This is a genomic window from Bizionia argentinensis JUB59 (assembly GCF_000224335.1).
In the GTDB taxonomy this organism is placed as follows: Bacteria; Bacteroidota; Bacteroidia; order Flavobacteriales; family Flavobacteriaceae; genus Algorimicrobium; species Algorimicrobium argentinense.
On sequence record NZ_AFXZ01000050.1, the window covers coordinates 1 to 86565 of the forward strand.

The following is an 86565-nucleotide window of genomic DNA, read 5'->3' on the forward strand; positions in this document are numbered from 1 at the left end:
CAAGTTTGAATTTAAGCAGGCAGGAATAGTTTTAGAATTTGATTCTAATAATAAACAAATGACTTTAAAACAAGGTGGAGGAACATTTAAACTTACGAAAGAATAACTTCTGGTAACACCGGTAACCGTTGCACAACGCCCTAAAACCAAAATAAACGAACGCATTTAAGCACTTTTTTAAGACTTCCTATTTTCTTGTGGGTGCTATTTACATAAATCTTGGTTGTCTTAAATTGAAGTTTACTCAGCTTTGAGGTATATAGAGAATCGAGATTATAGCTTAATTTTATCTTGAAAAATAAATAGGGCAATTGATTTGGCTGGTTTATTAAGACCAAATATCAAGGGGAATGGAGATATCAATAACGAAGTGAAAAATAAAAAATGCGTAGTTTAGCGCTAATCAAAATGAAGCAAGTCTGCACTTCTGATTTACAAAATTACTGTAAACAATATCTATATGAAGAAAATGCTTAAATACATTAGTCTTATTCCCTTTCTATTTTTTACGATTTTTATTTTTAGCCAAAAAAATAAAGATCAAAATAACTTGGTTTCAAATGAATCTTATAATCTATATAAACCAAATAACACACAGGCTGTTTTACTATTATTTGGTTCATTTCCAGAAGATGCTGCGAGTATTGAAAATGAATTCCCTATAACAGATTTAGCAAATGAGAAAAACGTAGCAGTTGCATATTTAAACTTCAATCGAAAACTATGGCTCGAAGAAAGTGAAAAACCTCAATTAGCAGTTACTATTAAAGACTTGTTTATAACAAATAATTTACCGACAGATAAAATCTATATTGGCGGATTATCCAGTGGAGGAAGCCTAGCTCTATTAATCGGTAATTTTCTTTCTCAAAATCTTGAATACAATTTAAATCCCTCTGGAGTGTTCGTGGTAGACTCTCCAATTGATCTGGCTGCATTATTTCGTATTGCAGAAGGAAATATTAAAAGAAATTTTTCGGAAGCTTCAGTAGGAGAAAGCTCATTTCTATTTAAATATTTTAATGAGCAACTTGGAAATCCAAATGAAGAAATAGCACCTTATGAAAAATATTCTGCATTCACTTATGAAACTCAAAATTTTCAAAATTTAAAAGAATTAAAGAACACCAAACTTCGTTTTTATACAGAACCTGATAAAACCTGGTGGAAATAAAATATGGGTGTCGATTATAAACAAATGAATGCTTTTCATATAAAAAGACTAGCAGATTTTTTGACTTCCAACAACTATAAAAATGTGGAATATATTCCAACTCAGAATAAAGGATATAGAGCAAATGGTGTACGTCATCCGCACAGCTGGTCTATAGTTGACAAAGAAGAATTACTTCAATGGATGTTACAGGAATAAATACAGTTTACAACTTCGGTAAAACCCATATAGTGGGTGTTTCCGTAAAACCCTAAAAAGATGATAAGTAAATTAAAGAAAAAAGAATATTTGAAAGTTGCTTTAATTCTAATAACATTTATTGTCGCTTCAGCTATATTTTCAGATTGGGAACATTTTAAAGATGGATTATTTGGATAAAATTAATTTATCACTCAAATCCTGAATAAAATTAACAGCGGACTTTTTAGCTTCTTTGATTAATTAAAAGCTGAATTGAAAAGTAAAACCCAAACTGAATGCGGAATTTTGCAAGTTGCAGAATATGAGAAGCAATATGGTATCCTTGAACACTTGAAATTAATGGAAAGTCCGAATCTTTTTCATTGAATGATATTTCTTATAAATATTTAGAGGTTTTATATAATATTGGTTTGATAAAACTGATAAAGGAATATTCTAAAAAAGAAATGGACGATGAGTTTGACAGGAAGACATACCGAATAGTAAAAGCAGATAACACGCTTTACAAATTATGAAACAGATAGTTTATCAAATATTGAGATAAACCAAACAGGCTATTTATCTACAAAGACTTGAATCGTTGCGCGTTTTACAAGTAAGTATTTACGGGAATAGTTGGCTATGATTTAAGTTTACAGTCTGAAACCCAAAGAATGCATTTGAGCACTTAACAAGATCCTTTGTCAAGTTAAAAACATAAAATAACACATACATCATTCGGATAAAGGCATGCAACATTGCTGCAATCTAAACCGAAATGCTAAAAATTAAAAAGATTAGGAGTTAGTATAACAGATTATTATTATTATTATTATTATGAGAATGCCTTGGCTGAACCTGTAAACGGAATATAAAAGAACGAGCTCTTTATGGATCAGATATTTGCGAACGTGCCCCAAACCAAGAAGGCTTAAAAAAAACACAAGTAATTTACACAATCAAATAAGATTAAATTTATCTTTAGACTTTAAAACACCGAATATGGTTTTCATTATTTGCTAACGGACGGTTTAATTACCAACGTAAAATCAATTAACCTGCAGCCATATTTCAAAACTATACATGCAGAAAAAAAACCTGGATTAAATGAAAAATACTACGATTGACATTAATGAATCAACTATAAAAAAGTACGTAGAATCATTACGTCCGGAAAATCTGGAAATTAGAGAACAAGTAGATGTAGGCTATTCATATGACGGAAAAATCGTGATTCTATTTGAAATTCGACCCGACTGGAATGACCGGAAAAAGAAACAACAATTTGATTTTGCTAAAATTCGTTATTACAAAACAAGAAAAGAATGGAATTTATATTGGATGAGAGCAAGTGGCAAGTGGGAGATTTACGAGCCATTTCCTGTATCTACTCATTTAGAAAAAATAATTAAAATAATAAAAGAAGATAAACACAGTTGTTTTTTTGGATAATACAATACAAAATATCATTAAGAAAATTGCGCAAGAATTGGATAGCGGATTTGACTGCTATTATAATTCCAAAACTAATGAAATTGTTTCTATTCCGAGCTTCTCACAATTCTTGGAGGAAGAAGAATTTAAAGAGGATTTTCGAGATGATTTAAAAAAAGTGGAAAATCAAAAAGCAGATTTTATCAAATTTGATGTTTTAGAAAGTTTTGAGTCATTTAAAATTATGGAGCGATTTGTTGAGCAACTACCCGACAAAAACCTTAAGTCGAAATTAGAAAATGTTTTAGCAAATAAAAAGGTCTTTCAGAATTTTAAATATAACATAGATCATTCAGATTTCAGAGAAAAATGGTTTGATTTTAAACAAAGTGAGTTAGAAAAAATAGTCGAAAATCAATTAAACAGCAGGAAGTAACTACACAACACCGTTTTTAATTAATCATCTGACTCTACTACATGTAACTAACCAAAAACCCCTAAACAAACAATATGAAAGACAAAATATTTAAATACACAATCCCAACCATGCTTATTATAAGCTTAATAGGATATGTACTTATAAAAACTAATAATTTAGATGAAAAACAGACTAATCTTTTTGAGATTATTTATAAAATCACCTTAATTATTGGATTGATTTTTATTCTTTATAAAAGTACCTTCATTAAAGAGAAATTTAATCTAATTCTTAAAACATTTGGAATACTCTTTCTTATAGTACTAGGAATGAACTTATTAACCGAATTCGAATTAATTGAAATAAACGTATTGAAATATGCTCCCTATTTCTTGATTGTTTCCTTACTTACAGTTTATCTATATTATTTTATGAAGAAAACAAATAAAACACAACTCGATTATTTAAAGGTCGCTTTTATAAGCACTTTAATGATCGGCACATTAGTAAACTCTATGAATTTAGTCTCTGACATATTAAAATATGCAACTAGTACTATATTATGGCTTACAATTTTAGTTATGCTATTTAAAAATCCCGAAAGTGAATCTAAAAAATTAAGTACTTAAGCTGAACACCGCTTAAAACTAATAGCTTCCTCTTAAATTTACATTCTTATCGGAAATACTCGCTCCCGATAGCAAACGGGATGATATTCGGTTTTCATGAAATAAATTAGTTACTCAAAATATCATGCACAAAACCATTCTACTAAATTTCAATCAATTTTATAAATAAGCCAGAATCACTTCTCAATGGAGTGGTTTTTTCTGGTTAAAAATGATTTGATTTAAGAATACCCAAATTTTAATTTGAATTTATTAGATTTGGTATCTATACTAGGGACATCTGCTTATTTCTATAAAAATCCCGTTTAAAAAACTATATCATTACACCTACTGAATCTCATATTGTTCCGCAACTGCAAACACCTATTCGACTCCAAGAATATGGCGTAGGTATTTTCCATGCTGCTTTAACAAAATCAGCATTAAAAAAAGCACTAAAGAAGCAGTATGTAACGGTAAATGGTGTTATTGCTACCTCAGCTACTTTTATAAATGGTGGAGAATGCATTAGTATAAGCGTTTTAAAAGACGTCAGCCAAATGAAAAAACTGATCTTTCATCTTGACGTATTATTCGAAGATGAGTATTTGGCTGCTATTCATAAACCTGCTGGCATTTTGGTTAGCGGCAATAATTTTAAAACCATTGCCAATGCATTATTTCAAAACCTAAAAAGAAGTAATCTTCCCGATGCAACGATACCAAAACCGGTTCACCGATTAGACTTTGCTACAACAGGTATTTTATTAGTTGGGAAAACGGAAAGTAGCATTCGTGCACTCAATAAATTATTTGAAAATAGAGAGATAAAAAAAACCTACTACGCCATTTCTATTGGCGACATGGAGGTTAACGGTAAAATCACTTCCGAAATCGATGGTAAAGAGTCACAATCGAATTACACAGTTTGCGAGTCAGTTGCGTCACCAAGATTTGGCAAACTCAATTTGTTAAAGTTAGAACCCGAAACAGGAAGACGCCATCAATTGCGTAAACATCTCTCCCATATTGGAAATCCTATTTTAGGAGATAAAGATTATGGCATTGATAATCTAATTTTAAACGGTAAAGGTTTGTACTTGCACGCCTACTCTTTAAAATTTATTCATCCTTTTACAAATGAAGAAACCTATTTAATAGATCCATTTCCTACCCGATTTAAAAAAATATTCACGCAAATAAAATAGATAAAACGGCTGTCATATTTATATGTATACGGCATATGTTAATCTTTTATACCCCACTCTATGTATACCATAGATCATCTTTAATACCCCTCACTTCCAAAAATAAAATTACACTCTTTTCTTATCGGTGGACCGTTCTTATTAGCGCAAAATAAAAATAGAGTTTGGTTTCAAAAAAATGTTTAGTTTTGGAATTAAGACTAAAATTAAATATGGATCATTTAAACAAAAACATAAGCACCGCAAAACAAAGACATGGCTGTGTAACGGCTTGGCTAATTTTAATGATAATTGTTAACGCCTTAACATCATTATCATACCTTTTGGCTGGAAATACAGTATCTCAAAACCTTGGAGGTGACATTTCAAATTTGATGATGATTGTTTTGGCACTTATAGGAATTGCAAATGTTATTTTCGCCGTATTATTATTTCAATGGAATAAAATAGGTTTTTGGGGGTTTCTCGGCACCAGTTTAATTGCTTTATTTGTTAATATAAATATAGGAATAGGTATTGGCCAATCCTTATTGGGTTTGCTCGGTATTGTCATTTTATATGCTGTTTTACAGATTAAGAAAGACCATGTTCCGGCGTGGAATCATTTAGGATAAAGAATTCTGCTAGTTTAAAATTAACTTTTTTAGCAGACAATATAAGTCCATTAGCTTTTAAACATGGATAAGTAACTAATTTCAAGAAAATAAAACCATGTTAAAAATTAGATTAATAATTGCATTAATTTTAGTTTCAAGTTCAATTATAGCTCAAAATGAAAAGAAAGTTATTCAATTTGATAAAAAGCTAAATCAATTTCATAATGTTCGTGATTTCTCAATTTCTACCGATGGCTCTGAAGCCTTTTTCACGATACAAAGTCCTAATGCCGAAATCTCACAGCTAGCCTTTATTAAAAAGAAAAATAACGAATGGTTAGAACCAGAACTATTACCTTTTTGTGATTCCTATATGTATTTAGAGCCTTTTTTATCAGGCAATGGAAATCGACTCTTTTTTGTTTCCGATAGACCGCTAGATAGTTCCTCTATTGCTAAAAAGGACTTTGACATTTGGTATGTTGATAGAGATAATAAAGACGGCAAATGGTCGGAACCTAAAAATTTAGGAAAACATATAAATTCAGATCTAGACGAATTTTATCCTACTGTTAGTAACAACAATAATTTATATTTTACAATGGACGCTCCTAGTGGATTAGGGAAAGACGACATATACTTTAGTAGATGGGAAAACGGGAAATATCAAAATCCTGTTTTATTAAATGAAAATATTAATAGTGCTGGCTACGAATTTAACGCGTTTATTTCCAAGAATGAAGATTTTATCTTATTTTCAAAGTATAACGAAAAAGACGGTCAAGGAAGTGGTGATTTATATATTTCTAAAAAAGATGAAAATGAAAATTGGGCGAAGGCAAAAAATCTAGGTATTCCAATTAATACAAAATACATGGAATACTGCCCGTTTTATGATGAAGAAACGCAAACATTATATTTTACAAGTAAACGAAATAATATTGTTCCTAAAAGTTTCAATACTATTTCTGAATTTAAAGAGTATATTGATACAAGTAAAAACGGATTAAGCAGAATTTACAGAACTCAATTAAAAATTGAATAAAAATGAATTCAACCTTAATACGTATTTAATAAACACTTAAATTTATACACACAAATTTTAAAAAAAGATATTATGGCTAAAAGTAAAGATGCAAAGAAGAACGTTAAAAAAGAAGCTACAAAAACACCTAAAGAAAAGAAAGAAGAAAAGAGATTAAAGAAATCTAAATAACATTAATCGCATTCTTAAAAAATCACCAATATGCTGTTTGTAATTAAGTTTTACGCAACAGCTCAAAACAAAAATGTTATAAACCTGTCTCTTATGGTACTTAAGGATTCTCCAGCCTCTTGCCTGTAGACAGGTTCGTTTTATATTTTCTAAATTAGTTAACAACTCTTTAACGAATTATGCTCGTGAGAAACATATCTAAACTTCCCAATACAGTGGACCAAATTTGTACATAAGCACTTTTTTCTTATAATTATTTTGAAGATAAAATATAGTTAGTTACAAAAAATAATAAAACAACGTCCATTAGCTTACTTCATTCCATAGTCTCTAAAATTCTCCGGATCTAAGTCACTCCATTTAAAATGGTCATATTAAAATTTTTATTGCGTTTTTCTATTAGTTTGTTAATATATAGGTAACAAAACCTGTCTTATTTGGATATAAGTACATATAACCTAAAAGAACAGATTATGAAAACTAATATTTTATTATTAACTATATGCATTATAACTATATCCAGTTGTGACTCTTCTTCAGACCCAATTACGCCAGTAGTTGTTCCAAATACTTTTAATCATTTATATATTGAAACTCAAAATACAGGTGCCTTTGCCTGCAATGAATGGGAGTTTAATGAAGATTTCGGAACTTCTCCAGCAGGTTTTAAAAGAGACGACACTTTCTTGCCAGCAACTTTTGGAACTAGTTTAAGAATGACCCAATCTTCTGCTTATTCTAAAATTAATATTCAAGGTGCAAAACGATATGTAGTTTCCACAGGAGACAGAGTACTCGTATATGATGCTTCGTCTGCAACAACTCCTGCTCCTTTGGAGTTCCCAATTCCTCATATAAATGCCATGGAATTTATAAATGGCCGTTTTTTTATGGTTGTAAATTATGAGTTAAGAGAATATGATGTTTTAACTATGACGGCAATGACTACATTCAATCCTATTCAGCTTTTGCCTACTGCGCGTTGTTCTAACATGACTTCTAAAGGTGATTTCTTGTATATAATTGCGAGTCATAATTTTTATAAAATTAATACCTCTGGAGCAGGTTCTCTTGCTCCTTCTTATCCAAAGCAACTTACTTTAGAAACTAGAGATGGTTTAGAATATATAAATAATCCAAATCCTGCATCGCCTTCTCACGATACATTTTATTTAGTTAGAGAGGATACCTCAACAAAACAATTAGTTAAATTCGATGAAGCCACAGGCGTTGAAACTGTTGTTGCAGACTTGACCTATACCTTCACTTCAAACGGCAGTAAAATTTCAGCAGTACTGGATTATGAAACAGAATACTATTATATCTACAGTTTAAATTCTCATGTATTGAATACATCTACGGTTACGGCAATAGATTTAACCCCAAATTCAGGAATAGTAACACCAGTATCTGTTGACGTCGTTCCAGGTTATTATTTTGGTGTCCAGTTAAAGGATTAAATCTTTTTAAACGTTATTTTTAAATCTAATATTTTACCAATTTACAACGCTGTTTGTATTTAATTTAAAAAGAAAAGCTCTAAAACGAAAACCGTCATACCTGCGTGTTGGTAAAAGAGGGTCTGTATTTCTAGACACGCAGATATGCTCGGTTTTAATTTGCTCAATTAATTATTTATATACGTTCTTAATCTTACGAATTAAATAATATTTCACTTACAGAACAACATCAAAATATAATGCTGAATTTTAAGTATTATTCCTTTCTAAAATCAATTTATAAGCTCTGATTTAGTTCTATCTTTGCGCTTATTTATTTTGGTATATTCCGCACTACATTTTTTAAGACATTACATGTCCAAATTACCCAAAGAACATAAGTTTTTAGATCTTTCTGATTATGGAAGACCAATAGCTAAAATCATTGCAAATGCATTAAAGCATACTAACTTCACACCTATTCATGTAACTATTAGTTTTATAATATCGGGGCTAATAGGTATTTGGTGTATTCTAGAAGGGTATTATTGGCTAGCAGCTTTCTTTTTAATTTTGAAGTCTATTTTAGATGCTGCGGATGGTGAGTTAGCTCGAGTGAAACAGAAACCATCTTATACGGGTCGCTTTTTAGATTCGGTAGCAGACATTGTATTAAATGCTTTAATCTTTATTTCTATTTGGTATATTTCTGATACCGCTTTTTGGATATGCCTTTTAGCTTTTTTAGGTTTACAATTACAAGGTACTCTTTACAATTATTACTACGTTATTTTAAGAAATAAATTTGATGGTGATACAACCAGTCGCGTATTTGAAAATGACACGCCAATAGCTTTGCCAGGCGAAAAACAACAGCATGTAAATACACTTTTTGCTTTGTATAAACTACTTTATGGCTCTTTTGATAAAACCATTTATATGCTAGATAGTAACGCAGATCAAGGTAAAATCTTACCAACTTGGTTGATGACCTGTATTTCTACATTTGGTTTAGGCTTCCAATTACTTATTATAGCTATTATGCTAATATTAGAGCTAAAAGCATTTATTCTTCCGTTCTTCTTAATCTACACCCTTATGGTTTTTGTTTTTATCGGTATTCGGAAAGTTTTCTATTAAAAAATAGATTTATTATAGATGAATAAACTTTTAAAACGGTAAAGCAATCGTTTCTGGATTAATAAAGTTTTCATTAAACGGGTTTTCAAGAAAGCTTAACGGCGGTTTCTGAAACTTAAGAATATCCTCTCTTTCAATACCGTAAACCTGCCAATAATTGGAAAGTAATTGCGCAAATATATTTTCATCCCAAAACCCAAAAATAGGTTCTTTTCCATCCGTATCAACTTCTATGGTAATACCAGTATCACGGCTTTCAACTTTGTAGTTCGGTTTATATTGTAATATATAATCAGAATAATGAAACCTAGCGTACAACTCTTCAAACTGAACGGGGTGTAACACGTGCCCTTCCATTTTATCGAGGATTTCTTTTTGCTTCTCCCCGATTACACCATTATCTTGTAAACAGGCAATAAAACCAAAGCCGTTAACACCAAATTGTAGCATTAAGTTAATAGCATCGTCCCGATAACTAAAAATATCAGCAGAATATTTAAGAGGAAATACCGCAATGGTCCAAGGTTTTTTCCCAACGAAAGTAATCGGTTCAATCAGCGACTGTAGCATTAAGTGAAAATGCCCAAAACGTTCCTTCAGCGCAGAAGAAAGCTCAAATTCCTCTCCTCGTTTTAAAAGTCTATCTCTTTCGTAAGTCATTTCATAATATAACAGACCATAAACCATTCTACCAGACCACTGAAACAGTAATTCCTCATCCAGCGATGCCATGCCTTCAAAACCATTTTTATAAGCAGCCTGAACTTTTACATCCAATGCTTCAAAAGCTATTTTCACTTCTGAAGTACACGGTAATTTAAGATCTGAATAGTTATAAGTTTTAGCTTTGTCCATCATCTCAATTCGCTCATCACCCAATTTAAAATGATCCATAAGCCACTGCGGGAAAACGGTAATATTCTCATTGGTCAAAGCTCCTGAAAGGAAGCAAAAATGTTCATCGAAAATTAAATCCTTGAAAGGATTAAAAAGTGGTTGAGACATAACTATTCGGAAAGATTTAGTTTTTATTTTTTTACAAATATAGCCATAAACTATTGTTTGCTTTGTTCGATTTGCATAGAATTTATTGATTAGATATATGTCAATAGAACATGAGGTATTATTAATATCTCAACAAGTCGATACCAAATGAAAAATATAATATTTCCGATTACGCAACTGACCTTCAAATCTTAACTGAAACTAAAAAAAAAGGCGCTTAAAGTGCAACGTAGTTTTTATCAACATGTAAAAAAATGCTTATTTTAGTGTTTGATTAACTGAAAATTCAATATTACGGCCAATGGCGAGAACAAAAAAAATTCACTGAACCTTCCTTGGAATTAGAAGGTGCTGCATTTCATTATGACCATCGTGAAGACGAAGATTATTACACACAACCTGGAAATCTTTTTAGAATTATGACAGCCGAGCAACAACAGGTATTATTTGAAAATACCGCTGCAGAAGTTGGTGGTGCTGAAAAATTTATTAAAGAAAGACATATTAAAAACTGTTATAAAGCCGATCCAAAATATGGAGAAGGCGTTGCAAAAGCATTAAATATTAACATTACTGATATAGACCTTTCTTAAATAAAATAGTTATTCGATACGTTGTAATGTTATTTTAATACAACATAAAAGTGCGTGTTTGTTTCTTTAGATTTTGCTGAAAAATCTCATCAAACAAACACGCATCTTTTATAAACAAAAACTGTTATAACCTATTTATAATGCAAGACCATTGATCGCAATTATTTTCTTATAAGTTATTGGTATCTATTTTTTAACTAAAAGGAAATTCATAAATTCACATTCTGTAAAAAAAGTGTTGACTTCCAGGAAAATCTTAATTTTTCTATAAAACCAACAATGAGCAAATCACATATCCATTAAAAAAAACCCTTATGAAAAATAAATTTTTAATTTTCAGTTTAATCTTGAGTAGTAGTTTCATGATAGCACAACAAAAAATGACGCCCGAATTATTATGGCAAGTAGAACGATTAAGCGTAATGGGTTTGAACCAAGAGGGATCGACAATCTTTCTTGAAATAAAAACGCCCAATATTCAAGCGAATATCTTCGACTCTAAATTCTTTAAAATGCCGGTTTCCGGTGGAGAATTAGTCGAAATTAAAAAAGAAGATGTCCAAGCGAAAGATAAAAATGTATCATCTAACGGGAAACACAAGTTATTTCATAAAGAAGTTCATATTGAAGATATTAAAGGAAACGACCTTTATAAAAACCTAGAAGATGCTAATGTGTATGTTTTTGACGATTTAGATATTCGTCATTGGGATACTTGGCAAGATGGAAGTTACAATCACTTATTCTATAAAAAAGAAGGATCGGACGATGAAACTGGCATCGATATTATGCAAAACGAACCATATCATACACCGCAACGTCCTTTTGGTGGAGATGAAGATTACATTTGGTCGCCAGACGGAAAATCCATTTACTACGTTAGCAAAAAACTAAAAGGTAAAGCTTACGCGACTAGTACGAACACCGATATTTACAAATACGATCTGGATTCTAAAACCACAAAAAACATTACAGAGGATAACAGCGGTTACGATACCAATCCTGCTTTTTCTGCCGATGGTACTTTGGCTTGGTTGCAAATGAAAACCGATGGAAATGAAAGTGATAAAAATGATATTGTTGTTTTAAATAATGGCGTAAAACAGAATTTAACAGCGAACTGGGATGGCACCGTTAACAGCTTTTTATGGCATAACAATGGAAAAGACGTTTATTTTACTGCACCTGTTGATGGAACAATTCAACTTTTTAAAGTAAATTATCCTGGTAAAAAACGAATTGCTCCAGTTGTTGAACAGCTTTCAGAAGGTCAGTTTGATGTTACCAGTATTATTACACAAGATAATAATTCTCTTTTAGTGACAAGAACAGATATGAACCATGCAGCTGAAATTTTCAGTTTTAATTTAAAAAATAAAAGCTTTAAAGCCTTAACTAGTATTAATGACGACTTATATAATAGCATCGATTTACCACAAGTTGAAAAGCGCTATGTAACGACCACAGATGGCAAGCAAATGTTAGTATGGGTTATTTTACCACCTAACTTTGATGCTTCTAAAAAATATCCAACATTATTATATGCACAAGGTGGTCCGCAATCGCCATTAAGCCAGTTTTATTCTTTCCGCTGGAATTTCCAGTTAATGGCTTCGCAAGGTTATATTATTGTAGCGCCAAATCGTCGTGGAATGCCAGGACACGGTGTAGAATGGAATGCAGCTATTAGTAAAGATTGGGGTGGCCAAGTTATGGACGATTATCTTTCTGCCATTGACGATCTTGCAAAAGAGCCCTATGTGGACAATGACCGTTTGGGAGCAATTGGCGCTAGTTTCGGTGGCTATTCCGTATTTTATTTAGCGGGAATTCATGAGAATCGTTTTAAGTCTTTTATTTCCCACGATGGTGTTTTCGATACCCGAAGCATGTACGGAACTACGGAAGAGTTATTCTTTGTAAACAATGATTTTGGCGGTTCATATTGGGATAAAAGTAACAAAGTCGCACAAAAAGCTTACAATGAGTTTAACCCAATTACGCATGTATCAAAATGGAATACGCCTATTTTAATAATTCAAGGCGGAAAAGATTACCGTGTTCCAATTGAGCAAGGTTTAAGCGCTTATCAAGCAGCACAACTTTTAGGCGTAAAAAGTAAATTAGTATATTTCCCTGAAGAAAATCACTGGGTTTTAAAACCACAAAATGCGCAGGTTTGGCAACACGAGTTTTTTAAGTGGTTGCAAGAAACACTTTAAACTATTATTGTGCGCATCCATAAGAGTTTTAGATGCGCACTTTTTTTTACTTGCAAAAAATGTTAGATGCTTTTAAAACTCTAAATTTAGTATCCTAAAAGAAGAAAAAAATATGAAAAAGAGACTTACCATAATATTACTTTTTATTATAGTTGCGCCTATCGTTATGGTACTAATCTCTCATTTCTCTATTGAATTAAATGCTGAAAACAAGACGTTTTCTAATGTTTCGGAAATATCTAAAAATAAAGTAGGCGTTGTTCTGGGCACTTCTAAACGTTTAAAAACAGGTGAAATTAATCCGTATTTTCAATATCGTATTGACGCAACCGTCAAGCTTTTCCAAAACAATAAAATTGATTTCATATTGGTTAGTGGCGACAACGGTACTAAATATTACGATGAACCTAGAGATTTTAAAAATGAACTTTTAGCAAGAGGTATTCCTGAAGAAAATATTTTTCTGGATCATGCCGGTTTCAGAACCTTGGATTCTGTAGTACGAGCTCAAAAAATTTTCGGACAGAATAGCTTTACGGTTATTTCGCAAAAATTTCATAACGAAAGAGCTATTTATATTGCGGAACATCACGGAATAAAAGTCATCGGTTTTAATGCAAAAGATGTTCCTGGCCGCTCTGGCATGAAAGTAAAAATTAGAGAATACTTTGCTAGAACCAAAGTGTTTTTAGATATTATTATGGATGTAAGCCCCAAGCATTCGGGAAAGAAAATAGACATAAAATAAGATCCGGCATAAATAAATGTCATCCAGACTTATATAAAAAATCTCATATCACACCAAACTTTTCGCGTATATTTGTCCCAAATACGCACGACATGTCATTTAAAGACTTACAATTAATTGATCCGCTTTTAAAAGCTATAGAAGAACAAGGTTATAAACAACCAACTGGAGTTCAATTGCAAACTATTCCACAGGTTTTAGCCAAAAAAGATGTAATTGCATCGGCACAAACAGGTACAGGAAAAACAGCTGCTTTTGCGCTACCAATTCTTCAATTGCTCTCAAAAAATCAGGAAGCGCCACGTGGTGGCAAAACCATAAAAGCATTAATAGTAAGTCCTACAAGAGAACTAGCTCTACAAATAGGTAACAATTTTAAAGCTTACGGCCGACATACAAATTTGCGAACTACGGTTATCTTTGGTGGCATTTCAGAAAAACCGCAAGTAGATGTCCTTGCCAAAGGTGTGGATATTTTAATTGCTACACCAGGTCGTTTAATGGACTTGGAAAAGCAAGACATAATCAATTTAGATGCGGTTGAAATATTAGTTTTAGATGAAGCCGATTTAATGTTAGACATGGGTTTTATTGACGATGTTAAGCATATTGTTAATTTATGTCCTGCAGAAAAACAAATTTTACTGTTTTCAGCAACCATGCCATTTAAAGTGGAACAATTAGCGAACACTATTTTAAAGTCGCCTGAACGTATTGAGGTCACAACCACATCTTCGGCAGCCAAAAATATTGGACAAATTTTATATTATGTACCAAAACAGAACAAAATAGAATTGTGCTTACATTTACTTCGCAATGAAATAAAAGGTAGTATTTTAATTTTTAGACGTACTAAATTTGGTGTTGATAAATTGGAAGCTTCTTTAATTAAAAACGGTTATAATGTAGAAACCATTCATGGCGATAAAACACAAACCGATAGACAAGAAGCCTTAAAAAAATTTAAAAGCGGATCCGTTAACATCCTTATTGCTACCGATGTGGCGGCAAGAGGTATTGACATTAACGAGTTGGATGCTGTTATTAATTTCGATCTACCAAATATTCCAGAAACTTACATTCACCGAATTGGCCGCACTGGTCGTGCAGGAAGTACAGGTATGGCTTATTCTTTTTGTGGTGCCGACGAAAAAAATTATATTACTACCATACAGCAGCTTCTTCAAATAGATATTCCTGTGGAAGAAAGTCACCCATATCCTTTGGATCCTAATGCCAAAGCCATAAACCACAAATCTAAAGATACAACCAACAATAATAAAAAGGGTCGTAAGAGTGCGGCATCTAGAAAGAAAAAGAAACGATGGTATTAAAAGTTAATATTTAATAAGTGTCTTTTTTAAAACGTTCAATTATTATTCGATTTTGACGAGAAGAAAAATTAGAACGAAAATTTAATATTATTCAATCAGTTATTCTAAAGCAAAAAAAAGTCCTGAACTTTCGCACAGGACTTGAAGCTTATTCTAAATTAGTTTATAATGATGGATCAATTTGAGCATCAAACTTCATCTTCAATTTTATGCTTAAATTGTAGACATCTTGGGTACTTTTAAATTTAACGACTAGTTTTAACGTTTCAGATTTAGCATACTCATCTATGTAAAAATCATTAACTGTATTTAAGTCTATACTCGTAACTCCCGTAGGCACCTCGTCTAGTGAAGCTACTTCCATATAAGCTAAATCGTCAGTTCTAACTCCTAATATAACTGAATCTAGAAAATCAAAATTATCTCGGTTGTCTGCACTTATTAACTCGATTACCATGGCATCCAATTCAACATCCTTAACTTGATTTAAGGTGCCATCAACTCCTAATTGATCTTTTATAAGTTGACGCAAATCAAGATTCTGTTCTATTGGAATTTCAAACAAATTAACGGGTAAATAATCAATGCTTAATTCTGCATCGGCCGGAATGTCATTAAGAGTACTTATACGATCTATGATATCATCGTCTCCACTACAAGAGCTAAATATAACAACCATTAAGATTACAGGTAAAAATAAAAGTTTCATTTTCATATTAAATTTTTTTTGTTTCAATAAAGTAAGTGTAAACCAACCAAAAACACTCTAAAATTTTCGTTAAGAATTGAACTTAATTAGCTAAAATTCACTTAAAAAAGTTAAAATATCAATTAATAGTGTTAAAGTTGGCTATTCATTGTTTTTGTCATGTAAAATTCGAACGTATGAATTAGTAAGATTATCTGCAGCGTTAGCTTTGTATACGCTTAAGCAAATCGTCTTTTTTTAGATAGACTTCTATATTATTAATTGTACCTTTATTTTTCAAAACATCTTAATTGCACATGCAAAAACGGCTTCTTTTCTATATTTTTTTTTCATTTACGTTATTAGGAATGGCTCAAATAACTATTCAAGATAGCCAATCTAAAACCCCTATTTCTTACGCTACAGTATCTTTTGGAGACGGACAAGGATTATTTGCGGACGATGAAGGTCAATTTATTTTCAACTTTAAAATTTATCCTGATATAGATACACTATATATTTCCGCATTGGGTTACCAAGATAAAACGGTTGCAACAGCTGGTCTAAAAAAAATTATTTTTTTAGATGAAGAAGTCAGTGAGTTAGATGAAGTTATTCTCATTGCTGAAAATAGAAAATTTAAAGAGGAAACGCTAAAACCGTATTTGGATGACGATTATTATTCGTGTTGGTTACCAACAATTGAATCTGAAATTGCCGTGTTCTTTAAGAACTCGGATAATAAACTAAAGAAAATAAGTACTATCCATTTCCCGATTACTTTAGAGTCTAAAGACTGGGAAAAACGAAAACGCAAAAATGCTGAAAAACAGCCTTTTTCAACACTATTTAAAGTGAAATTTTATAAGAATAATAACGGTGTTCCAGGTAACGTTTTAACGTATGAGAACATTGTATTTCGTGCTACAGAAAAAGATGGTGACGTACAGAACCTAAATGTTAGCCCATATAATATGACGATTCCAAAATCGGGCTTCTTCGTCTCTATACAAGTATTAGGCTATACAGACAAGGCAGGAAAACTACTTCCCAATAAAAAATATAAAGAATTAAAAGGTCCGGATGGCATTGTAAAAATCCCAACCAATTTCAGGCCTTTACTACCATTTACAGACGAAGTATCTTTACATAACACCTATATAAAGCGTGTGTTTATAAACGGGAATAATTGGGTACAATTTAAGCGTGGCAATATTGAGTCTGGATTATTGAAGAAAGATTTAATAAATTACGGAATAGGTTTTACTTATAAAGTTTATAAAGATGAATAATCCTTGGCATTTATATTCAATGGCTGGCATGTATGTGTTAGCAGGAGTAATACATTTTATAAAACCAAAAATGTATATGCGTATTATGCCGCGGTATTTACCTAGCCATAAAGCATTAGTCCTTATAAGTGGCTTGCTCGAAATAGGTTTAGGTATCGCATTGTGTTTCCCGAAGACTAAAAGCCTAGCAATTTATGCAATAATCGCTATGCTAACGGTATTTTTACTCGTACATTTTTATATGCTTTCAAGTGAAAAAGCCTCGGCAGGAATTCCAAAATGGCTACTAATACTTCGTATTCCCTTACAATTTGGGCTGATGTATTGGGCGTATTGGTATTTGTGAAATATTTTGGAAAATAAAATGTGAGACTTGAAAATGAAACGTTCTTTTTGTACTTAAGCGCCTAACTGTTTTTTTTAAGGTGAAGGACAAAACTATTTAACTTCAAAGTCAAAAAATGTTTTTGGAAACGGTTCACCACGCAGCGTAAAGTGCCACCACTCTTTTGGATAATTACGAAAACCATGCTTTTTCATAACGGTTTGCAATAACTGACGATTCTTCTTTTGAACAGTGGTTAAATTGTTATGCGCTGTCCAAGACGATTCACCAAAAAAATCGAACGGACTCCCCATATCCAAAGGTTCCATGGTATTAGCATCAATAATAGTTAAGTCTACTGTACTTCCACGACTATGTCCCGATCGTGAAGCAATATAACCGTCACCAAACAAGCGCTTCTTTTCTACTTCTGGATAGAATTCTGATTTCATGCACGTATCATCAAGATCTTTGGCCCATCTAATAAAATGATTAACCGCACGTTGTGGTCGATAAGCATCGTAAACCCGCAGACATAAGTTTTGGTCAGACAATTCATCCTGCACCTTTTTTAATGCTTTAGCAGTCGCTTTCGAGACGATTAATGTATTTGCATGATATCCTGTAATAGTATCTCCAACAAAATTATGAGTTGAATAGTAACGTAATTCTACATCAATATTAGGAATTATAGTTTTGGCATACACAAATCCTTCTGGTAAGGTTTGGTTTTGAGCAAACGATAAGCTGGACAAGACCAGCATCAATAAAAGTATTTTGTTTTTCATAATCAATCTACTAATTTAGAGAAAAATAACTGATGGACTTATTTTCTTCTGATAAAACTGAATTTCATTTGCCGCAAGCTGAATTAATATATATTCCACATTTCTATAATCCACTTGAAGCCAATAAATTATTTAAAAAATTAAAAGAAACCTGCGTTTGGCAACAAGATACTATTACTATTTTTGGAAAAACGCATTTACAACCGCGACTTACAGCATTGTATGCTAACAATGAAAAAAGCTACTCCTGCTCCAATATTACAATGTTACCGAAAAAGTTTACTCCAGATCTACAGGAAATGAAGGTCGCTATAGAAAAAGTGGCACATACAGATTTTACATCGGTATTATTAAATCGTTATAGATCGGGAAGCGATAGCAATGGATGGCATGCCGATAATGAAAAGGAATTGGGAAAAAAACCTATAATTGCGTCCTTAAGTTTCGGTGCGCCAAGATATTTTCATTTCAAACATCGAACCCTTAAAAATGAAAAACATAAATTGCTTTTAGAATCTGGCAGTTTATTAATAATGGCGGGACAAATGCAAGAGTATTGGCTACATCAAATACCCAAAACTAAAAAAGAGATTGGCGAACGTATTAATCTAACCTTTAGAAAAATTATATAACAAAAAAACCAAGGTCCCTCAACCTTGGTTTATTGTATCTGCTTTTTATGTTGTTTGTTTTAGTATTACTAGTTTCTACGACATCTTGCAAATATTAATTAATCCATCGCCTAAAAACCATATTTTTTAGAACAATTCAAATGTAAAAATTAGAATGAAAATATCGGTTAAAACGCTTATATTTTCGCTGTAATGCATTAAACTTTAACATTTATAAGTAAAAGACACCGATTTGCAGTTTAAAAACTATAAAACATTATGATTTAATCTTGACTTAAAAATTAAACTCATATATCATAACAAGTAAATTTACGTTATCTACTTAATTTAGCTATTTTGCATGAATTCAACACTATTTATTATGAGATTATACTATTCACTTTTATGGCTTTTTTTCACACTACCAACTATAGCTCAAGACGCTACAAGCGTGGAAAAAGATTTAGTTATTTCTCAATTTGTAGATGGTACTTTATTAGTCCCAACGGTAGATAATAAAAACATTTTGGCCATTATAATTGGCGATTACGGTCCAACGGATAGAAATGGGAACCAGAACTTTCAGAAAAACAATAGTTTAAAAAAAATAGCTAATGGCTTATCTAAACATGGCATCAGCTCCTTTCGCTATGATAAACGTATTGTTAAGCAAATTTTAAAAGGACACGTAAATACCCGCATAAGTTTTGACGATTTTGTTGCCGATGCTAAAGCAGTTTTAAATCATTTTGTAAAACAACAAACATATAGCGCCATATATATTATAGGTCACGGACAAGGAAGTCTGGTTGGTATGCTAATAAGCCATGAAGATGTTACTGGTTTTGTTTCATTGGCGGGTTCGGCAAAATCGATAGACCAAGTGATTATGGAACAAATAAAACAAACCGCTCCTGGTTTAGTTCCCGATGCACAAAGTGCTTTTGATGTTTTAAAATCTGGAAAAACAACCACTAATTTTCCGTCAGCATTGTCCAATATTTTCAGTTTAAACACACAGAGCTTTATGAGCAGCTGGATGCAACATAATCCCTTGGAGATTTTAAAAACCTTAAACATACCTGTTTTAATAGTTAACGGCACGAAAGATTTGCAGGTATCTACAGATGAAGCGAATCAACTTCAAACAGTATCAGAAAAAAATACGTTCAAATTGATTACAAAAATGAACCATGTTCTTTTTATTATTGAAGGTGGTGATCTTGAAAATTCTAAATCGTATAATGAATCGTACAGACCGTTATCACCAGAACTCATGGAAGCCTTGATTGCTTTTATTAAATAATATTTAAGAACTACATATTACTACAAAAAAGAAAAGCACTCTAAAAAAGAGCGCTTTTCTTACTAACCAACCAAAAATATGAAATGTTATTGCTTTTCAATTAAAGTAACCACACTTTAATCAAAGTTATGTTGCAATAACATTAAATATGATTTCAATAGTCGTGCCAAAAATGATTTGCGTGATAAAATCTTTATACATATCTTTATGATGTCATTTTAATATCATAACAAATCATATACTATGAAAGAAGAGAAACTTATTGTCCCAGCAAACGGCTATATCATGCTATTTGTATTCCTTGTATTGTTTTTTGGCAGCATTGCTATTGCTATATTAACTCAAAACGGTAGTTACGCCACCATAATTATATTAGCGCTATTACTTGCGCCAGGCTTTATTATGGTACAACCTAATGGATCGCGTGTATTATTATTGTTTGGAAAATATGTTGGAACTATTAAACAGAATGGATTCTATTGGACCAACCCATTTTACACTAAAAACAAAATCTCATTGCGAGCAAGTAATTTCGACAGTGAGCGCTTGAAGGTTAATGACAAACTAGGAAATCCTATCATGATTAGTACTATTTTGGTTTGGCGCGTTCAAAACACCTACAAAGCAGCTTTTGATGTTGATAATTATGAAAGCTTTGTGCGTGTACAAACTGATGCAGCCGTGAGAAAATTAGCTAGCATGTATCCTTATGATAATTTTGCTGATGAAGGCCTGGATGAAGATATTACACTTCGCTCTAGTTTGAATGAAGTAAGTATTGCTTTAGAAAAGGAAATAGACGAACGTTTATCAATAGCCGGTATTGAAGTATTGGAAGCCCGAATCGGTTATTTGGCTTATGCCCAAGAAATTGCCAATGCCATGCTAAAACGTCAACAAGCGACTGCCATTGTTGCTGCCAGACATAAAATTGTAGAAGGCGCTGTGAGTATGGTTGAAATGGCTCTTAATGAATTAAGCAAGAAAAATATTGTGGAATTAGATGATGAACGCAAAGCTGCCATGGTTAGTAACTTAATGGTAGTTTTATGTGGTGATAAAGATGCATCGCCCGTTCTAAATACTGGAACATTGAATCTTTAAAGTTTTTTCACTCTTAAATTTGCCTCAAATTATATTAAATTAAAATTTGAATTACCAAAAAGCTTAAGAATACACATCACACATGAAAGAATATAAAATTATTGTGCCAAAATTAGGGTTTACAAACCGCATGCAAAATTTAGAAGATTTACTCAATCAATATGGTCGTGAAGGCTGGAAAGTTATTCACATTGCTCCAAACTGGGCAAATATTGCATTGGAACGTAACAAAAACAGATAATTATGAAAAAACAATATCTATTATTGATTTTGATTTGCTTCGGACAATCCGTTTTAGCGCAAACATTCATTACCGCAGAAGACATTATGCTTAAAAATGACAGCATCATTCTTCCCGGCACACTCACGTACAACAAGACGTTAAAACAACAACCTTTAGTTATTTTCATTCATGGATCTGGCAATGTAGACCGAAATGGAAACCAATTAGGTTTAACAAGTGCTAACTATATAAAACAATTAGCAGATAGTTTAAACCAAAGTGACATTGCTTTTTATAGATATGATAAACGTTCGGCAAATTGGTTAAACTTACGTTTTATGATGAAGGATTTAAATTTTGTTCGTTTTGTTGATGATGCTAAAATTGCCATCAATCATTTTAAAAATGACGAAAGGTTTTCAAGTATTACGCTTATCGGTCACAGTCAAGGTTCATTAGTTGCTATGCTTGCAATATCTGAAGCGGTTGATAAATATGTTTCTTTAGCGGGACCAGCAGAATCTGTGGATGTTGCTATGGTTAAACAATTAAAAATGCAGAATGACACACTAGGGATTAAAGCTGAAGCACATTTTAAAGAACTTCGTGAATCAGGAACTATAGAAAAAGTGGATCCAGAATTAGCTGCCTACTTTCCGAAACAAAATCAATTGTTTTTTAATTCTTGGATGACTTTTACTCCTTCTAAAGAAATCAAAAAACTTAACATTCCTATTCTAATACTAAATGGTGATAAAGATTTACAAGTTTTTGAAAGTGATGCGGAGACATTACATGAAGCAAATCCGAATTCAAAATTGGTAATAATCCCGAAAATGAATCACGTTTTAAAACGAATTGATGTTGATGAAGATAATGAAAAATCATATAAAACAGCTGACTTTCCGTTATCAGAAGTACTAATTAAAACCCTTGAAACATTTATAAATCAGTAGTATGTCCAAGAAAAAAGCCTTTGCATTACGAATAAATGAAGAGATGCTCAAAGCCGTTGAAAAATGGGCTTCAGATGAATTCCGAAGTACCAATGGTCAGATTGAGTGGATGCTTACGCAATATATAAAAGAACATAATCGAGAACCAAAATCTAAAAAAAACACAACTAATAAAAGCGACTCCTAGAGTTGCTTTTTTTAAACCTTAATTTTTGTATTTTGCAGCTTCAAATTAACCAATCATGCAAGAACCTATTTTCACCAACGACACGATTGTCTTTGGATTATTAATGCTTACACTCGGATTCATTTTTTATACAGAATCCATAAAAACAGGTTTTTGGCCTAAATTTTACAAAATTGTCCCCGGTTTGTTTATGGCCTACATGTTACCCGCTGTACTAACAACATCAGGACTAATTGCTCCAGAATGGGAAACCGTTAACGAAGCTGGCGAAATAACCAAAGAAAGTACAAGCTTATATTATATGGCCAGTAGGTACCTATTACCTGCCGCTTTGGTCTTAATGACATTAAGCATCGATTTAAAAGCTGTATTTAATTTAGGATGGAAAGCCTTGGTTATGTTTATAACAGGAACCGTTGGTATAGTTATTGGCGGTCCTATTGCGATTATTTTAATATCTATGGTTTCGCCGGAAACAGTTGGAGGTGCTGGTCCTGATGCCGTTTGGCGTGGACTTTCTACTTTAGCTGGTAGTTGGATTGGCGGTGGTGCAAACCAAACAGCCATGTTAGAAATTTATGGATATAACCAATCTGAATACGGAAAAATGGTATTTGTCGATATAGTCGTTGCCAATATTTGGATGGCGATTATTTTAATTGGCATAGGTCGATCTAAAGCTATTGACAAGTGGTTAGGCGCAGACAATACGGCTATAGAAGCCTTAAAAGAAAAAGTGTCTTCTTTTGAACAAAGCGTGAAACGAAATCCATCCTTATCCGATATTATGATTATCGTAGCCATTGCTTTTGGAACCGTAAGTGCGGCCCACATAGGTGCCGGTATTTTAGCCCCATTTTTTACAGATGTTGTGGGTAATATAGAATCGCAGACCTTAAGAAACACATTCACTTTTTTAGATTCTCAATTCTTTTGGATGATTAGTATTGCAACTATAATTGCCGTTTTACTATCTTTTACCAAAGCCAAAAATTACGAAGGTGCGGGGGCAAGTAAATATGGTTCTGTATTTATTTATATTTTAGTTGCTTCCATTGGTATGAAAATAGATTTAGCCGCTATTTTTGATAATCCAGGCTTGATTGCTGTTGGATTAGTTTGGATGACTATCCATGCGGTTCTACTTATTATTATCGCTAAAATTATTAAAGCGCCTTATTTCTTTTTAGCAATAGGAAGTCAAGCCAATGTTGGTGGTGCCGCCTCTGCTCCAATTGTTGCAGCAGCTTTTCACCCATCGCTAGCAACGGTTGGCGTTATTTTGGCTGTATTTGGCTATGCCATTGGAACCATTGCTGCCATTGGTTGTACAATTTTAATGCGATTAGCAGCCGTCGGTTAGTATTTAAACAATAATTATAAGATATTAGTGCCCTAAAATTATAAAAAACAATGAAGAATTTACTCCTAATATTTGGTCTTTTACTTATCGTTTCTTGCGGCAAAGAACAACATGACTTAACGGTTAAAGGAACAATTAAAGATTTAAAAAAAGGTACTTTATACTTGCAGAAGTTTCAAGATTCATCTTTTATTATCATTGATTCCTTGATTATTAATGGTGATTCCAATTTTGAACTTCATGCCAACTTGGATTCTCCTGAAGTATTTTTCCTTCGTTTGAATAAAACGAATTCAGACGCTTACGGTAAAATTCCTTTTTTCGCAGATAAAGGTGTAACGGTAATAAATACATCAGTAAAAGACTTCTCTCTTAACCCTGAAATTAAAGGATCTAAACAACACGTTGTTTTTGAAGAGTATTTTAAAATGATGGATCGCTATAATAATAAGAATCTAGATCTTATTAAAGCCGAATTCGATGCTAAAAATGATACTATTTTAATAGCAGCAAACAACAAAGCCTATCAAAATCTTATAAAAAGCAGATATTTATATACAGTTAACTTTGCTATTAAACATAAAGATAGTGAAGTAGCACCATATCTTGCCCTAACGGAAATTTACGATGCACAAACAAAATGGTTAGATACCATTAATAATTCCTTAACGCCAGAAATAAAAGCGTCTAAATACGGTAAAGAATTAGATGTGTTTATTAAGGATAGAAAAGCAAATTAAATTCGGTTTAAACTTCAGTCTGAAGATTTTATTTAAGGTAAGTTTTTTATCGTGAAATCCATTTTGTAAAATTATGATAATCAAATCATTTACTTTATACACTGCGCTATCATCTTGTAGTGTGCGCTTCTCATAACATCATAGCGCAACCAAATAAAGGTGATATCTAAAAGTTTCTATAGGCATAGGATTTAGTTTCTCATTTGCAGAAGAATCTAATGTTTACGTCACGAGATTTTATGGACAAGCTGAATATGTGTATGGCATACTAAATGGTTTGGTGTGAAATCCTATGCTGGATTTATTTTGACTTCCAAAGACAAAAATGATGATTAAGAAACAGCTTTAGAATATGAAGTTACAACTAATACGTTCTTAATTGGAAGTAAAATACGTATTGCAACACCTATTCCTTATGTTGCGCCTTAATTTGAAATTGGTATTGGCGCTTCAATTGGCTCATTTAAAAATATAACACTTTAACCAACATTGATAAAACGGAGTCGTTCTACATATTCCCCTCGCCATTGGATTGGCAATTAGCCCTAACCATGACTTTGAAATTGAATTCACTTATTATACTTCCACCAAACAATCGAACAAACTGCAGGAGCGGCGGATATCGGTTTTTAGCTTCCTTTATAAAACATTATCTTATACTCTATAGAAGTAATCAGGCTTCCTAAATATAAATCTGTAGAATTTAGGATTCACAAAGTAAACTGTATTGTATAAAACAAAAAAACTCCAAACTATTTCTAGTATTGGAGTTTAAACTTAAGAGCCGATAGAGGGACTCGAACCCACGACCTGCTGATTACAAATCAGCTGCTCTAGCCAGCTGAGCTACATCGGCAAAACAAGATGCAAATATAATCCTGAAAATTGTATTTGCAACTATATTTATGTTTTTTTATCCTAGTTTGTTGATTTTTTCAATTAATGCACGTCCTTTTTCTTCAAGTTCCGTATTAATTGCTTTAAAGTGCGCTTTTTTATCTTCTACACCTCTATCGTTTACTTTTACAATTAATGTATCAAACGTTACAATAGCTTCGTCAATAATTGCTTCACTCTTTTTAGTATCTTTGTCTGTGTTCGTGTATTCCCAAACATAAACTGCTTCAATAATATCACCTAAAACATAATTGATGTCCTTTTTTAGGTCTCTCTTATTTGCCATAATGTTAATTTTAAATTTTTACAAAAGTAGTTAATTTAATTGTATTACCTACAATTTAGAATATACCATTAAAATAAAGACGTGTTTTTTTCTACATCACACATAAACCTCTAATAATGTGGCGTTTTCCGTTATCAAATTCACCGTTTTTAGAGCCGCAGGAATTAAAACAGTTTCACCAGCTTTTAAAGTTGTACTAAAACCATTCGCATTTATGGTAATTTCACCGGCGACGCACATATATATGAGAAAAGAATCATGGGTGTTAGATTTTATAATGGGTGTCGTGATATTTAAATAGTTAGTTGTAAAATACGAACAATTTAGCATCAAATTCGCCTTATTTTCATCTTTTGAATAGCTTACTCTAAAATTATCGGGCATATTAAAATTAAAAGCTTCTATAGCTAAATCGTTGTGTAATTCTCGCCTATTTCCAGCTTCATCAACCCGATCCCAATCGTATACGCGATAAGTAATATCGCTAGTTTGCTGAATTTCTGCTAATAAAACCCCTGCCCCAATGGCATGCACCCGCCCGCCATCAATAAAATAGGAGTCGCCCGTTTTAACGTTATCGAAATTAAGAATTTCCGGCAACGTTTTTTCTTCTAGATGTTTGTTGTAGGTATCCGAATCCATAGGCTGATTAAAACCAACAATTAGTTTGGCATCAGGGTCAGCTTGCATGACATACCACATTTCAGTTTTCCCAAAGGAATTATGCCGCTTGGCTGCAAGCGCATCATTAGGATGCAATTGGATTGAGAGATCTTCTTTAGCGTCAATAAATTTTATGAGTAACGGAAAGGTGTTCCCAAATTCTACATAATTTTTTTCACCTATCAAATCGGCTTTAAATGTACTTAATAACTGCTTTAAGGAATTCCCCTTTAATTCACCATTCGCAATAATAGATGTATCACCTTCCACATCACTAATTTCCCAACTCTCGCCAATATTTTTTACCTGCGATGATTTATTGAGAATATTTTTTAATTTCTCTCCACCCCAAATTTTAGATTTTAAAATGGGTTCAAACTTTATAGGATAGAGGGTGTTTTTCATATTTTACTTACCGGAATATGTTACAAAATTTCTTGGAGTTTCATACAAGGTGATTTCCAAGTCCAAATTGGATAACAATTTTGGTTTTAATTTATTGAAAATGACGACTGCTATATTTTCTGCTGTCGGATTTAAATCTTTAAATTCTGGCACATCCAAATTAAAGTTTTTATGATCGAAGGCATCTTCAATTTCAGTTTTAATTAGATCCTTTAAAACTTTTACATCTAGAACGTAACCTGTTTCTTGATCAATTTCGCCAGTAACACTCACAGTTAAATCATAATTGTGCCCATGAAAACTAGGGTTGTTACATTTCCCGAATACCGTATCGTTCTTTTCATCAGACCAATCTTTTCTATATAAGCGATGTGCAGCATTAAAATGAGCCTTTCGACTAACAGTTACTATCATTTTTTAATAATATTAATATGTTCGTAAAACTTTTCAAAAATAATTTTAAACCAAGCGGTATATAAATCTGGCAGCGCTTTAATATCTGCTTTAACAGCATCCAGAGACATCCATTTCCATTCCGCTACTTCATCAGGATTAATATTTGGAACATCATTATAATAGCCAATCATAACATGGTCAAATTCATGTTCTGTTAAACCATTATCAAAAGGCGCTTTATATATAAAAGAAATGGTTTCTTCCAAATCGGTTACAAAACCCATTTCTTCTTGCAGGCGTCGCTTACCAGCTTGAATATTGGTTTCTCCATCTCGTTGATGACTACAACATGTATTGGTCCATAATCCAGGCGTATGATATTTATGCAAAGCACGTTGCTGTAACATTAACTCATTCTTTTGGTTAAAAACAAATACGGAAAAGGCACGATGTAATTGCGCCTTTTCATGCGCTTCCATTTTGCCCATCAGACCAATTTGTTCATCGTTTTCGTTTACTAAAATTACTTGTTCTTCAATCATAGTGTAAAAATACCAATCAAAACATTAATAATCCAACAAACTCATAACAAAATTAAAAAGCATCAAATGCATGTCATATTTTGCATAGATAAAATGTATCTTTGTGACCCATTTTAAAGCAAAATATGAGTTTTATATCAGAAATAAAAAGACGACGTACTTTTGGAATTATTGCGCATCCCGATGCTGGTAAAACCACCTTAACCGAAAAATTATTATTGTTCGGTGGCGCTATTCAAGAAGCAGGTGCCGTAAAAAGCAATAAAATTAAAAAAGGAGCTACAAGTGACTTTATGGAAATAGAGCGCCAACGTGGTATTTCTGTTGCCACATCTGTTTTAGCGTTTGAGTATGAAGGTACTAAAATCAATATTCTAGATACTCCTGGACATAAGGATTTTGCTGAAGATACTTTTAGAACTCTAACCGCAGTAGATAGTGTCATTGTGGTTGTAGACGTTGCTAAAGGGGTTGAGGAACAGACCGAAAAATTAGTTGAAGTTTGTAGAATGCGAAACATTCCTATGATTGTGTTTATTAATAAACTGGATCGAGAAGGTAAAGATGCATTTGATTTGTTGGATGAAGTGGAGCAAAAATTAGGCCTACATGTAATTCCAATGAGTTTTCCAATTGGTATGGGTTACGATTTTAAAGGTATCTATAATCTTTGGGAAAAGAATATTAACTTATTTAGCGGTAATAGTAGGAAGGATATTGAAGAAACAATTGAGATTTCAGATTTAAACTCTAAAGAAATCGATGAACTCATTGGTGAAAAAGCTGCCAATACATTACGTGAAGAAATAGAATTAGTAGAAGGTATTTATCCGGATTTTGATAGAGAGGCCTACTTAAATGGTGACCAACAACCTGTATTTTTCGGTTCAGCTTTAAATAATTTTGGTGTGCGCGAATTATTGGATTGTTTCGTCGAAATTGCTCCAAAACCTAGACCTAAACAAAGTGAAGAGCGTATAGTAAAACCAGAAGAAAAAGATTTTACTGGTTTTGTTTTTAAAATACATGCCAATATGGATCCAAACCATAGAGACCGTTTAGCGTTTATTAAAATTGTTTCGGGTATGTTTGAGCGAAACAAACCGTATTTGCACGTTAGGAATAATAAAAAGATGAAATTTTCTAGCCCAAATGCCTTTTTTGCAGAGAAGAAGGAAATAGTAGACATTTCATATCCTGGTGATATTGTAGGTATACATGATACTGGTAATTTCAAAATTGGCGATACTTTAACTCAAGGAGAAATTATAAACTACAAGGGTGTTCCAAGTTTTAGTCCGGAACACTTTAGATATATAAACAATGCTGATCCATTAAAATCGAAACAACTATATAAAGGAATTGATCAGCTAATGGATGAAGGTGTTGCTCAGTTATTTACTTTAGAGCTCAACGGTCGTAAAGTAATTGGAACTGTAGGTGCTTTACAATATGAAGTTATTCAATACCGATTAGAACACGAATATGGTGCCAAATGTACATATGAAAACTTAAATGTACACAAAGCGTGTTGGGTTGAAGCCGATGATATTAAAAACGATGAATACAAGGAATTTATACGTGTTAAAGCACGCTATTTGGCAAAAGATAAACATGATCAATTGGTGTTTTTAGCCGATTCGCCATTTTCTTTACAAATGACGCAGCAAAAGTATCCAAGTATTAAGTTTCACTACACATCGGAGTTTTAAATACGAGTAGATCCATATGTATGTTAATGGACGAGTACAGTGAACCAGTGCTATCTAACGTATTTAAACAACCTGTGATTCCTTTAATAAATTTAAAGACGAAGTAATATTGGAGAGATAATTACGCAAACGAAGAGGTGTCTTTTAAGCATATTTATATGTTGCTTAAATTAAGAAGCAATTTTTTCGGATAAAATATAAAAATCCCATTGAAATAATTTCAATGGGATTTTTTATTTTTAATCTTGACCGGTAAGCTAAAATTTAGAGTAATTGGAGGTTGCTATTAATTAAGTATTTTGAGCACCTCTGTAAAAATATTCCAAATATTCAAAAGTCTAGTTCCAAATTAAGCTTGACCAGTTGGGCCGAAATTAAGTGGAATTGGAGGTTGCTCATAATTAAGTATTTTGAGCACCTCTGTAAAAATATTCCAAATATTCAAAAGTCTAGCTCCAAATTAAGCTTGACCAGTTGGGCCGAAATTAAGTGGAATTGGAGGTTGCTCATAATCCTTGATTTCACCATGAGCATTTTCAAAACGAGTTATGTTTTCACCTAGAGCTTTTAATAAGCGCTTGGCATGTTGTGGTGTTAAAATAATACGAGATTTCACCTTGCTCTTTGGTGTGCCCGGCATAACACTTACAAAATCGACAACAAATTCCGAAACTGAATGATTAATAATAGCTAAATTGGAATAGGTTCCTTCAGCTACTTTTTCATCAATTTCAATATTTATTTGTCCTTGGTTTTTTTGATTTGGTTTGTCACTCATAATATTATAGTATAAAAAAAAAGCGTGAATTTCTTCACGCTTTTTTAAATTTATTAATTAGTTATAATTAACTTCTTTTTTCGCTTGCATCATTTCATCAAACTCCTCTTTGGACCCTACAATAATGTTTTCGTAAGATCTCATCCCAGTACCAGCCGGAATCCTATGACCTACAATTACATTTTCTTTAAGTCCTTCAAGTGTATCAATCTTACCATTTACGGCTGCTTCGTTAAGAACCTTTGTGGTTTCTTGGAACGATGCCGCAGATATAAATGATTTGGTTTGTAGCGATGCTCTTGTAATACCTTGCAGTATTGGCGTAGCCGTAGCTGGTTGTGCATCACGTGCTTCAACTAACTTATGATCTTCACGACGTAGTATAGAGTTTTCATCTCTTAAATCACGCGGCGATATTATTTGACCTGCCTTTAAATTCGTAGAATCACCAGCATCTTCAACAACTTTCATTCCAAAAATTTCATCATTTTCTTCAATAAAATCTGCCTTATGTACCAATTGATTTTCTAGGAATGTAGTGTCACCAGAATCCATGATTCTAACTTTACGCATCATTTGTCTAACAACCACCTCAAAGTGCTTATCATTAATTTTCACACCTTGTAAACGGTAAACTTCTTGTACCTCGTTCACTAAGTATTGTTGAACAGCTGAAGGGCCTTTGATATTTAAAATATCATTAGGCGTAACAGAACCATCCGATAAAGGCATACCTGCTTTAACAAAGTCATTTTCTTGAACAAGAATCTGACTTGATAATTTAACCAAGTATTTCTTAACCTCTCCTAGTTTCGATTCTACAATAATTTCACGATTACCTCGCTTAATTTTACCAAAAGATACAACACCATCAATAGCACTAACTACTGCTGGGTTAGATGGGTTACGTGCTTCGAATAATTCGGTAACACGTGGTAAACCACCCGTAATATCACCAGATTTCGCAGATTTACGAGGTATCTTAACTAAAACCTTACCGATTTTAATTTTTTCACCATCGTCAATCATTAAATGCGCTCCAACTGGTAAGTTGTATGAACGTATAGCATTTCCTTTAGCATCTTCAATATGAAGCGTTGGAATTAACTTTTTATTTCTAGATTCAGAAATTACTTTTTCTTGGAATCCGGTTTGCTCATCAATTTCTACTTGAAACGTTACACCTTGTTCGATGTTTTCATAACGTACTTTACCAGCAAATTCTGAAATAATTACACCGTTATATGGATCCCAGCTACAAATAACATCTCCTTTTTTAATAGCGTCACCACTCTTAACAAAAATGGTTGAACCATAAGGGATATTATTAGTACTTAAAGTAATACCTGTTTTCTTATCTATTAACTTTAATTCTGACGTACGTGAAATAACCATATTAGCTTCGTTTCCACTGGAATCTTCACCTTTAATAGTTTTCAGCTCATCAATTTCAGCGATACCATCAAACTTAACAACAAGTTTGTTATCTTCTGAAATGTTACCTGCAATACCTCCAACGTGGAACGTACGTAAAGTTAACTGTGTCCCTGGTTCTCCAATAGACTGTGCGGCTACTACACCAACAGCTTCTCCTCGTTGAACCATGTTTCCAGTTGCCAAGTTTCGACCATAACATGTTGCACAAATACCTTGTTTAGCTTCACACGATAATGGTGAACGTACTTCAACTGAATCGACTGGTGAATTTTGAATAGTTTTAGCTATATCTTCATCAATCATTTCGTTTGAAGCCACTAACAATTCATCTGTTAACGGATTGAATACATCGTTTAATGCAATACGCCCAACGATACGTGCGCCTAAAGACTCTACGATTTCATCATTTTTCTTTAATGCAGATACTTCTACTCCTCTTAAAGTACCACAGTCAACACTGTTTACAATAACATCTTGAGATACATCTACTAGACGACGCGTTAGGTAACCAGCATCCGCAGTTTTAAGAGCGGTATCGGCAAGACCTTTACGAGCACCGTGTGTAGAGATAAAGTATTCTAAAATTGAAAGACCTTCCTTAAAGTTAGAAAGAATTGGGTTTTCAATAATTTCACCACCTCCAGCTGTTGATTTTTTAGGTTTCGCCATTAATCCACGCATACCTGTAAGCTGACGAATCTGTTCTTTAGATCCACGAGCTCCAGAATCAAGCATCATATACACCGAGTTGAAACCTTGTTGATCTTCACGAATACGATTCATTGACAATTCAGTCAATTCAGCATTCGTAGATGTCCAAATATCAATAACCTGGTTATAACGTTCGTTGTTTGTAATAAGACCCATATTATAATTGGCCATAATACCATCAACTTTTAGGTTTGCACCATCAATCATTGATTGTTTTTCTGGTGGAATAATAATATCACCTAAACTAAATGATAAACCACCTTGGAATGCAAATTTAAAACCTAATGTTTTAATTTCATCCAAGAAATCAGCCGTTTCCGGTACACTTGTAGCCTTTAAAACATCGCCGATAATATCACGCAATGATTTTTTTGTTAATACATCATTAACATAACCAGCAGAATGTGGAACGTGCAAGTTAAACAGTACACGCCCTACAGTTGTAGGAATAATTTGTAACGTTAATTCTCCTGCTTCATTATAATCATAAGTTCTTACACGAATTGCTGCGTTTAAATCTACGCGTTCTTCATTATAAGCTATGATTACCTCTTCAGGTGAATAGAATGTTAAGCCTTCTCCTTTAACTTTAACCGTATCGGTAGATTTACGTTCCTTGGTCATATAATATAAACCAAGTACCATATCTTGGGACGGTACAGTTACTGGCGAACCATTTGCAGGGTTCAAAATGTTATGCGATGCTAACATTAATAACTGTGTTTCTAAAATAGCTTCAGGACCTAATGGTAAATGAACAGCCATTTGGTCACCATCGAAATCCGCGTTAAATGCGGTACAAGCCAATGGGTGTAACTGAATAGCTTTACCTTCAATTAATTTAGGTTGGAAAGCTTGAATACCCAGTCTGTGAAGCGTTGGCGCACGGTTCAATAATACTGGATGTCCTTTAAGGACGTTCTCCAAGATATCCCAAACCACAGGCTCTCTTTTATCTATAATTTTCTTTGCAGATTTTACAGTCTTAACAATACCTCTTTCAATTAGTTTTCTAATTACGAAAGGTTTGTATAATTCGGCTGCCATATCCTTTGGAATACCGCATTCGAATAATTTTAATTCTGGTCCAACAACAATTACAGAACGTGCTGAATAATCCACACGCTTACCAAGTAAGTTTTGACGGAAACGTCCTTGCTTACCTTTTAATGAATCTGATAATGATTTTAATGGTCTGTTAGAATCCGTTTTAACAGCAGATGATTTACGTGTATTATCCAATAACGAATCTACAGATTCCTGTAGCATACGCTTTTCGTTACGTAAAATAACTTCTGGTGCTTTAATTTCAACTAAACGCTTTAAACGGTTATTACGAATAATAACACGACGGTATAAATCATTTAAATCCGATGTAGCAAAACGCCCACCATCTAATGGCACTAACGGACGTAATTCTGGTGGAATAATTGGAATAACTTTTAATATCATCCATTCCGCACGGTTCTCACGATTTTCGTTAGACTCACGTAAAGCTTCAACAACTTGTAAACGTTTTAAAGCTTCTGTTTTACGTTGTTTTGATGTTTCTGTATTTGCTTTATGTCGTAGCTCAAAAGATAATTCATCAAGATCAATACGTGATAAAAGCTCTATTAAACATTCAGCACCCATTTTAGCCAAGAATTTATTTGGATCCGAATCGTCCAAATATTGATTATCTTGAGGTAGCGTTTCTAATATGTTTAAGTATTCTTCTTCCGTAAGAAAGTCCATTTTTTGAATAGGCTCTCCTTCTACATTTTTAGCATTACCAGGCTGAATTACTACGTAACGTTCGTAGTAAATAATCATATCTAATTTTTTAGATGGTAATCCTAATAGGTAACCAATTTTGTTTGGTAATGAACGGAAATACCAGATATGTGCAACAGGAACCACTAAATTAATGTGTCCAACACGATCACGACGTACTTTCTTTTCAGTTACTTCAACACCACAACGGTCACATACAATTCCTTTATAACGGATACGTTTATATTTACCACAAGCACATTCATAATCCTTTACAGGACCAAAAATACGCTCACAGAATAAACCATCACGTTCTGGTTTATGAGTACGATAATTGATAGTTTCTGGCTTTAGAACTTCACCGCGAGATTCTGCTAAAATAGACTCTGGTGACGCCAAACCAATTGAGATTTTATTAAATCTCTGTACTGTATTCTTATCTTGTTTTCTTGCCATGTTTTATGTTTTTAGTATAGACAGCCCGGAGGCTGTCCTTACATACAACGGTTTTTTTTATTTGGGACAATTACAACTTGTCCCGTCAATATTACTCTTCTAATCTAATATCCAGTGCTAAACCTTTCAATTCATGCATAAGCACGTTGAACGATTCAGGTAATCCCGGTTCTGGCATTGGCTCACCTTTAACAATACTTTCGTATGTTTTAGCTCTACCAATAACATCATCAGATTTAACGGTCAATATTTCTCTTAATGTTGCAGATGCACCATAAGCCTCTAATGCCCATACTTCCATTTCTCCAAAACGCTGACCACCAAACTGTGCTTTACCACCTAAAGGCTGTTGCGTAATTAATGAGTATGGTCCAATAGAACGTGAGTGCATTTTATCGTCAACCATATGACCAAGTTTCAGCATGTAGATGACACCTACAGTTGCTGGTTGATCAAATCGTTTTCCAGTTCCACCATCATATAAATAGGTATGGCCAAATCTTGGAATTCCAGCTTCATCTGTAAATTCATTAATCTGATCAAGAGATGCTCCATCAAAAATAGGCGTCGCATACGTACGATTTAATTTTTGACCAGCCCACCCAAGAACTGTTTCATAAATCTGCCCAATGTTCATACGAGATGGTACACCAAGCGGATTTAAAACAATATCAACAGGCGTTCCATCTTCTAGGAAAGGCATATCTTCTTGTCGAACAATACGCGCTACAATACCTTTGTTACCGTGACGACCTGCCATTTTATCACCTACTTTAAGCTTACGCTTTTTAGCAACATAAACTTTAGCAAGCTTAATAATTCCAGCTGGTAATTCATCACCTACAGAAATAGTAAACTTCTCACGACGTAAAGAACCTTGTAAATCGTTTTCTTTAATTTTGTAGTTATGAATTAAATCAGCTACTAATTTATTTGAGTAATCATCTGTTGCCCAAGAACCTGCAGTAAGATGCGTATAATCATCTACAGCATTTAACATTTTAAGTGTATATTTCTTACCTTTTGGTAATACCTCTTCACCTAAATCGTTAAAGACACCTTGAGCCGTTTTACCAGCTACAATAGCAAATAGTTTTTCAACTAAAACGTCTTGTAACTCGCCAAACTTATTAAAGTATAATGCTTCTAAAGCGGCAATGTCTTCTTTATCCTGAGCTCTCTTACGTTTATCTTTAACCGCACGAGCAAATAATTTTTTATCAATTACAACACCATGCAATGATGGAGAAGCTTTTAGTGATGCATCTTTAACATCACCCGCTTTATCACCAAAAATAGCACGTAATAATTTTTCTTCAGGAGTAGGGTCTGATTCTCCTTTTGGTGTAATTTTACCAATAAGAATATCACCAGGCTTCACTTCTGCTCCAACACGAATCATACCGTGTTCGTCTAAATCTTTAGTTGCTTCTTCTGAAACGTTAGGGATATCATTTGTTAATTCTTCGTTACCTAATTTAGTATCTCGAACTTCCAATGAGTATTCATCAATATGAATAGATGTAAAAACATCATTTCTAACTACTTCTTCAGAAATTACAATAGCATCCTCAAAGTTATACCCTTTCCAAGGCATAAAGGCTACTTTCATATTTCGACCTAAAGCTAATTCTCCTTTTTCCGTTGCATAACCTTCACAAAGAACTTGACCTTTTTTAATTCTATCACCTTTTTGAACAATTGGCTTTAAATTAATAGAGGTTCCTTGGTTAGTTTTTCTGAACTTAACAAGTGGATATGTTTTTGTGTCGCTTTCAAAACTTACTTTCGCTTCGTCTTCCGTTCTATCATATTTGATAGTAATTTCTCTAGCATCAACATATTCAACAACACCAGCTCCTTCTGCGTTAATTAATACACGAGAATCTGATGCTACTTGTCTTTCTAATCCAGTTCCAACAATTGGCGCTTGCGGACGTAATAACGGCACCGCTTGACGCATCATGTTAGATCCCATTAATGCACGGTTGGCATCATCATGCTCCAAGAATGGAATTAATGAAGCTGAAATAGAGGCAATTTGGTTAGGAGCAACATCGGTATAATGAATTTCATGTGGTTCAATTACAGGGAAGTCACCTTCCATACGTGCAATTAAATTTTCATGTAAAATTTTACCGTTCTCATCAACTTTTACAGTTGCTTGTGCAATTAACTTATCTTCTTCTTCTTCCGCACTTAAATAAATAGGATCACTCTTAATATCTACAACACCATCTGTTACCTTACGGTATGGTGTTTCAATGAATCCCATAGAATTCACTTTAGCAAATACTGAAAGTGAAGAAATTAAACCAATATTTGGTCCCTCTGGTGTTTCAATTGGACATAAACGTCCGTAGTGCGTATAGTGAACATCTCGAACCTCGAAACCTGCTCTTTCACGCGATAAACCTCCTGGTCCAAGTGCTGATAAACGACGCTTGTGCGTAATTTCGGCAAGTGGATTGGTTTGATCCATGAATTGTGATAACTGGTTGGTACCAAAGAATGAATTAATAACAGACGATAACGTCTTGGCATTAATTAAATCGATTGGTGTAAATACTTCGTTGTCACGTACATTCATACGCTCACGAATGGTTCTAGCCATACGTGCTAAACCAACACCAAACTGTTGAGATAATTGCTCACCAACTGTACGTACACGACGGTTAGATAAGTGATCAATATCATCAATCTCCGCTTTAGAGTTGATAAGTTCGATTAAGTATTTTATAATAGTAATGATATCTTCTTTGGTAAGCACTTGCTTGTCCATTCCAATATCAAGACCTAGTTTTTTATTCATTCTATAACGACCTACTTCACCTAAAGAGTAACGTTGGTCTGAAAAGAACAATTTGTCAATAATTCCACGTGCAGTCTCCTCATCAGGCGGCTCGGCATTACGTAGTTGACGGTATATGTGTTCAACAGCCTCTTTTTCAGAGTTTGTTGGATCTTTTTGTAAGGTGTTATGAATAATTGCGTAATCTCCTTGTTGTGCACTTTCTTTATGTAAAAGAATAGTTTTCACATTAGTTTCAAGAATTTCCTCAATATTATCTTTGTCCAGAGCCGTATCACGATCTAAAACAATTTCGTTACGCTCAATAGAAACTACTTCACCAGTATCTTCATCAACAAAATCCTCATGCCATGTATTTAAAACACGTGCTGCAAGTTTACGACCTAATACTTTTTTAAGTCCAGCTTTAGAAACCTTAATTTCTTCAGCAAGATCAAAAATCTCTAAAATATCTTTATCGCGTTCAAAACCGATGGCTCTAAATAAAGTTGTAACAGGTAATTTTTTCTTACGGTCGATATACGCATACATCACTTGATTGATGTCAGTTGCGAATTCAATCCATGATCCTTTAAAAGGAATAACTCTGGCAGAGTATAATTTGGTTCCATTAGCATGGAAAGATTGGCCAAAGAATACACCTGGAGATCTGTGTAATTGTGACACTACTACACGTTCTGCACCATTGATACAGAAAGTACCTGAAGGTGTCATATAAGGAATTGTTCCTAAATACACATCTTGAACAATGGTCTCGAAATCCTCATGTTCAGGGTCTGTACAGTACAATTTAAGTCTGGCCTTAAGCGGAACGCTATATGTAAGTCCACGTTCTATACATTCTTCGATAGAATAACGTGGTGGATCAATAAAGTAATCTAAAAATTCTAAAACAAATTGATTACGTGTGTCTGTAATTGGGAAGTTTTCCAAAAAGGTATTATATAAACCTTCGTCTCCTCTTTCTTCAGATTTAGTTTCTAGCTGGAAAAAATCCTGGAAGGATTTTATCTGAATATCCATAAAGTCAGGATATTCTGTTCTATTTATAATAGACGAGAAATTTAATCTTTCAGCTTGTTTTGCTAACATCAATGGGCGGAATTTTGATTAAAAAAATAAAATGACGTATGTAACGATTATATACGCAAAATGGTCTAGGCCTAAAAGTATACACTTTAGACCTAAACCGTTATGTTTTTGAGGGCTTAAATTACTTAAGCTCAACCTCTGCTCCAGCTTCTTCTAATTGAGCTTTTAAAGCTTCTGCTTCATCTTTAGAAACTCCTTCTTTAACTGGGCTAGGTGCATCATCAACTAAACCTTTAGCTTCTTTTAAACCTAAACCTGTTAATTCTTTAACTAGTTTTACAACTGCTAATTTAGAACCACCAGCGGCTTTAAGGATTACATCAAATTCAGTTTGCTCTTCAGCAGCTTCACCTCCAGCAGCAGGTCCAGCCATAACTGCAGCAGCTGCTGCAGGCTCAATACCATACTCATCTTTTAATATAGTTGCTAATTCGTTTACTTCTTTTACAGTTAAGTTAACTAATTGTTCTGCGAAATCTTTTAAATCTGCCATTTTTTCTATCGTTTTAATAAATTTTTAATAATAATATAATTGTAATTAAGTGCGTACTATTTAATACTATCCTTCTTTTTCAGATAGTGTTTTTAAAATCCCTGCTAATTTACCACCACTTGATTTAAGTGCTGAAATAACATTTTTAGCTGGCGATTGTAATAAGCCAATAATATCACCGATAACTTCGTCTTTAGATTTGATATTTACTAAAGCGTCAAGGTTTTCATCTCCAATATAAACAGCTTCTGCAATAAATGCACCTTTTAAAAGTGGCATTGCTGATTTTTTACGGAAGTTTTGAATAACTTTGGCTGGTCCATTACCAACTTCAGAATACATAATTGAAGTATTTCCTTTTAATGTAGAAGGAAGGTCTCCAAAATCTTTATCTGATGCCTCCATTGCTTTTTTAAGCAAGGTGTTTTTAACTACGGCTAATTGTATATTTGCCTTATAACAAGCACGACGTAAATCTGATGTCGCACCTGCATTTAATCCAGAAATATCAGCTAAATAGATATTTGCATTATCGGCTAATTCCGCAGTTAATTCTTTAATTACTTGTGATTTTTCTTCTCTAGTCATAATAAAAGTTTTAAACTACTTAACCAATTTTTGGATCTACAGCTAAACTTGGACTCATGGTACTGGACATATAAATGCTCCTTACGTAAATTCCTTTAGCTGCAGTTGGCTTAAGTTTCATTAATGTTTGTAATAATTCGTTTGCATTATCTGCAATTTTATCAGCACTAAAAGATGCTTTTCCTATAGATGCGTGTACAATACCAGTTTTATCAACTTTAAAGTCAATTTTACCAGCTTTTACATCGCTAACAGCTTTACCAATATCCATAGTTACTGTACCTGTTTTTGGGTTTGGCATTAAGCCACGAGGACCTAATATACGTCCTAAAGGACCCAATTTACCCATAACGCTAGGCATAGTTACAATAACATCTACGTTTGTCCAACCACCTTTAATTTTATCAAGGTACTCATCTAAACCTACATAGTCTGCACCAGCCTCTTTAGCTTCCGCTTCCTTATCTGGTGTAACTAGTGCTAAAACTTTTACGTCTTTACCAGTACCGTGTGGAAGCGTTACAACGCCTCTTACCATTTGATTTGCTTTTCTTGGATCTACGCCTAAACGTACAGCCAAATCAACAGATGCATCAAACTTCGTATTGGTTACTTCTTTTATCAGCGCTGATGCTTCATCGACAGAGTATATTCTTCCTTTCTCGATTTTTGCTACAGCTTCTTTTTGTTTCTTTGTTAATCTTGCCATTTTTCTAAATTTTTTAGATTAATTAGGTTCGGTACCACCTTTTATAGCTATACCCATTGATCTTGCAGTACCTGCAACCATTGTCATGGCAGCATCGATAGTAAATGCATTTAAATCTTGCATTTTATCTTCAGCTATTGCTCGTACCTGATCCCAAGAAACTTTTGCTATTTTTTTTATGTGTGGTTCACCTGAACCTTTTTTCGCTTTGGCCGCTTCTAATAATTGTACAGCTGCAGGAGGTGTTTTGATAACAAAGTCAAATGATTTGTCTTTGTATACCATAATAACCACTGGTAAAACTTTACCAGGTTTATCTTGTGTTCTAGCATTAAACTGCTTACAGAACTCCATGATATTAACTCCAGCGGCACCTAAAGCGGGTCCAACCGGTGGCGACGGATTCGCTGCACCTCCCCTTACTTGTAGTTTAACTACTTTACTTAATTCTTTTGCCATTTTTAATAATTTAGTTTTGATACATATCTTAAATTTGGAAGCATAAGACTGTATTCTTATATTGTAACAATTATTATACTTTTTCTACTTGCATATAGCTTAATTCCAAAGGTGTTTTTCTTCCAAAAATTTTCACCATTACTTCTAGCTTACGCTTTTCTTCGTTAATTTTCTCGATCGTCCCATCAAATCCATTAAATGGTCCGTCAATAACCTTAACTGTTTCGCCTATATTGAATGGGATAGCCACATTGGTATCGGCATTTACTGAAAGCTCATCTACTTTACCTAACATTCTATTAACTTCAGATTGTCTTAACGGTACTGGATCACCTCCTTTAGTTTCACCTAAAAACCCAATTACATTTGTAACCGACTTTATAATGTGAGGGATTTCACCTGTTAAATTTGCTTTTATCATTATGTAACCAGGAAAATAAACTTTTTCTTTATTTACTTTTTTTCCGTTACGTATTTGGATAACTTTCTCGGTTGGAACTAGAACTTGCTCTACAAAATCTTCAAATCCTAATCGTGCTATTTCTGTTTCAATGTAGGCTTTAATTTTATTTTCTTGACCACTTACTGCTCTAACGACATACCACTTTTTCTCATTTCCTTCAGACATAAAATTTTATTTTAACCGTTAATCCAATGAAAGTAAGATCCTATTGCTTTGCTGAAAACCGTATCAATTCCCCAAATAGCTAGTGAAAAAATAATAGAGAACACAGCTACTAAAATGGTTAACTTTTGTCCCTCTGCCCAAGTTGGCCAAGTTACATTGTTTTTCAGTTCCCCAAATGATTCTTTTATATAAATTGCAATTCCAGCCATTGTAAATATGTTTTTTATTTTTAAGAAGCAACAATAAGACGTTTGCTACCTAAATTGCACGGGTTGAGAGACTCGAACTCCCGACACCTGGTTTTGGAGACCAGTGCTCTACCAACTGAGCTAAACCCGTAAATACAAGTCAAGGTATTCCGTAAAACGAAATACCTTAACTCTATATTGATTAGATAAAATTAATTATTCTAAAATTTCAGTTACTTGACCTGCACCTACAGTTCTACCACCTTCACGGATAGCGAAACGTAAACCTACATTCATTGCAATAGCCTGAATTAATTCAACTGTAATAGTTAAATTATCACCTGGCATAACCATTTCAACACCATCTGGAAGCATAATGTTTCCTGTTACATCCGTTGTACGAACGTAAAATTGTGGACGGTAGTTATTATGGAATGGTGTATGACGACCACCTTCTTCTTTTTTCAAGATATAAACCTCAGCTTTAAATTTAGCATGTGGTGTTACAGAACCTGGCTTAACAATAACCATACCTCTAGAGATTTGAGACTTCTCAATACCTCTTAATAAGATACCTGCATTATCACCAGCTTCACCTCTATCTAAAATTTGACGGAACATTTCAATTCCAGTAATAGTAGACGTTAACTTTTCAGCACCCATACCAATAATTTCTACTGGATCTCCTGTTTTACCAATACCAGTTTCGATACGACCTGTAGCAACAGTTCCACGACCTGTAATTGAGAAAACATCTTCAACAGGCATCAAGAAAGGCTTATCCATTTCACGAACAGGCTCCTCAATCCACTCATCAACAGCTGCCATTAATTCAAGAATAGAATCAACCCACTTTTGCTCACCGTTAAGTGCACCTAAAGCTGAACCAGCTATAACAGGACCGTTGTCCCCATCATATTCGTAAAAAGATAATAAGTCACGAATTTCCATTTCTACTAATTCAAGTAATTCTGGATCGTCAACTAAATCTACTTTATTCATAAACACAACCATTCTAGGAATACCAACCTGGCGACCTAAAAGAATATGCTCACGAGTTTGTGGCATCGGGCCATCAGTTGCAGCAACTACTAGAATTGCTCCATCCATTTGCGCAGCACCAGTAACCATGTTCTTCACGTAATCCGCGTGACCTGGACAGTCAACGTGTGCATAGTGACGGTTTGCAGTTGCGTACTCAACGTGAGATGTATTAATAGTAATACCACGTTCTTTTTCTTCTGGAGCATTGTCAATCTGGTCGAATGATCTTGCTTCTGAATAACCTGCATCAGCTAATACTTTTGTAATAGCAGCAGTCGTGGTTGTTTTTCCGTGATCTACGTGTCCAATGGTACCTATGTTAAGGTGTGGTTTTGAACGATCGAAAGTTGCCTTTGCCATGTTTATTTTATTTTAATCTATTTATATTAGTACTTATATTATTCAATATTAAATGAGCCAATGACGGGAATTGAACCCGTGGCCTCTTCCTTACCAAGGAAACGCTCTACCCCTGAGCTACACCGGCGTAAAGTTTTTATTTCCTAATCTTTTCCATGCCTGCATAAAGACAAACCTTAAAAGAAGAGATTCCTGACTTCACAGGAATTTTTTGAGCGAGAGACCGGGTTCGAACCGGCGACATTCAGCTTGGAAGGCTGACGCTCTACCAACTGAGCTACTCTCGCATTTCTTTGAACATATTTCTATATTCAAAAGGTATTTTCATTATTTCAATTTCGGATTAAATTCTAATCCCGTAAAAGTAAACTTTTACTTAAACTTTAAAAACGTATTCTAAAATTTTTTTCAATCACTTTCCTTTCGGCCCGCAATTTCCAACTTTTAATTTACAATTTCACAAATGTAACGTTTAAAAGTTTTATCATCACCTTCCTTTGCACGGTAATCCATAAGGACAAAACCTTGCTTAAAAGCTTAGTGGGGAGAGCAGGATTCGAACCTGCGAAGACGTAGTCAGCAGATTTACAGTCTGCCCTCGTTGGCCGCTTGAGTATCTCCCCAATCACTTTAATTCAATATTTCAAAAAAACTTTTCTTTGAGCCGATGGAGGGACTCGAACCCACGACCTGCTGATTACAAATCAGCTGCTCTAGCCAGCTGAGCTACATCGGCTTTTTAGCATCTCATTCGCGCTAAAAAAAGCCCGCTATTTCTAACGGACTGCAAATGTATATAAATATTTAATTATTCAAAACATTTTATTGATTTATTTTACAAATGTGGCCTTAATTTTTCTTTTCGCTTTTTTAATTGGCGTTCAAGTGATGCTACAGCGGTATCTACAGCCTCCTCAAAAGTTTTACATTGTTTTTTTACTACAAAACTATCTCCAGGCACATTTACTTGCGCTTCAAAAATCTTGTTTGCCTTATCACTTGTGTTTTCTACTTTTAAATAAACATCGGTTTGAATGACCTTATCGTAGTACAAATCTAACTTATCCATTCGCTTCTGAATAAAATCTATCAATTTTTGATCTGCGTTAAAATTAACGGACTGTGTGTTTACTTTCATACGATTCTAATTTTTTTAATTAAACAAACGAATTTTACTGCTATTTTTTCTGTCCTCTTGGGTGCGCTTTTAAATATACCTTCTTTAATTCCGATATACTATTGTGTGTGTATATTTGTGTTGCAGCTAAACTGGAATGACCTAATAACTCTTTAACGGTATTTATATCTGCACCTTGATTTAGTAAATGTGTCGCAAATGAATGTCTTAAAATATGCGGGCTCTTTTTTACTTTAGAAGATGCTAAACTAAAATAATCATTTATTACACGGTAGACAAGTGTTTCATAAATTTTAACGCCTTTTTGGGTTAAAAAAAGGTAGTCAATATCAGAAATGTTTTCCAATTGATTTCTTATTTCCAAATAATATTTAATGGTTTTAATTACCGAGTCTAACAATGGAATAATACGTTCTTTGTTTCGTTTACCTAAAACTTTTAGCGTTTTATTGGAAAGATCGATTTGGTTTAATTTGATTTCTACCAATTCAATGCGGCGAATTCCAGTTGAATAGAATAATTCAATAATAAACTTATTTCGTACACCTTCAAAAGTATCATCAAATTCCAGATCGTCCAAAACGGTTGCCACTTCAGCTTCAGAAAAAGGTATTTGAATTTTCTTACTCGTTTTTAATGCCTTGTGTTTTGATAGTGGATTAACCTGAATATCACCAACCTTAATTTGAAATTTATAATAGGAATTTAGTGCCGAAATTTTCCGATTTATAGAACGATTGTTCATTTCCTTATCTACTAAACTAACAATCCAGGTTCTAATTTCTGGATAATTAACGGATAACATATCTTCTGTTTGGTAAGTTTCTGATAGAAAAGTTAGAAAGTCCTGCAAGTCTTTCTTGTATGCTTTTACAGTGAGTTTGGAATAGTGCTTTTCCAAAAGCAAGTAGTCCATAAAAGCTTGAAAGGGCATATTGGTTAATGTGTTAATGATTAATATAAATTTAATTACTAAAATAGATTATTTAATAATACGCATATTTATAAAACTACGAAGATTAATTGAGCTTTTAGTTTAGAACATAAAAATCCCGCATTTCTGCAGGATTCTTATAATATAATATAATATAATATAATATACATGAGATTACATACTTGCTTGATCTCTTAATCGCTGAACATATTGAGCTTTTTGAATTAGTGCTCTATTTTCAACCGAAGGCTTTGTAAACTGTTTGCCAGTTTGTAAAGCGCGTTTTGTCTTCGTTTTATCAAACTTTCGTTTGTAACGCTTTAACGCCCTATCTATATTTTCTCCTTCTTTAATTGGTATAATTAACATAGTCCTTAACCTCCTCTCTTTTAAAATTTTCAAGGTGCAAAAATAGTTACAATTTTAGATTTTGCAATGGAAAATTTAAAAATTATTAATAACCGTTAATACTATTGAAAAGGAACTACAATCATATCGAATTGCGCTAATAATTTATCCACAAAAAAAAACGCAAACCACTTAAATAAAGTCGTTTGCGTTTTATTAAATCGTTGAATATATTCTAAAACTAATCTTTAAATAAACTATAGCGTTTGGTTAAATCTTGAATTAGTTTCTCTTCTTCTTTACTCTCTAGCAATGTGTTGTAGTTCTCCCAAAATTCTTTATTATAAGGTTTTGGCGAAAACAAATCGGCATCCCAAGTTTGTCTTAAAGTCCGCTGAATTTCAGCATCATCCGTAATTATTTCAGTAAATAAAATTTCCTGTACGGTATAATAAAATCGCTCTCCCTTATTTACAATCGACTCATCAATATCTGTTTTCGGATTATTTACTACGGCTCTTACATTAACAAGTTTTGGCGTTTCGTAATAAACATAATTTAAGTACATATTATCTTGGTACTCTTTATAAGTCAATATCAATTTATGATTGATGGTTGTATCATAAAGTGTTTTACTTCGGCTGCGTTGTGCTTTAGATGCGGCTACGAGCTCGTATTCTATCTTCTTAATTGCATAATTATCCCAATAAACATAAATCCATCCTTTTGGATGATAGCCATCGTTAAAAACGCCTGGTGTTTCTAGATTTACATATTCGAAACTTTCTGAAATACTAATTTTATAAATTTTTCGATCGTTTTCAACTAAAACTGTATCCAGTTTAAACTGATGCTTACTCATAATGTCCTCTCCAAATAAAGCTTTGGGATTTCCAGCATTTCTAACCATATTCAGTTTACCCTGAAATAGCGTTTCGAGTCCATTAATGCGATTATCATTCCATTTTATAGCATTAACTAGTGATTTTGTTTGAATGGTATCACGCCTTAAATTGTTTTTAGAAAACTTGCGGTTTTTAATTCTATTTTTTAAAAAAGCAGTATATGCTAGCAAACTATCCACATCGCGTAAATCGTAACTTTTACGGACCTGATCTACGTTTATCTTAAGATTTTCTGCTGGATTAGATGCAAAACTAGAATCGTATAAAGTAATAGCACTTTCAATAAGCCACTTAAACTCTTTTTTATTACGCTCTTTATGACGCATAAACCCTTTTTGCAAATATGACGAATCTGGCAAATTTTCAGGTAACTCTTCCAGTGCCCGCATAACGATATCGTTTCCTGTTTTAGGCCTAGTTTCCGCTACCAACAGTATTTCATCTAATGAGGCAACATCATCATCCAAATAAATTTCGAAAGATGCATCGAACTCATTAACCGGGATTTTATAACTTTTAAATCCAATAGATGACACCACTAAAGTGTCTTTTTGATACTTATCAGGCACCCGTAATAAAAACTTACCATCGGCGTTTGTAACGGTTCCGATGGTAGTGTTTTTAACATAAATGCTTGCGCTTTCAATAGGCTGAAAAGAGCTTCCCTCTAAAACCGTGTTTGTTAATTCAGTTTGTGCCGAAACACATGTTCCTACAAGAATTAAAAAAGAACTTAAAAAGCACGTTTTAAAACGATTTTTCATTTTATGAATTATTTACTTAATAGCTGGCTTATAATATTTACCATCTAAATTCATTTTAGCGAATTGCTAAACAATTTTCACCAAAATAACTATTGTTTTTATTTAGTCGCTGGCTTATAATCCTTTCCGTCCAAAGTCATTTTGGCGATGATTTCCCGTAAAATCTCAGATGTTCCACCACCAATTGGTCCTAAACGGCTATCGCGTAATAATCGAGCCATTGGATATTCTTCCATATAACCGTAACCGCCTAAAAACTGTAGACATTGATAAATAACCTCATCGGCCATTTTAGTAGATTGTAATTTAGAAATTGTTGCTTCTTTAACTACATATTCTCCTTTATTCATACGGTTTGTTACCGAATAATTAAATTCTTTACAAACAATCATATTAGCATAAGCATCTGAATACGCATGACGCAAGGCTTGGAAATTATTGATGCTTTTCCCAAAAGCGTAACGCTCACTCATATATTGTTTGGCATAATCCAAAGCAAATTCAGCTCTAGCATGTGCGTTTACACCCATAATTAAACGTTCGAAAGCAAAATGTTGCATAATGTATGGAAAGCCTTTGTTGACTTCTCCCATTAAGTTTTCGGCAGGGATAGTTACATTATCGAATGCAATTTCAGCTGTATCACTGGCTCTCCAGCCTAATTTATCGAGTTTGGTAGCCGAGATACCTGGTGTATCTCTATCCATGATAAACATACTAATACCTTTGTTTCCTAACTCCGGATTTGTTTTAGCCGCAACCACTAAATAGTCGCTATAAATACCATTAGTAATAAACGTTTTAGATCCGTTAAGAACATAGGTATCCCCTTTCTTTTCGGCTGTTGTACGCATGGCTGCAACATCACTTCCACCAAAAGGTTCGGTAACACATAAGCAACCAATCATATCGCCACTGATACTTGCCGTTAAATATTTTTCTTTAATAGCTTCACTACCTTCTGCATTTACGTGTGTCATTGCCAAATAAGCATGGGCCCACATATTAGCGGCAAATCCACCAGAATTAACTTTCTGTAATTCTTCAAGAAATATAATAGTATAAAATAAGTCTAAATCTAATCCGCCATATGCTTCCGGGTAGTTAACACCAAAAAAGCCCATATCGCCAAATTTCTTCCATATAAAACGCTCAACGGTTCCGTCTTTCTCCCATTTTTCAATATGTGGAACAACTTCTTTTTGTAAAAAATCTTTTAAGCTCTGTCTAAACAAGTTATGCTCTTCGGTGAAGTACATAGTATTCATAAATTTCTTTTTTTTGTATAATTATTCAATCAACAAATATAATGTAATAATCTCAAATTTGCTGACTGGAAAGTCCTTAACTTTCGTTAAATCATTCAATGATTGGAAGCCATCGCGCAAGGTTCGTTGCTCTATTATATTATGCGCCACCTCATAATCAATATAATTTATGTTTACCAATTGATCACGCGTAGCTGTATTTAAATTAATTAGTTGAATAGATTTGGGCGTTTTTACCGTGAATTGCTCTTTAATTCTCAAAATTACTTCCGGTGACAAGCCATAGACCTCGGTAAGTTGAATATCGGCAATAAAAATAGATCCTATTTCTTCGCGATAATTGATAATTCGTTCCGATAACTTTTCACCCACACCATATACCCGCTTTAATTGTGAAGCTGTTACCGTATTTAAATCAATTTTTTCAGCAAAGGTTTTGGGTTTATTATTATTATTATTATTATTATTATCATAATTCTGATTAACATTTTTAGGCTTTGGATTTGTCACCCAATCTGGAAACTTGAAGTAAGGTGATAATCTTTCCAAAAGCGAATCGGATACTTTGGTAACCTGCTGAAAATCTTTAGCAGAATTCACCCATTTTTCAGTTGCTCTAAAATGATGTAGCCGATCTATTTCTTCATTACTCATTCCCAAAGTGTAACCTTTATAATCGGTTATATAATTTGGATTAAATGGATATACTTTAGGCTTTAATTTTTGTAATTGCACTAGTTTAAGCGAATCTACTTCTTTTTGCAAATCATCAATTACAAAGTTGGTTTCCGCGTGTACACCTAAAGATTTATCATACAAATAAAAAGCAACCTGCAAAAAAACTATAACGGTTACCAATAGAAAAATCCCATTTCGCTGTTTTCTTGTAAACGTGAAATGGGATTTTTGTATGTTCATATTAAGAATCTATTTTACTGCTATCTTTTTGTATAGTTGATTAGATTTTAACTTCTTGATGTATTGGGCTAGATCACCCTTCACTTCACCAGACATAATATATAATCCAATTATGTTTGGAAAAGACATGGCTAAAATCATCATATCCGAAAAGTCAAGAACAGCTCCTAAACTTACAGACGCTCCAATAACCACAAAAACTAAAAACAACATTTTATAAATAAACTCAATTTTTTTGCTCTTACCAAATAAGTAAGTCCAAGCTCTCATTCCATAATAAGACCAAGAGATCATAGTTGAAAACGCAAATAAGAAAACGGCTAGTGCTAAAACATATGGAAACCAAGATATTTGACTACCAAAGGCATCCGATGTTAATTGCGCACCTACTAAACCTTCTACTTCATGCATTCCTGTAAAAATTAAAACTAAAGCAGTTAATGTACAAACCACAACCGTATCAATAAACGGCTCCAATAAAGCTACAAAGCCCTCAGATGGTGGATTATTTGTTTTTGCTGTACTATGTGCAATGGCTGCAGAACCAACACCGGCTTCATTTGAAAATGCAGCCCGCTGGAAACCTACTACTAGAACCCCAATAACACCTCCTTTTAAAGCAGATGGACTAAATGCGCCATCATATATTGCAGAAAATGCTGGACCTATGTTTTGTATGTTCATGATAATTACCGCTAAAGCAGCAACTATATATATGGACGCCATTATTGGAACCACTTTACCAGTTACTTTAGCAATACTGCTAATACCTCCAATAATAACAACACCTACTAAAATTGCGGTTACAATACCGAAATAGAAACCATGACCTTCTAACATTGGAAACTGTCCTGCTAATTGCTCAAACGATTGGTTTGCTTGGAACATATTACCACCTCCAAAAGAAGCACCAACGGCTAAAACTGCAAACATACCAGCAAGCACTTTACCCATACCTTTCATGTTCCGTTTTTCAAGTCCGTATCGTAAATAATTCATGGGTCCACCAAAAACACGTCCATCAGGTAAAATATCACGATATTTTACACCTAAAGTACATTCCACAAATTTGGTAGACATCCCTAATAAACCACAAACAATCATCCAAAAAGTGGCTCCCGCTCCACCCAATGAAACAGCTACAGCTACACCAGCAATATTACCTAAACCAACAGTACCGGAAACGGCAGTTGCTAAAGCTTGAAAGTGTGTTACTTGCCCAGGTGCATCTGGATCATCATATTTTCCTCGCGCTAAATCAATAGCATGTTTAAATCCACGGATATTAATAAAACCCATTCTTATGGTAAAGAACAGAGCACCGAATACTAACCAAATAACTATAAATGAAATAGGTTTTGTAAGTGGATCGCCATTAGGATGCGTTAAAACAATCGGCTCATAATATTTTACTTCAGCAAAAAAATGCGCTCCTTGTTCAATAACATGTTGCGCATTATCTGAATTATAAATTACTTTTCCTTCAGCCGTTAATTGCTTTAAAGTACCTTTTCCCGTTGATTTTACTGTAATTTCCTCTCCTAAATCATCTTTAATAACAGCTATAGGCTCATTAGTTGAGATTTTTTCACCATCTTTTTTAAGCCATTTTACCAGTGTATATTTATTATCTACCCTATTGTTCCAATCTGGAATTCCAATTTGCTTAGAATCTGCATAAACAACTGGATCATAAACTCCAATTGCAGCAAAGGGATCCCAAAAAAGTACTGCCCCTAAAGCACTTACTGCAGGCGTCATAGTTCCATTAAAAACTTCTGTAATCGCATCGGACTTCACGGTAAACACAGCTGTTTTACTATTACCAACTGCATCGGTTACTAGAACAGTGTATGGTACACCTTCCGTAAGACCCATTGCTCTATTAGAGTTTAATGGTGTACTTTGGTTACTCCAGCGGTATGTAAAAGGCTCCACTCCACCTTTAACTGTAATTTTAATTGAACCATCATTAATTGAAGTTGAAGGATTTGAGACTAGCCCTTCGATTTCCAAATCTTGCGCAAATGCTATAATTGGTAGAATTACAGTGAAAATTGAAAGAAGAATTTTCTTCATAAGTTAATTTATTAGTTAGTTTTTTGTTAATTAGTAGGACAAGATGCTAAAAAAAAATGAGTTTCTAAAACATCTGTTGTTAAAAACAAACATCCCTTATTTTATATTATAAAAAGAGTTTAGTTTCATAATCTGTTCTGGTCGGCCAAGTACTATTATTTTTCCGTTTGGCATCAGCTCCTGTTCTGCTTCCGGATTAATAATATAATCGCCATTCCCATCTTTGTAAGCTATAACATTGCAACCTGTTTTTTTTCTTAAATCCAAATCACGAATTGTCTTAATCTTTGAAGCATCATAGAGCTTACTAACCTCAATTTCTTCTATATTAACATTCGATTTCCCAACGGCAGTCAGGTTATCTATAAACTCTATTAAATCGGGTACTACAACCAAAGATGCCATATGACCGCCACCAATTTTGTCTGGCAAGATAACATTGTTCGCACCTGCCAATTTAAGTTTAGTATATGATGTTTCTTGAGAAGCACGGCTTATTATAATCAGTTCTTTGTTAATTTGCCTTGCGGATAATACCACAAACAAATTATCAGCATCATTTGGCAGTGCAGAGATTAGTGTTGTTGCACGGTTAATTCCAGCTTTTATAAGTATTTCGTCTTCATTAGCATTCCCGTGAACAAATGGCATCATTTCACTCTGATATTTATCGATAATCTCTTTATTGTGCTCAATTATTACAAAAGGTTTATTGTAAGCCATTAATTTATTGGCCGCCTGTTTACCGTTTCTGCCATAGCCACAAATAATAATGTGGTCTGAAAGATTATCAATCTTTTTTTGCATTTTCTTTTGTTTTAAATCTTCAAAATTATTTTTGCTTAAAATATATTCAGTAATCACGCTAATGGCATAACCAACAATTACAACACTAGTAAGTATAAGGAAAACCGTAAAAATCTTGGAAGCATCATCTAGAGGGCTCACTTCACTAAAACCAACAGTAGTAATGGTTATTACTGTCATATATAGTGCATCTATCCATCTATAGTCTGACAAAACCATAAATCCAACAACCCCAACAATTAGTAACAGAATTAATAGCGCAATAGCTATAATTATTTTGGATCGAAATAAATTTAGAACTAGATTATTCATAACTACAAGTCGAAAACTGAAGACCGTTTTGTAAATAACAAATCTTTAATACGCATCCAAAAAGCAATAAATAAATACACAGCGAATCCAAAACCCAATGTCACAAAGGTTAAATACATAAAGGATGTACGCACAACTTTAGCGCGAATTCCCATACGGTCTGCAATACGCTGACATACGTGAAAGCCGTGCTTTTGGAAGTACAGTAAAGGTTTTAAGAAAATATTCATACTGCAATGTAGTAATTTATTTGCTTATTAATCGATTTCCAATTACACATTGCAAGCATTTATTAGAATTACAATACTCGGTTTTAAGTTGCAATAAAGCTTGTGAAACGCTTGCCGAATCCGGCATAGACTTTAATTCGTTAAATTTTTTTACAATCGTGTTTTTTTCTGAAGGAATTTGCGTCATTAAATCAATTAATTCCGAAACCTGATCTTGTCCTTGCTGTTTAGCATATGCAAATTTTAAAGGCACAATTGTGTTTATAACTAGAAGATTAATAAAATTCTTTGTCAATATTTTTTTTGATGTTTTTGAAACCGTTTGAAACGTGTAATGCGTTTCCCAAAAAGCAGAACATCCTACTCCAAAAATTTCATAAAACTGCTCAAGTGAGGAACTAGACATCACTTTAGAAAACAAATTGTCGTTTTTATGATATAAAATTGCTAATTGTGACAAACGTATAGTTGGGAAGTTAGGCGGACGTAATTTAAAAAATTGAGGTTGTGTAACATGATTATTATTCAATTGAAATTTATTTATCAAATACAGATACTGTTTTAACAAGTGCTGTTCATATGGAACATCACTGTATTTGTTTAAAAGACCAACTTGCCCTAACAGAAGCGCTTCCAGCTCTTCAGGTTTATTTTGAAGTTTTCTTATGATACTAAAATCCAGCGATTGCGCCATGCTTAAAAACGCATCACCATTAATATTGAGTCCGAAATTTTTGGATAGCATATTAAACAATACCGCTTCCCAGTTGTTTTTTAACTTTACTAATAAATTAGTAATCGCCAATGATTTTTGTTCCAAACGTTCTATATAAAGACGCTCCAACCAATTCTGTAACAAGAAATCTGGTGTACTGTGAAATTCATTCTCACAGTTAATCCAAGTCTGCTTTTTTGAAAACAATTGGTAATAATTATCCAATAACTGTTTATCAATATAATTTATGAGCTCTAAAGTGGGAATAACCGTGTTATCTTTTCTAAACACATCTGTATCATGTTCCCAAACAACATGCAAAATCACATTTTGATAAGCGGGATCTTTCTCATGATTGTGTACATACCAGTCACTCGATTTTATATGAATTTCTACATTTCCTGCCCAAAGTTGTTCATCAATTTTAAGTTGTGTTGTAAAAAAATCCGGGCCTGACAAATGGTTATGCTGTCCGGAATTAATTATAACTACATCTTGCCCTTGAGTTGTTTTCAAATTTAGAAGTTGAAACTTTTTAAACTGCCATAAATAATGTAAAAATGCTTCTTGCATGAATCTAATTTACACATTTTAAGCGAATTATGATAGTTCCTATTTTGTTTTGTACTTTTACAACGGTACACAATTAAAATAAAGTATATTTTATGAAATATCTTATACTAACTTATTTAACTCTTATAATACAAACGCAAATGACCTTATATATCTTTAACTCTGAAAGTAAGACAGCCGATTGGTATACGCTAGACGACGTTGTTATGGGCGGAAACTCCAACGGGTCATTTTCTATTAACGCTGAAGGATTTGGTGTTTTTAAGGGTGAAATATCTTTAGAAAATAATGGTGGGTTTTCATCAGTTCGACATGACTGTAAACGTAAAAATACTGAAGGCTTTACGCATTTTATAATTCGCGTAAAAGGTGACGGCAATCCGTATCAGTTCCGCGTAAAATCGGATAAAACCAATAGATACTCTTACGTGGCTACATTTCAAACAACGGAAAGCTGGGAAACTATTAAAATTGCTTTTTCCTATATGCCAGCCGTTTTCCGCGGTCGTAAACTAGATATGCCAAATTTCTCAGGCAGTACTATTGAAGAAATTGGATTCTTAATTGGCAATAAAAAGCCACAAAAATTTAAACTGGAAATTGATAGTATTATTTTGTCAAAATAGTTTCTATAAAAAAACAATTCCTCTTGTACTATACAACGCCACTATTTAATTATAACTTTTTAGTATCTTCGTTTTCATGAATAAAATTGATATTCGGCATGTAGAAGTTGTGCAATATATTAGCCCTTTACGCGAAGGAGGTTCACTTCCTGCTATTGTAAAAGCTGATGATGACTTTCTTTATGTACTGAAATTTAGAGGAGCTGGGCAAGGAAAAAAAGCATTAATCGCCGAATTTATTGGTGGTGAAATTGCACGTACCATAGGTCTGCATGTTCCAGAATTAGTTTTTATGAATCTTGATGACTCCTTTAGTAAAACGGAGCCTGATGAAGAAATTCAAGATTTGCTAAAATTTAGTGTGGGATTAAATCTAGGACTTCACTATCTATCTAGCGCAATAACCTTCGACCCTCTGGCTTCAGATATAGATTCTATGACAGCTTCCAAAATACTGCTCATGGATAGTATCATTAGCAATATAGATCGCACAGCCAAAAACACCAATTTATTAGTTTGGAATAAGGAAGTTTGGGTGATAGATAATGGTGCGAGTTTTTATTTTCACCATAATTGGCAAACATGGGAAAATCATTTAACCCGAACCTTTCCGCTTATTAAAGACCATGTACTTTTAGAATTTGCAAAAAACCTAAAAGAAGCTGCAATTATAATCACCGATAAACTTACCGATCAGAAAATCCAAGAAATCATTTCGTTAATTCCCGAAGATTGGTTGGAAAATGAATCAGATCCTTTCTCGCCTGATGAAATACGAGCGGCTTATATTACGTATTTGCAAGCTAAACTCTCCATGATTGATAAATTAGTTAAAGAAGCTGAAGATGCCAGATAAAGTAACTTTTGAATATGCCATAATTCGGTTTGTACCTAAAGTGGAACGTGATGAATTCTTTAATATAGGCGTTATTCTTTTTTCAAAACGAAAAAAATTTCTGGGCATAAAATATTTAATTGATCCTAAAAAATTTGATGCTTTTTCCAATGATATAGAATTATACGACGTTGAAAATTATTTAAAAGCTTGGGATTTAGTTTGTCAAGGTGCGCCAGCTGGCGGCAAAATTGGAGCGCTTGAATTATCCGATAGGTTTAGATGGTTAGCGGCTTCAAAAAGCACTATTCTTCAGTGTTCAAAAACGCACCCTGGATTATGTTACAATCCAAAAGAGACCTTGGAAGGTCTCTTTGAATCGTTTGTATTATAAAAATCGGTTTATTAATTATTCAATATACCCCATTTTTTCCATCCATTCGTTATTAAACATTTTTCCAACATAGCGACTTCCATGATCGTGGAATAAAACGACTACTACATCGTCTTTTGTAAAATGCTCTTTTAATTGTAAAACACCTTTAATAGCTGCTCCAGCAGAATTACCTAAAAACATCCCTTCTTCTTTGGCTAATTTTTGCGTATAAATAGCAGCGTCTTTATCTGTTACTTTCGTAAAACCATCAATAATACTGAAGTCAACATTCTTTGGTAAAATATCTTCGCCAATACCTTCCGTTACATATGGATAAATCTCGTTTTCATCAAAGATTCCCGTTTCATGATATTTTTTAAATACACTTCCGTAGGTATCAATTCCCCAAACTTTCACATTTGGATTTTGTTCTTTTAAGTATTTCCCAACGCCAGAAATAGTACCACCAGTTCCTACACCAACCACAAAGTGAGTGATTTTCCCATCAGTTTGTTTCCAAATTTCAGGCCCAGTACTTTCATAATGCGCTTTGGTATTACTTGGATTATCATACTGATTTACATACCAAGAATTCGGCGTTTCTTCACCTAAACGCTTCGATACAGAATAGTAACTTCTAGGGTCGTCTGGCTCTACGTCGTTAGGGCAAACAATTACTTCTGCTCCAACGGCACGAAGAATATCCATTTTCTCTTTAGATTGTTTATCGCTTATTACAAAAATACATTTGTAACCTTTAACTATTGCAGCAAGTGCTAATCCCATTCCGGTGTTTCCTGAAGTTCCTTCAATAATAGTTCCTCCTGGTTTTAAACGACCATCAGCTTCGGCGTCCTCAATCATCGTTAATGCCATACGATCTTTAACAGAGTTTCCTGGGTTAAATGTTTCGTACTTTGATAATACCAAACATGGCAAATCGGCTGTCAATTTATTTAATTTAACCAATGGCGTATTTCCAATGGTTTCTAGTATGTTTTCTGCGTATTCCATATATAATTACTTCTGCGGATATATTTAAATGTAAGCTAAAATTGAAATGCAAAGGTAAGATTTTGATTGGAAAGCACGAAACGTTTTTTATTAGGTGTTTTTACACAGAGATTCAGGGGTTTCACAGAGAGACTTGAGGTAATTGTTTTGAGCATGAGTTTCATGGATTACCACGGATGCTTAATATTGTATGTGAATTATTACACAGACTCTCACACAGAAATAATTAATCAGTTTTCGAATGTTTAAAGAATATAATTGTTAACTGAAATTGCGACTGAAAACTGCGATAAAAAAACTATTCAAAACGCATAGCTTTCACTGGCGATATTTTCGTGATTATATAAGAAGGTATCATTAACATCAGTAAACACAGAATAAATGTACCGATATTTAATGCCGCGATATACGTAAAACTTAAATAAACAGGCGCTTCAGTAACGTAATAAACATTTGGATCTAAAGGGAAGATTTTAAAATATTTTTGAGTTAGCAAAATACCTAAACCAATAACATTTCCCCAGATTAAGCCTAAAACGATCAAGTATGAGGCGTTATATAAAAATATTTTTCGAATCGTCCAATTATTACTTCCCAAGGCTTTTAAAACACCTATCATTTGAGTGCGTTCCAAAATTAAAACCAATAATGCCGTAATCATATTAAATCCAGCTACTAATACCATGATTCCAATAATACCGTAGATATTTTTTACAAAAATACTAATCCACTCAAAAATAGTATCGAACTTTTTTTCTACCGTAACAGTATTGTATTCCGGCGGTGTATTTTCATAAACTTGATCTCGTATAACATCCAGATTTGAATAATCGTCTACAAAAAGCTCAAAATGTCCGACGTGATTTTTCTCCCATTTATTAATTCTTTGTAAATGTTTGATATGTGAAATGACATAAGTCTTATCAAATTCCTGAAAACCTGAATTATAAATCCCTACTATTTTATAAGGAAGAATTCGTGGTTGCTGGTTGAAATCGTTATTTATAAAATAAGTTTGAATGGTATCACCTAGTTTTAAATGCAAGCGATTAGCAATGTATTGAGAAATTAAAACATCTTCACTATATGAATCTGTATATTTTGGCAAGCTACCCTCCACTAAATATTCTTGGAAATAATCCCATCTATAATCCGTACCAACACCTTTTACTATGATGGCTTCAAAATCATCTTCAGTTCTAATAATACCGAATTTTGTAGCAACTCCTTGAATGTGGCTTACACCATCTACAGAGTTAAAATCTGGGTAAAAATCTTGATTCAATGATAAAGGGCTTTCACTCTCTTGCGAATTATTATCCCCAAACTTGGAAATCATTATGTCTCCATTAAAAGCAACAACTTTATCACGAATTTTATGCTGAAGCCCAATTCCGGTAGCAATGGAAATCATCATTACAATTATACCTATAGCAATTGCGGCGATACCAATTTTTATTATTGGTGCCGAAACGCTACTTTTATACGCTTTACTATCAATAATGCGTTTTGCTATAAAATATTCGAAATTCAAATGATGCAATTACTTTTAAACAAGTCCAAAAATACAGTTTTATTATTTGTTATGGTACTGATTTCTTGTGGAAACTTTTCACAAAATGAATCAGCTTCAAAAACAAATAATAGGGATAAAACAGAAAACCCGAAACCCAAGGACAACGAAACTATTATTGTTGGAGCAAACCAAACGGCATCATACTTATCGCTCTTACAAGGAAAAAACATTGGAATTGTTGCAAATCAGACGAGTGTTATTTTTAAAAATGCTGACCACAGTGAAAACACACATTTAGTGGATTCATTAGTTGCTTTAAAAGTAAATGTAAAAAAAGTGTTTTCGCCTGAACATGGTTTTCGTGGCACAGCTGATGCTGGCGAAGTTGTTAAAGACGGTATCGATACCAAAACAGGCTTACCTATCATATCACTTTATGGCAGTAATAAAAAACCGAATGAAGCACAATTATTGGGTATCGATTTTATGATTTTTGATATTCAAGATGTAGGAGCCCGTTTTTACACCTATATATCGTCTTTACATTATGTAATGGAAGCTTGCGCCGAACAAAACATCCCTCTATTAATTTTGGACAGACCAAACCCGAATGGTCATTATATTGATGGCCCTGTTTTAGAAATAGCACATAAAAGTTTTGTTGGCATGCACCCTGTACCCGTAGTTCACGGCATGACCATTGGTGAGTATGCGCAAATGATTAATGGAGAAGAGTGGTTAGACAATCAAGTTAATTGTAAATTAACCATTATTCCAGTGAAGAATTACAACCATAAAACTGCTTATAGCTTACCAATAAAACCGTCACCTAATTTACCGAATGATGTGGCCATAAACCTTTATCCTAGTTTATGCTTTTTTGAAGGTACCAACGTTAATGCTGGCCGTGGAACTGATAAGCAGTTTCAAATTTTTGGAAGTCCATTTCTGGATAAAGACATGTTTAATTTCAACTATCAGTATACACCTAAACCAAACGAAGGTGCCAAACACCCAAAGCATGAAGGCAAAATTTGTAATGGTTTGGATTTAAGTTACTCAAAACCTTTAAACCGACTGGACCTAAATTACTTGATTGAAGCCTACCAGTCAACAAGTGAGAAGTCTGCTTTTTTTAACAACTTTTTTATAAAATTAGCTGGAACAGATAAATTACAGAAGCAAATTGAAACACGCCATACAGCTTATGAAATTAAGAAAACGTGGGTACGTGATTTACAAGCTTATGATACTATGCGCCAAGCGTATTTACTATACAAATAATTATTAATGGTTAGATTTACCGTTCTATCTTTATTTTTGGGTTTTGAAAAACCACTTATTAAACAGAAAATAACACCTTGAAAAGAACTGCTTTTATTTAGAATAAAGTTTACAAGCGACTATAGAATAAGTTTTATAATGCAAACCAATCGTACCTCTAGAATTTAGCAGTTGGTTTTTGATATTTTTTGAAAGGCTGTTTTAATAATTCACTTATTTTACCGTTAGCTATCGCATCCGGAAACACATCTACGCCATATACTATATTATCCCGATCTAGTTCCATATAGGTTCCGAAGAGTCGATCCCAAATAGAAAAAATATTTCCATAATTAGAATCTGTATACGGCAAAACATAATGATGATGAACCTTATGCATATCTGGAGAAACAAATATATAGCTCAATAATTTATCTAATTTTCTTGGCATCTTAATATTAGCATGAGTTAATTGGGTGAAAATAACAGAAAGAAACTGATATAGAAACACGATAGCAATAGGCGTTCCTACTACCAAAACACCCAGAATAGTAAATGAAAAGCGAATAACGCTTTCAATAGGATGATGCCTATTTCCGGTTGTAATATCTACATGATGATCGGAATGATGCACGATATGCACTTTCCAAAGTGATGGTACTTTGTGCTCCACAAAATGGGCTAAATAAGCACCAAAAAAATCCAGTAATAAAACCCCTAATGTAACATATAACCACAGGGGTATTTCGGGTAACCAATTAATAATTCCGAAATTATGAGCTGCTACCCAATCAGTAGACTTCAGCAATAAAAACGCCAATCCAAAATTGATTATAATAGTGGTTAGGGTAAAAAATAAATTAGGCCAGGCATGCTTCCATTTTTTATAACTGAATTTAAATAGCGGTAAAGTGCCTTCTAAAAGCCAGAAAAACATAATGCCACCAACCAACAAAATAGCTCGGTGTGCTGCAGGAATGGTTTCAAAGTATGTAAAAATAGATTCCAATATTTTTTATTTAAAGATACTAAAAGATACCAATTTAAAATTAATCATTTTTTGGTTATTTAGAATCACATAATTTTAAGCTTATATAATCAATTCGCTGTACAGTATTTTATTTAGTTTTACAGAGAAATCTTTATTCTCCTTATGCTTATCTTTGGCGTGCTCTGAAAGCTTATTAATAAAGTCTAGCTCTAAGTCAAAAAAAAGCTGGCTAAAACGATTTCTATTTTAGAATTTTTCAGATTCAAAATATTAAAAATACTATGACAAAAGATTTATTTGGAAAGGCATTATTGGATTATCACTCGGGAAACTACACGGCGGATATTATGACATCTACAAATATTTCGGAAGAAGATGAATTGCCTCTTCCCTATTTGTTTAGAGATTTTAATGACATGCCCAAACTGGAACAAAAAGCTCTAAAGTTAGCAAAAGGAACGATTTTAGATGTTGGCTGCGGTTCTGGAAGCCATAGTTTGTATTTACAAAGCAAAGGATTCTTGGTAAAAGCCATTGATATTTCGGTAGGAGCTATTGAAGTTGCCCGAAAACGGGGCGTAAAGCACGCAGAACTGAAAGCTTTTTTAGATGAAACCGAAACTTTTGACACCATTTTACTACTGATGAATGGTACAGGAATTTTTCAGGAATTATCTGAAGTAGGCAAATATTTAAAACATTTAAAATCCTTGTTGAATCCGGGCGGTCAAATCTTAATTGATTCGTCAGACATTAAATACATGTACGAAGATGAAGATGGCGGCATATGGATTGATGCTCATGCAAATTATCACGGTGAATTGGATTACTACTTAAGTTATAAAGGTGAAGACGAAACTCCTATGAAATGGTTGTATTTAGATTTTGAAACCATGAATCTTGCTTGTGAAACAGCAGGTTTAGCTTGTGAGAAAGTTATGGATGGTGAAAATTTTGATTATTTAGCGAAGCTTTCTTAAAAATTTCACGCAAAGTCGCGAAGACGCAAAGCTGTTTGATGTTAAATCCCGAATATTAATTTAAAATATCACAAGATGTTATATATTTTATTCTTCAAATATCCTTTCGCAAAGTCGCGAAGACGCAAAGCTGTTCGGTGTTAAGTCCAACTGAATAACATAAATATTATTATTGAATCTCTGCATACCTGCGTAAATATCTGCGTCCCCCGATTAATATTGGGATTCGTATAAATTAGTGTCTAAAAAATGTAATCTCGCGAAGCCGCAAAGTCGCGAAGTTATATTCATGCAAGGATATATGTAGTTAAGTCAACCAGAATAATATAGATATTGTTAGTAAACTTCCACACATCTCCACGAATGCCTTAGTACTGAATACTATCGGGGTTCGTGTTTATACGTGTCCAAAAAAATATTTAAAATCTGATTCATTTCTTACTCCAACCTAATTAATACTTTATACTTTTTTCTATATCTGCGGCTTACCTCCTAAATACGTCTGCTCCACTTTTGTTTCTGGAACTTTATGGATATCAACATCCATAATATCTTGATTTAGTATAATAAAATCGGCATACTTTCCAGCTTCTATACTTCCTTTTTCATTTTCTTCAAAATTAGAATACGCAGCCCAAATAGTCATTCCTCGCAAGGTTTCTTCACGAGTCAAAGCATTTTCCATTTGGAAACCATCTTTAGGAAACTGCTCTAAATCTTGTCGAGCAACAGCCGAATGGAATGTTAAAAACGGACTTACTTTTTCGACTGGAAAATCGGTTCCTAAAGCTACTTTTCCATACATGTCTAATAGTTCTTTATTAGCGTAAGCTCCTTTTATTCGCTCTACTCCTAGTCTTTCTTCTGCCCAATACATATCGCTGGTAGCATGTGTTGGCTGAATGGACGGCATGATATTATCAAAACTCTTAAAATCGTCAGGAGATATTATTTGAGCATGCTCAATCCTCCAACGTCTATCCTTTTTACCTTCAAGGGCTTTTTTATAAATATTTATAACAGCATGATTAGCTGAATCTCCAATAGCATGTGTATTTAATTGGAATTCTGAATTAGCAATACGTTCAGCCGCTTTTTCTAAATACTCTAAACTTGTAACCGGTAAACCATGAACGTCAGGCGCGTCAGAATAAGGTTCACGCAGCAAAGCACCGCGGGATCCTAAAGCACCATCCGATGATATTTTAAACGAACGAATATGTAAACCCTCTGTTTTTACAACCCCATTTTTTAAGTAATAATCTATATTCTCTTCTGTGCCACTTGCCATAACGTATAAGCGAATTTTTAGATCGCCCGTTTTGTACAAACTATCCATAATGGCGATACCATCAGCTGAAACACCAGCATCATCTATAGTTGTTAATCCGTATTTAAAACAGTCTTCTTGAGCTGCCAAAAGCGCTTTTACACGTTCATTTCTTGTTGTTTCTGGCCAATTATTATATACCAAACTTTGTGCGCGATCTACTAAAACACCTGTTAACTTTCCATTTTTCTTTATAAAATCGCCACCATCAATTTTACTTGATTCGGTAACATTACCTAAATCCAAAGCAGCTTGATTAAACAAAGCAGCATGTCCATCTACACGAACTAAAGCAACCGGCGTATCTGGAAACATTTTATTCAGTAGCGTATTATCAGGAAACTCTTTGCCCTCAAAGTTATTTTGATCCCAACCTCTGGCGCGAATAACACTTAATTGCTTCTCGTCTTGAAAGTCTGAAACGCGCTTTAAAACCTCATCTAAACTTTTAGAACCCATTAAGTCCACACTCAATAAGTTATTTCCTAATCCTTCAAAGTGGGCATGAGCGTCAATAAAACCAGGCATAATAGTTTTGCCTTTTGCATCAATAATCGTATCAGCCGTATATTTTTCTTGAAGTGCTTCAGAAGAGGCTATTTCCAAAAACTTACCATCTTTTATGGGGAATGCTTCGGCTTTATCAAAATTTCCGTTTACAGTATATATATTGCCATTGATAACGATTGCGTCAACGGCTATTTTTTCTTTTTGGCAAGATAGCATAGTTGCTAAAATGGCTAGGGTTAAAAGTTTTTTCATATTTATTTGCCGTAAAACGGAACGCCTTTTAATTAATAAATCCTTTGTAATATAAATATCGTCAGATTCTATTAAAAAGAACATGGACGAATTGTAAAAATAAGAAAAGCGTTCAAGATAGAACGCTTTTATAAATAATTTATGAGATTAACTACGCTGAACCTAAAGGTCTCCAGCGTATACAGGAATTAGAAGTCAAATTTATATGTCGCACCAGCTAAAGCTTGAAAGCTTTGAACTGGATAATTTAACCAACGCTGATAGTTTTGACTCGCAATGTTATTTACTTTGGCAAACACTGATAACCTCTCGTTTACACGATAGCCTACATGGGCATTAGCATCGAAAAAGCCATCTAGAGTAACTTGTCGCGTTGGGTTGGACAATGTTGGAAAAAGTGGATTATTAACAGTTTCATAACCAGACAAAGATTCGCGTTCACCTTCATAAAACAAACTAGCACCAGCAAACCATTGGTCATTAATTTGATAATCTGCAAATAGCGATGCTTTTACAATTGGTAAATTCCAGGCGTTGGCTTCATCTTTAGTATCATAAATAAAATAATCAGCAGTCAAACCTAAAGTGAAATCACGATTTACATCCACGTTCAACTCCCCTCCGAAATTTAAAGTGGATACATTATCATAAACCACGCCGTAGGAATTCCCATAATGGTAGGCTTCATCCTTATTGAAATCATACGGCACAAGATTATTTCGATATAATGCTTTGTTATTTTCCGCTTTGTAAGCAGCTTTAACATTATAACTTATACTATTCGACACTTTACCTTTTAAGCCAGCAAATCCATGATACTGCTGATCGGTTGGTGTGATGCCCAATGTTGGTGATACAAATGGATTGTCCTGCGTATAATTATAATATGTGTTTTGAATTAAACCGCCTTTTATTCCACCATACGCAATTACTAATTCGTCCACAATTCGGTAAGAGGCCGAAATATTCGGATACACGTAAAAATTGCTTTTACCAGCTTCGGTATTATTTAAATACACTAGAGAAACACCTAAATCTAAAGTTAAGTCTTCTTGAATTAATTGATAAGTCGGCGCTAAACCAATACTAAAATTGCCATATTCAATAGCGTCAGTTGTAATATAATTTCTATCGAAACTACCACCAACATAATCGATTGTTAATTCCGCATTAATTTTAAAATCGTTAATAGGAATATCCGATCCAATTTTAGCTACAAAATGATTTTCACTAGAACTGTAATCATCACCAAAATGTCTAAAAAACACACTTGCTTTATCTATATAAGAGTCTTCAAGAACCATGTCAGCAGAAATGTGCGCACCATAAAAAGTATGTGCCGAGTTAACTCCTACAGCATCTACCTGGGTAAAAAGCGGCTGCTCCATACCGTACCAATTATATATTTGGTGCAAACCACCAAAATTTACATTCCAAGCCATATCCCGATTAGTTTGTCCGTAAGTAGCTTGAAAATTAGTGTTGTAAAATTTATCGTCTAACAACAAATCATCTATACCACCTTGTGAAGATTCATGACGAAAATAACCGCCAACAGTTTCATTTCTACTAATAGCATGATTTAAATATAATTCACCTAAAATGGTCGTATAACTTCCAAAACCTAAAGACGCATAATTATTATAAAATTTTGGCGCTTTCTGCTTATCCAGAACAGCAGCTATACCTTTAGCTGGCGTAAATGTAGAAGCTACTGGAATAGAAAAAATATTATATTTAATATCTTTCTTGGTGTTGGTAACTTCATCATCCAATGATGGCGACTCTTTTACCTTAAACGCATCCGAAATAGAGGGAACATAAGGTTTCATAACATTAATAACGTTGGTATCCAACGTGTCTTTATCACGCTCCTGGGCCCACGAAATTAAACTTGTCAGTGTAAATAAACTTGTTAAAAGAATATGAATGTGCTTACGCATAAATATGTTTTTTGATTGCTGAAATTGCTGCTGTTTCGTCATAATAATTTCACCCATTTTAGTCTTCGGATGGTTCTTGCTCCTGCACGGAAGCATTTGTTTTAGCTTGTTCTGCCTTTATACTAGTTAGTGTACTTTGAGCTTCGACAACCACATCCTTATAATCCTTGAAGTTTTCAATAACACTTTCCAAAATATAAGTGGCTTGAAAAGCATCATTTAATGCGTGATAATTTTTTGCCATCAGGATCAAGCCTTTAGCACTATAATATTTATAGCCTGAAAAATCCTTAGCTAATTTTTGAATCGTTACATTAGAAACTTCATGCTTACCGTCTTTATTTTCAAAATAAGCTTTAAAGTAAAATGCTTCGGCAGCTGTTTCGCCAGTTGCGGTTTTTTCAACTTCAGCATAAGCGGTTTTTGCTCGGGACTCGTCATTAGTTTTCATAGCTGAACGCGCGATAATGACATAAGCATCACTGGTAATTTTATTATCGATTTTAGATTGTTGCAAAACCTTTTCCGCATAACTAACAGCTTCATCATATTTATTAAGTTGATAATTAGCTTTCATTAAATTGGATTGTGCATACACCACATTTTGTGGGAATCGCGCTTCTTTCTCTAATCGTTTTAGAACAGGAATAGCTTCCGACCAATCTTTAATATCTAAATAAATTTGTGATAAACGCGATAAAGATTCTTCTGTAAACTCGTTTGAATTTTTATTAATAACCGCCTGATAATGCGGCATTGCATTTTCTTTTAAATCCTTTTTAAAATATAACTGTGCCACATAAAAATGCGCTGGTAAACTGTTCAATCCCTTTGGAAACTGATTCAAATAGCCATTAAATTGTTTAATTGCATCGTCGGTTTTATTATCTAAATATTTCTTTTCAGCAGATTCATAAGTTGCAATATCTAAATCGGCATCGGTAACCGCAACATAGTCGAGGGTTTGTACCCAAGACGCATATTCATTAACGCGACCTAAATCGATATAAATTAAACGAACCGTTGATACTGCTTGATTAGCTTCCGCCGTGTTTGGGTAATTGCTTGCTACGGTTTTAAACTTATCGAGTGCTTGGTCATTTCTACTGGCATTATAATGTACTAAACCCTGACGCAATAAAGCTTTTGGTACAAAAGCACTTTTAGGACTTTCGCGGCTTAAGCGGTCATACATTTTCATGGCATCGACTGGTTTATTCACTTTAATATAGGAATTCCCAAGCTCAAACATCGCATCATCACGGAGCGTGGATTTTGGATATTTAGCGATAAACTCCTCTAGACCACTAATTTTTTCGGAAGCTTTACCTTCATAACCTTCACTTAGAGTTTTCTGAAAAAAAGCATAATCTGCATCCACTTTAATCATATTAACTGCTTTTTCATAAGCTTTAATTGCGGCACTATAATTACTAGACACGAAATGCGCATCACCCAAACGTAAATAAGCATCGTTTAAACGTACTGGATCTAAATTGTTACCCTTTATAAATTTATTAAAAAGCTCACTTGATTTGGTATAATTTCGCTGTTTAAAATAGGTGTATGCTATATTATAATCGCTGTTTTTATATTCGGGCGTTGTTTGCGCTGCACTAAATTGTTGAAACTGCCTAAAGCCTACTAATGCTTCATTATAATTGGATAAGCTATAATCTGTTTCTGCTTTCCAAAACGTAGCACGAGCTGTATAAGCCTCATTAATAGCCTCTTTGATTGATTTATCAAAAAGTAATTTCGCATCTTTATAACTCCCTTCATTATATAATTCTAAACCACGGTAAAAAGTTACTTTCTGATAGGCTTCTTTACTTGCAAAACTACGTTTACCCTCTAATAACGTTAAAGCCTCTTGATAATTTTTTGATGTTATATAGGAGTCGATTAATAATATTTCAATCTCCTCTTTATGAGCTGTATTTGGATATTTTTCCAAATAGGTGGTTATAACCTGCGGAATTGATTGATATGGGTTACCTATTTCATAACTAATTTTAGCGTAATTCAACCAAGCATCTTCTTGGATTTTTAAATCGAAATCCATTTGCGAAGCATTTCTAAATGCATTTAGTGCTTCCTGCTTTTTGTTGAGCTTAATATAACTTTCGCCTAAATGATAATAAGCATTTTGAGCCACGCTATTGTTTCCATCAATAATTTTATTGAACTCGGAGATAGCTTTGTCAAAATCACCTTGCTTATAGTAAGCGTAACCTAATTGATAATAATCCGTATTATTCCACTTACCTTTTGTGCCTTGGTAATCGGTTAAAAACGGAATAGCTTCAGCGTATTTTTTTTGGTTGAAATAACTTTCGCCTATAATTTTATCCAGTTCTGAAATTTCATCACGATTACTTTTTGGAAGTTGCGCTTTAGCTAGTTTTATAGCTTCATCAAAATTTCCTAATTTAAAATTCAAATCCGCTTGATAATAGGATAGGTTTTCCTGGTATTTCTGTTGATCACTTACCTGATCAAAATACGTATTAGCTTGCTGATAGTCGTCAGTTTCATAAGCCATAAAACCTATATAATATTTAGCCTGCGATCCGTATTCTTTTGAGTTCTCTACACGTGACAAATACTTTCTTGCCGTTTTAAAATCTTTTATCGAAAAGGCAACGTAGCCATTATTAAAACTAAATTTATCCCGTTCATTTCTGGACAAGCTATTTTCATCAACGCGATCATACCATTTTTTTGCATAGGCATATTTTCCATTTGAAAAATAATAATCCGCTACATCTAGAAACGCCGAATTACGTTTGGTACTCGTTGGATGATTTTCCACAAAGTCTTCTATTAACTTATCGGCATTTCGCTGATTTAATCGCACTGCACAATTAGCAACATAATAATCGCAGTCAGAAACCAACTCATCCGATTCTACTGTTTTTTTAAGCTCCTTAAAAAGCATTTGAGCAGCTTGAAACTGACCATTATTATAAAGCGCCAACGCCTTTTGGTAATCCACCAAGTGATTGGTATAAGCTTCCGATTGCTGCGCGTAACCATTTAGGAAAACCCCTAACATAAAAATGAGTGATAGAACCGTTTTTTTCAACATGAAACCAATTTTAGATTTAAAATCAAAGATAATTTATATATGTATTTTATAACGTTAGAATTATGTTATAATTATAAACCGAGGCGTAAAAGAAAAATTTTTGATAACGAATTGTAAATCACAATTAAATAACCGTGCCTTTTATTAAAGAATTAAAAACAATTTTCATTTCAATTTATCTCTTTCGTCATTATTTACGTACTTTGTGATGCATTATAGAACCGAACAAATACTATTATAAAAACTCATGCAGCAAGTACTTTACCTTAAGGATGCCTCTATATTTCAGGGCGATAGTTTAATTTTATCTGATGTTAATGTGGAAATTAATAAAGGTGATTTCGTTTATTTGATTGGTAAAACGGGATCAGGAAAAAGTAGTTTTATGAAAACTCTTTATGCCGACTTACCTCTTACTAAAGGTGAAGGTAGTATTGTAGACTTTGATTTGCCGAGTTTAAAAGAAAAAGATATTCCATTTTTAAGACGGAAATTAGGTGTTGTTTTTCAAGATTTCAAATTATTAACGGATAGAACCGTGAATGAAAACCTTTTATTTGTTCTAAAAGCGACAGGTTGGAAAGAAAAAAAGGACATGAATGCACGTGTGGAAGAGGTTTTAAATAAGGTAGACATGAAAACCAAAGGCTTTAAGTTTCCGCATGAACTTTCTGGAGGTGAGCAGCAGCGCGTAGCTATTGCTCGCGCCTTATTAAACAATCCAGAACTTATTTTGGCCGATGAGCCAACAGGAAATTTAGACCCACAAACAAGCGTGGAAGTTATGGAAGTGTTGCGCGAAATAAATAAAAATGGTAATACTATTTTAATGGCTACACATGATTATGCATTACTATTAAAATACCCAAGTAAGACTTTAAAATGTGATGATAGTCAGATTTATGAAGTAATACAGCGGAAAGCTTAAAATATTTCAAATTTCAAAGTTTCTATTAACTAAAAGATCCAAAATACTTTGTCAATTAAATTTAGATACCTTACTTATAAAGAGTGACACTCTACATAACGGCTTTGTTTAAGACTATATTTAATGACTTCTTGTAAACAAAAATTAAAAAGCACGCATGCTATCCATATTAATACCGACATATAATTATAGTATTACTGATCTTGTCGAAGAGATACATGCTCAAATAACTAAAATAAATATTCCTTTTGAAATTCGTTGTTATGATGATGGTTCCACCGACACAGCCATAATTACTTCCAATAAAAACATTAATAATTTGGAGCGTACTTCCTATTATATTCTAAACAAGAATATTGGCAGAAGTGCTGTTAGAAACCTTCTAGCAAAAGATGCAAAGTTTGATTGGTTACTTTTTTTAGATGCTGATGTTTTGCCTAAAAGCAGCGATTTTATTTCTAAATATTTAAAAACTATTTCAGAAACATCGCAGGTTATTTATGGCGGTATTTTGTATTCAGAAGAGAAACCTAGTCAAAGTCATTTATTACGATGGGTTTATGGAAGTGAACGGGAAGCACTTTCTTTGCTGAAAAGAAAAGAGCATAATTACATATCGTTTTTAACTTTAAATTTTTTAATTAACAAAAACGTCTTTTCATTGGTCTCTTTTAATGAAGACATCCCAAACCTTCGACATGAGGACACGTTATTTTCTTATAATTTGAGATTAAAAAACGTTCAAATAGAACATATAGAAAACCCTACCTATCATATAGGACTGGAGGAAAGTAGTCTGTTTTATAAAAAATCGATTGAATCTGTTGATGCGCTCTACTACTTTTTAAATTGCGGGATTATTCCAAGAAATTACACAAAGATTACACGTGTGTTTTTCAATCTTAAAAAATATGGTTTTCATTATATATTAGCTTTTATTTACATCCTATTTAAGCATTATTTTAAGCGAAACTTACTTTCAGGCAACCCATCGCTATTCATATTCGATTTATGTAGATTAAGTTACCTTTGTCATCTATACACTAAATAAATGCCGTTTTTCTCTATAATTATTCCGTTATATAATAAAGAACATTTTATTGTAAACACCCTCCAAAGCGCACTGGATCAAACCTATTCCGATTTTGAAATAATTATAATTAACGATGGATCTACCGATGGGAGTTTAGAAAAAATCAATCAATTTACTGATTCTAGAGTCTCAATTTTCACTATTAAAAACCAAGGTGTTTCCCATGCAAGAAATTTTGGGATTTCTAAAGCATCCGCTAACTATATTGCATTTTTAGATGCGGATGACTTGTGGTTACCTAACCATTTAGAGTCTTTGAAAAACTTAATTTTAAACTATCCAAATTGTGGTATTTATTGTAAAAGTTATCAGAAGAAGTTTTTCGAAAACACTACATTAAACTGTAAGTTTTATAATCTAAAAAAGGATTTTTCAGGAATAATACCTGATTATTTTCTTAATAGTTTTATTGATGAAATTGCATGGACATCTGCAGTTGCAATGCCTAAAATAATTTTAAATAAATATAGAGGATTTGATATAGCCTTAAAATCTGGACAAGATACCGATTTATGGACAAAAGTAGCTATACATGAAAAAGTAGCCTTTTCAACAAAAACTAGTGCAGTTAAGGTTATTAATGCAGATGGCAATCATCTATCAATGTCTAACAAAAGAGTTGATAGATTAAAGTTTTTAAAGAAGTATAAGCCTTTTGAAGATAAAAATAAAAATCTAGAAAAATACATGGATTTAAACAGGTTTTCAGTAGCTATTGAAAGAAAAATTAAAGATGATGCTATTTGGAAATCTATTGTTAAGGATATTGATTATAATAACCTAAATCTGAAACAGAAAATATTACTTAAATCCCCTAAAAGCGTTCTTGTTTCTTTAAAACAATTTCAAATATTTATGCTTAAATACAATATCTACCTAACTTCTTTTAAATAGCTTAAAATTACTGTAGTCTCTAATATAATCATTTTCATCATACTCTTCAGAAGCTAAAACTAAACAGACGGAACCTGAAGAAAAGCCGTCTAATTCGCGCCAGATGCCTACTGGAATTAGTAATCCTTTATCAGGTTTATTTAAAGTGATTTGTATACGTTCATTTCCGTCATCTAAAATAACATCAAAACTACCACTTAAAGCGACTAAAAACTCCTGCTGTTGTATGTGTGCATGTCCGCCACGGTAGGCATCACTAGGAACGTCATATAAATAATAAACCCGTTTAAAGCTAAAAGGAATTGTTTCTTTCTCTATTACAGCTAGATTCCCACGTGGGTCACTTACCTTCGGGATTTCCAAAATTAAAACCTCACTTATAGTAGTCTTCATTTATTCTTTTTAATTAGTTTCTCCCAGTCTTTACTAATATTTTCTGTAGAGTATTTCTTAACGCTATTCATTGCGTTTGCTTGACATTGCTTGTAAAGTGATTTGTCAAATATAAAACTATTCATTGCATCCGATAAAGCTTGAGCATTAAAATTATCCACTAAAAGCCCATTATAACCATTAGTTATTACTTCTTTTGGACCAGATTGACAATCTACTGAAACTACAGGAGTACCCAATGCAAGGGACTCTATAATAACTCTGGGAAAACCTTCATAACGACTAGTTAGCAAAGTGAATAGCGCTGATGCGATGACATTTTTAGGATTTTCCATAAACGGTATAAACTCAACACTTGTATAGATACCATAAGTTTTTACTTTTTGTTTTAAAAACTCCAAATCAGCACCACTACCCACAATTTTTAAAACAATGTTAGATTCTGGTAATTTTGATAAACTATAGGCTTCAAGTAGTAACACAATATTTTTTGCCTTATCATCCAAACGACCAAGAAACAGAACAAAATCATCTTTATTCTCTTCAATACTCACAAAATCCTTAAATTCATTAACAGGGTTATAAATTGTTTTTACATTATTTATTTTATATTCTTGTTTTATTCTTTCTGTTATCTCTTTAGAAACACCAACTATTTGATAGGCATCTTTATAAAGATATCGAGCAATTTTTTTATTTGAGATAAAGTATAAGTCCAAATTGAAACTTCGGACACAATAAATAGTTTTCTGGGGTTTGTAAATAAACCTAGATATTATAATTTCTCTTAAAAAAGAAGGCCGTGTGCGGTTATCTATTACATAATCAAAATCATGACTTTTTAGAAATTTTTTAAATTTAAACAAACGGTTAATTCGCCCTAAAAAAGTATTATTATTTTCTTTTAACTTTCCTAAATTAAAAAGTGTGCCTTTATAATCATATGTTACATCATTAATAACTGAAACAATATGAATTTCATGCCCCAATTCATACAACATCTGTGATAGCAATGCGGATGATTTTTCAGCACCGCCAGATCCCAAAGAACTCACGACAATACAAATTTTCTTGTTTTTTGATTTAGTCATTAAAAGCTATCTTTGATCGCAAATGTAGAGAAATAAATGAATATTCTATTACTAGGCGAATATAGCAGACTGCACAATTCCTTAAAAGAGGGTTTAGAAGCTATGGGTATGACCGTTACTATAGCTGGTTTTGGGGATGACTTTAAAAACTACCCTGTAGACGTTCTTTTTAAAAACTCCTTTAACACAGGTGTCCCGTTATTTATTAAAAAAATATTATATAAGTTATCAGGAATTGATTTGACTTCGCTAAGTACTGAAGCACAATTTAATAAGCATAAAAATAAACTTATTAATTATGACGTAGTTCAGTTAATAAATGAAAACACGTTTAATACCGTCCCTAGAACTGAGATGCGTTTATTAAACTATATTTTTAATAATAATGATAATGTGTTTTTATTGACATGTGGCACCGATTACATAAGTGTTAATTATGCTTTTGAAGATAAATTCCAATACTCTATTTTCACACCACATGCTCAACAGAAAGTTTCCAAACAAAATTACTGGCATGTTTTAAAATGGCGAACCGCATCTTATGCAAAATTACACGACTATATATTTAAATATGTTAAAGGTGTTATCGCTTCCGATTTAGATTACCATTTACCTATGCTTGGACATAAGCTCTATCTTGGGTTAATACCAAACCCGATAAATAGTAATAAACTAAAATATATTTCGCCAAACCCCGTCAATAAGATTGTTATTTTTCACGGGATTAACGAACAAAGTTATTATAAAAAAGGCAATGACTTATTTAATGAGGCTTTAAAAATTGTAAAACTTAAATATGCATCTAAAATAAAGATAATTGAAGCTCGAAGTCTGCCATATTCAGAATATATTGAATCATATAATTCAGCACATATATTATTAGACCAAGTATATGCTTACGACCAAGGTTATAATGCACTTGAAGCTATGGCAAAGGGGAAAGTAGTATTTACAGGCGCTGAACAAGAATGGCTGGATTACTACAATATACAAGAGGACACTATTGCTATAAATGCGCTACCGGATGCAAAAAAAATAGCAGAAAAACTAGAATGGCTCATTCTAAACCCGGAAAAAATTCTAGAAATAGCACAAAATGCTCGCGAATTTATTGAACGCGAACATCATCATATTACCATAGCCAAACAATACCTTAAAACCTGGAAATCTTATTCTTTAGAATCTTGATCCATTACACTCTTGTCAATTTCATCTTCAGAAATAACCCCAAATAAAGAGGAGCTAAATATAAGTAATATCACTCCGTAATAAAGCACATAAGTAACAAAATGAGCCATATTAGCTCCTTTAACTCCATAATTATCAATAAAATACATACTAGTAAAATAAAGAATGGAGACGGAAAACGCTTCTGTTATTATATAATGCCAAAACATTTTTTTAGCTAAAAACTGGTAGGCAATAACGATAGAAAGTACTTTAACAAAATCACCTAATAACTGCCATAAAAACAAATCGGCTACAGGCTTAAATTCTTCTGATAACACCACTAAAACGATAATATTTCGTGAAAAATAAATCACGACTAATCCTACTGCGAAAATTGGGATTATGGATTTATAAAAATTAAAAACTTCAGCTCGAAACTCTTTTTTATTATCAATTTCGGCAAAGCGCGGTAAAATATATAGCGTTAATAAAGAAGATATGAACATTAAATAATAATTAGAAATTCTATTCATGGCTTCCCAAAACCCTGCTTCTTTAAGACCAACGGTTTCTGTAATGTAATTCCGAATAGTTATAGCTACTAACGGCAATAAAAAGGCGGAAAAAACAGCCATAGCCGAATAAGCACTGAACTTTTTAACATGCTCGAAACTGATATTTTCAAAGTTAATAAGCGTCGTCAAGCTGCGCCTGTTTGTAATACTAATCATCGAAATCAAAAAGAGTAAAGATTCAGAGACTACAATTGCTATTAACGCTCCATCAATACGCTCCTTATAAATTAATACAAGAGTAATTAACAGACCAAAAATTTGACCTATGATGTTTATAACAATTAGTATTCTGTATTTTGAAAACCCATTTAAAATACTAAAAATAAACATGTTTAGTGCATAGAATGGTAATGCAATAGCTATAATTTTAAAGATATAGGCGTAATCATTATATGGGGAAAACACATAGGCATTAAGTGCTTCGGCATTAAAGTAACACAGGAAAGAAACTATCACCGTAGATAAAAATCCAAAATAGAATACTGTAGAAATGGTTCTACTTAATTCTAAAGCATTTTCTTTAAATTCAGCAACATACTTTACAACACCTTTATACAAACCTAATATGGAAAGTGCTTGAACAGTACTTAAAAAATTCCGTAAATTCCCAATTAGTGCCATGCCTTCTGCGCCAACAAATAAGGCAATTGCTTTGGATGTTAAAAAACCGGAAATAATTTTAACCAGCATGGAAGCCGAATTTAAAGACGCTACTTTAAACAAAACATTACTATTTATATAATCCTGTAAACGCTTCAATTAGTAAGAGTTTAAAAGTGAAATAACTTGATTCACTTCGATTTTCGTCATTATTGGACTGATAGGAATACTTATAACCGATTTATGAATTGCTTCGGTGATAGGCAAATGCATATTATTAAAATCTTTTAATGCTTTTTGTTTATGTGCTGGAATTGGATAGTGAATCAGTGTTTCCAGACCATTATCCGATAAAAATTGTTCAAATATATTTCGGTTTTCCACCTGAACAACAAAAACATGAAAAACGTGATTATTGGAGCCATCATAGTATGGCAGTTTTATTTTTGAATTTTTTATTTCTTTTATATAACGTTTAGCAATTTTTCGTCGAACATCATTATCCGCATCCAAATCTGGTAGCTTAATATTTAGAAAGATAGCTTGCAAAGTATCTAATCGGTTATTGAAACCTAAACGCTTATTAACATACTTTTCATCAGATCCATAATTGCGTAGTTCCGAAATAACAGTTGCTAGTTCGTTATTATTAGTAGTTACTGCTCCAGCATCGCCTAATGCACCTAAATTTTTACTTGGATAAAAACTAAAGGCCGCCGCATCCCCTAAATTACCCGCACGGACACCTTGTTTATTTCTAGCGCCATGCGCTTGCGCGGCATCTTCTATAACTAATAAGTTATATTCGTGTGCTAAATTATTTACCGCATCCATATCTACTAATTGTCCATATAAATGCACCACTAAAATAGCTTTTGTATTGGCAGTAATATGTTTTTTAATTTCACTAACATCTAGATTATAAGAGTCTGGGTTTGGCTCGATAAATACTGGTTTTAAACCGGCATGGAATAACGAAAGAATACTCGCTATATACGTATTTGCAGGCACTATAACTTCATCTCCTCTCCGAAGATTGCCTAATTGAATATAGGCCTTAAATATTAAAATCAACGCATCTAAACCGCTACTTACCCCTACAGCATGCTTTGCACCACAGAAGTTAGCGAAATTATTTTCAAATTCACGTGTTTCTTCACCTAAAACATAATGTCCTTTATCAAGAAACTGTTTAAATTTTTCTTGAAAGCTATCGTTATAACGTGCATTCATGGCTTGTAAATCCAAAAATTTTATCATATCATCACATTAGTTAGCTTTTTATAATTGCTAATTGGCAATGAATAAAAATCCTGGGTGATAGCTCGTGCACCAAAACCTTCTTTCCAATATTGCAATCCTGAATTCACCTGTTTACCTTGGCTTTCATTTGAAATACCAAAATCGAAATAGGGTTTATTTATAAATACAGTTTTTAATAAATAATCATGTAAAAAATCTAAACTTCCTAATTTATTTTTATCAGAATCTCCTGAAATGTATTGTGAGTGAGCAACTTGGTTAGTAACAAAAATCGTGGTTCCTGCCACTAATTTTTCGTTTTTATAAACATTGAATTGTTTAATATTATCTGGAAAGAGCTTATGTAATTGCTTAATTTCATTTAAGGAATGAACAGGATCGGTTTGGTGCCGATTTTTAAGGTTCGGAATAAGAATGCTGTTCCAAAAATCATCAAAGAGGTTATCATTTTTTACAACTAATTTATTCTTTATACCACGTTTTACGCCCTCCTTGCGGTTCTTTGAAAACAAAATTTCATCGGAAATCTTGACGACTGCCAACATATCTCGACGAATTAATTGCGCGTCCAATAAAAACATTAGGTAATCCATTTCTCCATTAGGAACGGCGCTATATATTGAAGGTTGAAGTTTTAATTCTAATGTATCAAACGCTTGTGATTCATAAAATTGAAGGACACTTTTAAAAATATCTAGAACTGTAAGAAACTTTATTTTACTAGTATAAACTAACCCACCATAGGTTAGTCCTTGATGGTTGAAAATTTTTTTTTTGACTTGGTTTGCAGGGAAAACAGCAATTAAAATTTCATTTTTAAAAACTAATACGGACGCATCTTGAAATCGATCTTGATGATATTCCATGAAATCTCGGTTAAACAAAAAAGTTCCATTTTTAGCTTTGGCCATAAAAATGTCCCAAACTTCATGGTATATATCGGAATATTTTACAACTTTAAAGTCACTCATGAGTAAAGTATAAAAGTCTAGTTCCCTTTCTTTAAATAAAATATAATATGCTTATTGTAAGCAAACTAGACAACTTGAAAAATGTAATAATTTTCTAATTTAAGCTATAATTATCAATAGATTACTAAACATATACTTTATTTAGAAATTATATAGTCTAGTCTTTCTTAATCAATAAATAATAAAGGTTAATAAGTGCAATAGCGCCATTGGAGATAATTACGGGCCAAGCAGTTTGGAGCATAAATCCATAAATAACAAAAAGTATACAGCCAATCGTATTAATAATACGTAGTTTTCGTACATCCTTCATGGTGAAAGATATCAGCAAACCAGCCATAGCCGCATAACCTACCCATTCTGTAATTGTAATTCCGAATATTTCTTCCATAACTATTAGAGATAAAAAAGAGGAATCGTTTTAACGGATTCCTCTCAAATTTATAATAATTTACTAGACAAATGTCATTTAGTGATTTTTATGACGTTTTCGTTCTGTTTCTGTCAAGTATATTTTACGAATACGAATATGTTTTGGTGTTACCTCAACATACTCATCTTTCTGAATATACTCCAAAGCCTCTTCTAAAGAGAATTTAATTGCCGGAACAATTTTAGCTTTATCATCAGCACCAGAACTACGAACGTTACTTTGCTTTTTAGTTTTTGTTACGTTAACAGCCATATCGTCACCACGTGAATTTTCACCAATAACTTGACCTTCATAAATATCTTCACCTGGCTCCACAAAGAACTTACCACGATCTTGAAGTTTATCAATAGAATAAGGAATGGCTTGCCCTTTTTCCATAGATACTAAAGAACCGTTTTGACGTTCTGGAATACCACCTTTTAAGGGTTGGTACTCTTTAAAACGGTGAGCCATGATAGCCTCACCTGCTGTTGCAGTTAACAATTGGTTACGTAAACCTATAATACCACGAGATGGTACTAAAAAGTTAATAACCATACGGTCACCTTTAGCTTCCATACTTGTCATTTCACCTTTACGCATACTTACCATTTCTACTGCTTTCCCAGAAACATTTTCAGGTAAATCAATAGTCATTTCTTCAACTGGCTCACATTTAACACCATCAATTTCTCTGATAATAACTTGTGGTTGACCAATTTGAAGTTCATAACCTTCACGACGCATAGTTTCAATTAAAACCGATAAGTGTAATACACCACGACCAAAAACCATAAACTTATCAGCACTGTCAGTTCCTTCAACGCGAAGCGCTAAATTCTTTTCAAGTTCTTTTGTTAAACGATCTTTAATATGACGAGATGTTACAAATTTTCCATCTTTACCAAAGAAAGGCGAATCGTTAATAGTAAATAACATACTCATTGTAGGCTCATCAATTGCGATTGTTTTTAGGCCCTCAGGATTTTCTGCATCGGCAACTGTATCACCAATTTCAAAACCTTCAAGACCAACAATAGCGCAAATATCACCTGGTTGAACTTCTTCTACTTTTTTACGGCCAATGCCTTCAAAAATATGTAGTTCTTTAATTTTATTCTTAACAATACTTCCGTCTCTTTTTACCAACGAAATATTTTGACCAATTTTAAGTTCGCCACGTGTTAAACGACCAATAGCAATTCGTCCTGTAAAAGACGAGAAGTCCAAAGATGTAATTAACATTTGTGTATTTCCTTCTGGAATTTTTGGCGCTGGAATATGTTCAATAACCATGTCCAATAATGGCTCAATGTTATCTGTTTCATTTCTCCAATCGTCACTCATCCAGTTATTTTTAGCTGAACCATAAACGGTTGGAAAATCCAATTGCCACTCTTCCGCACCCAATTCGAACATTAAGTCGAAAACCTTCTCATGAACTTCATCTGGTGTGCAATTTTCTTTATCTACTTTATTAATAACCACGCAAGGCTTTAAACCTAAATCGATAGCCTTTTGTAATACAAAACGCGTTTGAGGCATTGGACCTTCGAAAGCATCTACTAATAAACAAACACCATCAGCCATATTCAATACACGCTCCACTTCTCCACCAAAATCGGCGTGACCAGGGGTATCAATAATATTGATCTTTGTCTCTTTGTAAATTACCGATACGTTTTTAGAAGTAATAGTGATTCCACGTTCGCGTTCCAAATCATTATTATCTAAAATTAGATCACCTGAATTTTCGTTTTCACGAAATAATGAACAGTGGTGCATAATTTTGTCTACCAAGGTCGTTTTACCGTGATCGACGTGAGCAATGATTGCAATATTTTTTATTTTAGCCATATATAGTGCCTTATTTTAAGCGTGCAAATGTACGTTATTTTTAGCAGTTTTTATACATATGGAAAAAAAAATGTTAATCACCTCGTAATATTGGTGTTAGATACATAATTTTGCAAGTATTTTCTGTAAAAAAAGCACTTAATTCAACTTTTATTACTTCATAAAACAATCTTTTTCCCAGCTTTTATTTCCGTTAATTTTATGTTATTATTCAACCATTCCAAACATACAATTTGTATATTTCCAAGTGTAAATATGGATAATAATGATAAAACCACCCTTCAAAATAGCAAACAAGGGCTCTTTATCCTCAACAAAATAGCAAACTAAAAATCTAACCTCTTATTAGCATGAAACTAATTAACAAATATTATAAATTTATCCCTTATTTATATTTTATTGTTACCATAACGTACTGGTTTACCAGCGTCAATAAAATCCAAGGCGGCATTACTGCTTATCCTATTTTACTTTTTGCCATCCCCTTTGCTTGGCAACTTATAAAGCCAAGTAGAAAACTCAACTTCACATTAGGTATTGTTTTTGTTTGCTTATCATCGTATTTAATTTTGGCCTATTTATCGGATATATTGAAAATAATTTCGTTTTCCGAAACCGTTAAAAACTTTTTGTTTATTGGAGGTGTATTTGTTGTTTCCAATTTTATTATGTCGCTGTGGATGATTAGAAATAGCATAAAAAAAACGTTTTAAATACGTACCTTTGATCTCTAAAATTTAGTCCAAATGACACTTAAAGACGTACCAAAATTAAAATATACAGATTCAGATAATTTTTTCCTTTTAGCAGGACCATGTGCAATAGAAAGCGAAGACATGGCGCTACGCATTGCTGAAAAAATTTTAAAAATCACAGATAAACTTCATATTCCATTTATATTTAAAGGAAGTTTTAAGAAAGCAAATCGTAGTCGCATTGACAGTTTTACGGGAATTGGTGATGAGAAGGCTCTTAAAATACTTCAAAAAGTATCGCAAACATTTGACATTCCAACAGTAACCGACATTCATGAAGTATCAGATGCCGCCATGGCAGCCGAATATGTGGATGTTCTCCAAATCCCTGCATTTTTAGTACGTCAAACCGATTTAGTGGTTGCTGCTGCTAAAACTGGAAAAGTAGTAAACCTGAAAAAAGGGCAATTTATGAGTCCTGAATCCATGAAACATGCGGTTCAAAAAGTAAAAGACTCTGGTAGCGACAAGGCATGGATTACAGATCGAGGAACCATGTTTGGTTATCAAGATATGATTGTCGATTTCCGCGGCATTCCTACCATGCGCGAATATGCGCCTACTATTTTAGATGTCACACACTCTCTACAACAACCCAACCAATCTGTTGGCGTTACCGGTGGCCGCCCAGATATGATTGAAACAATTGCAAGGGCAGGTATTGTAAATCATGTAGATGGTTTATTTATTGAAACACATTTTGATCCAGCAAATGCAAAAAGCGATGGCGCGAACATGCTGCATTTAAACAATCTTGAAAAACTACTGACTAATTTAGTAGCCATAAGAAAAACAGTTCAAAGTTTATAAACTCTCCTTTAATAACACCATTCTTTTTACATTTTAAATGCCGCATTATCATCGGCGTTTAAAATGTGAAATGGTAAGAATTATTCTTATTTTTGCAAATTGAATAAAAACTGTTGCCGCTTTAACAAGCTTTTCTTTACACTGAAAATCAACAACTTGCAAAACGACGAGTGTTTTCTATTCACCAAAGGCGTAAGCATCAAAGAAATTTGCGTCTAACATCTAAATTTAACTAATGATAGTGAACCTTAATAAAGCGCTAGCAATCTTATTTGTTTGCATTTTAAACTGGAGTGCTTTTGCACAAAAAGAACCATCTTCTCTTTATACATCTCATAATAAAGGAAAAACATTTTTAAGCTGGGGAGGTAATAGAGGGGCTTTTACAAAATCGGATATCAACTTTAAAGGTGATAACTATAACTTCACAACAGAAGATGTGAAGGCTAGCGACAAACCAAAAGGTTGGCATATAGATTATTTAAACCCAACGCGCATGACAATCCCACAAACCAATTTTAAAGTCGGCCATTTTATATCCGATAATTATTATTTGGCACTTGGATTAGATCATATGAAATATGTAATGAACCAAAATCAATATGCAAATATCAACGGCTATATAGACTTACCAGCAAGTGAGGCAGGATCTATTCATAACGGCATTTATCAAAATGAAAGTATTCAGCTAACCGAAGAATTTTTGATGTTTGAACATACTGATGGACTTAACTATCTGTATGCTGAATTTGGAAGGTTTGATGATATTTCTAGTATATTCGGCATTATTAATACTGATATATTTCAGGTAAATATTACCGAAGGAGTTGGCGCCGGTGTTCTTTACCCAAAAACTAACACCACACTATTGCAAAAAAATCGTTATGACGACTTTCATATATCTGGTTATGGCGTGGCCTTAAACGCTGGTATAAACTTAACATTTTTAAAATATTTCTTTATTCAAGGTGATTTGCGAGGCGGTTATATTAATATGCCCAATGTTAGAACAACAAGAAGCTCTAACGACAGCGCATCACATCATTTTATGTTTATAGAAAGTGTGTTTTCAATAGGTGGAATTTTTAGAATATAATTATGGTAGAAATTAGAGAGGCAATTATAGACGATTTACCTGAAATAACAGAACTTTTCAGGAATACTATTTTACATATTAATTCAAAGCATTATTCCGAAGAACAATTAAATGTATGGGCTTCAGGTGCTGATAATACAAAAAAATGGACCGCACGAATTACCAAAAATTACTTCATTGTAGCTGAATTAGATGGCATTATTGTTGGTTTTGCATATATAACGCAAGGGTATTATTTAGACGGTATATACGTTCATAAAGATTACAAACGTCAAGGTATTGGAGCTAAACTATTACGTGTTATAGAATCGCAGGTAATTATGGCTGGTTTTAAAGAAATTAAATCAGACGTTTACAAAACGGCACTTCCTTTTTTTGATGATTATTATTACGACGTTGAAAAAAAACAACTCAAACATTTAAAAACAGAAACTTTTGATAACTACATTATTTTCAAAACGCTGTAATTAAGTCGTTAACGATTTATCTTTATGCTGGCAAATCTCGTTTAGAATAGCAATTAAAACCTCATCAATAACTTCTTTTAGTGTTTTATAGCGTAGGGATTTAACTAATTTTCGCTTTTCACTTACTAAATACATGTGGAATTTTTCGTCTATATACGCGGCGTGCCAAAAACCAACATCAACATAATCTTTGCTTTGATTCAAATAACAAATAGGTCGTTTACCAATATAATAACACGGCAAGCCCCATTTATATTTTAATTCTGTTGTTGGTAACGCAAGCTCTATAACTGCATGAAGATGCATCATTATAGATTTATAGGGTTCTGGTTTATTAAATATATATTCTTCTGCTGGTTTCATAAACTTTAAGATTAATCCTCACGATTCTTCTCCTGAATTTTTCTCACTATTCGTGTGGCCATATTTCTAGGAATAAAGCGTGGTAAAAAACCGAGGATTTTATTAATACCGCCTGGAATAGCAACGGACTTACCGCTCATCATAGCTTTATAACCAAAAGCAGCAACTGCTTGTGGACTTGCCATATTAAAAGTTATTTTATTTTCTGAACAATTAACAGCTACCACCTCCTGAAATGAGGTTTTTGTCGGCCCAGGACATAAAGCTGTAACCGTAACCCCTGTTCCTTTTAACTCGTTAGCAATGGCTTCTGAAAAAGACAAAATATAGCCTTTCGTAGCGTAATATAAAGACATTAATGGTCCCGGTTGAAAAGCTGCCAAAGAGGACAAATTTAATATTTTACCATGACCACGTTCCACCATACCATCTAACACTAATTTGGTTAAATGCGTGGTCGTAATTACGTGTAAATTTAGCATTTGCGACTGACGTGCCCAATCCACTTCATGAAAAGCGCCATAAAAACCAAACCCCGCATTATTAACTAACGCATCAATATGAACACCTCCTAATTCCGACATAATTTCTTCAGAAATATTCAATCGACATAAATCTTTTCTCATAGTCTGTAGTTCAACAGAAAATGATTTTTTAATACTTTTTTCTGCCGCTTTAAGTTTATCGGCATCAATATCAATAAGAATCAAGTTGTAATTATCCTTCGCAAATAAAAGCGCAAGTTCATACCCCAAACCTGAAGCACCTCCCGTTATTAATACTGTTTTACTCATACACTTAAAATATTAGTTGCCGTCTACGTAATCTTGAAGGTAAGCGAAACGCTTTGTTAATTTTCCGTTTTCTGTAATTTTAGCGCGTTTTAAAATGCCACGTTCATCATTATTAAAAAAGGCTGGAATTACGTGTTCCAAGAACATATTGCCAAAACCTTCACTTGCATCTTTGGGTAATTCGCAAGGTAAATTATCGACAGCCATAACAGTAATTGCGTTTTCAGCATTAAAAGCTACCTCACTTTCCGTTTTAGCATCGTACCCATAAAACGGATTGGCAATTGTTGATGCGCGCAAAGTAGACGCCACAGGTCCATCAACATCACAGCTAACATCGGCTATTAAATTAATATTAAATTCTGGTTGCTTTGCATCATCACGAGTAAATAAATACGGTGCATCATTCCCGTAAAAATGACCTGCAATAAAGTAATCCGTCACTTTAGCATAAGCCATAAAGTTACTTTCATAGCCTGTTGGGTTTTTATAGAACTCGTGCTTATTACCCACCTTGCCATCCTTGCGTTTATTGTATTCCATAACGTTAGCCATACAATAAACAGGTTCCGAAAAAGTACTCGTTAAATACAGCGCATCACTAACTTGTTTAATATTTAAATAATCGAGAATTTCTTTAGATCCATGTGCTACTTTTCCAGTTCCCGTTAGCAGAATTTTTATATTCGGGATGGTAATTTTATCTAATTCTTTTTTAACAGCATCTAAATCAGCAAGCGTTTCTACTTTAGGTAAAGTAAAAAAACCATCACGCAAACCCAGCGCGCGAAAACCATTATATGCACCAACTAAACCAGCATAGCGTCCAAAACCAATTAGTCTCGAACCTGTTTGGCGCACAATAGTTTCATGATCGTACATGACAATGTTTTCTTCTAACATGGTTTGTAATAGCCTCCTATTATAAGGTTGTTCCTTTATAGTATGGGAGAAGAAAAAGTACTTTTTATTGGGAATTAAACTTTCTACCGGCACTTCTTTTACGCCAAGCATGACATCACAATCAGTAATATTATCAGTAACTTTAAAACTAAGCGCTTTATAGGCGCTATCAGGGAAAATTCGAATATCGCTAGATTCTACAATAAACTCCGCTTCAGGAAATTGATCACGGGCTTCAGCCAGTTTTTCTGGTGAAAACACTACGCGTCTATCTGGAGGACTTTTACGTTCTTTTATAAGGGCAAATTTCATTGAGATTACTGTATTATTTTTTCGTTTACCGTAACTTATGACGTTTGAGAAAACGAAAAATGTGTTAATACTAGGACTGACACAATTACCGAATTATTATTTGGTACATGTTTTGCACGAAAGTACATGGAATTGGATTGTTGCACAACTTTTTTTTGTAAGTTTGCTTTCCTTTTAAGAAAATATTTATTTTGAATAGATTGATTTGATTAAAAGGTGTTCCAAAAATCCTTAAATATCGGGATGGAATAAATTCAATAACGTAAAATTAATAAATTCAATTACGAAAAATTAATTTTGCTATTTCATTTACTGGGGTCGACTGGTTTTGACAGCGAGTACACTCAAACGGTAAGCACGTCGTGTAATGACTTTGAAACACGTAAAAGGCTAGGTCAACTTTTTAAACGGCGAGAATAACTACGCTTTAGCTGCATAATCTGAATTACAGTAAGATTCGTGCTCATTCCTACTAGGTAGGAAGGCTAAATGTCTCCTGAAAGCCTTGATTAGCGGCGTTCGATTAGAGGCATCGTAAATGTTAATATAGCATATATAGCGCTTTGATGTGTATGTGAAACTCAAAAAGATAAGTTGTAAGTGGGTTGTCTTTAACCAGCTTGCAAACGAAAACCCAAGAAAAGAATAAACGTGTAGAAGCCCCTTTGATGGCTTGTTTGGACGAGAGTTCGATTCTCTCCGACTCCACAAACCCCCTTTGAAAGCCTTGCTTTCAAAGGGGGTTTAATTTTAAGCGATAATATTAAGATTATTCTCTTTTAAAATATTAA

Annotated in this window: 81 protein-coding genes, 6 tRNA genes and 1 other RNA gene; 39 read left to right on the forward strand and 49 right to left on the reverse strand. The window is 33.4% G+C overall.

The features are described 5' to 3' along the window. Nucleotides 1-460 precede the first annotated feature (460 nt). From BZARG_RS12085 to BZARG_RS12130, 10 genes are all read left to right on the forward strand, one after another. Nucleotides 461-1174: a hypothetical protein gene (locus BZARG_RS12085; protein ID WP_008638855.1), complete on the forward strand. Its 714-nt coding sequence runs from the start codon at nucleotides 461-463 to the stop codon at nucleotides 1172-1174. 3 nt (nucleotides 1175-1177) lie between these two features. Next, on the forward strand, nucleotides 1178-1372 hold the full coding sequence (locus BZARG_RS12090) for a hypothetical protein (protein WP_008638888.1): 195 nt from the start codon (nucleotides 1178-1180) through the stop codon (nucleotides 1370-1372). Between the two features lie 1089 nt (nucleotides 1373-2461). After that, on the forward strand, nucleotides 2462-2806 hold the full coding sequence (locus tag BZARG_RS12095) for a DUF3024 domain-containing protein (protein ID WP_008638824.1): 345 nt from the start codon (nucleotides 2462-2464) through the stop codon (nucleotides 2804-2806). Beyond that, nucleotides 2799-3224, forward strand: a complete 426-nt coding sequence (locus BZARG_RS12100; protein WP_008638919.1) for a UPF0158 family protein — start codon at nucleotides 2799-2801, stop codon at nucleotides 3222-3224. Before BZARG_RS12095 ends, BZARG_RS12100 begins: the two co-directional genes overlap by 8 nt. A gap of 74 nt (nucleotides 3225-3298) precedes the next feature. Continuing rightward, nucleotides 3299-3835 carry a hypothetical protein gene (locus BZARG_RS12105; RefSeq protein ID WP_008638873.1) on the forward strand — a complete coding sequence of 179 codons (537 nt, stop codon included), beginning with the start codon at nucleotides 3299-3301 and terminating at the stop codon, nucleotides 3833-3835. A 539-nt stretch (nucleotides 3836-4374) separates the two neighbouring features. Further along, nucleotides 4375-5022 carry an RluA family pseudouridine synthase gene (locus BZARG_RS12110; protein ID WP_008638883.1) on the forward strand — a complete coding sequence of 216 codons (648 nt, stop codon included), beginning with the start codon at nucleotides 4375-4377 and terminating at the stop codon, nucleotides 5020-5022. A gap of 212 nt (nucleotides 5023-5234) precedes the next feature. After that, nucleotides 5235-5636, forward strand: a complete 402-nt coding sequence (locus tag BZARG_RS12115; protein WP_008638851.1) for a hypothetical protein — start codon at nucleotides 5235-5237, stop codon at nucleotides 5634-5636. Between the two features lie 97 nt (nucleotides 5637-5733). Beyond that, the gene (locus tag BZARG_RS12120; RefSeq protein ID WP_008638878.1) at nucleotides 5734-6663 is read left to right on the forward strand and encodes a TolB-like translocation protein; all 930 of its coding nucleotides are present in this window, start codon (nucleotides 5734-5736) and stop codon (nucleotides 6661-6663) included. A gap of 644 nt (nucleotides 6664-7307) precedes the next feature. Then, nucleotides 7308-8294 (forward strand): hypothetical protein, encoded by a 987-nt coding sequence (locus BZARG_RS12125; RefSeq protein ID WP_008638895.1) that lies wholly within the window; start codon nucleotides 7308-7310, stop codon nucleotides 8292-8294. A 354-nt stretch (nucleotides 8295-8648) separates the two neighbouring features. Further along, nucleotides 8649-9413, forward strand: coding sequence for a CDP-alcohol phosphatidyltransferase family protein (locus BZARG_RS12130; RefSeq protein ID WP_008638881.1), 765 nt, complete (start codon nucleotides 8649-8651; stop codon nucleotides 9411-9413). 30 nt (nucleotides 9414-9443) lie between these two features. Here BZARG_RS12130 and BZARG_RS12135 read toward each other — a convergent pair whose 3' ends face one another. Further along, on the reverse strand, nucleotides 9444-10418 hold the full coding sequence (locus BZARG_RS12135) for a hypothetical protein (RefSeq protein ID WP_008638877.1): 975 nt from the start codon (nucleotides 10416-10418) through the stop codon (nucleotides 9444-9446). Nucleotides 10419-10753: 335 nt separating this feature from the next. Here BZARG_RS12135 and BZARG_RS12140 point away from each other — a divergent pair, with 335 nt between their 5' ends. The 4 genes from BZARG_RS12140 to BZARG_RS12155 all read left to right on the forward strand — a co-directional run bounded on the left by BZARG_RS12140 (nucleotide 10754) and on the right by BZARG_RS12155 (nucleotide 15315). After that, nucleotides 10754-11011 (forward strand): catalase-related domain-containing protein, encoded by a 258-nt coding sequence (locus BZARG_RS12140; protein WP_008638882.1) that lies wholly within the window; start codon nucleotides 10754-10756, stop codon nucleotides 11009-11011. Between the two features lie 314 nt (nucleotides 11012-11325). After that, the gene (locus BZARG_RS12145; RefSeq protein ID WP_008638836.1) at nucleotides 11326-13233 is read left to right on the forward strand and encodes a S9 family peptidase; all 1908 of its coding nucleotides are present in this window, start codon (nucleotides 11326-11328) and stop codon (nucleotides 13231-13233) included. A 112-nt stretch (nucleotides 13234-13345) separates the two neighbouring features. Beyond that, nucleotides 13346-13981 (forward strand): SanA/YdcF family protein, encoded by a 636-nt coding sequence (locus tag BZARG_RS12150; RefSeq protein ID WP_008638865.1) that lies wholly within the window; start codon nucleotides 13346-13348, stop codon nucleotides 13979-13981. A gap of 92 nt (nucleotides 13982-14073) precedes the next feature. Further along, complete coding sequence (locus BZARG_RS12155) at nucleotides 14074-15315, forward strand: DEAD/DEAH box helicase (protein ID WP_008638828.1); 1242 nt, start codon at nucleotides 14074-14076, stop codon at nucleotides 15313-15315. A 163-nt stretch (nucleotides 15316-15478) separates the two neighbouring features. Here the strand turns inward: BZARG_RS12155 and BZARG_RS12160 are convergent, their stop codons facing one another. Continuing rightward, nucleotides 15479-16030, reverse strand: coding sequence for a hypothetical protein (locus tag BZARG_RS12160; RefSeq protein ID WP_008638849.1), 552 nt, complete (start codon nucleotides 16028-16030; stop codon nucleotides 15479-15481). Between the two features lie 290 nt (nucleotides 16031-16320). Between BZARG_RS12160 and BZARG_RS12165 the strand changes: the two genes are divergently transcribed. Together BZARG_RS12165 and BZARG_RS12170 are read left to right on the forward strand one after the other, a co-directional pair. Continuing rightward, nucleotides 16321-17295, forward strand: a complete 975-nt coding sequence (locus BZARG_RS12165) for a hypothetical protein (RefSeq protein ID WP_040288665.1) — start codon at nucleotides 16321-16323, stop codon at nucleotides 17293-17295. Further along, nucleotides 17288-17641, forward strand: a complete 354-nt coding sequence (locus BZARG_RS12170) for a DoxX family protein (RefSeq protein WP_040288666.1) — start codon at nucleotides 17288-17290, stop codon at nucleotides 17639-17641. Before BZARG_RS12165 ends, BZARG_RS12170 begins: the two co-directional genes overlap by 8 nt. Nucleotides 17642-17733: 92 nt before the next feature. On the opposite strand, the gene BZARG_RS12175 is transcribed toward BZARG_RS12170, so the two are convergent. Beyond that, entirely contained in the window at nucleotides 17734-18408 is a 675-nt protein-coding gene (locus BZARG_RS12175; RefSeq protein ID WP_008638914.1) for a M15 family metallopeptidase, read from the reverse strand. 32 nt (nucleotides 18409-18440) lie between these two features. Here BZARG_RS12175 and BZARG_RS12180 point away from each other — a divergent pair, with 32 nt between their 5' ends. The 8 genes from BZARG_RS12180 (at nucleotide 18441) to BZARG_RS12210 (ending at nucleotide 24898) form a co-directional block, all read left to right on the forward strand. Next, complete coding sequence (locus tag BZARG_RS12180; RefSeq protein WP_008638912.1) at nucleotides 18441-19040, forward strand: alpha-ketoglutarate-dependent dioxygenase AlkB family protein; 600 nt, start codon at nucleotides 18441-18443, stop codon at nucleotides 19038-19040. 361 nt (nucleotides 19041-19401) lie between these two features. Continuing rightward, nucleotides 19402-20325: an alpha/beta hydrolase gene (locus BZARG_RS12185; protein WP_040288668.1), complete on the forward strand. Its 924-nt coding sequence runs from the start codon at nucleotides 19402-19404 to the stop codon at nucleotides 20323-20325. A gap of 243 nt (nucleotides 20326-20568) precedes the next feature. Further along, the gene (locus tag BZARG_RS12190) at nucleotides 20569-21429 is read left to right on the forward strand and encodes an SPFH domain-containing protein (RefSeq protein WP_008638819.1); all 861 of its coding nucleotides are present in this window, start codon (nucleotides 20569-20571) and stop codon (nucleotides 21427-21429) included. An 82-nt stretch (nucleotides 21430-21511) separates the two neighbouring features. Then, entirely contained in the window at nucleotides 21512-21670 is a 159-nt protein-coding gene (locus tag BZARG_RS15680) for a DUF4177 domain-containing protein (RefSeq protein WP_008638823.1), read from the forward strand. A gap of 2 nt (nucleotides 21671-21672) precedes the next feature. Continuing rightward, nucleotides 21673-22608, forward strand: a complete 936-nt coding sequence (locus BZARG_RS12195; protein ID WP_008638944.1) for an alpha/beta hydrolase — start codon at nucleotides 21673-21675, stop codon at nucleotides 22606-22608. 1 nt (nucleotide 22609) lies between these two features. After that, nucleotides 22610-22795: a hypothetical protein gene (locus BZARG_RS12200; RefSeq protein WP_008638892.1), complete on the forward strand. Its 186-nt coding sequence runs from the start codon at nucleotides 22610-22612 to the stop codon at nucleotides 22793-22795. A 55-nt stretch (nucleotides 22796-22850) separates the two neighbouring features. After that, on the forward strand, nucleotides 22851-24158 hold the full coding sequence (locus tag BZARG_RS12205) for a DUF819 family protein (protein ID WP_008638902.1): 1308 nt from the start codon (nucleotides 22851-22853) through the stop codon (nucleotides 24156-24158). Between the two features lie 50 nt (nucleotides 24159-24208). Then, complete coding sequence (locus BZARG_RS12210) at nucleotides 24209-24898, forward strand: DUF4369 domain-containing protein (RefSeq protein ID WP_008638880.1); 690 nt, start codon at nucleotides 24209-24211, stop codon at nucleotides 24896-24898. Between the two features lie 782 nt (nucleotides 24899-25680). Here BZARG_RS12210 and BZARG_RS12215 read toward each other — a convergent pair. From BZARG_RS12215 to idi, 5 genes are all read right to left on the reverse strand, one after another. Further along, nucleotides 25681-25754: transfer RNA gene (locus BZARG_RS12215), tRNA-Thr, on the reverse strand. 57 nt (nucleotides 25755-25811) lie between these two features. Continuing rightward, nucleotides 25812-26081, reverse strand: coding sequence for a hypothetical protein (locus BZARG_RS12220; RefSeq protein ID WP_008638885.1), 270 nt, complete (start codon nucleotides 26079-26081; stop codon nucleotides 25812-25814). Between the two features lie 96 nt (nucleotides 26082-26177). Then, entirely contained in the window at nucleotides 26178-27149 is a 972-nt protein-coding gene (locus tag BZARG_RS12225; protein WP_008638922.1) for a type I phosphomannose isomerase catalytic subunit, read from the reverse strand. A 3-nt stretch (nucleotides 27150-27152) separates the two neighbouring features. Beyond that, nucleotides 27153-27563 carry a 6-pyruvoyl trahydropterin synthase family protein gene (locus tag BZARG_RS12230; protein ID WP_008638820.1) on the reverse strand — a complete coding sequence of 137 codons (411 nt, stop codon included), beginning with the start codon at nucleotides 27561-27563 and terminating at the stop codon, nucleotides 27153-27155. Next, nucleotides 27560-28087, reverse strand: a complete 528-nt coding sequence (gene idi, locus BZARG_RS12235) for an isopentenyl-diphosphate Delta-isomerase (RefSeq protein ID WP_008638925.1) — start codon at nucleotides 28085-28087, stop codon at nucleotides 27560-27562. Before idi ends, BZARG_RS12230 begins: the two co-directional genes overlap by 4 nt. 125 nt (nucleotides 28088-28212) lie before the next feature. Between idi and BZARG_RS12240 the strand changes: the two genes are divergently transcribed. Continuing rightward, a complete protein-coding gene (locus tag BZARG_RS12240) occupies nucleotides 28213-29799 on the forward strand; it encodes a peptide chain release factor 3 (protein WP_008638853.1) in 1587 nt (528 codons plus the stop codon). A 460-nt stretch (nucleotides 29800-30259) separates the two neighbouring features. On the opposite strand, the gene BZARG_RS12245 is transcribed toward BZARG_RS12240, so the two are convergent. The 25 genes from BZARG_RS12245 to BZARG_RS12365 all read right to left on the reverse strand — a co-directional run bounded on the left by BZARG_RS12245 (nucleotide 30260) and on the right by BZARG_RS12365 (nucleotide 54300). Then, complete coding sequence (locus tag BZARG_RS12245; RefSeq protein ID WP_008638833.1) at nucleotides 30260-30577, reverse strand: DUF3467 domain-containing protein; 318 nt, start codon at nucleotides 30575-30577, stop codon at nucleotides 30260-30262. 57 nt (nucleotides 30578-30634) lie between these two features. Then, the gene (gene rpoC, locus BZARG_RS12250) at nucleotides 30635-34936 is read right to left on the reverse strand and encodes a DNA-directed RNA polymerase subunit beta' (protein ID WP_008638858.1); all 4302 of its coding nucleotides are present in this window, start codon (nucleotides 34934-34936) and stop codon (nucleotides 30635-30637) included. A 91-nt stretch (nucleotides 34937-35027) separates the two neighbouring features. After that, complete coding sequence (rpoB, locus tag BZARG_RS12255; RefSeq protein ID WP_008638887.1) at nucleotides 35028-38840, reverse strand: DNA-directed RNA polymerase subunit beta; 3813 nt, start codon at nucleotides 38838-38840, stop codon at nucleotides 35028-35030. Nucleotides 38841-38961: 121 nt separating this feature from the next. Continuing rightward, nucleotides 38962-39333 carry a 50S ribosomal protein L7/L12 gene (rplL, locus tag BZARG_RS12260; protein ID WP_008638909.1) on the reverse strand — a complete coding sequence of 124 codons (372 nt, stop codon included), beginning with the start codon at nucleotides 39331-39333 and terminating at the stop codon, nucleotides 38962-38964. A gap of 66 nt (nucleotides 39334-39399) precedes the next feature. Continuing rightward, nucleotides 39400-39921 carry a 50S ribosomal protein L10 gene (rplJ, locus tag BZARG_RS12265; protein WP_008638825.1) on the reverse strand — a complete coding sequence of 174 codons (522 nt, stop codon included), beginning with the start codon at nucleotides 39919-39921 and terminating at the stop codon, nucleotides 39400-39402. A gap of 19 nt (nucleotides 39922-39940) precedes the next feature. Continuing rightward, nucleotides 39941-40630 carry a 50S ribosomal protein L1 gene (rplA, locus tag BZARG_RS12270; RefSeq protein WP_008638910.1) on the reverse strand — a complete coding sequence of 230 codons (690 nt, stop codon included), beginning with the start codon at nucleotides 40628-40630 and terminating at the stop codon, nucleotides 39941-39943. An 18-nt stretch (nucleotides 40631-40648) separates the two neighbouring features. After that, nucleotides 40649-41089 carry a 50S ribosomal protein L11 gene (gene rplK, locus BZARG_RS12275; RefSeq protein WP_008638848.1) on the reverse strand — a complete coding sequence of 147 codons (441 nt, stop codon included), beginning with the start codon at nucleotides 41087-41089 and terminating at the stop codon, nucleotides 40649-40651. 73 nt (nucleotides 41090-41162) lie between these two features. Beyond that, the gene (gene nusG, locus BZARG_RS12280; protein WP_008638862.1) at nucleotides 41163-41717 is read right to left on the reverse strand and encodes a transcription termination/antitermination protein NusG; all 555 of its coding nucleotides are present in this window, start codon (nucleotides 41715-41717) and stop codon (nucleotides 41163-41165) included. An 11-nt stretch (nucleotides 41718-41728) separates the two neighbouring features. Next, nucleotides 41729-41926 (reverse strand): preprotein translocase subunit SecE, encoded by a 198-nt coding sequence (secE, locus tag BZARG_RS12285; protein ID WP_008638871.1) that lies wholly within the window; start codon nucleotides 41924-41926, stop codon nucleotides 41729-41731. Nucleotides 41927-41983: 57 nt separating this feature from the next. Then, a tRNA-Trp gene (locus BZARG_RS12290) sits at nucleotides 41984-42056 on the reverse strand. Nucleotides 42057-42121: 65 nt separating this feature from the next. Continuing rightward, the gene (gene tuf / locus BZARG_RS12295; RefSeq protein ID WP_008638889.1) at nucleotides 42122-43309 is read right to left on the reverse strand and encodes an elongation factor Tu; all 1188 of its coding nucleotides are present in this window, start codon (nucleotides 43307-43309) and stop codon (nucleotides 42122-42124) included. A 55-nt stretch (nucleotides 43310-43364) separates the two neighbouring features. After that, nucleotides 43365-43436: transfer RNA gene (locus tag BZARG_RS12300), tRNA-Thr, on the reverse strand. An 87-nt stretch (nucleotides 43437-43523) separates the two neighbouring features. Next, a tRNA-Gly gene (locus BZARG_RS12305) sits at nucleotides 43524-43596 on the reverse strand. A gap of 254 nt (nucleotides 43597-43850) precedes the next feature. Further along, a tRNA-Tyr gene (locus BZARG_RS12310) sits at nucleotides 43851-43932 on the reverse strand. A 39-nt stretch (nucleotides 43933-43971) separates the two neighbouring features. Further along, nucleotides 43972-44045 (reverse strand) — tRNA-Thr (locus BZARG_RS12315). Between the two features lie 99 nt (nucleotides 44046-44144). Beyond that, a complete protein-coding gene (gene hpf, locus BZARG_RS12320) occupies nucleotides 44145-44447 on the reverse strand; it encodes a ribosome hibernation-promoting factor, HPF/YfiA family (protein ID WP_008638907.1) in 303 nt (100 codons plus the stop codon). Between the two features lie 40 nt (nucleotides 44448-44487). After that, nucleotides 44488-45381 carry a tyrosine-type recombinase/integrase gene (locus tag BZARG_RS12325; RefSeq protein WP_008638916.1) on the reverse strand — a complete coding sequence of 298 codons (894 nt, stop codon included), beginning with the start codon at nucleotides 45379-45381 and terminating at the stop codon, nucleotides 44488-44490. A 174-nt stretch (nucleotides 45382-45555) separates the two neighbouring features. Continuing rightward, on the reverse strand, nucleotides 45556-45750 hold the full coding sequence (gene rpsU / locus BZARG_RS12330; RefSeq protein WP_008638879.1) for a 30S ribosomal protein S21: 195 nt from the start codon (nucleotides 45748-45750) through the stop codon (nucleotides 45556-45558). Nucleotides 45751-45970: 220 nt separating this feature from the next. Beyond that, on the reverse strand, nucleotides 45971-47398 hold the full coding sequence (locus tag BZARG_RS12335; protein WP_008638831.1) for a carboxypeptidase-like regulatory domain-containing protein: 1428 nt from the start codon (nucleotides 47396-47398) through the stop codon (nucleotides 45971-45973). A 98-nt stretch (nucleotides 47399-47496) separates the two neighbouring features. After that, a complete protein-coding gene (locus BZARG_RS12340) occupies nucleotides 47497-48666 on the reverse strand; it encodes an acyl-CoA dehydrogenase family protein (protein ID WP_008638841.1) in 1170 nt (389 codons plus the stop codon). 21 nt (nucleotides 48667-48687) lie between these two features. Next, nucleotides 48688-49584 (reverse strand): ComEA family DNA-binding protein, encoded by an 897-nt coding sequence (locus BZARG_RS12345; RefSeq protein ID WP_008638875.1) that lies wholly within the window; start codon nucleotides 49582-49584, stop codon nucleotides 48688-48690. A gap of 9 nt (nucleotides 49585-49593) precedes the next feature. Beyond that, on the reverse strand, nucleotides 49594-51663 hold the full coding sequence (locus tag BZARG_RS12350; RefSeq protein WP_008638942.1) for an amino acid carrier protein: 2070 nt from the start codon (nucleotides 51661-51663) through the stop codon (nucleotides 49594-49596). 96 nt (nucleotides 51664-51759) lie between these two features. After that, complete coding sequence (locus BZARG_RS12355; RefSeq protein ID WP_040288674.1) at nucleotides 51760-52782, reverse strand: potassium channel family protein; 1023 nt, start codon at nucleotides 52780-52782, stop codon at nucleotides 51760-51762. 2 nt (nucleotides 52783-52784) lie between these two features. Continuing rightward, entirely contained in the window at nucleotides 52785-53012 is a 228-nt protein-coding gene (locus BZARG_RS12360; RefSeq protein ID WP_008638915.1) for a PspC domain-containing protein, read from the reverse strand. Nucleotides 53013-53028: 16 nt separating this feature from the next. Continuing rightward, nucleotides 53029-54300, reverse strand: a complete 1272-nt coding sequence (locus BZARG_RS12365; RefSeq protein ID WP_008638844.1) for a DUF2851 family protein — start codon at nucleotides 54298-54300, stop codon at nucleotides 53029-53031. A 140-nt stretch (nucleotides 54301-54440) separates the two neighbouring features. Here BZARG_RS12365 and BZARG_RS12370 point away from each other — a divergent pair, with 140 nt between their 5' ends. The 3 genes from BZARG_RS12370 (at nucleotide 54441) to BZARG_RS12380 (ending at nucleotide 56155) form a co-directional block, all read left to right on the forward strand. Further along, nucleotides 54441-54926 carry a CIA30 family protein gene (locus tag BZARG_RS12370; protein ID WP_008638850.1) on the forward strand — a complete coding sequence of 162 codons (486 nt, stop codon included), beginning with the start codon at nucleotides 54441-54443 and terminating at the stop codon, nucleotides 54924-54926. Nucleotides 54927-55002: 76 nt separating this feature from the next. Further along, nucleotides 55003-55782 (forward strand): HipA family kinase, encoded by a 780-nt coding sequence (locus BZARG_RS12375; protein WP_008638830.1) that lies wholly within the window; start codon nucleotides 55003-55005, stop codon nucleotides 55780-55782. Beyond that, nucleotides 55772-56155 carry a DUF3037 domain-containing protein gene (locus BZARG_RS12380; RefSeq protein ID WP_008638826.1) on the forward strand — a complete coding sequence of 128 codons (384 nt, stop codon included), beginning with the start codon at nucleotides 55772-55774 and terminating at the stop codon, nucleotides 56153-56155. The genes BZARG_RS12375 and BZARG_RS12380 overlap by 11 nt, the downstream gene beginning before the upstream one ends. A gap of 15 nt (nucleotides 56156-56170) precedes the next feature. Here the strand turns inward: BZARG_RS12380 and BZARG_RS12385 are convergent, their stop codons facing one another. Then, a complete protein-coding gene (locus BZARG_RS12385) occupies nucleotides 56171-57151 on the reverse strand; it encodes a PLP-dependent cysteine synthase family protein (RefSeq protein ID WP_008638913.1) in 981 nt (326 codons plus the stop codon). Between the two features lie 298 nt (nucleotides 57152-57449). Further along, on the reverse strand, nucleotides 57450-58685 hold the full coding sequence (locus BZARG_RS12390) for an ABC transporter permease (RefSeq protein WP_008638945.1): 1236 nt from the start codon (nucleotides 58683-58685) through the stop codon (nucleotides 57450-57452). Between BZARG_RS12390 and BZARG_RS12395 the strand changes: the two genes are divergently transcribed. Then, entirely contained in the window at nucleotides 58686-59951 is a 1266-nt protein-coding gene (locus tag BZARG_RS12395) for an exo-beta-N-acetylmuramidase NamZ family protein (RefSeq protein ID WP_008638822.1), read from the forward strand. Nucleotides 59952-60108: 157 nt separating this feature from the next. Here BZARG_RS12395 and BZARG_RS12400 read toward each other — a convergent pair whose 3' ends face one another. Further along, on the reverse strand, nucleotides 60109-60939 hold the full coding sequence (locus BZARG_RS12400; RefSeq protein WP_008638857.1) for a sterol desaturase family protein: 831 nt from the start codon (nucleotides 60937-60939) through the stop codon (nucleotides 60109-60111). A 263-nt stretch (nucleotides 60940-61202) separates the two neighbouring features. Between BZARG_RS12400 and BZARG_RS12405 the strand changes: the two genes are divergently transcribed. Next, nucleotides 61203-61901: a class I SAM-dependent methyltransferase gene (locus BZARG_RS12405; protein WP_008638846.1), complete on the forward strand. Its 699-nt coding sequence runs from the start codon at nucleotides 61203-61205 to the stop codon at nucleotides 61899-61901. A 472-nt stretch (nucleotides 61902-62373) separates the two neighbouring features. Here the strand turns inward: BZARG_RS12405 and BZARG_RS12410 are convergent, their stop codons facing one another. The 3 genes from BZARG_RS12410 to BZARG_RS12420 all read right to left on the reverse strand — a co-directional run bounded on the left by BZARG_RS12410 (nucleotide 62374) and on the right by BZARG_RS12420 (nucleotide 69027). Then, complete coding sequence (locus BZARG_RS12410; RefSeq protein ID WP_040288685.1) at nucleotides 62374-63993, reverse strand: amidohydrolase; 1620 nt, start codon at nucleotides 63991-63993, stop codon at nucleotides 62374-62376. A gap of 188 nt (nucleotides 63994-64181) precedes the next feature. Further along, nucleotides 64182-65936 carry a TonB-dependent receptor gene (locus BZARG_RS12415; protein ID WP_040288687.1) on the reverse strand — a complete coding sequence of 585 codons (1755 nt, stop codon included), beginning with the start codon at nucleotides 65934-65936 and terminating at the stop codon, nucleotides 64182-64184. A gap of 58 nt (nucleotides 65937-65994) precedes the next feature. Next, a complete protein-coding gene (locus BZARG_RS12420) occupies nucleotides 65995-69027 on the reverse strand; it encodes a tetratricopeptide repeat protein (RefSeq protein WP_008638869.1) in 3033 nt (1010 codons plus the stop codon). Between the two features lie 247 nt (nucleotides 69028-69274). Between BZARG_RS12420 and BZARG_RS12425 the strand changes: the two genes are divergently transcribed. The 3 genes from BZARG_RS12425 to BZARG_RS12435 all read left to right on the forward strand — a co-directional run bounded on the left by BZARG_RS12425 (nucleotide 69275) and on the right by BZARG_RS12435 (nucleotide 71942). Then, entirely contained in the window at nucleotides 69275-69955 is a 681-nt protein-coding gene (locus BZARG_RS12425) for a cell division ATP-binding protein FtsE (protein ID WP_008638867.1), read from the forward strand. A gap of 157 nt (nucleotides 69956-70112) precedes the next feature. Then, on the forward strand, nucleotides 70113-71006 hold the full coding sequence (locus BZARG_RS12430; protein WP_008638929.1) for a glycosyltransferase family 2 protein: 894 nt from the start codon (nucleotides 70113-70115) through the stop codon (nucleotides 71004-71006). Beyond that, on the forward strand, nucleotides 71007-71942 hold the full coding sequence (locus BZARG_RS12435; protein WP_008638923.1) for a glycosyltransferase family 2 protein: 936 nt from the start codon (nucleotides 71007-71009) through the stop codon (nucleotides 71940-71942). On the opposite strand, the gene BZARG_RS12440 is transcribed toward BZARG_RS12435, so the two are convergent. Further along, nucleotides 71925-72335, reverse strand: a complete 411-nt coding sequence (locus tag BZARG_RS12440) for a sugar 3,4-ketoisomerase (RefSeq protein WP_008638899.1) — start codon at nucleotides 72333-72335, stop codon at nucleotides 71925-71927. The genes BZARG_RS12435 and BZARG_RS12440 overlap by 18 nt on opposite strands. Next, nucleotides 72332-73426, reverse strand: coding sequence for a glycosyltransferase (locus BZARG_RS12445; RefSeq protein ID WP_008638936.1), 1095 nt, complete (start codon nucleotides 73424-73426; stop codon nucleotides 72332-72334). The genes BZARG_RS12440 and BZARG_RS12445 overlap by 4 nt, the downstream gene beginning before the upstream one ends. Nucleotides 73427-73462: 36 nt before the next feature. Between BZARG_RS12445 and BZARG_RS12450 the strand changes: the two genes are divergently transcribed. Beyond that, on the forward strand, nucleotides 73463-74614 hold the full coding sequence (locus BZARG_RS12450; protein ID WP_008638927.1) for a glycosyltransferase: 1152 nt from the start codon (nucleotides 73463-73465) through the stop codon (nucleotides 74612-74614). Here BZARG_RS12450 and BZARG_RS12455 read toward each other — a convergent pair. The 5 genes from BZARG_RS12455 to typA form a co-directional block, all read right to left on the reverse strand. After that, complete coding sequence (locus BZARG_RS12455; RefSeq protein ID WP_008638934.1) at nucleotides 74596-75930, reverse strand: O-antigen translocase; 1335 nt, start codon at nucleotides 75928-75930, stop codon at nucleotides 74596-74598. The genes BZARG_RS12450 and BZARG_RS12455 overlap by 19 nt on opposite strands. Beyond that, nucleotides 75931-77031 (reverse strand): DegT/DnrJ/EryC1/StrS family aminotransferase, encoded by a 1101-nt coding sequence (locus tag BZARG_RS12460; RefSeq protein ID WP_040288677.1) that lies wholly within the window; start codon nucleotides 77029-77031, stop codon nucleotides 75931-75933. Continuing rightward, entirely contained in the window at nucleotides 77028-78005 is a 978-nt protein-coding gene (locus BZARG_RS12465) for a hypothetical protein (RefSeq protein ID WP_040288679.1), read from the reverse strand. The genes BZARG_RS12460 and BZARG_RS12465 overlap by 4 nt, the downstream gene beginning before the upstream one ends. Nucleotides 78006-78162: 157 nt before the next feature. After that, nucleotides 78163-78396 (reverse strand): hypothetical protein, encoded by a 234-nt coding sequence (locus tag BZARG_RS12470; protein WP_008638859.1) that lies wholly within the window; start codon nucleotides 78394-78396, stop codon nucleotides 78163-78165. 78 nt (nucleotides 78397-78474) lie between these two features. Further along, nucleotides 78475-80274, reverse strand: coding sequence for a translational GTPase TypA (typA, locus tag BZARG_RS12475; protein WP_008638917.1), 1800 nt, complete (start codon nucleotides 80272-80274; stop codon nucleotides 78475-78477). Nucleotides 80275-80624: 350 nt separating this feature from the next. Between typA and BZARG_RS12480 the strand changes: the two genes are divergently transcribed. The 4 genes from BZARG_RS12480 to BZARG_RS12495 all read left to right on the forward strand — a co-directional run bounded on the left by BZARG_RS12480 (nucleotide 80625) and on the right by BZARG_RS12495 (nucleotide 83402). Then, entirely contained in the window at nucleotides 80625-80987 is a 363-nt protein-coding gene (locus BZARG_RS12480) for a hypothetical protein (RefSeq protein ID WP_008638921.1), read from the forward strand. A 33-nt stretch (nucleotides 80988-81020) separates the two neighbouring features. Then, on the forward strand, nucleotides 81021-81839 hold the full coding sequence (kdsA, locus tag BZARG_RS12485; RefSeq protein WP_008638897.1) for a 3-deoxy-8-phosphooctulonate synthase: 819 nt from the start codon (nucleotides 81021-81023) through the stop codon (nucleotides 81837-81839). Nucleotides 81840-82074: 235 nt separating this feature from the next. After that, a complete protein-coding gene (locus tag BZARG_RS12490; RefSeq protein WP_050807313.1) occupies nucleotides 82075-82935 on the forward strand; it encodes a hypothetical protein in 861 nt (286 codons plus the stop codon). A gap of 2 nt (nucleotides 82936-82937) precedes the next feature. Continuing rightward, a complete protein-coding gene (locus BZARG_RS12495; protein WP_008638884.1) occupies nucleotides 82938-83402 on the forward strand; it encodes a GNAT family N-acetyltransferase in 465 nt (154 codons plus the stop codon). On the opposite strand, the gene BZARG_RS12500 is transcribed toward BZARG_RS12495, so the two are convergent. From BZARG_RS12500 to BZARG_RS12510, 3 genes are read right to left on the reverse strand one after another with little or no spacing between them, the layout of a single operon-like run. Next, entirely contained in the window at nucleotides 83403-83765 is a 363-nt protein-coding gene (locus BZARG_RS12500) for a DUF1801 domain-containing protein (RefSeq protein WP_008638901.1), read from the reverse strand. An 11-nt stretch (nucleotides 83766-83776) separates the two neighbouring features. Next, entirely contained in the window at nucleotides 83777-84559 is a 783-nt protein-coding gene (locus tag BZARG_RS12505; RefSeq protein ID WP_008638827.1) for an SDR family NAD(P)-dependent oxidoreductase, read from the reverse strand. Between the two features lie 12 nt (nucleotides 84560-84571). Then, nucleotides 84572-85774 carry an NAD(P)-dependent oxidoreductase gene (locus BZARG_RS12510; protein ID WP_008638920.1) on the reverse strand — a complete coding sequence of 401 codons (1203 nt, stop codon included), beginning with the start codon at nucleotides 85772-85774 and terminating at the stop codon, nucleotides 84572-84574. Between the two features lie 314 nt (nucleotides 85775-86088). Here BZARG_RS12510 and ssrA point away from each other — a divergent pair. Further along, nucleotides 86089-86485, forward strand: a transfer-messenger RNA (tmRNA) gene (ssrA, locus tag BZARG_RS15525). Nucleotides 86486-86565 lie beyond the last annotated feature (80 nt).

Coding starts and splice junctions, on each gene's coding strand:
- rpoB (WP_008638887.1), bottom strand. CDS start 38,840: ATGTTAGCAAAACAAGCTGAAAGATTAAATTTCTCGTCTATTATAAAT.
- BZARG_RS12335 (WP_008638831.1), bottom strand. CDS start 47,398: ATGAAAAATCGTTTTAAAACGTGCTTTTTAAGTTCTTTTTTAATTCTT.
- BZARG_RS15680 (WP_008638823.1), top strand. CDS start 21,512: ATGAAAGAATATAAAATTATTGTGCCAAAATTAGGGTTTACAAACCGC.
- BZARG_RS12480 (WP_008638921.1), top strand. CDS start 80,625: ATGAAACTAATTAACAAATATTATAAATTTATCCCTTATTTATATTTT.
- BZARG_RS12185 (WP_040288668.1), top strand. CDS start 19,402: ATGAGATTATACTATTCACTTTTATGGCTTTTTTTCACACTACCAACT.
- BZARG_RS12135 (WP_008638877.1), bottom strand. CDS start 10,418: ATGTCTCAACCACTTTTTAATCCTTTCAAGGATTTAATTTTCGATGAA.
- BZARG_RS12435 (WP_008638923.1), top strand. CDS start 71,007: ATGCCGTTTTTCTCTATAATTATTCCGTTATATAATAAAGAACATTTT.
- BZARG_RS12380 (WP_008638826.1), top strand. CDS start 55,772: ATGCCAGATAAAGTAACTTTTGAATATGCCATAATTCGGTTTGTACCT.
- rplA (WP_008638910.1), bottom strand. CDS start 40,630: ATGGCAAGATTAACAAAGAAACAAAAAGAAGCTGTAGCAAAAATCGAG.
- BZARG_RS12245 (WP_008638833.1), bottom strand. CDS start 30,577: ATGAGTGACAAACCAAATCAAAAAAACCAAGGACAAATAAATATTGAA.
- BZARG_RS12430 (WP_008638929.1), top strand. CDS start 70,113: ATGCTATCCATATTAATACCGACATATAATTATAGTATTACTGATCTT.
- BZARG_RS12150 (WP_008638865.1), top strand. CDS start 13,346: ATGAAAAAGAGACTTACCATAATATTACTTTTTATTATAGTTGCGCCT.
- BZARG_RS12225 (WP_008638922.1), bottom strand. CDS start 27,149: ATGAAAAACACCCTCTATCCTATAAAGTTTGAACCCATTTTAAAATCT.
- BZARG_RS12120 (WP_008638878.1), top strand. CDS start 5,734: ATGTTAAAAATTAGATTAATAATTGCATTAATTTTAGTTTCAAGTTCA.
- BZARG_RS12410 (WP_040288685.1), bottom strand. CDS start 63,993: ATGAAAAAACTTTTAACCCTAGCCATTTTAGCAACTATGCTATCTTGC.
- BZARG_RS12175 (WP_008638914.1), bottom strand. CDS start 18,408: ATGAAAAACAAAATACTTTTATTGATGCTGGTCTTGTCCAGCTTATCG.
- BZARG_RS12460 (WP_040288677.1), bottom strand. CDS start 77,031: ATGATAAAATTTTTGGATTTACAAGCCATGAATGCACGTTATAACGAT.
- BZARG_RS12465 (WP_040288679.1), bottom strand. CDS start 78,005: ATGAGTGACTTTAAAGTTGTAAAATATTCCGATATATACCATGAAGTT.
- BZARG_RS12450 (WP_008638927.1), top strand. CDS start 73,463: ATGAATATTCTATTACTAGGCGAATATAGCAGACTGCACAATTCCTTA.
- BZARG_RS12360 (WP_008638915.1), bottom strand. CDS start 53,012: ATGAATATTTTCTTAAAACCTTTACTGTACTTCCAAAAGCACGGCTTT.
- BZARG_RS12125 (WP_008638895.1), top strand. CDS start 7,308: ATGAAAACTAATATTTTATTATTAACTATATGCATTATAACTATATCC.
- BZARG_RS12415 (WP_040288687.1), bottom strand. CDS start 65,936: ATGCGTAAGCACATTCATATTCTTTTAACAAGTTTATTTACACTGACA.
- kdsA (WP_008638897.1), top strand. CDS start 81,021: ATGACACTTAAAGACGTACCAAAATTAAAATATACAGATTCAGATAAT.
- BZARG_RS12495 (WP_008638884.1), top strand. CDS start 82,938: ATGGTAGAAATTAGAGAGGCAATTATAGACGATTTACCTGAAATAACA.
- secE (WP_008638871.1), bottom strand. CDS start 41,926: ATGGCTGGAATTGCAATTTATATAAAAGAATCATTTGGGGAACTGAAA.
- rplL (WP_008638909.1), bottom strand. CDS start 39,333: ATGGCAGATTTAAAAGATTTCGCAGAACAATTAGTTAACTTAACTGTA.
- BZARG_RS12355 (WP_040288674.1), bottom strand. CDS start 52,782: ATGAATAATCTAGTTCTAAATTTATTTCGATCCAAAATAATTATAGCT.
- BZARG_RS12200 (WP_008638892.1), top strand. CDS start 22,610: ATGTCCAAGAAAAAAGCCTTTGCATTACGAATAAATGAAGAGATGCTC.
- BZARG_RS12405 (WP_008638846.1), top strand. CDS start 61,203: ATGACAAAAGATTTATTTGGAAAGGCATTATTGGATTATCACTCGGGA.
- BZARG_RS12350 (WP_008638942.1), bottom strand. CDS start 51,663: ATGAAGAAAATTCTTCTTTCAATTTTCACTGTAATTCTACCAATTATA.
- BZARG_RS12490 (WP_050807313.1), top strand. CDS start 82,075: ATGATAGTGAACCTTAATAAAGCGCTAGCAATCTTATTTGTTTGCATT.
- BZARG_RS12180 (WP_008638912.1), top strand. CDS start 18,441: ATGGACTTATTTTCTTCTGATAAAACTGAATTTCATTTGCCGCAAGCT.
- BZARG_RS12220 (WP_008638885.1), bottom strand. CDS start 26,081: ATGGCAAATAAGAGAGACCTAAAAAAGGACATCAATTATGTTTTAGGT.
- BZARG_RS12105 (WP_008638873.1), top strand. CDS start 3,299: ATGAAAGACAAAATATTTAAATACACAATCCCAACCATGCTTATTATA.
- BZARG_RS12325 (WP_008638916.1), bottom strand. CDS start 45,381: ATGCCCTTTCAAGCTTTTATGGACTACTTGCTTTTGGAAAAGCACTAT.
- BZARG_RS12440 (WP_008638899.1), bottom strand. CDS start 72,335: ATGAAGACTACTATAAGTGAGGTTTTAATTTTGGAAATCCCGAAGGTA.
- BZARG_RS12085 (WP_008638855.1), top strand. CDS start 461: ATGAAGAAAATGCTTAAATACATTAGTCTTATTCCCTTTCTATTTTTT.
- BZARG_RS12210 (WP_008638880.1), top strand. CDS start 24,209: ATGAAGAATTTACTCCTAATATTTGGTCTTTTACTTATCGTTTCTTGC.
- BZARG_RS12145 (WP_008638836.1), top strand. CDS start 11,326: ATGAAAAATAAATTTTTAATTTTCAGTTTAATCTTGAGTAGTAGTTTC.
- rplJ (WP_008638825.1), bottom strand. CDS start 39,921: ATGACTAGAGAAGAAAAATCACAAGTAATTAAAGAATTAACTGCGGAA.
- rpsU (WP_008638879.1), bottom strand. CDS start 45,750: ATGTTAATTATACCAATTAAAGAAGGAGAAAATATAGATAGGGCGTTA.
- BZARG_RS12470 (WP_008638859.1), bottom strand. CDS start 78,396: ATGGAAGAAATATTCGGAATTACAATTACAGAATGGGTAGGTTATGCG.
- idi (WP_008638925.1), bottom strand. CDS start 28,087: ATGATTGAAGAACAAGTAATTTTAGTAAACGAAAACGATGAACAAATT.
- BZARG_RS12340 (WP_008638841.1), bottom strand. CDS start 48,666: ATGAATACTATGTACTTCACCGAAGAGCATAACTTGTTTAGACAGAGC.
- BZARG_RS12090 (WP_008638888.1), top strand. CDS start 1,178: ATGGGTGTCGATTATAAACAAATGAATGCTTTTCATATAAAAAGACTA.
- BZARG_RS12240 (WP_008638853.1), top strand. CDS start 28,213: ATGAGTTTTATATCAGAAATAAAAAGACGACGTACTTTTGGAATTATT.
- BZARG_RS12095 (WP_008638824.1), top strand. CDS start 2,462: ATGAAAAATACTACGATTGACATTAATGAATCAACTATAAAAAAGTAC.
- BZARG_RS12385 (WP_008638913.1), bottom strand. CDS start 57,151: ATGGAATACGCAGAAAACATACTAGAAACCATTGGAAATACGCCATTG.
- BZARG_RS12190 (WP_008638819.1), top strand. CDS start 20,569: ATGAAAGAAGAGAAACTTATTGTCCCAGCAAACGGCTATATCATGCTA.
- BZARG_RS12205 (WP_008638902.1), top strand. CDS start 22,851: ATGCAAGAACCTATTTTCACCAACGACACGATTGTCTTTGGATTATTA.
- BZARG_RS12365 (WP_008638844.1), bottom strand. CDS start 54,300: ATGCAAGAAGCATTTTTACATTATTTATGGCAGTTTAAAAAGTTTCAA.
- BZARG_RS12370 (WP_008638850.1), top strand. CDS start 54,441: ATGACCTTATATATCTTTAACTCTGAAAGTAAGACAGCCGATTGGTAT.
- BZARG_RS12110 (WP_008638883.1), top strand. CDS start 4,375: ATGAAAAAACTGATCTTTCATCTTGACGTATTATTCGAAGATGAGTAT.
- BZARG_RS12170 (WP_040288666.1), top strand. CDS start 17,288: ATGAATAATCCTTGGCATTTATATTCAATGGCTGGCATGTATGTGTTA.
- BZARG_RS12510 (WP_008638920.1), bottom strand. CDS start 85,774: ATGAAATTTGCCCTTATAAAAGAACGTAAAAGTCCTCCAGATAGACGC.
- BZARG_RS12155 (WP_008638828.1), top strand. CDS start 14,074: ATGTCATTTAAAGACTTACAATTAATTGATCCGCTTTTAAAAGCTATA.
- hpf (WP_008638907.1), bottom strand. CDS start 44,447: ATGAAAGTAAACACACAGTCCGTTAATTTTAACGCAGATCAAAAATTG.
- BZARG_RS12195 (WP_008638944.1), top strand. CDS start 21,673: ATGAAAAAACAATATCTATTATTGATTTTGATTTGCTTCGGACAATCC.
- BZARG_RS12375 (WP_008638830.1), top strand. CDS start 55,003: ATGAATAAAATTGATATTCGGCATGTAGAAGTTGTGCAATATATTAGC.
- BZARG_RS12395 (WP_008638822.1), top strand. CDS start 58,686: ATGATGCAATTACTTTTAAACAAGTCCAAAAATACAGTTTTATTATTT.
- nusG (WP_008638862.1), bottom strand. CDS start 41,717: ATGTCTGAAGGAAATGAGAAAAAGTGGTATGTCGTTAGAGCAGTAAGT.
- BZARG_RS12230 (WP_008638820.1), bottom strand. CDS start 27,563: ATGATAGTAACTGTTAGTCGAAAGGCTCATTTTAATGCTGCACATCGC.
- BZARG_RS12160 (WP_008638849.1), bottom strand. CDS start 16,030: ATGAAAATGAAACTTTTATTTTTACCTGTAATCTTAATGGTTGTTATA.
- BZARG_RS12500 (WP_008638901.1), bottom strand. CDS start 83,765: ATGAAACCAGCAGAAGAATATATATTTAATAAACCAGAACCCTATAAA.
- BZARG_RS12505 (WP_008638827.1), bottom strand. CDS start 84,559: ATGAGTAAAACAGTATTAATAACGGGAGGTGCTTCAGGTTTGGGGTAT.
- BZARG_RS12130 (WP_008638881.1), top strand. CDS start 8,649: ATGTCCAAATTACCCAAAGAACATAAGTTTTTAGATCTTTCTGATTAT.
- rpoC (WP_008638858.1), bottom strand. CDS start 34,936: ATGGCAAGAAAACAAGATAAGAATACAGTACAGAGATTTAATAAAATC.
- BZARG_RS12420 (WP_008638869.1), bottom strand. CDS start 69,027: ATGTTGAAAAAAACGGTTCTATCACTCATTTTTATGTTAGGGGTTTTC.
- BZARG_RS12165 (WP_040288665.1), top strand. CDS start 16,321: ATGCAAAAACGGCTTCTTTTCTATATTTTTTTTTCATTTACGTTATTA.
- BZARG_RS12345 (WP_008638875.1), bottom strand. CDS start 49,584: ATGAACATACAAAAATCCCATTTCACGTTTACAAGAAAACAGCGAAAT.
- rplK (WP_008638848.1), bottom strand. CDS start 41,089: ATGGCAAAAGAATTAAGTAAAGTAGTTAAACTACAAGTAAGGGGAGGT.
- typA (WP_008638917.1), bottom strand. CDS start 80,274: ATGGCTAAAATAAAAAATATTGCAATCATTGCTCACGTCGATCACGGT.
- BZARG_RS12115 (WP_008638851.1), top strand. CDS start 5,235: ATGGATCATTTAAACAAAAACATAAGCACCGCAAAACAAAGACATGGC.
- BZARG_RS12425 (WP_008638867.1), top strand. CDS start 69,275: ATGCAGCAAGTACTTTACCTTAAGGATGCCTCTATATTTCAGGGCGAT.
- BZARG_RS12445 (WP_008638936.1), bottom strand. CDS start 73,426: ATGACTAAATCAAAAAACAAGAAAATTTGTATTGTCGTGAGTTCTTTG.
- tuf (WP_008638889.1), bottom strand. CDS start 43,309: ATGGCAAAGGCAACTTTCGATCGTTCAAAACCACACCTTAACATAGGT.